The following is a 115343-nucleotide window of genomic DNA, read 5'->3' as shown; positions in this document are numbered from 1 at the left end:
AGTTCGTGCTTCCGATCTGTCGCGGCTCTGTGGACTGGCGCGCGCATTTGATATCGAAACATTGCGGCCGTCGCTCAATCATAGCCTGCTATTTTTCGGGTCGCGGGATGCTTGCGATGCGCTGATGCAAACTGCGGACAGTGCCGGTTTCATCACAAGGGCAGGTGATGCGCGATCTTCCATCGCTGTCTGTCCCGGCACGCCGGGGTGCGCTTCGGCTTTCTTTCCCACACATGATCTGGCGGCCTTTGCATCGCGGGAATTAGCTTCCATGCTCGATGGCTCCTTCACACTGCATCTCTCCGGCTGCGGAAAGGGTTGCGCGCATCCCGCCCCCTCGTTTTTGACCTTTTCCGGCACCGCCGATGGTCTGGCCTTTTCGTTTTCGAGCCGCGCCTGCGACCCGCAGGACGGTATTTTACCTTTCGAGCAACAGAGGACGGCGCTTTCGCGACTTGCCCGTCTTTACGAAAAAGAACATAAGCCCGGGGAAAACGCTGCCGACCTGCTTGCCCGTCTGGGTAAGGAGGCAATCGTTGCCGCGCTTCGACAGGATGACCGATGACCGACCATGACTATATTCGCGACGGCAATGCGATTTACGAGCGCTCCTTCGCCATCATTCGCGAGGAAGCGGATTTGTCCGCCTTTACCGAAGATCAGGCGGATATCGCCATTCGCATGATCCATGCCTGCGGGCTGGTAGAAGCGGCCAGCCATTTCCGTTTTTCTCCGGATTTCGTTGTCGCTGCACGTGGTGCTTTGCTGGCGGGCAAGCCCGTTCTGTGCGATGCGGAAATGGTCGCCCACGGCGTGACCCGCGCCCGCCTTCCGGCCAATAATGACGTGATCTGCACCCTTCGCGATCCGCGCACCCCTGAGCTTGCGAAAACGATTGGCAATACCCGTTCCGCCGCCGCACTCGATCTCTGGGCGGAAAAGCTTGACGGTGCTCTCGTTGCTATCGGCAACGCGCCGACAGCGCTGTTCTATCTTCTGGAGATGCTTGAAAAAGGCGCTCCACGTCCAGCTGCCATCATCGGCATGCCGGTCGGTTTTGTCGGTGCGGCGGAATCGAAGGATGCGCTGGAGGCTAGTTTGCTCGGCATTCCCTATGCCATCGTCAAGGGACGCATGGGTGGATCGGCCATGACGGCCGCTGCCGTCAACGCCGTTGCGAGGGCAGGTCTGTGAGCGCGGCTCTTTTCGAAAATTCCAAGGGTAAACTCGTGGGCGTCGGCACCGGCCCCGGCGATCCAGAGCTTCTGACGCTGAAAGCCGTGCGCGCCATCGAAAATGCCGATGTCCTCGCCTTCTTCTGCAAGAAAGGCAGCAGCGGCAATGGTCGTGGTATCGTTGAAGCCTTTATTCGTCCGGGCACACTGGAAATGCCGCTGGTCTATCCGGTAACCGTCGAGAGCGACAAAAACGGCGAGGATTATCGCGGTGCGATCGCCGCATTTTTCGATCAGTCGGCCATGGATATTGCTGCCCATCTTGATGCCGGGCGGAATGTCGCCGTGCTGTCGGAAGGCGATCCGCTGTTTTACGGTTCCTATATGCATCTTCATCTGCGGCTTGCGCCTTCCTATGAGGCGGAGGTCGTTGCCGGCATTACCGCCATGTCCGGCTGCTGGTCGATGGCCGGTCTACCGCTGGTGCAGGGTGACGATATCTTGAGCGTGCTTCCCGGCACTCTTGCCGAAGATGTTCTGACTGAGCGTCTGTCCGGCACGGATGGCGCCGTGATCATGAAGGTCGGGCGCAACCTGCCGAAGATCCGCCGGGCGCTGGAAAAGGCCGGCAAGCTTAATGAAGCGCTGTATGTCGAGCGCGGCACCATGGCGAACAGCCATGCGGTGCCGCTGATCGAGCGGGACGCATCGCCCGCCCCCTATTTTTCGCTGGTTCTGGTACCTGGCTGGAAAACCAGACCCGCTGGCGGTGAAGCGTCATGAACGGCAGGCTGGTCGTTGTCGGCCTTGGCCCTGGCAGTTCTGCGCAGGTGACACCGGAGGCGCTCGCCGCCGTTGAGGCGTCGGAGGATTTCTTCGGTTACATTCCCTATCTCGATCGGCTGTCGCTCAGACCCGACCAACGTCGCCATGCCTCTGACAATCGCGAGGAAATCTCCCGTGCCGAACAGGCTCTGCGGCTTGCAGCCGGGGGCGGCAAGGTCTGCGTGGTTTCGGGCGGCGATCCCGGCGTTTTTGCCATGGCGGCGGCTGTTTGCGAGGCGATTGAAAATGGCCCGCGCGAATGGCGTGAGATAGACTTTTCGGTCGTGCCGGGCGTGACGGCCATGCTTGCTGTTGCTGCACGAGCCGGCGCGCCGCTCGGGCATGATTTCTGCGCCATCTCGCTGTCGGACAATTTGAAACCCTGGGGCATTATTGAAAAGCGGCTGATCGCGGCTGCGGAAGCCGGATTCGTGATGGCTTTCTATAATCCCGTCAGCAAGGCGCGTCCGCACCAGCTTGGCACCGCCTTCGATCTTTTGCGGGCACATTTGCCCGGCTCGGTGCCGGTGATCTTTGGCCGTGCGGCAGGCCGTGCGGATGAGCGCATCCGGGTCGTGCCTTTGTCGGAAGCATCGAGCGACATGGCGGATATGGCCACCTGCATCATCGTCGGTTCGGTGGAAACCCGTCTTATCGAGCGTTCGGACAAAGATCCGCTGGTTTACTCGCCGCGTTTTTCGAGAAGAGAAAGCTGATGGCGGATGGCAGTGAGCGCAGTCGCTATATCCGGCACGTTCGCGCCATCGAGGATTGCGGCGTTCAGCTTTGGCGGCCGCTCGATCATGATAACCGGCAGGCCAAGCCGCCTCGCCGCTTCGATCTTGCCGTAACTGGCGTTGCCGCCGGAGTTCTTGGAAACCACAGTGCCGATACGGTTTTCCTCCAGCATGCGGATCTCTTCATCCAGCGCAAAAGGGCCGCGCGCTGTAATATAACGAGCATCCGGCACCTTCAGCGGCGGCTCTACCGGATCAACGCTGCGAATGAGATAGCTGTGTTGGGGTGCTGCCTCGAAAGGAAGAAGTTCCTGCCGGCCGAGCGCCAGAAACACCCGCTTGCCTTCATCGCCGAGCGCGATAACAGCCTGTTCGATGGTATCGACCCTCTGCCATTTGTCATCCGGTTGGCGGTCCCAGGCGGGGCGAGAAAGTGCTACAAGCGGAACTTTGGCAAGTCTCGCCGCCTCCACGGCATTGGCGGAAATCCTCGCCGCATAGGGATGGGTGGCGTCAACCAGAATATCGAAATTCCCTGTGCGGATGAAATCCGCCAAACCCGCAGCACCGCCAAACCCGCCACTGCGCATCGGCACAGGCTGTTCCACTGGCGAAAGCGTACGCCCGGCCATGGAAAGCAGGATTCGGTAGCCGGAGTCCACCGCCAGCTTGCCGGCCAGAATGCGAGCATCCGCCGTGCCGCCAAGGATGAGTATGGAGCGTGTCATGACGTCTGAATATTCCGGAACGGACAACGCTTCCACTCAAAAGAAGGCTTCCACTGAAAAGAAAGGCAAGCCATGGCTTTTCATCGTCGGCATAGGCGAAGATGGGCTGGATGGGCTCGGTCGGAATGCCGTGGCGGCAATAGAGGCGGCCGAGATTGTTTTCGGTGGCAAACGCCATCTGGAACTGGCGGCTGCAGCCATTCGTGGTGAGGCGCGCCCTTGGCCGGTGCCGTTCGATGCGGAGATGAGCGATGTCGTGGCGTTGCGCGGTAGACGGGTCTGCGTGCTCGCCTCCGGCGATCCGTTCTTTTATGGCGCCGGCGTCACACTTCTGCGGCGGATACGGTCGGAGGAGACAGTCTGCTATCCCTCACCTTCAGCCTTCTCCCAAGCCGCGGCGCGGCTTGGCTGGGCCTTGCAGTCGACCGAATGCGTGTCGTTGCACGGGCGTTCCATCGATCTTTTGCGACCGCATCTGCATCCCGGAGCGAGGATCATCGCGCTTACTTCTGATGAGCGCGCGCCCGCTCTCATTGCGGAATTGCTGTCTCAATCCGGTTTCGGCCAGTCGGAATTTGTCCTGCTCGAAGCTTTGGGCGGAAAGCGGGAGAGGCGGCGGCAAATCAGGGCGGTCGATTTTACCTTTGACGACATCGATCCTTTGAACGTCGTGGCTATCGATGTCGTTGCTGCTGAGGGCGCACGCGTCCTGCCTTTTGTGCAGGGGCTGGATGACAGCCTGTTCGAACATGACGGTCAGATCACCAAGCGTGAAATCCGTGCCGTGACGCTTTCATCGCTGGCTCCGCGCCGGGGCGAGCTGCTGTGGGATATCGGCGCCGGTTCGGGTTCGATTGGCATTGAATGGATGCTGTCGCACCGCTCACTCCGTGCCATCGCCATAGAGCAGCATCCGGAAAGAGCCGAACGTATCGCCCGCAATGCCGAGGCATTTGGCGTTCCGGGGCTTGAAGTCATGATCGGTGCAGCACCTGCGGCTTTTGAAGGCCTGCCTCAACCGAATGCGATCTTCATTGGTGGTGGCGGCAGCGAAACGGGCGTGTTTGAGGCTGCTATGGAGGCCTTGAAGCCAGGCGGGCGGCTGGTTGCCAATGCGGTGACGCTTGAAATGGAAGCGGTGCTGCTTGCGGCCCACGCCAGGTTCGGTGGTTCGATGATCCGTCTCGATGTCTCGCGCGTTGTTGCTGTCGGCTCCATGTCGGGCTGGCGTCCGGCGATGCCGGTGACACAATGGAGCTGGGTCAAGCCGTGGTGACTGTCGCTGGCATAGGCTGTCGCAAAGGCACGGGTTCGGATGCAATTATAGCAGCCGTGCACGCTGCGGAGCTTGCTTTTGGCATGACCGTTGAATGCTTGGCGACTGCGCCGCTCAAGGCAAAAGAAGCTGGTCTTGCGGAAGCGGCGAAACGTCTGGCGCTGCCGCTTGAAATCGTATCGAAAGAACAGCTCGAGGCGGCTGCTTCGAAAACAATGACATTTTCACAGGCAAGCCTTGATCATGCCGGGACGCCCAGCGTCAGTGAAGCGGCGGCACTTGCTGCCGCCGGAGAAAATGCGCGGCTGGTCGCGGCGCGTCTCGTGGTTGGCGATGTGACGGTAGCCATCGCCACGACGAGCGACGCGCGAAATGACCGCGCCATCGAACATGGAGAACAAAAATGACGGTTCATTTCATCGGTGCCGGTCCGGGCGCTGCCGATCTCATCACGGTGCGCGGGCGCGATCTTATCGCTGCCTGCCCGGTCTGCCTTTATGCCGGCTCGCTGGTGCCGAAGGCGCTGATCGAGTATTGCCCGACGGATGCACGCATTGTCGATACGGCAGCACTGTCGCTCGATGAGATCGAGGCGGAGTTCGTTGCGGCGGCAAAGGCCGGCAAGGATGTGGCACGGCTGCATTCCGGTGATCTATCCGTCTGGAGCGCTATGGGTGAACAGATCCGTCGGCTGGAACGGCTGGGTCTCGATTATACCGTGACTCCAGGTGTGCCCTCTTTCGCTGCTGCCGCTGCCACCCTGCAGCGGGAATTGACGGTGCCGGAAGTGGCGCAAAGCCTTGTTCTGACCCGTATTTCGGGCCGCGCTTCGAAAATGCCCGAGGGCGAGACGCTGAAAGCCTTTGGTGCGACGGGGGCGACACTTGCCATCCATCTCGCCATCCATGCCATCGGCCAGGTGGTGGAAGAACTGACGCCGCTTTATGGTTCCGATTGCCCAGTCGCCATCGTTGTCCGCGCCTCCTGGCCGGATGAGCGGGTCATTCGCGGCATGTTGTTCGACATCGAGGGAAAACTGGCAGCCGAACCGGTGGAGCGGACGGCGCTGATCTTCGTCGGGCATGGGCTTGCCTCGACGAATTTTCGCGAGAGCGCACTTTATAGTACCGATTATGTCCGGCGGTTCCGCTCCCCGAAGGAAGATGCGAAGGGCTGATGCGACGGCGTGGAGGCGGTGCGTCCCTTGAGCGTGCCCTGACGATCGAACACCAGAATATCAAGCTCGATGCCGGGCACCTTCAAAGCGGCAGCCGCTGTTACCCAGGCTTTTTCCGCAACGATCGCACCGAGGTCTATCCCCGCGCGTTCGGCCAGCTCAAAGGCGTGCGCAACCATGTTGGCCTGACGAATGGCGAGGGCAAGATTTTCATCTCCGCCAGCCTCGGTTGCGAGTACCGCCAGCGCATCAAGATCGGCCAGGCCTTTCTTGGAATGCACGTCCAGCATGCCCTGGGCGAGCTTCGTCATCTTGGCGACGCCGCCGGCAATGGTTACCCGTTCGACGGGGTGGCTGCGCAGATATTTCAGCATGCCACCGATAAAATCACCCATGTCGATCAGTGCGGTCTCTGGCAGGCCGTACACTGCCTGCCCCGCCTTTTCCGAGGTGTTGCCGGTCGCGCCGAGCAAATGGGTGCAGCCGGTGGCGCGCGCCACATCGATGCCGCGCCAGATGGAGTGGATCCATGCCGAGCAGGAAAACGGGATGACGATGCCGGTGGTGCCAAGGATGGAAATGCCGCCGACAATACCGAGCCTGCCATTCAGGGTCTTTTCCGCGATTTTCTCGCCGTCTCGAACGGAAATCTCGACTTCGAAATCTGCACCGTCTCCGGCTACTTCGCGAATGGCGGTTTCGATCATCTTGCGCGGTACGGGGTTGATCGCGGGTTCGCCCGGCGGCAGGGGCAATCCAGGCCGGGTGATGGTGCCGACGCCTTTTCCAGCCTTGAAGGTTATGCCGCTGCCGGGCTTTCCCCGTCGCACGGTGCTTTCGATCAGCGCACCATGGGTCACGTCGGGATCGTCGCCTGCATCCTTGACGACGCCGGCTCTTGCGAAGTTTTCACCTTTTTCCTCGGTGGCGAGAGAAAATGCCGGCCTCACGCCGCTTGGAAGTTCGACTTCGACAGGGTAAGGAAACTCGCCGGTCAGAAGGGCAGCACAGGCCGCCTTCGTGGCGGCTGCCGCGCAAGTGCCCGTGGTCCAGCCGCGGCGAAGGGTCTTTCCATCCGTTTCCATATGAATTCCTATAGCCGGGACGGCTATTTCCGTCATCGTTAAAAAAGCAGCCGAGAAGAATGTCGATAGCGCAGGTTTTGAACAGCATCGCCGCAAAAGGTCCGGTCTTTGAGGCCGGGCATGTCTGGCTCGCAGGCGCGGGTCCGGGCGATGTGCGTTATCTGACGCTCGAAGTGGCGCTCGCGCTTTCGCAGGCCGATGTGATCGTGCGCGACGCGCTGGTAAGCGACGATGTCGTTTCCCTCGGGCCCCAGGCTGAAATCGTGTTTGCCGGCAAGCGCGGCGGCAAGCCGTCGGCAACGCAGGACGACATCACTGCCTCGCTGATTGATCTCGCCAGGCAGGGTAAGAAGGTGTTGCGGCTTAAGGGTGGCGATCCGTTTATTTTCGGGCGTGGCGGCGAAGAGGCGGAGGCGCTTGTCCGCGCCGGCATCCCATTTCGTATCTTGCCGGGCATGACCTCGTCGCTTGCAGCCCTTGCTTCAGCGCGCATTCCCGCCACCATGCGCGGTATCAGCCGCGCTGTCACGCTTGCCACCGGCCATGCCGCCGGGACCGAAGAGGATCTGGATTGGCTGGCATTGGCGAAGACACAGGAACCCATCGTCGTTTATATGGGGCTTAAGAACATAGGCTCGATCGCCGGTCTTCTGATGCAGGGCGGTCGTTCGGGCAAGACGCCGGTCGCCGTCATCATGTCGGCAACGACTGCGCAGGAACGTATTTTCATCGGCACACTGGAAAGCATAACTGACGATGCAAAACGGGAAAAATTCGAGGCGCCGGCGCTGATCGTTATTGGCGAGATCGTTTCGATGCGCGACCGACTTGGGGTGCCGACCTTATGACCACACGGGCAATCATCATCGGCGCACCGCGCTCTGGATCCGGCAAGACCAGCGTAACAATCGGCTTGCTCAGGGCCTTTGCCCGGCGCGGCATCAAGGTGCGCGGCATCAAGACGGGGCCGGATTATATCGACCCCGGCTTCCATGCCTTCGCCACCGGCACGTCCGGCCTCAATCTCGACAGCTGGGCCATGCAGCCGGAATTGCTTCGACACCTGTTGTTGCAACAGGCTGATGGTGCTGACCTCGTTTTGATCGAAAGCGCCATGGGCCTATTCGACGGTATCCCCGTGGCGGAAAACCGCACTGGTTCTGCGGCGGATCTGGCCCGGCTGTTCGGCATTCCCGTGCTGCTGGTGCTGGATGTGTCGGGTCAATCGCAGACAGCCGCTGCTGTAGCCTATGGTTTTGCCCACTATGATCCTGTTGTCACCATGGCGGCGGTGGTGCTGAACCGCGCCGGCAGCGAAAGACACCGGACGCTGTGCACGGAGGCCATCGAAAAAATCGGTCTGCCTGTCGCAGGATGCGTCCTGCGTGATCCGTCACTCATCCTGCCGGAACGGCATCTGGGCCTGGTGCAGGCCAGCGAACATCCGGAAATCGACGCGCATATAGAACGGCTGGCGGATGTGATGGAAAGGTCCATTGATCTCGATGCCTTGCTTTCGCTCGCTGCGCCTGTGGATGTGCCCTCCGGCTCGGTGGAGGCAGCGATTGCGCCGCCCGGCCAGCGCATCGCGCTTGCAGACGACGCGGCTTTCACCTTTCTTTATCCGCACCTCAAGAACCACTGGCATGCAGCGGGGGCAGAGATCGTACCCTTCTCACCGCTGGCCGACGAGGCGCCCGATGACACCTGCGACATTTGCTGGCTGCCAGGTGGTTATCCCGAACTTTACGCTGGAAGGCTTGCCGATGCTGCCGGGTTTAAAGCGGGGATTGTCCGTTTTGCCGAGGCGAAGCCGGTGCATGGCGAGTGCGGCGGCTATATGGTTTTGGGAGCGGCGCTGGAAGATGCCGATGGCGTCACCCATGCCATGACCGGGCTTCTGTCACATGCCACCAGTTTCGCCACGCGTAAGATGAACCTCGGTTACCGGCAGGCTGCAATCGTGGCAGATGGGCCGCTGGGCAAAGCGGGCGAGGTTCTGCGCGGCCACGAGTTTCACTATGCGCGTGTTATCGATCCGGGTCACGATGAGCCTTTCGCTCAGATCGCTGACGGGCAGGGTCGTCCGCTCGGCCCTTCCGGTGGCAGGCGGGGTCTTGTTTCAGGCACTTTCTTCCACGCGATAGCCAAAGCCGGGTAAGCAATTTGGCGTCCGGATGCGGGGTTGCGTCAAAGTGGAGCGGGCTGAGAAAGTTTGTAGTCTGGTGCGATAGGTAAGTGCTATATAGCCACTGTCGTACCGAGTTTCCGAAACGCTATTTCAATGAAAAGACTGCGCCTATTCATTTCTGCCGCCCTTGCCGTGGCCATGATACCGGTTCCGCTCGAGATCGGTGCTGGTCAAATGCAGGCTCATGGCGGCGAAGATTATGCAACGCTTGAAAAACTCGGCGCGGCGCTGTTCGATGATGCCAATCTCTCCATGAACCGCACGATGGCGTGTTCCACCTGCCATATGCAGGCGGCGGGTTTTTCCGATGCGCGCGAGAGCGACAAGGTCGGCCGGGACGTCTCTCTCGGTGATGACGGGATTTCGCTGGGCGACCGCAATGCGCCGACTGCAGCCTATGCCCGGTTCACGCCGCCTTTCGGCAGGAACGCTGCGGGAGAGTATGTCGGTGGGCAATTCTGGGATGGTCGTGCCTCCCTGCTGGAAGACCAGGCGGGTGGACCACCGCTCAACCCGATCGAAATGGGCATGCCGGATAAAGCCTCTGTCGTCAAACGGCTCAAGGAAAATCCTGATTATGTTGCGGCGTTCGGCACACAGTTCGGCAGCGATGTTTTCCAGAGTGACGAAGGCGCCTTTGCTGCGATGACCAAGGCGCTGGCGAGCTTCGAGCGTTCCGATGAATTCTCCACCTTCGATTCCAGGTATGACCGTTTCCTGCGCGGCGAAGAAAAGCTAACCGATCAGGAGGAGCTGGGCCGGGTTCTGATCTCCTCGACACAGTTCACCAATTGCAATACCTGCCATGAAATCCGTGGCGCCAAGGGTTTGGAAGACGGCCTCTTCACCAACCACAAATATTTCAACATCGGTGTTCCGGCCAACACGTCGGTCAGGGCAGCCAACGGCTCCAAGCCGGATGCGGTCGATCTCGGATTGGCGCAAAATCCCGCCGTGGCCGGCGATCCGGCTCAGCGCGGCAAGTTCAAGGTGCCTACCCTTCGCAACGTCGCTGTCACTGGTCCCTACATGCACAATGGCGTGTTTAAGGATCTGCGCACGGTGGTGCTGTTTTACGTGAAATACAAAAGCAAGAAACCCAGCCGGCAGATCAACCCTGAAACGGGTAAAACCTGGGATGCGCCGGAAGTGCCTGATAACATCGCCATGACAGAGCTGACTTCCGCACCGGCGCTGGACGACAAGCGTGTGGACGCCATCGTCGCCTTTTTGAAGACGCTGACTGACAAAAGATATGAACATCTTTTGCCAAAGGAAGATGGGCAAGCGACCGTGCCGCCTGCCCAACCGGTTGCCGTCAGCGTTACGCCGAAAGCGCCTTGAATTCTGCGAGAACCGCGTCACCCATTTCGGAGGTGCTGACCTGACGGGAACCGTCGGACATGATGTCGGCGGTGCGGATGCCCTTGTCGAGCACGTTCGCAATTGCAGTTTCGAGCTTCGTTGCCTCATCGACCATATTGAACGAATAGCGCAGGCACATGGCGAAGGACGCGATCATGGCAATGGGGTTGGCGATGCCCTTGCCGGCAATGTCAGGTGCCGAACCGTGCACCGGCTCGTACATGGCCTTGCGCTTGCCGGTTTTGGCATCCGGTGCACCAAGCGATGCCGACGGCAGCATGCCGAGCGAGCCCGTCAGCATGGCGGCGACGTCGGAAAGCATGTCGCCGAAGAGGTTGTCGGTCACGATCACGTCAAACTGCTTGGGCTTGCGCACCAGCTGCATGCCGCCGGCATCGGCCAGCATATGCTCCAGCTGAACGTCCTTGTATTTCGCAGCGTGGGTTTCGGTGACAACCTGGTTCCACAAAACGCCAGATTTCATGACGTTGCGCTTCTCCATGGAGCAGACGCGGTTGTCGCGTGTGCGTGCCAGTTCGAAAGCCACGCTGGCGATGCGCTCGATCTCGAAGGTGTCGTAGATCTGCGTGTCGATACCGCGCTTCTGGCCGTTGCCGAGGTCGATGATCTGCTTGGGCTCGCCGAAATAGACACCGCCCGTCAGTTCGCGGACGATGAGGATATCGAGACCCTCTACCAGCTCCGGCTTCAGTGAGGAGGCTTCGGCAAGTGCCGGGTAGCAGATGGCGGGGCGCAGGTTGGCGAAAAGTTCGAGATCCTTGCGCAGGCGAAGCAGGCCGGCTTCCGGGCGGTGTTCGTAGGGAACGCCATCCCACTTCGGGCCGCCCACGGCGCCAAACAGGATCGCATCGGCGGCAAGGGCCTTTTCCATATCTGCGTCGGAAATCGCGACGCCATGGGCATCATAAGCGGAGCCGCCGACCAGACCTTCCTGCGTGGTGAAGCCGGCATTTTTCGCGCTGTTCATATAGTTGATCAGCTTGCGGACTTCGGCCATGGCCTCGGGGCCGATACCGTCACCGGGCAGAAGGAAAAGCGTGCGGACTGTCATGAGAACCCTCCTTGGGCGGCGCGCCGGAAACCATCATGAAGGGTTTTCGATTGCGGCGAGCGCGGCGTCAAACTCGTTTCCGTCCTGCCGCCTCACAAGTCACGTCGCCAGCCGAACGGGATCGGGGGCTTCTTATCCCCGCCTCAACGGCTTTTCAAGCAAAGCAAAAGCCGATCCGGTACGGTTTTGTACGGGATCGGCTTTTAAAAGAGGGTAGAAGTGCGGTCAGGCCCAGGGGCGGACCGAGGCATTTGCCTTTTCGAACGTGTCGATGGCGCCGGAATGCTCCAGTGTCAGGCCGATGTCGTCGAGGCCGTTCAGCATGCAATGGCGCTTGAATTCATCGATCTCGAAGGTGATCGTGCCGCCATCAGGGCCGCTGATTTCCTGACGTTCCAGATCGATGGACAGAACGGCGTTCGAGCCGCGCGAGGCGTCGTCCAGCAGCTTTTCGAGATTCTCGGGGCTGACGACGACAGGCAGGATGCCGTTCTTGAAACAGTTGTTATAAAAGATATCGGCGAAGCTGGTGGAGATCACGCAGCGGATGCCGAAATCGAGAAGCGCCCATGGTGCATGTTCGCGCGAAGAGCCGCAGCCAAAATTATCGCCCGCGACGAGGATCTGGGCGTTCTGGTAAGCGGGCTTGTTCAGCACAAAATCGGGATTGGGCGAGCCATCTTCGAGATAACGCGACTCGGCAAAAAGGCCGGTGCCAAGACCCGTGCGCTTGATGGTCTTAAGATAGTCTTTGGGAATGATCATATCGGTGTCGATATTGACGACCGGCATGGGCGCAGCAACGCCCGTCAGCTTGGTGAATTTTTCCATCTGTCGCTTCCCGTGTTTCCCTGGTCACAAAATCCGGCGTGGACTGACGCCCGCCGGATATTTTCTGTCGGGAAATACTGCAAAACGGATCGCTTTAGAAGCGCAAACCCGCATTCTTCGGTACGCCGCGTGCAGCGTTCTCGCATTTTGACCGGATTAACGATCTCAGAGATCGATGATCGTGCCTTTGCCGTCGTTCCAGACGCGCATATCGCGCTGGTTGCGGGGCTTGACCGGAATGGGTGCCGGCTTCATACGCGCCGAAAGCAGACGGGCAGCGCTGAGAACGGCGAGCACGCCGATAAAAGCGACCGTAAGCGAGGCGGTAAAAAGAGCCACCAAAGCCAGAAGTGCGATGCCGGATGCGGCAATGAAAAATGAACGGATGCCTTGCATGATTCAACCTTTCTTTCCAGACGAATGTGGGCCTTCTTCTTCCGGCTTGCAAGAGGATTCAGTGGATTGTCGTGTTGCAGATGTCACAAAAGCTTGACACAAGTGCGGCATGACTAATTTTTTCGAAAATATTCCTGTGAGACCGCGCCGTTCGCTGCTGTCGGTTCCGGCCATCAATGTCCGGGCGCTCGAAAAAATCCGCGATCTCGATTGCGATGGCGTGATCCTCGATCTGGAGGATTCCGTCGCGCCCGACATGAAGGACAAGGCTCGGGAAAATCTGGACAGGCTATTTTCTGACGCGCCTTTTGCCGGATGCGAGACCATTATTCGCATTAATCCGCTCTCTACGCCGGATGGGCAGGCGGATCTGAAGCTTGTGCTTTCCTGTCGGCCAGATGCGGTTTTGTTGCCCAAGGTGGAGCAGCCGGCCGATATTCATGAGGTTGCCGACCTTCTGGCGGAGGCGGATGCGCCGCAGGGTTTGAAAATCTGGGCGATGATCGAGACTCCGCTTGGTGTCTTGAATGCCGCGTCTATCGCCGACGCTGCCCATACGCCGGATGCGCGGCTTGCCGCCTTTGTCATCGGGCTCAATGATCTGCGCAAGGAAACACGGGTTCCGGCCCTGCCCGGCCGAACCTATCTTGTGCCGTGGATGATGCAGGTGGTGCTCGCCGCCCGCGCCTACGGGCTTGATGTCATCGACAGCGTTTCGAATGATTTTCGTGATCTCGCGGCTTTTGCCGGTGAATGCGAGCAGGGCCGCGCCATGGGCTTCGATGGCAAGATGCTGATCCACCCGGCCCAGATCGAGCCGGCCAATCGACACTTCGCTCCTGATGAGGCGATGGTCGCGGAAGCCAAGGAGATTATTGCCGCTTTCGTAAAACCCGAATCTGTGGAATTGAACGTCATCAACATGAACGGGCGAATGATCGAACGGCTGCATGTGGGGCAGGCCGAAAGGCTGGTCGCCATGGCCGGTATCATCGCACAACGAAAGGCAAAAAAACGTGAAGGTCTATCGTTTCATAACCGGTCCCGATGACGCAAAGTTCTGTCACCGGGTCACCGAAGCGCTGAACAAGGGATGGGAACTTGCCGGTTCACCCAGCTATGCCTTCAACGCCGCCAGCGGTATCATGCATTGCGGCCAGGCCGTGACCAAGGTGGTCGAGGGCAAGGAATACCATCCGGATATGAAGCTCGGCGAGCAATGATCCAAGTACAAATCGAGTGATTCGGATCTGCTTACCTGATTCGCTCGATTTTTTTGGCCTTTACTCGGTAAAATCGAATAGTAGGAGTTTTATTCACAGTCCCTACTCGGAATGTGCGTGAAAATAATAACTGCCTGTTTTTGAAAGACAAAATTCGCGACTTTTCAGTATCTACCAGATAAATTTATCACGGAACATAAAGTGAACGAATTGAGGATTTTATCCTGAGCTCGACTCAAAATATCGAGTCCGAACATATATTTACAAGCTAGAGACGATCTCTGAGCTGGCACGACAAAGCCGAGGTTGCACCCCCGGCTCCGTGTCGAAACCACAATACCTTGGACGGCTTGCGGATCAGCATACGCATTGAGCAAAATACGCTCTCAGACTCTTCTGTCAAGTTTGTCCAAGGCTGAAGCCTAAGAGGACAACCACATGCATCAACAGTCTTACAGATTGACCGAAAAAGACGCGATAGAGATTTGGCTGCGTTATTGGGGCGGCGAGTTTCAGCACCACATTGCAGCTTCTTACGGCGTAAACCCGGGGCGGGTAAATGAAGTAATTAAGCGCAAACGCCTGGTGGGTAGTGAGACGATCGCACTCTCAATGAGACGCGATCACTAGTAGCTTGAGGACCCGGTATCACAGTTTCTCGGTGCCGGGTTTCTCAGCGCTCCGCGGCGGCCTCGTCGGCGCTTTCTTCGATCCGCTCCATGTCGTCGTCCGACAGGCCGAAATGGTGGCCGATCTCGTGGATGAGGACATGGGTGATGATATCGCCCAGCGTTTCTTCGTTCTCGGCCCAGTAGTCGAGAATGGGGCGGCGATAAAGCGTGATGCGGTTCACCATCTCGCCGGTTTCCATGGTGAAACGTTCGGAGATACCGCGCCCCTCGAACAATCCTAACAGGTCGAACGGTGTTTCGAGCGCCATGTCCTCGAACACTTCGTCTGTCGGGAAATCCGAGATCTCGATGACGAGATCCTTGGTCAACGCACGGAATTCTTCTGGCAGGTGGCCATATGCCTCGATCGCAAGCGACTCGAAGGCGGAAAGTGTCGGCGCATGGCGGTCCCGCCAATCGTCGGTCTGGTCTATGCGGGCCATTTCTGCTCCTTGTTGAAGGCCCATATAAACACTTGCTGCGCAAATTTCGAGACCTGACTGCTTCGCTTGCCAAAAAAGCATGAAATTCTTGGCGTTAGAGTTACTTTTCAAACATCCGTCATCTTGACATAAACTGATGTCTCGCGTAATTCGCACCCAAATTGATGGCGTATTGCGCCTTCTGTTTATTCCGCCCCTCAAAGGCGGCTTCACCGGCAGACTTTCAAAAGGGCATTCAGTCCTGACGGATTTCCGCTACTCCGACTGATAAAAAGACGGCCAGCTTGCTTTGGCGGGCAGAGCCGGAACGAACATGAAAGGATAACAAATGTTCGCAGTCATCAAGACCGGCGGTAAGCAGTACCGCGTAGCGGCCGATGCCGTGCTGACCATCGAAAAGCTGGAAGCAGAGGCAGGCGCAACCGTAGAATTCACCGAAGTTCTCGTGATCGGCGAAGGCGCCGACGCTCAGTTCGGTGCTCCCTTTGTCAAGGGTGCCGTCGTCAAGGCTGAAGTTGTCGAGCACAATCGCGGCAAGAAGGTCATCGCCTTCAAGAAGCGTCGTCGTCAGAACTCCAAGCGTTCGCGCGGCCATCGTCAGCATCACACTGTCGTCCGCATCACGGACATCGTTGCTGCCTGATCGGCGCGACACGGGAAACAAGGTTTAAAGGAGAACTCCAATGGCACACAAAAAAGCTGGCGGTTCCTCGCGTAACGGTCGCGATTCCGAATCCAAGCGCCTTGGCGTAAAGAAGTTCGGCGGCGAAGCTGTCATTCCAGGCAACATTATTCTGCGTCAGCGCGGAACCCAGTGGCATCCGGGCGCCAACGTTGGCATCGGCAAGGACCACACGATTTTCGCACTGACCGCAGGTAACGTGAACTTCCGTACGAAGGCCAACGGCCGCGTATTCGTATCCGTGGCCCCGAAAGCGGAAGCCGCAGAATAAGCCGGTAAGCGTCATATGCAGCCGGTGTCCCATCGACCCGGCTGAGACGTATCAGGTTCAGTCAAGAAAACAGGGGAGATGGGGTACCACCCAACTCCCCTTTTTCTTTAACCCCCAGGAGGGACTGAACCATGCAAGCTGAATTGTTGAGGGTTGACCAATCACGGTCACCCGAAGAGCGGCCGAGGCCCGATCGGTCGAGGAGCGATTGCCCCGTTTTACTGTCGCAGAGGCTGGTTTTACGTAAGCCTCACGAAGAAGACATCGACGCCCTTGCCCATCTTGCCAACAATGCCAATATCGCGACCATGGTGTCGCGTATGCCGCACCCGTACACGGCCAAAGACGCCGCGGACTTCGTGCGACGCACCAATGCTGGCGAGATCGGCAAGTGCGTCTATGCGATTACCCGCATGGACAATGGCGAGTTTCTGGGTTGCTGCGCGCTTGAACCGCAGGAAGACGAAAAGACGCTGGAAATCGGTTACTGGCTGGGGGAACCCTACTGGAACCGGGGCTACATGACCGAAGCCACGCATGCGCTGATCGACATGGCCTTCCGCACGCGTGAAATCGACCAGATCGATGCCCGCTGCCGGGTCACCAACATCCCCTCGCGCCGGGTCATCCAGAAGTGCGGTTTCCAGTTCCAGGGCTCCGGCATGGTCGGTTCGCTGGCATTGGGTGGCATGGTACCGGTAGAATGGTACAGGCTGGACCGCAAGACCTGGGTTTCGCTGAAGAGCTGGGGGGACATGGGATGAGCACGATCGAGCTTACCCGTCACCGGGCAACTGCGACGGTCGCGCCGCCCGGCCCCTGCCCGGTCATCGAGACGTCGCGTCTGGTGCTGCGTCCGCAGCGGCTTTCCGATGCTGGCAGCATCGCGGAATCGCTTGGCGATTTTGCCGTGACCAGGATGCTGGCCCGTGTTCCCGCCCCGTATCATCGACAGGATGCGCTGGAATGGCTGGTCCTGCGCACTTCAGGCACCCTGCCCGATTGGGATTTCGCCATCACAAGCGGTGACGATACACTCATCGGCGTCGTCTCGGTCGAATTGCGGCACGGCGAGTGGCATCTCGGCTACTGGCTGAACCGGTTCTACTGGGGCAAGGGTTACATGACCGAGGCGGTGGCCGCCGTGGTCGAGCGGTTCTTCCGCCGCATGCCCGGTGTGGTTCTCCATTCCGGTGTGTTTGCGGATAATCCGGCTTCGCTGCGCGTGCAGGAAAAACTGGGCTTCCGGGTGACCGGCTGCCACCAGATTTACGCCACGGCGCGTGCTGCGATGGTGGCGCATATCGATACGGCGATCACGGCTGAGGATTTCGTTCCGCAGCACGGCTGACAATCAAAACAAGGCCGGTTGCCGCAAACCGGCCTTGTCTCACGCAGGCGCTTCCCGCACGATAGTCTTTGACCTTGTGGAGAAGCGCTTGTATTCGAAACGACGATATTTTTGTTTGGCACAACGCCTTGAGCTGATGTGCCCGCAAACCGACAGAACGGCAGTCCGATGAAATTTCTCGATGAAGCAAAAATCTATATCAAGTCCGGTGATGGCGGCGCGGGCGCCGTTTCCTTCCGGCGCGAAAAATTCATCGAGTTCGGCGGCCCTGATGGCGGCGATGGCGGACGCGGCGGCGACGTCTGGATCGAGGTGGTCAACGGTCTTAACACGCTGATCGACTTCCGCTTCCAGCAGCATTTCAAGGCCTCGATCGGACAGCACGGCATGGGCAAGACCCGCACCGGCGCCAAGGGTTCCGACGTGGTTCTGAAAGTGCCTGTGGGCACGCAGATTTTCGAGGAAGACAACGAGACGCTGATCGTCGACCTGACAAAGGAAGGCCAGCGTTTTCGTCTTGCCGCTGGCGGTAACGGCGGTTTCGGCAACGCCTATTTCAAGTCTTCGACCAATCAGGCGCCGACCCATGCCAATCCGGGCCTTGCTGGCGAAGAAAAGACGCTCTGGCTTCGCCTGAAGCTGATCGCTGACGCCGGTCTCGTTGGTCTGCCAAATGCAGGTAAGTCGACATTCCTCGCGACCGTGACGCGCGCGCGGCCGAAGATCGCCAATTATCCTTTCACGACGCTGCATCCGAACCTCGGCGTTGCGACCATCGACGGCCGTGAATTCGTGCTGGCCGATATTCCCGGCCTGATCGAAGGCGCGCATGAGGGTGTGGGCATCGGCGACCGTTTCCTTGGCCACGTAGAGCGCACCCGTGTGCTTCTGCATCTCGTCTCCGCGCAGGAAGAAAAGGTCGGGCAGGCCTATAAGACTGTCAAGGCCGAACTGGATGCCTATGGCGGCGGCTTGACCGACAAGCCGGAAATCGTGGCGCTGTCGCAAATCGACGTGCTGGACGAAAAAGAACTGAAAAAGAAGGCAAAGGAACTGGAAAAGGCCTGCGGCCGTCCTCCGCTCCTTCTGTCTGCCGCTGCCCACATTGGTATGACGGAGGCGCTGCGCGCCCTTCGCGATATCATCGTCTCGGCAAGCAATGGCGGCGAGACCGCCCTTCCCGACCGCTCAATGCCTGTGGATAGCGAGGCCGAGGAAGAGGACGATCGCCTATGAGCCTCACCCGCAAACCGCTGGGTAGCCACCACCGGATCGTCATCAAGATCGGTTCGGCACTTCTGGTGGACCGGAAAAGCGGGCTCAAGAAAGATTGGCTCGACGCCATTTGCGAGGACATCGCTGCGCTGAAGAAAAACGGCGCAGATGTTCAGGTGGTGTCTTCTGGCGCCATCGCGCTCGGCCGCACGGTGCTCGGTCTGCCCTCCGGCGCATTGAAGCTGGAGGAAAGCCAGGCAGCGGCGGCCGTTGGTCAGATCGCTCTGGCGCGGGCATGGTCGGAAAGCCTGTCGCGGCATGAGATCGTCGCTGGCCAGATTCTGCTCACGCTGTCCGACACCGAGGAGCGCCGCCGTTACCTCAATGCGCGCGCCACCATCAACCAGCTGCTGAAGATCGGTGCCATTCCGATCATCAATGAAAACGACACGGTGGCAACCACCGAAATCCGCTACGGCGACAATGACCGTCTGGCCGCCCGCGTGGCCACCATGACCGGTGCCGATCTTCTGGTATTGCTGTCTGATATTGACGGGCTTTACACGGCTCCGCCGCATCTTGATCCGGATGCGAAGTTCCTTGAGACGATTGCAGATATTACGCCCGAGATTGAGGCCATGGCAGGCGGTGCGGCTTCCGAGCTTTCACGCGGCGGCATGCGTACCAAGATCGATGCCGGCAAGATCGCGACCGCTGCCGGCTGCGGCATGATCATCGCTTCCGGCAAGACGCTCAATCCGTTGAAGGCCATCGAAAACGGCGCCCGCTCCTCGTGGTTTGCGCCATCAGGCACACCGGTGACGGCGCGAAAGACCTGGATTGCCGGTCAGTTGCAGCCGGCAGGTGAGATTCATGTGGATGCGGGTGCGGAAAAAGCGCTCTATGCCGGTAAAAGCCTGCTTCCGGCGGGCGTGCGGGTGGTGAAGGGCAATTTTGGACGCGGCGATGCGATTGCCATTATCGGCGTTGAAGGCCGAGAGGTCGCGCGCGGCCTTGCAGGCTACGATGCGGAAGAGGCGCGTCTTATCATCGGTCACAAGTCCAACGAGATCGAGGCGATACTTGGCTATGTCGGGCGTGCGGCGATGATCCACCGTGACGATCTGGTGATGACGGGTGCCGCCGTGAAAGTTAAAAATACTGAAAAGGATGAGGTCCATGCCTGAACAGGCCGTGAAGCAGAGCCATGATATTGATGCACTGATGATGACCATCGGTGCACAGGCAAAAGCTGCTTCGCGACCGTTGTCCATCGCAGGTACGGATCAGAAAAACCGTGCGCTTCTCGCCATGGCGTCCGCCATCGAGGCGTCGAGGGAAACGATCCTTGCCGCCAACAGGAAAGATCTGGCGGCGGCGGATAATAGCGGCCTTGCCGCTTCCTTCATCGACAGGCTTACGCTTGACGATGCGCGGATCGCCGGTATCGCCGAAGGCATCCGCTCGGTTGCCGCGCTGGCTGATCCGATTGGCGAAGTTATTGCCGCCTGGGATCGCCCGAACGGTCTGATGATCGAGCGCGTGCGCACGCCGCTTGGCGTCATCGGCGTGATTTACGAAAGCCGTCCGAATGTGACGGCAGATGCCGGCGCGCTCTGCCTCAAGGCGGGCAATTCGGTCATCCTGCGCGGCGGCTCGGATTCGCAACATTCATCGCGTGCTATCCATGCCTGCCTCGTCGAGGGCCTGAAGATTGCCGGCCTTCCCGAGCATGCCATTCAGCTGGTGCCGGTCACCGACCGCGCTGCCGTGGGCGCGCTTCTTGGTGGATTGAATGGCGCGGTTGACGTGATTGTGCCGCGCGGCGGCAAAAGCCTGGTTGCGCGGGTGCAGTCTGAGGCGCGGGTTCCGGTCTTTGCGCATCTGGAAGGTATTTGCCATATCTATGTCGACGGATCGGCCGATCTCGACATGGCGAAACGCATCGTCGTGAATGCGAAGATGCGCCGCACCGGCATTTGCGGCGCGGCGGAAACGCTGCTGGTGGATGCCGCTGTTGTTGCCACGCATCTTGAACCGCTCGTCAAGGGCCTGATCGAGGCCGGTTGTGAAGTACGCGGTTCGCAGGCCGTGCGTAATGTTGTCGAGGGCTTGAAAGCCGCAACGGAAGATGACTGGCGCACCGAATATCTCGATGCGATCATTTCGGTTGCTGTCGTGGACGGTATTTCCGGCGCGATCGAGCACATCAGCACCTATTCGTCCAACCACACGGAGGCGGTGATCGCCGAGGACCCAGCGGTGGTCGAGCGTTTCTTCAACGAACTCGATTCGGCCATTCTGCTGCATAACGCTTCCACGCAATTTGCCGATGGCGGTGAATTCGGAATGGGTGCGGAAATCGGCATCGCCACGGGCAAGATGCATGCACGCGGCCCGGTTGGTGTCGAGCAGCTCACGTCGTTCAAATACCGCGTGCATGGCACCGGTCAGACGCGGACCTGATAGTTGCTGGTCGAAACACGCCTCGACAGACGTTATCTCACCATGCCGCATGCGGAGCGCGGCATGGTCGTCGGGCTGTTTGGCGGCTCCTTCAATCCGCCGCATGCCGGCCATGCCCTTGTTGCCGAAATAGCGCTTCGCAGGCTGGGTCTAGACCAGCTCTGGTGGATGGTGACGCCAGGCAATCCGCTGAAAAGCCGCTCGGAACTGGCGTCTCTGGAGGATCGTATCGCTGCCTGCGAAAGGCTGGTCAGCGATCCCCGCATCAAGGTGACGGCTTTTGAAAAATCGCTGGGGATCAGCTACACGGCCAATACGCTTGCCAAGGTGAAAGCAAAAAATCCGCATGTTCGCTTCATCTGGATCATGGGAGCCGACAATCTGAAAAGCTTCCATCGCTGGCAACAATGGCGAAGGATTGCCGAGACCTTTCCGATTGCGGTGATCGACCGGCCGGGTTCCACCCTCTCCTACCTCTCCTCCACCATGGCGCAGGCCTATAGCCAGGCGCGGATCGATGAGGATGATGCGGGTGTTTTGTGGAAAAAAAAGGCGCCTGCCTGGGTCTTTATCCATGGTCCGCGTTCCACGCTCAGTTCGACGGCGCTCCGCAATAATCACAAATGATGTATGCGACAGCCGTTGAAGGCTCCATATCTTGAAAAGTTAATGCTTTGGTGCCACCTTAATCTGGTGACGCACAGATTCGCGTCGCCAGTGCCTGTTTTGTCATTCTTGGAAAGGGAAAACCTCTGACAACAGTACACGCCAAGGGAAGAGCATTTGTTGCTATCCCGAAGGGTCAGGACAGTGGCGCCGATGCCGCCGACCACGCCCTCGAAACCGTCCTCGCGAGCCTCGAGGACTCCAAGGCTGAAGATATCGTATCTCTCGACATTGCCGGCAAATCGGCGCTTGCGGACTACATGGTGGTGGTCTCCGGGCGATCGAACAGGCATGTCTCGGCGATCTGCGAGCATCTTCTCAAGGATATGAAGGATGAAGGGTTTGGAAGCGCCCGCGTCGAAGGTCTGGAGACCGGAGATTGGGTGCTGATCGATACCGGCGATATCATCGTTCATGTGTTCCGTCCGGAAATCCGTGTCTTCTACAACATTGAAAAAATGTGGGCGACGCCGGAAATGCCGGAAGACACGCTGCATTGATGCGGTGAGCCTTTGACGTCGCACATCGGGCCTCCCGAATATCATTTTTGATTTCGGGTCGATGTGTGTGGTCGGAAAGAAAGCCGGCCGCATAGGAATCCGTAGGGTATGCTGTTAAGAGCGTGACCCTGTTGGGTCACGATGGATGCAGGTTTGCGATGCGGATTTCGATTTTTGCGGTGGGACGGCTGAAATCCGGCCCAGAAAAGGATCTTGCGACCCGTTATATCGAACGCCTTGCCAAGACCGGCCCGACGATCGGGCTGGAGTTTTCGCGCGTGATCGAGGTCGCGGAAAGCCGGGCATCGAACGCGGAGACGCGCAAGCGCGAAGAAGCGGCAATGCTGGAAAAACATCTGGCTGATGGTACCGTGCTCGTGCTGCTGGACGAGCGCGGCAAGGCGCTGGATAGCCCGGCCTTTGCCTCATTTTTTGGCGATCTGCGTGATAGCGGCAAGCGCGACCTCGTGATAGCGATTGGTGGCGCCGACGGCCTAGATCCTGCACTTTACGACAGAGCGGCGGCCGTTCTTAATCTCGGCAAGCTCACATGGCCGCACCAGATCGTTCGTATTCTGATCGCCGAACAGCTTTACCGCGCCGTCACCATCCTCTCCGGTCATCCCTATCATCGCGTTTGAGCGTGATCTTCATGTGGAAAATTGTCTCAATTTCAACATGAAGCTTCGCGAGACGGAAAGGCGTGAAGGCTTTGAAGCCAGCCTGTTTCTGGCCTCTTGGAAGATTGGGGCAAAATCCCTAATATCGGCGCTCCTGCTTCGGCATCAAAGAAAGTTCAAATGGACAAGAGGTCTCAACGAAAACGCCACGCTGCCCTTGCGGGCGCGGTTTTCGCTGTCCTTGTCCTGGGGATTTCCCCCGTTGAACGCGCCTTTTCGCGCGATGATGCGGGTGCCGCGCCTGCTGGTGAGGGTGATACGTCGCCGGAGGCGCTTCAGACGCTGGAAAAGCGCCGTGATCAGAACCGCCAGGATTTGGAAGAGCTGGTCGACAGCATCGGACTTTCGGAAGACAAGACCCGAAATCTCGAAGAAAGCATTGCTTCCCTTAATCAGGATAGCGCCCGTATCCGCGACGAGCTGATAGCATCGGCTGCGCGCCGCAAGGCGCTGGAAACCAAGATCAGCGATGGCGAGGATCGTCTGGCCAAGCTTTCGGTCCGCGAAGATGGCGTCAAGGCATCACTGCGCGAGAGGCGTGGTGTGCTGGCGGAGGTTCTGGCGGCGCTGCAGCGTATGGGCAGAAACCCTCCCCCCGCCCTTCTCGTTTCGCCTGATGATGCGCTGGCTTCGGTGCGCAGCGCCATTCTTCTCGGTGCTGTCGTTCCCGGCATTCGCGGTGAGACCGACAAGCTGGTTTCTGCTCTCAAAGAATTGACCGACGTCAGGCAGGCAATCGCTCGCGAAAAGGACGATCTTACGGGTATGATGACGGCAAGTCTGGAAGAGGAAAAACGCCTCGACCTGCTGCTTGCTGAAAACGACCGCAGAAATTCGCAGACGGCCGCGGCGCTGGAGGCGGAACGCAAGCGATCCGAGGAGCTTGCAAGCAAGGCGACCAGCCTCGAGGGTCTGGTCGGTTCGCTTGAAAGTGAGATCAGCTCGGTGCGGGAAGCTATGGAAAGGGCGCGTGCGGAAGAGCAGCGCGTGGCCCGTCTTTCCGAAGCGGAACGTGAGAAGGAGCGTGCCGCAGCCGAGGCGGGAATGCCCGATAAAAACCGTATTGCGCCCGCATATCCCTTCGCGAGTTTGAAGGCAAAGCTGGACCTGCCGGTGGCTGGAGATGTGTTGCGCCGGTTCGGCGATGCGGATGGTACGGGCCACTTTTCCAAGGGAATTGTCGTCGCGACCGGGCCCGAGGCCATCGTGACGGCACCCGCAGACGGCTTTGTTGTATTTGCCGGAGATTTTCGCAGTTACGGCCGAATGATCATCCTCAATACGGGTGACGGATACCATGTGGTCATGACGGGAATGGACAATGTGAGGACACGACAGGGAATGTTTGTGTTCTCCGGAGAGCCAATCGCCTCCATGGGTGCAAAAAGAGTAGCGAGTGCAGCAGCATTGGCGCTGGAAACCGACCGGCCAACGCTCTACATTGAGTTCAGGAAAGATGGTGTGCCGGTTGATTCCCAACCTTGGTGGACCGCAAAAAATACCGGAAGGGCGCACAATGATTCGTAAGGTTTCGCTTCTCCTTATCGGTGGGCTTATGGGCGCCACGGCGATGAGTGTGATTTATTCGGCGAGCATGCCGGCACAGGCGGCCGGGCCTTCGACCTATAAGGAACTGTCAATCTTTGGCGACGTGTTCGAACGTGTGCGTGCGCAATATGTGACGCCGCCGGATGACGAGAAGCTGGTCGAAAATGCCATCAACGGCATGCTCAGCTCGCTTGATCCGCATTCGAGCTTCATGAATGCCAAGGACGCCAACGACATGCGCACCCAGACCAAGGGTGAGTTCGGCGGTCTCGGCATCGAAGTGACCATGGAAAATGAACTGGTCAAAGTCATCTCGCCGATGGACGACACGCCGGCTTCGCGCGCAGGCATTCTTGCCGGCGACTATATTTCGGAAATCGACGGTACGCCGGTTCGCGGTCTGAAGCTGGAGCAGGCGGTCGAGAAGATGCGCGGCGCGGTCAAGACGCCGATCAAGCTGACGATCATCCGCCAGGGCGCCGATAAACCGCTCGAATTCACCGTCATGCGTGATGTCATTGCCGTACGCGCGGTCAAGTCCCGTGTCGAGGGCGATGTCGGTTATCTCCGCGTCATCTCATTTACCGAGAAGACCTATGACGATCTCGAAAAGGCGATCAAGAAGATCAAGACGGATGTGCCGGCTGACAAGCTGAAGGGCTACGTGCTCGATCTGCGTCTCAACCCCGGTGGTCTGCTCGATCAGGCGATCAATGTTTCCGACGCCTTCCTCCAGCGTGGCGAAGTCGTTTCGACCCGTGGCCGTAACCCGGACGAGACCCGTCGCTTCAATGCAACGGCTGGCGATCTGACCGATGGCAAGCCGGTTATCGTGCTCATCAACGGTGGCTCTGCTTCGGCGTCTGAAATCGTCGCCGGTGCGCTGCAGGACCTGCGCCGCGCGACTGTGGTCGGCACGCGCTCCTTCGGCAAGGGTTCGGTCCAGACGATCATCCCGCTCGGCGAGGCCGGCGCGCTGCGTCTGACCACGGCGCTTTATTACACGCCGTCTGGCAAATCGATCCAGGGCACGGGCATTACGCCTGATATCAAGGTCGAACAGCCGCTGCCGCCGGAATTGCAGGGCCGTGTCACGACCGAAGGTGAATCCAGCCTGACCGGCCATATCAAGGGCCAGAGCGAAACGGACGAAGGTTCGGGTTCTTCCGCTTACGTTCCGCCGGAAGCCAAGGACGATATCCAGCTGAATTATGCGCTGGATCTGTTGCGCGGTGCCAAGACCGATCCGTCGTTCCCGCCGAACCCGGACAAGGCTGTGGTCAACAAGCAGTAAGATGGATGCGCCGGCCAGCCGGCGCATTTTCTCGATTGCCTAACCGTTTGGACGGATCGTTCATTGCCTTCTGACCTGCGAAAACCGCTTCTGGGTCGACAGAAAAAAAGCGCCGGTATCAACCGGCGCTTTTCCGTCATTATGGTTCTGTCCGCGCTTGCAGTTCTGACGATCGGCGGGCTTTCCGTCTATACGGCCCTGTCGCCCGGCAATCTGCAGAAGACGGCTTCCGGGCCGGACACCCAGCCCCAGCTCCCTGAAGATGCTCCGAAAACAGCAGCAGCCGATGATGTGGCGGATCCTAACGACACGGCCGGTCTGAAGGCGGAAAGCGGCCGATCCGGCGCGAATATAAATCGGGCGACGATGCCGGATGGCAATGTGGTATCGGTCTATTCTCCTCGCCCCCGTGACAGCGACGGACCGGTGCTGATGAGCGGCCAGACCTACGGTCAGGATCCGCGCATGGCCACGCGGCCCAATGATGCATTGCTGGAAGAAACCGCATTCGGCAGATTGCCCGTCGTCGGTGCCGATGGTTTGCGGCCGATGGAGCAATATGCCCGGCCGTGGTCCGGCGCACGCGGCACCCGGGTGGCGATCGTGGTCGGTGGTCTCGGCCTCAGCCAGACGGGTTCGCAAAAGGCGATCCGGGAACTGCCGCCGGAGGTGACGCTCGGTTTTGCTGCAAGCGGCAACAGCCTGCAGCGCTGGCTGCAGGAAGCACGCCGTGAGGGGCATGAAATCCTTCTCCAGATACCGCTGGAGCCCTTCGGGTATCCCGGCACCAATCCCGGCCCGGACACGCTGCTGGCGGGCGATCCCGCGAAGGTCAATATCGACCGGCTGCATCGCTCCATGGCGAAAATTACCAATTATACTGGCATCATGAATTATCTCGGCGGGCGTTTCCTTTCCGAGCAGGCGGCGCTGGAGCCAGTCATGCGCGATATCGGCAAGCGCGGGCTGCTTTTTCTGGACGATGCCTCTTCGGCGCAGTCGCTGAGCGGCGGGATTGCCAAAGCCATTTCCGCGCCGCAGGGCTTTGCCGATGTTCTGCTTGACGGTGAGGTCACCGAAGCCACTATCCTGCGCAAGCTGGACGAATTGGAGCGGATCGCGCGACGTAACGGTCAGGCGATCGGCGTTGCCTCGGCTTTTGACGAAAGCATCGCTGCAATCTCGAAGTGGTCGCGGGAGGCGGGCGGCCGCGGTATCGAGATCGTTGGTGTTTCTGCGCTTGTTTCGCAGCAGGCGGGGCAGTAAACCTTCTGCGCGGCCATTCCTTAGCGCCTTTTCGGCGCGCAGACAGTGCGGGTTTCCAATGACAATCAAAGCAGAAGATTTGCCTTACCGTCCCTGTGCGGGGATTATGGTTCTGAACGCCGAAGGCCTTGTCTGGGCCGGCCGGCGCATCAGGGAAGGCAATTCGGAATATGACGGTTCACCGCAATTGTGGCAGATGCCGCAGGGCGGCATCGATGACGGTGAACGGCCTTTGACGGCCGCCATTCGCGAACTTTACGAAGAGACGGGGATGAAAACGGTGACGTTGCTGGCGGAAGCGAGCGACTGGATCCATTATGATCTGCCGTCCGAACTGATCGGCATCGGCCTGAGAGGCAAGTATCGGGGGCAGGCGCAACGCTGGTTTGCCTTCCGTTTCGATGGCGACGAAAGCGAAATCCAGATCGACCCACCTCCAACAGGGCATACGGCTGAATTCGACGCCTGGGACTGGAAGCCGATGGAAAGCCTGCCGGAGCTCATCGTGCCCTTCAAGCGCGCGGTCTACGAGAAAGTGGTTGCGGAATTCCGGCACCTTGCCGGCAAGTAATAAAAAAGGCGGCCACTGGCCGCCTTTTCTTTGGTCGATTGCGAGAGCTTATTCTGCTTCGTTGGCGGAATCGGCGTTGAGTTGGCCGTATTTTTCCGCACCGATCTTGCCGAGCAGTTCGAGCTGGGTCTCAAGGAAGTCGATGTGACCTTCCTCGTCGATCAGCAGTGCTTCGAACAGCTTCATCGAGACATAGTCTCCGGCCTCGGAACAGATGTCGCGCGATTTCTTGTAGGACGTCCGTGCGTCATATTCGCCCGCCAGATCGGCTTCGAGCACTTCCTTGACGTTCTGACCGATGCGCAGGGGAGCCAGGGTCTGGAGGTTGGGATGGCCTTCCAGGAAAATGATACGATCGATGATCTTGTCGGCGTGCTGCATCTCTTCGATGGATTCCGCACGCTCCTTCTTTGCAAGCTTGGTGTAGCCCCAGTCATTCAGAAGTCGGTAGTGAAGCCAATACTGGTTTACCGCACCGAGTTCTAGAAAAAGGGCTTCATTAAGCCGCTCGATGACTCTTGTGTCGCCTTTCAATGTCCGCTCTCCTGTTCTCTTCATGGAATCGCTTCAAGCGGGACATAAAATCAAAAACATCTGCTTCCGTCGAGTGGCGACGGGCGTGATATTCTTCGGTTGTCTGTATGATCAGGTCGACGACAGTTGGGAAACAGCCGCAGCAGCGGCCACGTTTTTCCATGGCATGATACACTTTTGCCGGAACGATAAGCTGCCAACAGTCCTCATCGAGGAGCTCGTTAATGACGTCCCGGATATCGTGGTCGGTGATGTAATTGCAGCTGCAAACCAGCATGATCGACTGCCTGTATGACGCAACACGTTGTTTTCGTTCTTAAACCAAAACAGGACACCCACTGTCAAGAAAAACCTCCGAGGATATCCGAAAGTGAACTCTGGATTCATTCTAAACTATACGAAAACTGTCGTATTTTCATTAGTTTAGCAGTTCCTATATTGCGGTATTTTTCGATCAAGTTTTTGTGCGTGGCGATATTATCAGGGCGGAAATCACGAAAAGTTTACCTGCTTCCTTCCCGTTAGAAGGGGTGCCGATCTCAGGCGAAATATTGCCCGCCATTTGCGGTCATCGTGGAGCCGGTTATGAAACCCGCCTCGTCCGACACGAGAAACAGGACGCAGCGCGCGATTTCTTCCGGTTCGCCCAGGCGCCCGACCGGGATTTGCGGCACAATCCGCTCGGCTAGCACTTTCTCCGGTATAGCCCTCACCATCTCCGTGCCGATGTAACCGGGGCAGATGGCGTTGACGGTAATGTTGCGGCTTGCGCCTTCCTGGGCGAGCGCCTTGGTGAAGCCGATATCGCCAGCCTTTGAGGCGGAATAGTTGACTTGGCCAGCCTGGCCCTTCTGGCCATTGATGGAGGAAATATTGACGATGCGACCGAAGCCGCGGTCGCGCATACCCGGCCAGACGGGATGCGTCATGTTGAAGACGCCGGTGAGGTTGGTGTCGATCACCTCGCGCCATTGCTGCGGTGTCATCTTGTGAAACATCGCATCGCGGGTGATGCCGGCATTGTTGACGAGAACCTCGACGGGGCCGAAGGCCTCTTCAACCTGGGCTATGCCTTTCACGCAGGCATCATAGTCTCGCACGTCCCATTGAAACGCGGGGATGCCGGTTTCTTTCTGGAAGGCCTCTGCCCTATCGGTCGTGAAGGCGTAATTGACGGCCACCTGGTAGCCGGCTGCCTGCAAGGCGCGGGCTATTGCTGCGCCTATGCCGCTTGTCCCGCCCGAAATCAACGCAACCCGGCTCATATGGCCTCCATTTCCTGAACTGTTTTAGCCGTGCTCAAGGGCCACAGAAATGCGGCCAATGGGAGACCGCTTCTACCCTATTGGCCGCTGAACCGGAATTGCTTTTTGGAAGGCCGCACGGCGGTTTTCAGAGCGCCTCGATGCACATGGCAACACCCATGCCGCCGCCGATGCAGAGCGTCGCGAGCCCCTTCGATACGTTGCGGCGACGCATCTCGAAAATCAGCGTGTTCAGCACACGGGCGCCGGATGCGCCAATCGGATGGCCGATGGCAATCGCACCGCCATTGACGTTGACGATATCAGGATCAAGACCAAGCTCACGCACGACAGCGCAGGACTGTGCGGCAAAGGCTTCGTTGGCCTCAACGAGGCCGATATCGCCGATCGACCAGCCTGCCTTGGCCAGCGCCTTGCGTGAGGCGGGGATGGGGCCGGTTCCCATGATCTGCGGATCGACACCCGCCGTCGCCCAGGAGGCGATGCGCGCCAGCGGTTTGATACCGCGCTTTGCCGCTTCCTGCTCCGACATCAGAAGTGTGGCAGCCGCGCCATCATTGAGGCCGGAGGCGTTGCCGGCCGTTACCGTGCCCTCCTTGTCGAAGGCGGGGCGCAGCTTTGCCATGGTTTCCAGCGAGACGCCGGTACGGATATGTTCGTCAGCATCGATGATGATATCTGCCTTGCGGCCCTTGACCGAGAAAGCCACGATCTCATCTGCAAAACGGCCGGCGCTCTGCGCGGCTTCGGCCTTGTTTTGCGATGCGACAGCGAACTGGTCCTGTTCATCACGGGAAAGCTGCCATTGCCGGGCGATGTTCTCGGCGGTTATGCCCATGTGGTAGCCGTAAAAGGCATCCGTCAGGCCGTCTTTCAGCATGGTGTCGATCATCTTGAAATCGCCCATCTTCACGCCACCGCGCAAATGGGCGCAATGGGGCGCCATGGACATGGATTCCTGCCCGCCGGCAATGATGATGGCCGCGTCGCCGGTAACGATCTGCTGCATGCCGAGTGCGACAGCGCGCAGGCCGGAACCGCATAGCTGATTGATGCCGAAGGCGGTTGCTTCCTGCGGAATGCCGGCTTTCATTGCCGCCTGCCGCGCCGGGTTCTGCCCTTCGCCTGCCGTCAACACCTGACCAAGGATGACCTCATCGATCTCATGGGCTGCGACACCGGCGCGCTCCAGGACGGCGTTGATGACGGTTGCCCCAAGTTCGTGGGCGGGCGTATTGGCAAAGCCACCATTGAAAGAACCGACGGCAGTGCGCGCAGCGCTGGCAATCACGATTGAAGGCGTCATCTGTTTCTCCTCACTTGCGGGCGGAGACTGGCAAAGCTTTGAATACAAGTCAAATGCCGAAAGTTGCTTTAAAAGATGTTGCTAAATCAAGCCGGAATCTTGCGGAAAATTGCTGCGCAAAAAACAAACTGTTGCGATGCACAAAACATTTGTCACGGGGCTTGTTTTGCGCATACACTTCGCGCGGGAAGAGCAATAACACCAAAAAACAAGAAAATACCATCATCGCGAGGAGGCGGGCATGGCAAAACACGACGGCGAAACAATCATTAAAAAATATGCCAACCGGCGGCTCTACAACACCGGAACCAGCACCTATGTGACGCTGGATGATCTGGCGCAGATGGTTAAACGCGGCGAGGACTTCAAGGTTCAGGACGCCAAATCATCCGAAGACATCACCCATGCGGTTCTGACGCAGATCATTGTTGAACAGGAAGCCAAAACCGGCAATACGCTTTTGCCAACGGCGTTTCTGCGGCAGTTGATCTCCTATTACGGTGACCAGATGCAGATGGTCGTTCCGACATTTCTCGAACATTCGATGAAAACCTTCTCCGATCAGCAGAGCCAGATGCAGGAGCATATGGCCAAGGCGTTCGGTGACGGGTCGCTTGCCCGGAATTTCCAGGCTCCACTGCAAATGATGGAAGAGCAGATCCGCCGCAATACGGAACTGTTCCGGCAGGCAATGCAGGGGTTCACGCCTTTTGCAATGCCGCAGGCGCCCAAGGAAACGCGCAAGCCGAATGCATCCGAAATCGATGAGCTGAAGTCGCAGCTGCGCGCATTGCAGCAAAAACTCGATCAGCTATGAAGGAGGCTTGAGCATTTCGGGTGAGACCCCTCAAATGCTCTCTCCGGTTCTTCAGTTTGCCGCCCGTTCCGGGACGCGCAGCAACAGAACAAACCCCAACCCCAGAAAAACGATGAGAGTGGCCATGCCGATATGTGCAGAGCCACTGAGGTAGGTTGCTATTGAAAAGGACAGCGTCGCCATGAAGCTGGTGGCGCGGCCCGATAGCGCATAGATGCCGAAATAGCGTCCCGCCTCGGCAATGGTGATGTTGCGCGCCAGATAGGAACGCGACGAGGCCTGAACGGGACCGAAGGCGAGGCCAATCAATATGCCATAGAGCAGATAGGCCTTTTCCGCGCCGGTTGCGAAGATGCCGCCATTGTCCGCTGTCGACAATTGGATCCAGCCAAACAGTGTTGAGCCCTTTTCTGTCGAGACGATGCCGACCGTCGCGATGAGCAGAAGAACCAGGCTAATGAGGATGGTGATCCGCGAGCCAAGTTTCTGATCGACGCGCCCGGCCGCAAAGCAACCCACGATGGCGACAACGTTGAGCAGGATGCCGAAGAGGCCGATTTCCATCGTCGCCCAGCCGAACATTCCCGCCGCAAATACGCCACCCAGAATGAGCACGCCGTTGACGCCGTCCTGATAAAGCATACGTGCAATCAGGAACCGCAACAGGACGGGTCTGTCTCGAAGTTCGCGCAGAGTGGTCTTGAGCTCCGCAAGACCAGAGCGGATCGCCGCTCCGAAGGGTAGGCCTCTGTCCGCATCCGGGGTCAGCAGAAACATCGGCAGAATGAAGAGCAAATACCAGATTGCGGCTATCGGGCCGGTTATTCTGGCGTCCTCGCCGGTTGCGGGATCGAGACCGAAAAGCGGCTTGATACCGGCGATAGTCAGCCCTGTCTGTGGATTTGCGGCCAGAAGCGTCACCACGGCAATCAGCACCACCATGCCGCCGAGATAACCGAGCCCCCAGGCGAGATTGGAAATGCGTCCGACATTCTGCGGATTGGTCAGTCGCGGCATCATGGAATCGTTGAAGACGATCGAAAACTCCGCCGCGATGGATGCGAATATCATGCAGACGATGGGCAGGATGATCGGCGAACCCGGTGCTGCAAACCAGAGGAATAAAAGACTGACGATCTTGATGGCGGCAAAAAAGGCGATCCACGGTTTGCGCGCGCCGGATTGGTCGGCAATGGAGCCGAGAATGGGGGAGAAGAGGGCGATGATGATCGAGGAGACCGTCGCCATGTTGCTCCATGTCGCCTGCGCAGAAATAGGATCATCGGTGAGGCGGGCGACAAAGTAGGGTCCGAAAACGAAGGTCGTAACGACCGTGAAAAAGGGCTGTGCCGCCCAATCGAACATGACCCAGCCCCAGATGCCGCGTTTGGCAACCACTGTTTCCGCATTTGGGGAGGGGACAGTCATTCATCGTCCTATCGGATATGGGGGATAAAATGCGTGATGCCGGCGCAAACGCTTCATTTATGGCCATCCGGGCCAGTTACCCGGATGGCGTTTGGCGAATGGTCGATCAGCGCGTCTGAACGATATCACCAAGCAGCCCCGCCGCCACTGTCAGGCGGGCGAGGTTGGTATCGCCGCTTTCGCTCAGTGCACCGAGTTCCGAGACGATGCGGTTGACGCGCACGCGGTCGGCCGCATACCAGGCCTGAACCGGGTCCTTTTCCTTCGAATACTCGGTGAGGGCCGAGATGACGATCCGGCGTCTCGACAAGGCGATCTGGTCTTGGCTGCGCAGAAGAGCCAGGCTCTCGTAGTGATCGGCCGGCGTGATGCGCTGGCTGGCATCCAGCAGCCGCGCGACACGGAAGGTCGAGGAGACCGTGGCGTAGCTTTCGGCGGCGCGGGCAAGCGTCGTGCCCGCATTTTCGGCGATACGCATGATCTCTGGCACATAGACCAGCAGGGAAAGCGTATCCAGCTCTTCCAGAAGGCCAGAGGGAACACCGTCGATTTCCGTGACGCCAAGCTCGCGGCGATATTTCGCCGCTGCCGGCGATAGCGTCTTGATGGCAGTTTTCAGGCGCTCGATTTCGGTTGCCATGTCGCTCGTTCCAGCGCCCACGCTCCCGGTTTGCAGATAAAGCCTGCTTGCATCGGAGTAGATGCGGGTGATCTTGGCATAAAGTCCGTTCTGGACTTCTCCGCCGATCTTTCCGTCGAGCGCGTCGACCTCGCTCCAAAGACGTTTGAGGCCGAAACCATCCTCCACGATCACCGCTGCCTTGACGACATCAGCCGACAGGAGGCCGCTCGCATCGGCGAGTTTCTGCACGAAGCCAGGGCCGCCGCGGTTTACCACTGCATTGGCGAGCGCTGTCGCAACGATTTCGCGGTGCAGGCGATGCGCCTTTATATCGTCTGCATAGTTCTTCTGCATCTTGGCCGGGAAATAGTCTGCGAGCAGATGCTGGAGATAGGGTTCGTCGGGCAGCGGGCTTGCCACCAGAGCGTCGAACAGTGTCAGCTTGGCATAGGAAAGCAGCACGCCGATTTCTGGCCGGGTCAGCGGCTTGCCGGTGGCATATCTTTCGCTGAGCTCGGCATTGCTCGGCAAGGTTTCGACCTTGCGGTTCAGTTGCCCGGTTGCCTCCAGCGCGCTCATCAGGCGGCCGAGTTCTTCCCGGTTTGCAAGCCCAAGCCGCTCCGTCAGCGAGATTGCCAGCGATTGCAGGTAGTTGTTGCGCAGCACCAGCTGCGCCACTTCCGGCGTCATGGAGGCAAGAAGCTGGTTGCGCTTCGGCATCGTCAGGCGACCGCTATTGACCGCGGAGGCGAGGGCGATCTTGATATTGACCTCGACGTCGGAGGAATTCACGCCGGCCGAGTTGTCGATGGCGTCGGAATTGCAACGCCCACCCGCCAGTGCATAGGCGATACGGCCCTTCTGGGTAATGCCGAGATTGGCGCCTTCGCCGATGACCTTGGCGCGCAGCTCGGTGGCGTTGACGCGGATGGGGTCGTTCGCCCTGTCACCCACCTCGGCGTTGGTTTCCACCGCCGCCTTGATATAGGTGCCGATGCCGCCGAACCACAGAAGATCGGTTGGCGCCTTCAGAATGGCGGTCATGATCTCGAAGGGTGTAGCGACGGATTTGTCGATGCCGATGGCAGCGACGGCTTCCGGCGTCAGCGTCACCGATTTTTCGGAACGCGAGATGATCATTGCGCCTTTTGAGAGCGTCGAACGGTCGTAATCCTGCCAGCTTGAGCGCGGCAATTCGAAAAGCCGCTTGCGCTCAGCGAAGGATTTGTCGGTATCGGGATCCGGATCGATGAAGATATCGCGGTGATCGAAGGCTGCGATCAGCCTGATCTTTTCCGACAGCAACATGCCGTTGCCGAAAACGTCGCCGGACATGTCGCCGACACCTGCCACTGTGAAGGGCGTGGTCTGGATGTCGGTGTCCATTTCGCGGAAATGACGCTTTACCGTTTCCCAGGCACCGCGCGCGGTGATGCCCATCTTCTTGTGGTCGTAACCGGCGGAACCACCCGATGCGAAGGCATCGTCCAGCCAGAAGCCGGCGTCGTGGGCGAGGCCGTTTGCCGTATCGGAGAATGTCGCGGTCCCCTTATCGGCGGCGACGACGAAATAGGGATCGTCACCATCAAGCCGCAACGTATCGGCCGGCGGTACCACGGCGTCGTCGACGATATTGTCGGTGATGGACAGAAGAGTGCGGATATAGGTCTTGTAGGCTTCACGGCCTGCATTGAAGACCTCGTCGCGAGAGCCGCCAACAGGCAGGTTCTTCGGGAAAAAGCCGCCCTTGGCGCCAACGGGAACGATCACCGCATTCTTGACCTGCTGCGCCTTGACAAGACCGAGCACTTCCGTGCGGTAATCCTGGCCGCGATCCGACCAGCGCAGACCGCCGCGCGCCACTTTGCCAAAGCGCAGATGCACGCCTTCTACTTCGGTTCCGTAGACGAAGATTTCGCGGAAGGGACGCGGATCGGGCAGGCCGTCCAGATGTTTGGGATCGAACTTGAACGCCAACAGGTCACGCGGCGTGCCATCGGTGTTTTTCTGGAAGTAGTTGGTACGAAGCGTGGCGTCGATGGCGTTGACATAACGCCGCAAGGTGCGGTCTTCGTCGAGATTGGGAACACCGCTCAATGCCGCTTCGATCGTCTTGTGCATCTCTGCCAGTTTCTTCAGCCGCTTCTTCTCGTCGATGGACGGATCGAAGCCAGCCTTGAATAGCGCGAAAATATTCCGTGAAATGGCCGGATATTTAAAGAGCGTTTCGGAAATATGCTCCTGGGAATAAACGATTCCGGTCTGGCGCAGATAACGGGCATAGGCGCGCAGGACGGACACTTCGCGCACGGTAAGGCCGCAGGCAAGGATCAGCCGGTTGAAGTTGTCATTATCGACCTTGCCCGAGAAGGCAGCAAGGAATGCTTCTTCGAGTTTCTGTCCGTATTGCGGCAGATCGAGCGTCACGCCCTTGGCGACGGCGAGTTCCATATCATGCAGCACGATGTCGCGCTTTTCGCCATCCGAGATGACACCGATGTCGAAGGTGCGCTCACTGATGACGTTGAAACCGAGGTTTTCCAGCAGCGGCACACGGCGCGACAGTGGTAGATGGCCATCCCGATGGAAGATCTTCAGCGACAGCGTCTCAGCTGACTGGCCTTCCTGCTGGTAAAATTCGATGCGGACCGGCTCACCCTTCACAGTGGCCAGAATATCCGCCATGTCGCCAATCGCCTCTTCCGGCGTGAAGGCTTCCTGATAGGCCTGATCCACCTCCAGCACCGGTGCACCCGGTTCGGAAAGGGCAACGAAATGGTCTATCCAGCGTGCTGCGATATCGCTGACGGCATCCTCCAGCTTGTCCTGGGCGATACGCGGCGTCTTGCCTTCCGTGCGGCCGACGATGAAATGGACGCGGGCGACAGCGCCTTCGGGGAAGGCCGGGTAATAGGCGGAAATATGCCCGTCATAGACCTTGCTCAGATAGTCGCCGATCTTCTCGCGCACATAGGAATTGTATTCCTCGCGCGGCACGAAGATGATGGCCGAGACGAAGCGGTCGAAACGGTCGATACGTGCGAGGACGCGCACGCGTGGGCGGTCGCTCAGTTCCATGATTTGCTCGATGAAGCGGATCAGAAGATCCGTTTCGATCTGGAAGAGATCGTCGCGCGGATAGGCTTCCAGCGTGTTCTGCAGAATGCGGCCGGAGTGGCTGTTCGGATCAAAACCGAAATGCCGCTCGACATCCGCAATTTTGGCACGCAGCAGCGGGATGTGCTTTACCGAACGCGTATAGGCGGTGGCGGTGAAAAGGCCGACGATGCGCAATTCACCGATGACATTCCCATCCTCGTCGAAGCGCTTGATGCCGATATAATCCATATAAGCGCGGCGATGCACGATGGACTTCACATTTGCCTTGGTGACGATGAGGAAATCCGGACCGTCGAGGAAGGCGAGGATTTCAGGCGTCGTTGTCACGGCGTCCTTGCCAAGGCGCAGCACGCGCACATCCGGATCGCTCAGACTGCCGAGGCCGACGCCGTCACCTCGTTCGATTTTCGCGTTCTTTCCCGTTCCGGAATAGGTGTAATCGCGCATGCCGAGGAAGGTGAAATTGTCGTTGCGAAGCCAGTTGAGAAACTCGACGGCTTCCGCGCGCTCGGTCTTGCGCCGCGAGGAGCCGCGTTTGGACAATTCGTCTAGGGCTTCGTCGAGTTTCGACAGCATGGGCCGCCAGTCCCTATAGGCGGACTGAACCTGTGCCAGCACGAAAAGCAATCTTTCTTCCAGCGCCGTTGCGGCCTGCTGGGTCAGTGGGGCGATGTGCAGCTGGATGAGGCTGATATTCCCGGCGGGATCGTCATCAGGCTCCGCAAGGCGATAACCCGCCTGCGCCGTTGCATCCGGCACCAGAATGGGGTGGACCGCGAGATAGAGGCCGCGATAGCTGCTTGTGACCTCACCCATGACAGAATCGTAGAGGAAGGGCATATTGCGGCCGATAATCGTCAGAACCGTTACCGGAATATCCCGCGGGGTGACGCCCTCCACCTGGGCGATGCTGATATGGGGCGCGTCTCCAGTCCAGCGCGAAAGAGCCTCGAAACTGTGCGCCGCGCTTGCGGCCAGCATTTCGGCGGAATAATATTCTATGTCGTCGGCGCTTGCTCTTCCATAGAGTATACCCGGATCAAGAAATGGCGCGTTTTCGGCAATTGCCTGCTGTCGTGCTTTTTCGATCTGTTTTTCGCGTTTTGGATTATTTCTGTAGCCCATTTGATGTGGATTCCTCCAAAAATCACACTTTAACGTAAAAAAGCACCGTCAATTTGCGGATTTTGCCTTTTCATTCGAATCGGATATTGGCGTGTAATTACGAAGAGTTTAAGAGGCTTTCGTGTTTCTTCAGTTGGGAAGTGAAATTTTTTTGCTTCTCATACGGTAGGGACCGGTTACGAAGCATTTGACAGTATTCCGGTAGCCCATTTATAGGTGGTTCTTTGGCCGCCATGTGATGTTGCGGCCACGGTCGAAGCAAATTATTGATTTGTGCCTATTTTTGTGGTACACCAACGATACTGATCCACAGCGTGGCATTTGTGTGCCCAAAAACACCACGAAAGCAACACCTCTTTTGCACGCGGTTTCCGTGACATATCGAGCGTTTACGTTATCGAAGCCCGCAATGCGGGAAGGTGTGTTTTTGCGTGCACGGCTGGACCAGTGCGGAGTCACCTGACGGTTCCCCCGTCTCATCAGGGCCTGACCGACCCAACCCCGGCGTTGCCGGGTATGTAACAGGGAGTTTTTAGAACGAATGACGACCCAGCAGAAGAAATCTCCAGCACATCACGGTTTCAAAACCGGTGAAGCGATTGTGTATCCCGCTCATGGTGTCGGTACCATTTCTGCCATCGAGGAACAAGAAGTTGCCGGCATGAAGCTTGAGCTTTTTGTCATCGATTTCGAAAAAGACAAGATGCGTCTTAAAGTTCCCGTCGCTAAAGCCGTGAGCATCGGCATGCGCAAGCTTTCCGAAGGCGATTTTGTCGAGCGGGCGCTGAAAGTGGTGCAGGGCAAGGCGCGTGTGAAGCGTACCATGTGGTCGCGCCGCGCCCAGGAATATGATGCGAAAATCAATTCCGGCGATCTTATCGCGATTGCTGAAGTTGTGCGCGATCTTTACCGTGCGGAAAACCAGCCGGAGCAGTCCTATTCCGAGCGTCAGCTTTACGAAGCTGCTCTTGATCGCATGGCGCGCGAAATTGCTGCTGTCAACAAGATGTCTGAAACCGAGGCTGTTCGCCTGGTGGAAGTCAACCTTGCCAAGGGTCCGAAGCGCGGCAAGGCCGTCGAAGAGGACGATTCTCAGGAAGAAGCCGCGTAATCACCGGCTTTCTCCTTTTTTAAAAAAACCCGCCAAGAATGGCGGGTTTTTTTGTGCCTGATCTACAGAATGCGAATTTTCGTACCCTTGCGCATATGAGGCAGAATGCGCCTCATGTCGCGGGGATGGAGAGCGACGCAGCCGGCGGTCGGCTCATATCCCGGGCGGATCATGTGCATGAAGATTGCCGAACCGCGGTTCCGACTCCTCGACGTGATGTTCCAATCGAGGACGAGGCAAACGTCATAAAGGCCGTCCTTTCGCATCATCTCCTCGTGGCTCATTGCGAAAGGGGACTTGACCAACCTGTTGTAACTGGCGCTGCGTGGCTCGTCGCACCAAAGCATGGATTGCTGCGTCCGTTGCATCGGCAATGTCGTGGCGATGGCGGGGGTTCGGTCGCCGCGATAAAATCCGTGCAGCAGGCGCGTGACGGAAATCGGTGACTTTCCATCTCCCTCGCGTTTGAGCACGGTACGGCCGTTGCGCCCGATCGCTGCGGGAAAGGTGAGATGCCCGAGCTGAACGATGGCCCGGCTTATTTTCAAAGGCGCCGGCCGAACCATGAGCGTCGATGCGCGTTTATGTTGCTTTACGGGCTGTCTGCTCATGTTTTTCACGAGATTTTGCTTTGCAGGTTATCTAACGTGAAGTCATAGCACTTCGTAATATCATGGCAATGGGTTGACCTTTTATCGGCAAACCGCTGAATTGGCTGACAATTAGAGCGCCGTGCCTTATTTCGGAGGCACAATGGATGCTCTAACTCTTTTAAACTACGCATTGCGATTTCCGAAAATCAACGGCGATTTTTGGGCCGATGCGCTAAAGTAAGAAAGGCTGAGAATCCGAATGACGGCTCGCACTATCCTTTTGGTGGACGACGACGACGATCTTCGGGAGACGCTGACTGAGCAACTATCTCCCTATGAGGAATTCTCGCTTCTGAGCGGCGCAAACGCTGCGCAGGCGATGCAGACCGCAAAGACTGCCCAGGTCGATCTTCTGATCATGGATGTCGGCCTCCCTGACATGGATGGCCGAGAGGCGGTGAAGCTGCTGCGCAAGGGTGGCTTCAAGGCACCGATCATCATGCTGACCGGCCACGATACCGATTCCGACACTATTCTCGGTCTCGAAGCGGGCGCCAATGATTATGTGACGAAGCCATTCCGCTTCGCCGTCCTTCTGGCCCGCATCCGGGCGCAGCTGCGTCAATACGAGCAGAGCGAAGATGCGGTTTTCACCGTTGGCCCCTATCAGTTCAAACCCAGCCAGAAGCTGCTGACAACTGAAGACGGCAAAAAAATCCGGCTGACGGAAAAGGAAGCGGCGATCATCCGTTATCTGTACCGCGCCGGGAGCGCCGTCGTTACCCGCGACGTCTTGTTGGAAGAGGTCTGGGGTTATAATTCCGGAGTGACGACGCATACGCTCGAAACGCATGTGTATCGTCTGCGCCAGAAGATAGAGCGAGACCCCTCCAATGCCGAAATTCTGGTGACAGAGAACGGCGGATACAAGATCGTTCCCTGAACGAACGCCCTTTCTGCGTCCGAGAGGACGCAGAATATTCTAACATCTTGTATTTTGAAGGCCGATATCCGAAAACCGCTATAGTGGTGCAGGCGGTTTTCTGGAGTAGCAATCGACATGGCCTTGACGGATGACATCATGCTTCTGGGGCAAGTGCCGTTGTTTGCGGGCTTCAGCGACGATCAGTTGCGGCTGATCGCCTTCGGCGCGGAACGCCGCCGCGTGGCGGCGGGTCAGACTTTGTTCCGGGAACATTCCCCGGCCGAGTGCGCCTTCGCGGTGACGTCAGGCCATTTCGAGCTATTTACGGCCGGGCGGGATGGAAAACCCGCGTTGCAGGCGACACCGGGCAAGGGAGCGCTTCTTTCGGAGCTGGCGCTTTTCACGCTCTGTGAGAGAAAATTTACCGCCATTGCCGCGGAGGATTCCGAGGTCATCCGGATAACGCGCATTCTCTTTCACCGGCTGGTGGAGGAGTTTCCGGAGGTTGCCGATATCGTGTCAGCACGCATTCGCGATAACATCGCCGCACTCGCGGCGGGCGCGGCCCGTTTGCAGAACCGCTTCTCCTGATTTTAAAGAGCCAGCGCTTCAGAAACGGAAATGGGCCGTAACCGGAACGTGGTCGGATGGCCGGTTCCAGCCGCGTGCTTCGCGCAAGATATCGATCTTTTCAAGCGAGGGGCCGAGATCCTGCGACGACCAGATATGGTCGAGACGGCGGCCACGGTCTGCGGCTTCCCAATCCTTGGCGCGGTAGCTCCACCAGGTATAAATCTTTTCACTATCAGGCACGTTCAGCCGCATCAGGTCGAGCCAGTTGCCCTTCTTCATGATATCGAGCATGCCGTCGGTTTCCACCGGCGTATGGCTAACGATCTTCAGCAGTTGCTTGTGCGACCAGACGTCATTTTCAAGCGGCGCGATGTTGAGGTCGCCCACGAGAATGGACGAGGTGCCGGGCACGCCGTCGGCGCGAAGCGCCTTCATCTCTTCGATGAAATCCAGCTTGTGGCCGAATTTCGGGTTTATCGACCGGTCGGGTTCGTCACCGCCAGCCGGAACATAAAAATTATGCAGCCGTATGCGGCGCGATCCAACCTGAAAAATCGCCGAAATGTGTCGTGCATCGCCTATACCGCAATAGTCCTGACGGTGATCTTCTGTCAGCGGAATTTTCGAAGCGATCGCCACACCGTGATAGCCCTTCTGGCCATGGATGATGACGTGCTCGTAACCGAGCGCCTTCAGCGGCTTCATCGGAAACTCGCCATTCGGGCATTTCGTTTCCTGCAGGCAGAGAATGTCGGGTTTGTAACGCACCAGAAACTGCTCCACGATCGGCATTCTGAGCCTGACCGAGTTGATGTTCCAGGTGGTTATCGAAAACGACATGCATGTGCTCCGCTTCTATAGCCTCGAAGCCGATTGTTTCGAGGCATGTTTCCGGGGCGCAGGCTTATAACATCGCGATGAAAACGGGAATGCATTTTAGCGGCAAAATAAAAAAGGCGACCGCAGGGCCGCCTTTTGAACTGTCGCCGTGGACCGCCCGGCCTTTAGCCGCGTTTGCGGACTTCTTCGTAGTTGATGTTGAAAACGCGTTCGTCGAGGTTAACGCCCGTCTGCACGTTGAAGATCATGACAGTCGTGTCCTTGTTCTGGGCATCGGTCGTCGTCCATTGCCTCAGATCGAAGGTTTTCGGGTCAAACATCAGGGTAATGGTGGAATCGCCGAACACGCTCTTGTCACCCAGTACGATGGTGGTCAGGTCCGACTCTTCCTTCACGTTCCGGACCTTCTGGTTGCTCAGATCGATCTTGTCGGACAAAAGCAGGCTGAGCGGGGTCTTTGACAGTGGATATAAATCCCATGTCTTCAGCTTCATGTTGCCGATGACGACATTCTTGCCGTCGGAGATGACCCGCATGGGCGAGGGGTCTTCATAATTGAAGCGAAGCTTGCCGGGCCGTTCGATGTAAAATTTGCCGCCGGTCTGTTCACCGCGCGGGCCAAACTGGACAAACTCTCCCATCATGGTTTTGACCGACGAGAAGTGATTGGCAATTTTCTGCGCGGTCGCGCTGTTACCGGCAGCCTGAGCAAATGCGTTGAGCGGCGACAGGCCGGCCATGACCGCAGCCATGGAAAACGCCGTCAGCACGCCACGTCGCGTCACGCCGTTCTCTGGTGTGTTTGCGGTGGCAATCTCGCCGGTGGTGAGGTCGTTCATTCTGTTCTCCTTCATCGCAGCGATTTTCCGCATAAAGGCGGCGGCTTCATGACGTTGAAAGCGTGTATTAACGCTTCTTCGCCCCGCTTGGTTGCCGTCTTCGCCTCACGCATGTCGTTATCCCGAAACCACGACAGCCTTTTGGGCGACGGGCATTACCGCTCGATGATGTCTGCTTCCGTTGGTACGAGTATTTCGCGTTTTCCGGCATGATTGGCGGGGCCGATGATGCCTTCCTGCTCCATGCGTTCGATCAGCGAGGCGGCGCGGTTGTAGCCGATGCCGAGACGCCGCTGGACGTAGGAAGTGGAGGCCTTGCCGTCCCTCAGCACGACAGCCACGGCCTGATCATAGGGGTCTTCCGAATCGGAGAAATTGCCGGCGCCGGCCGGGCCGCCGCCATTGCCTTCCTCATCGTCTTCCTCGGTGATCGCTTCCAGATATTCCGGCGTGCCTTGCGTCTTGAGATAGGCGACGATCTCTTCCACTTCATTGTCGGAAACGAAGGGACCGTGCACGCGCTGAATGCGGCCGCCACCGGCCATATAGAGCATATCGCCCATGCCGAGCAGCTGTTCGGCGCCCTGTTCGCCCAAAATGGTGCGGCTGTCGATCTTCGACGTTACCTGGAAGGAGATGCGGGTCGGGAAGTTCGCCTTGATGGTTCCGGTGATGACGTCGACGGACGGGCGCTGGGTTGCCATGATGACATGGATGCCAGCGGCACGCGCCATCTGAGCGAGGCGCTGTACGGCACCTTCGATATCCTTGCCTGCCACCATCATAAGATCCGCCATTTCGTCGATAATGACGACGATATAGGGCAGGGGCTTCAGGTCGAATTCTTCCGTCTCGTACATTGCCTCGCCGGTCTGGCGGTCGAAGCCGGTCTGCACCGTGCGGGTGAGGATTTCGCCCTTGTCGATCGCCTGCTGCACACGGCTGTTGAAGCCATCGATGTTGCGCACACCGATCTTCGACATCTTCTTGTAGCGCTCCTCCATCTCGCGCACCGTCCACTTCAGCGCCACGACAGCTTTTTTCGGATCGGTAACGACGGGCGAGAGCAGATGCGGAATACCGTCATAGATCGATAGTTCGAGCATTTTCGGGTCGATCATGATCAGGCGGCATTGCTCCGGCGACATGCGGTAAAGCAGCGACAGGATCATGGTGTTGATGGCGACCGACTTGCCCGAACCCGTGGTACCGGCAACGAGAAGATGCGGCATTTTGGCAAGATCGGCGATGACGGGTTCGCCGCCGATGGTCTTGCCGAGCGCCATGGCGAGCTTGGCCTTGCTGTTTTCAAAGTCGCGGCTGCCGACCAGTTCACGCAGGAACACGGTTTCACGCGTCTGGTTTGGAAGCTCGATGCCAATGGCGTTGCGGCCAGGCACGACGGCAACGCGCGCGGCGATCGCGCTCATGGAGCGGGCGATGTCATCGGCAAGGCCAATGACGCGCGAGGATTTGATGCCGGGTGCTGGTTCCAGTTCGTAGAGCGTGACGACCGGGCCCGGGCGGACGTGAATGATTTCACCCTTGACGCCGAAATCCTCGAGAACCCCTTCCAGAAGGCGGGCATTCTGCTCCAGCACTTCCTCGTTCAGCGTATGGTCGCGAACGACGTTCTTGGGTTCCGCCAGAAGATGCACGGTGGGCAGCTGGAAACCGTCTGCGGCAATAAAGGAGGCCTGCGCTTCCCTTGCCACGCGCTCGCTGGGCTTCGGGCGTGCGGAAGGGGCGGTTATTCTGGGTTGGCCGCGCCCAGGTGCCTGTCTTGCCACGAATTTCGGGTCGTTCTCGTCCAGGCTGTGGTCGTCCGAGAGAATGCCGTTGGGCAATCGCCGATTGTCTGCGTCCAACGACGGTTCGTCGTCCCCGTCCGCACCATGATCGGGCGCGATCGAGGGAGGCGACATCTGGCGACGGGATGCGGCGCGTTCTTCGAAAGACGGTTCCGCGCGCTGGTCGAGGCGGTTGATCGCCGTCTTGAGGCGGGAGGGTTCGTTCAGCGTGCCGAATTCATATTCGTTGAAATCGTAAGGGTGTTCGAATTCGCCGTGCAGGGATTTCGACTTCAGGCCGAACAGGCGGCGAAGGCGGGCCTGCGAGATGTACCAATAATGTGCGATTGCGCCGAAGGCGAGAATATTGGCGAAGAAACCTTCGCCCTCGTCATCGTCTTCTTCCTCGACCTGACGGGTGGCACGGGCCTTGTTTGCGACCGGCGCGCGTTCCTCCTGTTCCAGGTCATCTTCCGGGCGTCCCACGAGACCGGCGGCAAACAGCATCATCAAGGCGGCGGGAGCAGCGAATATAGCGCCCAGCACCGTCGCAATCGTGCCGGTGGGGTAAGCGCCGATGAAGAGAGCAGGGAAGCGCAGGATCATATCGCCGATGACGCCACCGATGCCGTTCGGCAGCGGCCATGTCACGGGCGCGGGAAAACAGCCGAGCGAGGCGGCGCAGACGATGGCGCCGGCGATCCAGGCGACGAGGCGGGCGGGTATCCGGTTGAACTTGCGACCGGCGATCAGGGCGATCGCCCAGGCAATCACCGGCAAAAGCGCGATGATTGCGGAAAGGCCGAGGAACTGCATCACGATATCGGCGAAGATTGCGCCGCCGTAACCGAGAAGATTGGTGGGTTGGTTGCCTGTTGCATAGGACAGGCTCGGGTCCGCCACGTTCCATGTGGCAAGTGCGGTAATCCCCAGCGCAATCGTGGCAAGCAAGGCAAAACCGGCAAGAGCCATGACCTGCCGCACGAAAAACGCCGTCAGCACGAAACGCGTGTGACGACCGTCGAATGTCGGAGAATTCATTCTGCCCATGTCCCTGAACCCGTAGTTTTTGTGGTTTCGGCAAGATCCGGCAGTTGACCAGATCCCGGATTGACAGGGAAAACTAACAGCTTGCTGGTTAATGTCGTGTTAACCATGCGGTTTTTTAAAAGCCGCTTCCGGATTTGCGGCAAAGAAAAGGCCCGCCGAAGCGGGCCTTCTTTTGGGAGAGGGGATGGAGAACCCCTTTTCCCGGATATCAGGAGTGGTAGGCGGCTTCGCCGTGGGTCGCAAGGTCGAGACCTTCGCGTTCCGCTTCGACCGGAACCCGCAGACCAACGATCACGTCGACGATCTTGTAGAGGATTGCCGAGACGACTGCGCACCATACGATGGTGATGGCGACGGCAACGAACTGCGTCCAGAGCTGCGAGGAGATGGAGAAGTCCGCCTTGCCCGTGCCGCCAAGCAGCGGCGACGTGAAAATGCCGGTGCCGAGGGCGCCGATGATGCCGCCGATGCCGTGGACACCGAAGACGTCAGCTGTGTCGTCGTAGCCGAACTTGTTCTTCACAACCGAGACGAAGAAGTAGCAGATCGGCGAGACGATGAGGCCGAGAACGATAGCGCCCATGGGTCCAACAGAACCGGCCGCAGGCGTTACGGCGACGAGGCCGGCGATCATGCCCGAAGCTGCGCCCAGCATGGAAGCCTTGCCGCGGGTGAAGCTTTCAACCAGCGACCAGGAAACGATGGCTGCTGCAGTGGCGAGGAAGGTGTTCATGGTTGCAAGAACCGCACCGCCAGATGCTTCGAGGTTGGAGCCGGCGTTGAAGCCGAACCAGCCGAACCACAGCATGGCTGCGCCAACCAGCGTCAGCGTCATGGAGTGCGGGGCCATCATGTCCTTGCCGAAGCCGGTACGCTTGCCGACCATGATCGCGCCGATCAGACCGGCGATACCGGCATTGATGTGAACGACGGTGCCGCCGGCGAAGTCGAGTGCGCCCATGCCGAAGATCAGGCCGTTCGCGTCCCAGACCATGTGAGCGATCGGGAAGTACACGAAGGTGGCCCACAGGATGGTGAACAGGATGACTGCCGAGAACTTCACGCGTTCCGCAAATGCACCGATGATCAGCGCGGGCGTGATGGCCGCAAAGGTCATCTGGAAGGCGATGAAGGTGTATTCGTAGATCACGACGCCCTGGGAGAAGGTTGCCGAGGTGCTGTCAAGCGAAACGCCGGACAGAAACAGCTTGCCGAAACCGCCGAAATACGGGCCGGTGCCGCCGCCGAAGGCGAAGGAGTAACCGTAGATTACCCAGACGAGCATCATGACCGCGCCGATGACCGTGCACTGCATGAGAACGGAGAGCATGTTCTTGGTGCGCACGAGGCCGCCATAAAACAGGGCGAGACCCGGAATGATCATGAAAAGCACGAGGATCGTCGCGACATACATGAATGCGGTATCGGCTTTTTCCGGAACGGGGGCCGCCGCTGCTACTGCCGGCGCGGCATCCTGCGCAAAGGCGATTGCCGGGGCCATCAGGGCTGCCACACCGGCACCCAGTTTGCCGAGCGTTGAAAACTTGTTGAGTTGCATAGCTAGAAAACTCCCTGTCAGCCGTGCTTCAAAGCGCTTCTGTGTTGGTTTCGCCGGTACGGATGCGCACGGCCTGTTCGATAGAGTAGACGAAGATCTTGCCGTCACCGATCTGCCCGGTTTTTGCAGCCGACGCGATTGCCTCGACAGCCTTGTCGACGACGTCTGATGCAACCGCGATCTCGATCTTCAGTTTGGGAAGAAAGCTCACCGCATATTCCGTGCCGCGATAAATCTCGGTATGTCCCTTCTGGCGTCCGTAACCCTTTACCTCGGTCACGGTCAGGCCTTGGATGCCGACGCCGGTGAGCGCTTCGCGCACTTCATCCAGCTTGAACGGCTTGATAATGGCCATCACAATTTTCATCTGGTTTCCCATCCTTTGTTTGTCCTCGGCACGGAGCCGACTCTCCTCGCGCTGGCAGATCAGTAACAGCGACTACGGACATACATTCAAGGGGCGTGCCAGTTTTGATGCGGCCTCTAAGTTATTGAAATATAGTAATTATATGACAGGCGTCTGAAAAACGGGCATTGGGTGGCGCAATTTTCGTCTATTAAATGTGCGATTTTTTAAAAAAGCGCATTATTTAAGCATTTGCCCTTTTGCGGATCAAACCTTCCTGTGCGACGGAGGCGATCAGTTCACCCTGTCTGGTGAAAATATTGCCACGGGTCAAACCGCGTGCTCCCGAGGCGCTGGGGCTGTCTTGCGTGTAGAGCAGCCAGTCGTCCAGCCGGCAGGGACGGTGGAACCACATGGCGTGATCGAGGCTCGCCACCTGAATGGCCGGATCGAAGATTGTCGTTCCGTGGGCATAGAGCGACGTGTCGAGCAACGTCATATCCGAGAGATAAGCGAGAATGGCTGACTGGAAACGTGGATCGTCCGGCACATCGCCGACAGCGCGAACCCAGATATCCTGCTGCGGTTCCAGCTTTTCCTTCGAAATATAGTGGGTCAGCGAAACCGGCCGGATCTCTATCGGGCGCTTGTTGCTCCAGTATTTGCGGATCGAAGCGGGTGCGTTGGCGAGGAAGGCCGCCTGCATCTCATCTTCACTCATCAGCCTTTCGGGCGGCGTCACATCCGGCATTTTTATCTGATGATCGAAGCCGTCCTCGACGATCTGGAATGACGCCGACATGGAAAAGATCGCCTTGCCATGCTGGATGGCGACCACGCGCCGGGTGCAGAAGCTTGCACCGTCGCGAATGCGTTCCACCTGGTAGAGGATGGGCACCAGCGGGTCGCCGGGGCGCATGAAATAGGAATGCAGTGAATGAACGAAACGGTCGTCATCCACGGTTCGTTGAGCTGCGATCAATGCCTGCGCGATGACCTGGCCGCCGAAAACGCGCTGCCAGCCGATTTGCGGGCTTTCACCCCGAAACAGGTTTTCTTCCAGCTTCTCGAGATCGAGTGTGGAGATCAGATTGGCCATCGGATCTGACGTTTGCGAGGGATGCGACATTTTTTCGGCCTGCTCCGGCTGTAGGAAGACGTCACATGGTCTATAGTGCGCCGATGATGCGTGCACAAGATTTGAGGAGAAGCGCGATGCTGGACGTGGTGGTGGCAGGCGGCGGTTATGTCGGCCTTTCCGTTGCTGTCGCAATTAAGCAGGCAGCCGGACATCTTAATGTGCAGGTGGTTGAAGCCGCTCCCGAGGATGTCTGGAAGAAGGACGTCCGCGCCTCCGCCATTATCGCGGCGGCCACGCGCATGCTCGACGTTTTCGGCGTATGGAACGAGATCGAGCCGGAGGCCCAGCCGATCCACAAGATGATCGTCACCGATTCGAAGACCGCCGATCCGGTTCGCCCGGTGTTTTTGACATTCGACGGCGCGGTGGAGGAGGGCAGGCCCTTCGCTCATATGGTCCCGAATGTCGCGATGGTGGGTGCGCTGCGAGGCCTGTGTGAGCGCCTCGGCGTCGAAATCCGCCATGGTCTCAGTGTTTCCGGCTTTTCCGCCGGCCCGCAATCGACGGCTATTTCACTTTCCGACGGCTCGTCGCTTGAGGCGCGACTGCTCATAGCCTGCGATGGGGTCCGCTCGGCTTTGCGGGATATGGCAGGAATAAAAACCGTGCACTGGAATTACGATCAGTCCGGGATCGTCACCACCGTTGAACACGAGCGGCCGCATGAGGGCTGCGCGGAGGAACATTTTCTGCCGTCGGGGCCTTTCGCCGTGCTTCCCTTGAAAGGGAACCGCTCCTCGCTTGTCTGGACCGAACGTACGGCCGATGCCGACAGGCTGGTTGCTGCCGACGATCTGATGTTCGAGGAGGAACTTGAACGCCGGTTCGGCCACAAGCTCGGTCCGGTCCGTCCCGTCGGTCCCCGTCGCGCCTTTCCACTGGGCTTGACGCTGGCGCGTTCCTTCGTCGCGCCACGTTTTGCACTTGCCGGCGATGCGGCGCATGGAATTCACCCTATTTCCGGTCAGGGCCTCAATCTCGGCTTCAAGGATGTTGCGGCACTGGCCGAAACCGTGGTCGAGGCCGACCGTCTCGGCCTTGATATCGGCTCTCTCAACGTTCTCGATCGTTACCAGTCCTGGCGGCGTTTCGACACGTTGCGGATGGGTGTGACGACGGATGTGCTGAACCGGCTTTTCTCCAATGATGTTGGTCCCATTCGCGTCATGCGTGATTTCGGTCTGGGTGTGGTCGATCGTTTGCCGGGTCTGCAATCCTATTTCATCGGTCAGGCTGCCGGTACGACAGATGCGGGCGCGCCGCGCCTGCTTGCCGGCGAGGCGCTCTGATACTGCCGTTCCTGCCTGTGCCGGAGCGGCTTTTCAGCGATTGCCGCTTGACAGTCGATTCCGGTATTTTCCGCCGGAAGCCGGTGCCGCAAAGCTGAATCCGGACAAGGACTTACCCGGATTCACAATCTGGTATAGGGCAGGCATCTGCCAACCAGATGTTGCGGAGAACAAAAGCTGAATCCATTGGAGTCAGCGATTCGTATTTGATTCGTTCGCAGACTGTTCCGTATCCGAATCGATTCCGGTTTCGCCGGATTCTTTTTAATATTTCAAGTATCTGAATCAAAAAGGAAAATTCCGGCGGGGAAGGACCTGTTACCACTTTGCGGACAAGGCCTATTGCCTTTGTCGGCGGGCGTTGCCATGTGTGTTGCGTGTGCGGCCCGTATCAGTGAATGGCGGGCGGTACAGCAAGCAGATGAAGTCGATTCACGGATAGTACGTTGAATTTTCGCCCCATGATCCTGAGCGGCCGCGGTGTCACGGCCGTTCTCGGCCCCACCAATACCGGCAAGACCCATTACGCCATCGAGCGCATGGTGGCACATGGCAACGGTGTCATCGGCCTTCCGCTGCGCCTTCTGGCGCGTGAGGTCTATACCCGTCTTGTCGAAAAGGTGGGCGCGCCGAATGTGGCGCTGATAACCGGCGAAGAAAAGATCGCCCCTCCTAAAGCCAAATATTCCGTCTGCACGGTGGAAGCCATGCCGCGCGAGACAACGGCCGCATTCGTCGCCATCGATGAAGTGCAGCTGGCCGGTGATCTGGAGCGCGGGCATATCTTTACCGACCGCGTGCTGCATCTGCGCGGGCGGGAGGAAACGCTGCTTCTGGGTGCGGGCACGATGCGTCCGATCCTCGAAAAGCTGCTGCCGGGAATTACCGTGGTCGAACGTCCGCGCCTGTCACAGCTTTTTTATGCGGGCCAGAAGAAGATAACCCGCCTGCCGCAACGCACGGCAATCGTCGCCTTTTCGGCGGAAGAGGTCTATGCCATTGCCGAGCTGGTGCGCCGCCAGCGTGGTGGCGCAGCCGTTGTGATGGGCGCGCTTTCGCCGCGTACGCGCAACGCGCAGGTGGGGCTCTACCAGTCCGGCGACGTCGAATATCTCGTGGCGACGGATGCCATCGGCATGGGCCTCAACCTTGATGTCGATCATGTCGCCTTTGCGCAGGACCGCAAGTTCGACGGCTATCAGTTCCGCAATCTCAATCCGGGCGAGATCGGCCAGATCGCCGGCCGCGCCGGCCGCCATCTTCGCGATGGCACCTTTGGCGTGACGGGGCGCGTTGATCCATTTGACGACGAGTTGGTGGAGCGTATCGAAACCCATCAGTTCGACTCGGTGAAGGTGCTGCAATGGCGGACGAAAAATTTCGATTTTTCCTCCATCACCAATCTGCGTCTGAGCCTCGAAGCCGCCCCGGCGATCCAGGGACTGTCACGGGCCTTGCCGGCGATCGACCAGCAGGCGCTCGAATATCTGTCGCGCTACCCTGAAATCATCGACGTGGCGACGACGGAGGCGCGGGTGGAAAAACTCTGGGAGGCCTGCGCGCTTCCGGATTATCGCCGCATTGCGCCCGCTCAACATGCTGATCTGATCTCAACGCTCTATTTCGATCTGGTAAAACGTGGCACGGTGAACGAAGATTTCATGGGCGAACAGGTGCGCCGCGCCGATCGTACCGATGGAGAGATCGATACCTTGTCTGCAAGGATTGCGCAGATCAGAACATGGACTTATGTATCGAACCGCCCAGGATGGCTTGCCGATCCGACACACTGGCAAGAAAAGACGCGGGAAATCGAAGATCGATTGTCCGATGCTCTACATGAAAGGTTGACGAAACGCTTTGTTGATCGCAGGACATCTGTGCTCATGAGGCGCCTGAGAGAGAATGCGATGCTTGAAGCTGAAATCAGTGTAAATGGTGATGTCTTCGTAGAAGGACATCACGTCGGCCAGTTGGCCGGGTTCCGGTTCACGCCGGTGCCGGGAATGGAAGGGCCGGATCAGAAGGCCGTGCAGGCTGCTGCGCAGAAGGCGCTCGCGCTCGAATACGAGGCGCGTGCCGCGCGTCTGCACGCCAGCGGAAACGGTGATCTCGCTTTGAGCTCCGATGGTCTGGTTCGCTGGTTGGGCGAACCGGTGGCCCGCCTTTCGGCAGGCGACAATATCATGAAGCCGCGCGTGATCCTCTTTGCCGACGAGCAGTTGAGCGGCAATGCCCGCGATCATGCGCTGGCGCGCGTCGAACGTTTCGTCAATCATCAGATTGCGACCGTGCTGAAGCCGCTGGACGATATTTCGCGCGCCGAAGACCTTCAGGGTCTGGCGAAGGGGCTGGCGTTCCAGCTGGTCGAAAATCTCGGTGTCCTGTTCCGCCGTGACGTCACCGAAGACGTGAAGTCGCTGGATCAGGATGCGCGTGCCTCCATGCGCCGCTACGGCGTGCGTTTCGGCGCCTATCACGTCTTCCTGCCCGCGCTTCTCAAGCCCGCTCCGGCGGAGCTTGTCACGCTGCTCTGGGCGCTGAAGAACGATGGTCTCGGCAAGCCGGGTTACGGCGATCTCATTCCGGTGCTGGCCGCCGGCCGCACCTCTGTCGTGACGGACCCGACCTTCGAGCGGATGTTCTACAAGCTCGCCGGTTTCCGTTTCCTCGGAAAGCGCGCCGTGCGTATCGACATTCTCGAGCGTCTGGCCGATCTCATCCGTCCGCTGTTGCAGTGGAAGCCCGGTCAGCAGCCGCGTCCGGAAGGCGCTTATGACGGCCGCCGTTTCACGACGACGACCGCGATGCTTTCCATTCTCGGCGCAACGCTCGACGACATGGAAGAAATCCTCAAGGGTCTGGGTTATCGTGCCGATCAGGTAACGGCGGAAGAGGCGCAGGCCTTCCTCGCCAACCAGACCGGTGCTGCCGCTCCGGCCGCTTCTGAAGCGGTGACGGAAGACGAGAGCGCAGAGACCGAACACGAGGAACCGGCTTCGGAAGAGCAGGTTCCCGAGACGACGACTGTCGAAGCTGCTGAAGAAGCGCCGGTTGCGGAAGCTGTGGGCCAAGAGGCTGCTGTTAGCGAAGCTGCGCCGACGGAAAGCGCCGAGGCTGCCGAGCCGAAGCCTGTTCTTCTGTGGCGTCCGGGTGGTCGCAACGAAAACCAGCGTGGTGAAAACCGTCGTCCCGGCAACCGCGGTCAAGGCCGTGGCGAGGGTCGCGATCAGGCGCCACGCGAACAGGGTGAACGTCGTGGCGAAGGCCGTCGCGATAATCGTGACGGAGCAAATCGCGAGGCTGCCAATCGTGGCGGTGACGGCGAGCGTAAGCGTGATGGCGGACGTCCCGACCGTGGCAACAACCGCAATAATGATCGTCAGGATCGCGGGGAGCGCAAGGACAGGCCGGACCGCAACGACCGTGGCGGGAAACCGCAGGGTCAGCAGCGTTTCGAAGCCAAGCCGCCGCGTAAGGAAAAGCCGATCGATCCGGACTCGCCCTTCGCCAAGCTTGCTGCTCTCAAGGAGCAGCTGAAGAAGTAAGCTATGGGGAGCAACGAACAGCCACTCGAAAGCACGCGTCAGCGTCTGGACAAGTGGCTGTTCTTTGCCCGCATGGCCAAATCCCGTTCACTTGCCCAGAGTTACATTCAGTCGGGCAAGGTCAAGGTCAACGGTGTATCCATTCGCCAGCCCAGCCATCTGGTAAAGGCCGGTGACAGGCTCGATATCGGTTTCGAGCGCATGGACAAGGTGCTTGTCGTCAAATCCGGGGGCGAGCGGCGCGGACCCTATGAAGAGGCCAAACTTCTCTACGACGATCTGACGCCGCCGCGCGAGCCTTCCGACAGGCTGAGCCCGCTGGAGCAGGCGATACGTCAGCCGGGAAGCGGTCGCCCCACCAAAAAAGAGCGCAGGGCGCTCGACAGGTTCCTGTCGGACAGCGACGGAAACAAAGAATAGAATAAACCTTCAAGTCTTAGCGGTTTTTCAGAATTGTTTATCCTTGCTATCTGAAGGCAAAGGCATTACCTCACTTGCAAAATTGCCCTGTCTGAATTCCGGGCGACGGCTTGTGTTCCGAAGCCCACAGACCCGGCCTGCATATTCTGGAGTTCATCATGACATATGTCGTGACCGACAATTGCATCCGCTGCAAATACACCGATTGCGTTGAAGTCTGCCCTGTCGACTGCTTTTACGAGGGTGAAAATTTCCTCGCTATCAATCCTGACGAATGCATCGATTGTGGTGTGTGCGAACCGGAATGTCCTGCCGAAGCGATCAAGCCCGACACTGAGCCGGGTCTCGACAAGTGGCTGAAGCTGAATACGGAATATGCGGCGATCTGGCCGAATATCACCATCAAGCGCGACCCCTTGCCGGAAGCCAAGGAAATGGATGGCGTGACAGGCAAGCTCGAGCTTTATTTCTCTGCCGAGCCGGGTAAGGGCGACTGAGTTCTCAACGACTGGTGTCCTTGGTATCATGATTTTAAAAGCCCTCGCAGCGTCAGCGTGAGGGCTTTTTGCCGACGTTCAGCGAGTTATCCGCCGCGGCCTGATTGCAATGTGGTCGATAGCAGGGTCAAAAGCGCCACGCTGTCTTCCAGGCTTTGGCGCTGGCGGCTTTGCAATATGGCCGCTTGCAGGCGGTTCATCTCACGGGCGATCGCCGCTGGCTGCCAGGTTCGCAACGCCCTTTCGATAACCGGTTTCCTGCGAAAATGGATGTGGCGTCCAAGCGTTTGCATGACCTGCCCGGCCTGCTGCTTTTTCTCATCCATTTCGGCGCGCATCTGATCCAGCAACTGAAATTGCTTGAGGCATCCCTGAAGCACGAGAAAGATCGGCGTCTTCGACGAGACGATCTTCTGGGTGGCGTGGAAAAAGGCGTTTCTGTCGCCCTTCAGGATGGCATCGACGGCGTCGTCAGCCGAAACCGTGCTGGCATCGCCGATGATTGCCAGCACATCATCTTCCTCGATCACCTCTGCGCCACGGCAATAGAGCGCAAGCTTGCGGATCTCGTTGCGCGAGGCAATCCGGTCGCCGCCCAACTGCTCGATCAGCCTCTGCCGTGCGGCCGGGGCAATGCGCAGATTGTCGGCAGACAGTTCCTGATCGATCAACGCATTCAACGAACGGGCGTCATCCGCATAACACGGGATTGCTGCGATAGAGCGAGCGGGTTCTGCGATCTTGCGCAGGCCCGTGCCTTTTTTAATGTCGCCGGCCTCGATGATGAGAAAGCTAGCTTCGGGCGGCGTCTCAGCCAGAATCTGGAGAGCATCCACCAGCGCCTTTTCAGCCGAGGCACTTTTGATCCAGACGAGTTTTTCGCCACCGAAAAGGCCGATGGCGTTCACTTCGTCGAGAAGGCGGCCGGGATCGCCCTGCAGGTCGGATGCGCTCAGCTTCAACGATGCAAAGGCGTCATCCGGGTCAATGCCGGTCTTTTTGGCGATGAGGTTGGCCCGCTCCGACACGAGGCCGCGATCCGGGCCGTAGAGCACGAAAATGCGAAAGCGCTCCGCCGGATTTTCGGCGAAGCGCTCAAATTCATGCGATTTTATCTCTGCCACGGCCGCCGCTCTCAGCGGCCAAGGGTGGCAGCGATATCGGTACGGATGATTTCAGCCAGTTCCCGGGCCGCACGGTTTTCTGCGTCGCGGATCGCCCTGATCTTGGCGAATTCCTGCTGTGGTAGATCCACCTGCGCCGTTACGCTACGCCGCGCGGAGCGCAGGATCTGGCCGTCGGAAATACGCGTCAGGACGTAATTACCGTTCATCACAACACGGCCTGGGTAAGGGCCGTTATAATTGCTGTTGGTACGGGTCGTCAGATCGTAGTTCTCGACTTCCGTGGACGTGGCGCTCGAGCTTACGGATAACTTGACGTTGTACTGAGCCGTAGCCGGTTCACCCGCACCGCCGGACACCAGGAAGATCAGCTGATTGCGCACTTCCTGCGTTATCCGGTCGCCGGCATTCGAGATGCTGACAGCCGCCAGTCTCTCCTTGGTTCCGGAAGCCTCGCCGTAAAGCGGGCGGACCTGGCAGCCTGCCAGAAGACCGGCCATCATCACGACGGAAACTGCTGCCGCAACGCGGCTCCATCTCGAAAAAACGTCAGACAACAATGTTCACAATCCTCTGCGGAACCACGATGACTTTTTTGGGCTCGCCACCGGCAAGAATGGATTTGACGGCATCCAGCGCAAGGGCAGCCGCTCGGACCGCATCTTGATCCGCATCGCGCGCGATTGTCAATTCGCCGCGCTTCTTGCCGTTGACCTGAACAGGCATGACCACATCGTTTTCCTCGACCAGCGAGGGTACAAAAGTTGGCCACGGCGTCTGGGCGACGAGACCCTCGTTGCCCAGCGCCGACCAGCATTCTTCGGCCAGATGCGGCGTCATGGGGGCAATGATGCGAATGAGGATTTCGACGGCATCACGCGCCGCCGCCTTGACGTCATCAGGCTTGCCACCAGCCGCGACATCCGCCAGCGGAGCTGCGAGCGCGTTGACCAGTTCGTAGATGCGGGCGATCGCCTTGTTGAAGGCAAGCTTGTCCAGATCCTCCTGAACGGCCTTCAGCGTCTTGTGGGCCGCCTTGGATACTGCCAGGCCCTCGCCCTCGCTCGCGGGCTTCGGCGTGACGCTCTTCAGCTCGGTCGCAACTTCGCCGATGATGCGCCAGACGCGCTGTACGAAGCGGTTTGAGCCTTCCACACCGGCTTCGGACCAGATGACGTCGCGGTCGGGCGGAGAATCCGACAGGACGAAGAAGCGAGCGGTATCCGCACCGTAGGATGCGATGATGTCATCCGGGTCGACCACGTTCTTCTTCGACTTCGACATCTTCTCGATCGAGCCGATCTTAACTTCCGCACCGGAGGACAAGAGGAATGCACGGCGGGCACCGTCAGTCTCTTCGATGCGCAGGTCGGCGGGCGCTACCCATTCACGGGTCAGGCCTTCACCGTGGCTGTAGGTCTCGTGCACAACCATGCCCTGCGTGAACAGGCCCTTGAAGGGCTCCTTGACGCCGACATGGCCGGTCTCGCGCATGGCGCGGGTGAAGAAGCGCGAATAGAGCAAGTGCAGAATAGCATGCTCGATGCCGCCGATATACTGGTCCACCGGCAGCCAGTGGTTTGCGGCCTTCGGATCCGTCGGCTCATCTTCCCAAGGCGCGGTGAAGCGCGTGTAGTACCAGCTGGAATCGACGAATGTGTCCATCGTGTCGGTTTCACGGCGTGCGTCATGGCCGCATTGCGGGCAGGCAACGTGACGCCATGTGGGGTGGCGATCCAGTGGGTTGCCGGGCACGTCGAAGGTCACGTCGTCGGGCAGCTTGACCGGCAGGTCCTTCTTCGGAACCGGAACTACGCCGCAGACTTCGCAATGGATGACGGGTATCGGGCAACCCCAGTAACGCTGGCGGGAAATGCCCCAGTCGCGCAGGCGGAAATTGACCTTGCGCTCGGCCTGCGGCGTGTTGCCCAGCGTCTGGGCAGAGAGCTTCTGCACGACCGCCTCAAAGGCGTCAGTCGTGTTCATGCCGTTCAGGAAGCCGGAGTTGATCATCACGCCATCATCGGTGAAGGCGACGTCTTCAATGGTGAAGCTGGCAGCGTCGGGGCCTTCCGGCGCCACGACGGCCACCACCGGCAAATCGTATTTACGGGCGAAATCCAGATCGCGCTGGTCACCCGAAGGGCAGCCGAATATCGCGCCGGTGCCGTAGTCCATCAGCACGAAGTTGGCGACATAGACCGGCAGTTCCCACGTCGGGTCCAGCGGATGTACGACCTTGACGCCGGTATCGATACCCTTCTTTTCCGCTGTTTCCAGCGCTGCGAGAGACGTGCCATGGCGGCGGCATTCGTCGCAGAACTCGGCAATATCAGGGTTCTTCTCCGACAGCTCTCTTGCCAGCGGATGGTCGGCGGCGATTGCCAGGAAGGATGCGCCGAACAGGGTGTCGGGACGCGTGGTATAAACGGTGATATCGGCAAAGCCTTCCGGCACTGTGCCAGCAACGGTCTGCCAGCGCAGCGAAAGGCCTTCAGAGCGGCCGATCCAGTTCTTCTGCATCAGGCGTACTTTTTCCGGCCACTGATCCAGCGTGTCCAGCTCGTCCAGCAGATCCTGGCTGAAATCGGTGATTCGGAAGAACCACTGCGTCAATTCGCGCTGTTCGACCAGCGCGCCGGAACGCCAGCCGCGGCCGTCGATGACCTGCTCATTGGCCAGAACGGTATGGTCGACCGGATCCCAGTTGACCTTGGACTGCTTGCGGTAGACCAGACCCTTTTCCATGAAATCGACGAACAGCGCCTGCTGGCGGTGGTAATATTCCACATCGCAAGTCGCAAATTCGCGGGTCCAGTCCAGCGACAGGCCCATGGATTTCAGCTGGCCACGCATGGTGGCGATGTTCTGATAGGTCCAGTCCTTCGGGTGAACCTTGTTCTGCATAGCCGCGTTTTCGGCAGGCATGCCGAAGGCGTCCCAGCCCATGGGGTGCAGAACGTTGAAGCCGCGCGCGCGCTTGTAGCGCGCAACGACATCGCCCATCGCGTAGTTGCGGACGTGGCCCATGTGAATGCGTCCCGACGGGTAGGGAAACATCTCTAGAACGTAATACTTCTCGCGCGGATCGCTGTTGTCGGTCACGAAAACCTTGTCTTCGTTCCATTTCTGCTGCCAGCGCGGCTCGGCGTCGCGAGGATTGTAACGTTCGATGGCCATTGTTTAGAATTCCGGGTATCGAGGGGAAAAATTTGCGCTGACCTTCACCATGAAACGACCGGGGCGTCAAGTTTGGCGGGGCCTCCGGGCGTTCAATCTTGGCCAGCGTGCCTCAAATGGTGCTAAACCCGCTTGGCATCAAGGCAATCGGCGTCTAGTTAGCGTTCAGAATGTTACAAATAGAGGTCCTGTGATGGAAATCGAAGCACGTCTTGAGGATGTCAGGCAACGCATAGCGGAGACAGCGGAAAAGTCCGGCCGCAAGGCGACGGATGTTTCTCTCGTCGCCGTCTCGAAGACGTTCGATGCGCAAGAGATCCAGCCGGTGATCGATAGCGGTCAGCGCGTATTCGGCGAGAACCGCGTACAGGAAGCGCTGGGCAAGTGGCCTGCGCTTAAAGAAAAGACATCGGGTATAGAGCTGCACCTGATCGGGCCGCTGCAATCCAACAAGGCGGCGGATGCAGTTGCGCTGTTCGACGTCGTACAGAGCGTTGATCGGGAAAAGATCGCCCGTGCGCTTTCCGAGGAGTGCGTCAAACAGGGCCGCAGCCTTCGTTTTTATGTGCAGGTCAATACCGGGCTGGAGCCACAGAAGGCTGGCATCGATCCACGCGAGACCGTCGCCTTCGTGGCTTTTTGCCGGGACGAGCTGAAATTGTCGGTCGAGGGCCTGATGTGCATTCCGCCTGCGGATGAAAATCCCGGTCCGCATTTTGCGCTTCTGGCGAAGCTTGCCAGACAATGCGGCCTCGAGAAGCTCTCCATGGGCATGTCGGGGGACTTCGAGACGGCGATAGAATTCGGCGCTACCAGCGTGCGTGTCGGCTCGGCAATCTTCGGTGCCCGCTAGAGCATTTCCAGTAAAGCGCATAGCCGGTTTACTGGAAAGGCCCTGAAGCTCTGAAAACAAAAAACCCGGCACGGCGGCCGGGTTTTCATAAACGGAAAGACTTTCGATCAGTAGTGATCGTCCTCGTCTTCGTCCTTCGGAGCCGATTTCAACGAGCTGAGCTTCTTGAAGACGGCGTCCGCGTCGATCTGCTTTTCTTCTTCGTCGCGCTGGAAGTTGTAATCCAGACCTTCCGTCGCCGTTGCCGGCTGCAGCGTGTTGCCAAGCTCTTCTGCTGTCGGCAGCGGGCGGCCGCGCGATGCGCGTTCAACTTCAAGATCGAGATCGATCTGGCTGCAGAGACCAAGCGTTACCGGGTCCATCGGGGTGAGGTTTGCCGAGTTCCAGTGGGTACGGTCGCGGATCTGCTCGATGGTGGATTTGGTGGTGCCAACAAGACGCGAAATCTGCGCGTCCTTCAGCTCAGGATGATTGCGGACCAGCCAGAGAATGGCGTTCGGACGATCCTGACGCTTGGAAACCGGCGTGTAGCGCGGGCCACGGCGCTTGGATTCCGGCACACGAACCTTTGGCTCGGAAAGCTTGAGCTTGTGGTTCGGGTTGCCTTCAGCGCGGGCGATCTCGTCGCGGGAAAGCTGTCCGGTCGCGATCGGGTCGAGGCCCTTGATGCCCTGCGCCGCTTCACCGTCGGCGATTGCCTTGACTTCGAGCGGATGCAGTTTGCAGAACGTGGCGATCTGATCGAACGACAGCGCGGTGTTGTCTACCAGCCATACAGCCGTAGCTTTTGGCATGAGCAATTGTTGAGCCATAGATACAGTCCTTCTGTCCGTCCGCGCCGGGGTCGCGGGCGTGGTATCAACCACTGATTTCCGGGATATTGGCGCTCTATAACCGGATTGCATCATAATTGCAATTCTTTGCGAAACAAATGCCTTTGTCTAATTGCCGTGTGCATTTGAACTGCTATGAATTCAACACATGCCTGAGGTGGGAGTCTCAAGGTCGCGCATATCAAGCCATATCTGGTTCCAGGAGGAGTTCATGTCTGCCAAAATCTACCCCGTGCTCAAATCGGCGAAAGCCCGCACGCTCATCGACAATGAGCGTTACCAGAAATGGTATCAGGAGAGCGTCGAGGATCCCGAGAAGTTCTGGGACAAGCACGGCCGGCGGATCGACTGGTTCAAGCCCTATACCAAGGTCAAGAACACGTCCTTCAAGGGAAGAGTGCCGATCAAGTGGTTCGAGGACGGCCTGACGAACGTCTCCTACAACTGTATCGACCGGCACCTGAAGACGCATGGCGAACGCACGGCGATCATCTGGGAAGGTGATAATCCCTATATCGACAAGAAGATCACCTACAATCAGCTCTATGACTATGTCTGCCGCCTGGCGAACGTGCTGAAGAAGCATGGTGTCAAGAAGGGCGACCGGGTCACCATCTATATGCCGATGATACCCGAGGCGGCCTATGCCATGCTCGCCTGCGCCCGCATCGGCGCCATTCATTCGGTCGTGTTCGGCGGCTTCTCGCCGGAAGCCCTGGCCGGCCGCATCGTCGATTGCCAGTCCACCTTCGTCATTACCTGCGATGAAGGCGTGCGTGGCGGCAAGCCGATCCCGCTCAAGGAAAATACCGACAAGGCGATCGATATTGCCGCCAAGCAATATGTCATCGTCAACAAGGTTCTGGTCGTGCGCCGCACCGGCGGCAAGACCGGCTGGGCGCCCGGCCGCGACATCTGGTACCATCAGGAAATCGCCACGGTGAAACCGGATTGCCCGCCGGTGAAGATGAGGGCGGAAGATCCGCTGTTCATCCTCTACACGTCAGGCTCCACCGGCAAGCCGAAGGGCGTGCTGCACACCACGGGCGGCTATCTCGTTTATACGTCGATGACGCATGAATACGTCTTCGACTACAAGGACGGGGAGGTCTTCTGGTGTACCGCCGATGTCGGCTGGGTCACCGGCCATTCCTACATCGTCTACGGGCCGCTGGCGAACTGTGCGACGACGCTGATGTTCGAAGGCGTTCCCAACTTCCCGGATCAGGGACGGTTCTGGGAAGTCATCGACAAGCACAAGGTCAACATCTTCTACACCGCACCGACGGCGCTCCGATCCCTGATGGGGGCCGGCGACCAGTTCGTCACGCGTTCGTCGCGCGAAAGCTTGCGGCTTCTCGGCACGGTGGGCGAGCCGATCAATCCCGAAGCGTGGGAGTGGTATTACCATGTGGTCGGCGAGGACAAGAGCCCCATCGTCGATACCTGGTGGCAGACGGAAACGGGCGGCATTCTCATCTCGCCGCTGCCGGGTGCGACGGACCTGAAGCCGGGTTCGGCGACAAGGCCGTTCTTCGGCGTGCAGCCGCAGCTGGTCGATGCCGAAGGCAACGTGCTGGAGGGGCCGGCCGACGGCAATCTCTGCATCATCGACAGCTGGCCGGGCCAGTCGCGGTCCGTTTACGGGGATCACCAGCGCTTCGTCGACACCTACTTCTCGACCTATAAGGGCAAGTACTTCACCGGTGACGGCTGCCGACGCGATGAGGACGGTTATTACTGGATCACTGGCCGCGTCGATGACGTGCTGAACGTCTCCGGCCACCGCCTCGGCACCGCCGAAGTCGAGTCGGCACTTGTTTCGCATCATCAGGTTTCGGAAGCGGCGGTCGTGGGTTACCCGCATGCCATCAAGGGGCAGGGCATTTATTGTTATGTCACGTTGATGGCGGGCCAGAGCGGCGACTATGCGCTGCGCGAGGAGCTGGTAAAGCACGTCCGCAACGAGATCGGGCCGGTTGCGACGCCAGACAAGATCCAGTTCGCGCCGGGCCTGCCGAAGACCCGTTCGGGCAAGATCATGCGGCGTATTCTGCGCAAGATCGCGGAGGATGATTTCGGCGCGCTTGGGGATACCTCGACGCTTGCCGATCCCGCGGTGGTCGAAGATCTCATCGCCAACCGGCAAAACCGCACGGCGTCCTGATTTTCTGGAAGAGGCTGCTTGGGCAGCCTTTTTCTTTTCTGTATTCGCATAAACAAAAACACCCGGAGGCTGACCTCCGGGTGTTTTAATTTTATCCAGACAGGATTACTGGCCGCGGATCTTCTTCAGGTCCGCCAGAACGGCGTCAACGACGTCGGCACCGATTTCAGCCTTGTGCTTTTCGTAAACGACCATCGACTTTTCGCGGATACGTGCCTGCTCTTCTGCAGACAGCGAGTTCACTTCAAGTCCTGCAGCCTTGATCTTTTCCAGCGACTTCTGGTTCAGTTCGCGGATGACCTTGCGCTCTTCGTCACGGCCGACGACTGCGCATTCGCGCAGGGCCGTCTGTTCTTCGGGCGTGTAGCTGTCGAAGATCGGCTTGGAGAAGAGGAAGAGGAACGGCGTGTAGGCGTGGTTCGTCTCGGTGATGTACTTCTGCACCTCGTAGAACTTGGAGGTGTCGATCGTCACATAGGGGTTTTCCTGTGCGTCGATCGCGTTGGTTTCAAGTGCCGAGAACACTTCACCGAAAGCCATCGGCGTTGCATTGGCGCCGAGGTTCTGGAAGGTGTCGAGGAAGATGTTGTTCTGCATCACGCGAACCTTCAGGCCGGAAAAGTCTTCCCACTTGTTCACGGCGTGCTTGGAGTTCGAAAGGTTGCGGAAACCGTTTTCCCAGTAGGCCAGGTTTACGAGGCCCTGTTCTTCCAGCTTCTTGTTCATCATGTCGCCGAAGGCGCCGTCCATCACGGCATCGGCTTCCTTGGCATTGGAAAACAGGAACGGCAGGTCGAAGACGCCGAGCGACGGGATCAGGCCGACGAGCGGTGACGAGGACGTAACAACCGCTTCCTGAACGCCGGAGCGCAGGGCCTGCGTCGCCTGAAGGTCACCGCCGAGAGCGCCGCCCCAGAATGCCGTCAGCTTCAGCTTACCGCCCGACTTGTCGTCGAGGCAGGCCTGCATGGCCTTGATGCCGTTGCCGACCGGGTGGTCCTGGTTGATGCCGTTCGAAACGCGGATGTTGCGGCTGTTGAATTCAGCCATTGCCGGGGCTGCGGCGCCCACCGCAAAAGCGATGGCCGTGGTGGTCAGAAGAAGCTTTCTCATAATATCCTCCCTTGGATTTTGGTTGAGAAGTGGCGATTAACGAAGGTACTGCAGCGGAACCATCACGATGTCCGGGAAAACCACGAGCAACGCCAGAACGATGGTTTCTGCAACGAGGAAAGGCCAGACACCGATCGTGACCTTGCCGAGCGGGATGCGTCCGACGCCTGAGACGACGTTCAGCACGACACCGACCGGCGGGGTAATCAGGCCGATGGCATTGTTGATGATGAAGAGGACGCCGAAATAGACCGGGTCGATGCCTGCCTGCTTGACGATGGGCATCAGAACGGGCGTCAGGATCAGGATGGTCGGTGTCAGGTCGAGCGCGGTTCCTACGATGAAGACCAGCACCATCATGGCAACCATCAGAAGCATCGGACGATCGATCAGCGGTTCGATATAACCGGCGACTTCGTTTGGAATGTTCGCAGCCGTGATGAGCCATGCGGAGACGAGGGCTGCGCAGACAAGGAACATGATGATCGAAGTGCTCTTGGCAGCGCGCAGAAGAACGTGGAACAGATCCGCCGGCTTCAGTTCGCGGTAGATCACCATGCCGACGAAAAGAGCGTAGCCGGCAGCGACAACGGCGGCTTCCGTCGGCGTCATGATGCCTGCCTTGATGCCGCCCAGAATGATGACCGGCATGCCAAGCGCCCAGCCGGCGCGGACCGTGGCAACCAGACGTTCCTTGCCCGAGGTCTTGGGCAGGGGCTTGATGTTATCCTTTCGGACCACGATCAGCCAGGCGATGATCAGCGAAATGCCCATCAGAATGCCGGGTACGATACCAGCAAGGAAAAGCTGGGTGATCGAAACGTTGGCGGCGACGCCGAAGACGATGAAGGCCATGGAAGGCGGAATGACCGGGGCAATGATGCCGCCTGCAGCGATGAGGCCGCCGGAGCGCGGAATGTTGTAACCGGCTTTCGCCATCATCGGGATGAGGATTGCGGCAAGGGCTGCGGTGTCGGCAGCGGCCGAACCGGAGATGCTGGCCATGATGATGGCCGCGACAATCGCCACGATGCCGAGACCGCCCCTGATATGGCCCACAAGCGCAATCGCAAAGTCGATGATGCGGCGGGAAAGACCACCGGAGTTCATCAGTTCGCCAGCCAGAATGAAGAAGGGGATGGCGAGCAGCGTGAAGGTGTCCGCGCCCGAGATCATGTTCTGGGCGATGATCGCTGTGTTGAACATGCCCATGTACCACATGAGCACGACGCCACAGAACATCAGCGAGAAAGCGACGGGAACGCCAATCGCCATGGCTCCGAGAAGAGAGCCGACAAAAACGAAAAGTGTCATGGTATCAGCGCTCCGAAAGCTGTTCGATCGTGAGGTTCTCGCCGGCGAACTGGGCGATTTCATCCTCTGTCACGCGGCCCGTCACATAACGGTAGAGGCGTTCCAGAGCGATGATGAACATCAGGCCGCCGGTGAACATGCCGATGCCGTAGACCCAGATCATCGACAGCTTGGTGACAGGCGCATGCATGCTGGCGTTGATGGCGGACTGCTTCCATGTTCCCCAGAAGAAGATGGCGGAACAGCCCAGAATGATAATGTTCGACAAGACCATGCACACGACACGGGCGCGGCGCGACAGGAACATCACGAGAGTTTCGATGCCCATATGGCTGTTTTCACGGAAGGTCAGTACGGCGCCGATGAAGGTCAGCCATACGAAGAAGTATCGCGACAATTCTTCCGAGATATTGATGCCGGAATTCATCGTGTAACGCATGACAACGTTGACGAAGACCATGATCGACATGCCGGCGAGCAGCAGGACGAGAATGATTTCGAGAATCCGGTAAAAGAGATTGATGGTCTTTTGCATTTTCCCCTCCCGAAGAAATATCTGGAGCATTTTCGACGAAGGATCGCCCTCAATGCTCCACCTATGGGTTTTCGCAATTCTGGGCGCAAAACCGCGATGCAGTTTTGCCGGATTGCCTAGAGCAGCCCGCGTTTCGCCAGGTTGCGCATGAGGGCCGCGGTGCCGAATGTCCATTCCGGGCATTCGTCTGTCGTCGTGACCCAGTTGATCAGCTTGCCGAGCTTGGGCGTGGAGATTTCGACACGGTCGCCCTTGGAGTGGGTGAAGCCGAGACCCGGGCCATGGCGGTCCTTTACCGGCGCGAACATCGTACCAAGGAAAAAGACGGCGCCGTCAGGATACTGATGGTTGCGGTTCAAGAGCTGGGAAGCGAGGTTTTCCGGCGTGCGGCTGATCGCCTGCATTGCGCTTGCACCGGTCATGGTGAAGCCGTCCTCGCCTTCGACCAGAAGCGATATCTGCGCCTTCTTCACGTCTTCGATGGTAAAGCGTCCATCAAACAGGCGGATGAAGGGACCGATTGCGCAGGATGCGTTGTTGTCTTTTGCCTTGCTGAGCAGGAGGGCGGAGCGGCCCTCGAAGTCGCGCAGGTTGACGTCGTTGCCGAGCGTCGCGCCAACGATACGGCCGTCGGAGGCAATGGCCAGCACCACTTCCGGCTCTGGGTTGTTCCACTGCGACTTCGGGTGAACGCCGATCAGCGCGCCGCAGCCGACGGAGGCCATGGCCTGCGCCTTGGAGAATATCTCCGCATCCGGACCGATGCCAACTTCCAGATATTGCGACCACAGGCCCATTTCCTGTAGCAGTTTCTTCACTTCCGCTGCTTTTTCCGAACCGGCCTCAAGTCCCTTGAGATTGTCGCCGAGAACCGGCGCCAGCCGTCCGCGTATTTCCTGCGCGCGAAGTGGATCGCCCTTGGCCTGTTCCTCGATCACGCGTTCCAGCATGCTGTCGGCGAAGGTCACGCCTGCAGCCTTGACGGCCTGAATATCGTTGGGGGCGAGAAGTTCACCAGCGGAGCCATCCAGAAAGGCCTCGAGCGCGCCAAGTGCTACGAATGTGCCGGTGTCTGCAAGCAGCTCCACCAGATCCGTCTTTTCCAGAAGTTCAGACATGGTCGGCGAAAGAGAGGTGAGGTCGTAAAGCACGCCGCCTTTGAGCAGAACGGGGCAGGGGCCGCCTTCGCTTTTCGACCATACGCGGCCGACGAGCAGGGCGTTTTCAAAGTCTTCAGGCAAAATAGCGGTAGCGTCGATGGACCTTGAGCCGGTCATATATATCCTCCCCTTCAGCCCTCCGACAGCCGCCTCCTGCGGTCATATTGTCTGGATGTCTGACAACCTAATCTCATTCTTCTTAGTATGACTTTTACAGCGAGTCTAGCGGCACCGCAGACAAAATTATCGTCTTTCGCCTCTGGATTGCCGGAAAGCAGCGAAACCTGTCCTATAGCTTTGCCGTTTAAGCTTCTGTTTGTGGCTCAGAAGATATCCAGTTCCAGATTGACCCGGCTTGCTGCCCCGAGCAGATGTTTGCGCATCGCATCCTTGGCCGCAGTCGCATCGGCGCGTTCGACGGCTTCGAAGATTGCCACATGTTCGGCGATCGTCACCTCGAGGATTTCCCCGAAAATAGCACGGGAGAAGGCGATGTTGATAGCCGAGCTGATGCGTTCTGCGATAAAGCCGAGAAACATCAGGAAATATTCGTTCTGCGTCGCTTCCGCCAGAATACGGTGAAAGTCGAGATCGGCCGCAACGCCCTCCGTCGACCAGTCGTCGGTCGTTCGCATCTTTTCCAGTGCCGCCGCCAGCCGCGCCAGCTGCTGCGGGTTGCGGTGGAGTGCCGCCAGACCCGCCGCCTCGATTTCCATCGGCATGCGAAGCTGGAAGAGATCGCGGAAATTTTCCGGATCGTTCAGACGGGACCGCTCGATGCGAATGGACAGTCTCTGCCGGGGATCGGTGACGAAAGCGCCCACGCCTTGCCGTGTTTCGACAAAACCTTCGTTGCGCAATTGCGCGATCGCTTCACGAATGACCGAGCGGCTGACGCCGAAGGTTTTCGCCAGAACATGTTCCGTTGGCAGCCTGTCGCCCGGGCCGAGCTTCGAATCATTGATTTCGCGGGCGATCTCCGCGGCGATCCGGCCGGGCAGATGATCGTTGCGATGTATCTGACTGAACTCCAGCGTCATGATTGCTCCCGTTCCACAGAAACGATTGGTCCGTTTTTTCCCGCGGCAGGCGACTTCCTCCTTCGCCGTCAGCGGGGTTTTCAGAGGCGGCGTATTCCGCCGCCTTTGCTGTTTCTCGATTAGCTATCCGGTTGCAGGGTTATCTGGCAACCGGGATTCATCCGCAAATCGGGGTCGAAGGCATTTTTCAAACCCTTGATCATCCGGCGCTGCACATCAGATAGCCGGCTTTCGAAATCGGAGCGTTTCAGGCGGCCGATGCCGTGCTCGGCGCTGATGCTGCCGACGTAACGGTCAAGGACTTCGTTGACGAGGGTTTTCGATTTGTAGATGAAGGCTTCGCGCTCCTGCGGCGTTGCTCCGTTTGGCGGCAGCACGTTGAGATGGACGTTGCCGTCTCCGACATGGCCATAGGAAACCGCCAGGCATTCCGGCAGTTTTTCCGCCAGTTCAGCCTCTGCTTCGGCCACGAACGCCGCAAGTTTTGACAGCGGCACGGAAATATCGGTGCGCATATGGCTGCCGCGCAGCGCCTGACCCTCGTTCATGCCCTCGCGGAAAAGCCACAGCGATTGCGCCTGTGCTCGCGAGGAGGCGATGACGCCGTCCAGCACCAGACCGTCTTCCATGACACCCTCGAGGAACCGTCCCATCAGGTCGGCAGTGTCTACTAGCCCCGAGCCGGAAATTTCCATCAGCACGTAGGCCGGATAATCTCCGGCGATCGGCATTTTAAGGTCGGGGATTGCTTCGATTGCGAGCGTGAAGGCGACGGGCGGCATGAATTCGAAGGCGGACATCAGGTCGCAGCATTCGCGGCGGGCGCGGCGATAAAGCTTGATGGCGTCGTCCAGCGAATTGAGGCCGAGCAGTGCCGTCTCGACATGTTCTGGATTGGGGTAGAGCTTTACGGACACGGCCGTGATGATGCCGAGTGTTCCTTCCGCGCCGATGAAAAGCTGCTTCAGGTCAATGCCACGATTGTCCTTACGCAGCGTCGACAGGCCATTCCAGATGGTGCCATCAGGCAATACCACTTCGAGACCGAGCACCAGTTCGCGGGTCATGCCGTAACGCAGAACGTTGATGCCGCCAGCATTGGTGGAGACGTTGCCGCCGATGCGGCAGCTGCCCTGCGCGCCGAGCGACAGCGGAAAGAACATTCCCTTGTCCTGAACCGCATCCTTGAATTCCGACAGAATGCAGCCGGCTTCAACGACAGCCGAAAAATCGTCGCTGTCTATGGTGCGGATGGCGTTCATGCGCTCGAGGCTCAGCACGACCTGACGCTTTGGCTCATCGGGAATGCCGCCGAGCACCAGCCCGGTATTGCCGCCCTGAGGGATGATGGCGAGACCGAGTTCGGCGCAGGCGCGAACCGTATCGGAGACTTCCTTGGTCGAACGGGGGCGGATGACGGCTACCGCCGAACTGGTGACGTCGCCATGCCAGTCGCGGCAATAGCGCAGCATGTCTTCCTGCGATGTCAGCAGCAACGCCTCGCCCAGCCTGTTCTTCAGCGAGAACCGCAATTCCTCGATATCGTGTTCGCTCACGATCGTCATTCCACCCTCTCCGTCCAATCCGCCCTAAAATATCCGGGCAAAGGTCTTTCGCCCTTGCTTTTGCCGGTTTGTGAAAAAATACTATTTTCAATCAAACCATATAAGGTTATCAGACAACCTTACAAGCTAATTTATCGGTTCACGAGCCGATGATGTTTTTTCGGTCTCGGGAGAATGACCGGGCCAAAGAGGAGGAAGATATGCATATCGCAATCATCGGTGCTGCAGGCATGGTTGGCCGTAAGCTGACGCAGCGTCTCGTCAAGGATGGATCGCTTGGCGGCAAGTCGATTGACAGATTCACGCTTATCGACGTGTTTCAGCCTGAAGCGCCGGCCGGCTTCTCCGGTGCGGTTGATGCGCGCGCAGCCGATCTGTCCGCGCCGGGCGAAGCCGAAAAGCTGGTCGAAGCCCGCCCCGATGTGATCTTTCATCTTGCTGCCATCGTATCCGGTGAAGCCGAACTTGATTTCGACAAGGGCTACCGTATCAATCTCGATGGCACGCGTTATCTCTTCGACGCCATCCGCATTGCCAACGGCAAGGACGGTTACAAGCCGCGCGTGGTCTTCACCTCGTCGATCGCCGTATTCGGTGCGCCGCTCCCTTATCCGATTCCGGATGAGTTCCACACCACGCCGCTGACCAGCTACGGCACGCAGAAAGCGATCTGCGAGCTGCTGCTCTCCGACTATAGCCGTCGCGGTTTCTTCGACGGTATCGGCATTCGCCTGCCGACGATCTGCATTCGCCCCGGCAAGCCGAATGCGGCCGCTTCCGGCTTCTTCTCCAACATCCTGCGCGAGCCGCTGGTCGGCCAGGAAGCGGTTCTGCCGGTGCCGGAAAGCATTCGCCATTGGCACGCTTCGCCGCGTTCCGCTGTTGGTTTCCTTCTTCATGGCGCAACGATCGACGTGGAAAATGTCGGTCCGCGCCGCAACCTGTCCATGCCCGGCCTCAGCGCCACCGTTGGCGAACAGATTGAAGCGCTGCGCAAGGTTGCAGGCGAAAAGGCCGTTGCCCTCATTCGCCGCGAGCCGAATGAGATGATCATGCGCATGTGCGAAGGCTGGGCGCCCGGTTTCGAAGCAAAGCGCGCCCGTGAACTTGGCTTTACGGCTGAAAGCTCCTTCGAAGAGATCATTCAGGTTCATATCGAGGACGAACTGGGAGGTTCACTGAAATGAGTGTCGGCGGGGAGGAGAAGAAGCGGTCGGTTGCCTTTATCGGAACAGGCCTGATGGGCGGGCCGATGGCCCGGCGTCTGCTGGGCGCGGGCTTTTCGGTTGCGGTGTGGAACCGCAGCGTCGAAAAGGCTGAGGCGCTGGTTGCCGATGGCGCGGTTCTCGCGGCATCGCCGGCCGAAGCCGCCAGGGGTGCCGATATCGTCATCACCATGCTGAGCGATGGCAAAGCCGTGGGCGAGGTGCTGTTCGAGGCGGGTGTGGCCGAAGCGCTGGAAAAAGGCGCTGTTGTCATCGACAGCAGCTCCATTGCGCCGCCTATTGCGCGCGAACACTCCTCCCGGCTACGGGCAATGGGCATTCATCATGTCGATGCGCCGGTCTCCGGCGGTGTGCCGGGCGCAACGGCGGGTACGCTCGCGATCATGGCCGGTGGCGATGAGGCGCTGATCTCTGGTCTTTCGGATTTCTTCGCGCCGATGGGCAGGCTCACCTATGTCGGCCCCTCCGGTGCGGGCCAGCTTTGCAAACTCGCAAACCAGCAGATCGTCGCCATCACCATCGGCGCGGTTGCCGAGGCGATGATGCTTGTGGAAGCGGGCGGGGCATCCCGCGAAGGGTTCCGTAACGCCATACGTGGCGGTTTTGCCGAAAGCCGGATATTGGAATTGCACGGCGAACGCATGGTGAAGCGCAATTTCGCGCCAGGCGGACCCTCCAAGTTCCAGCTCAAGGATCTGAACGGGGTGCTGGCGACGGCGAAGGATTTGTCCCTGACGTTGCCTTTGACCCAGCAGGTAACGCGGGAGTTCGATGATTTCGTCAGCGATGGCGGAGCCGATATCGACCATAGCGGTATCCTGCTTTACCTCGAAAAACTCAACAACCGGGAACAGGGCTGAGGCGGTCTCATGAGCGACGACAAGACACCCGTGCGGCGGCTGCGATCCCAGGACTGGTTCGACAACCCTGACCATCTCGACATGACGGCGCTCTATCTGGAGCGCTTCATGAATTATGGCGTGACGCCGGAAGAGCTGCGTTCCGGTAAGCCGGTCATCGGCATCGCGCAGAGCGGCAGCGACCTGACGCCCTGCAACCGCGTCCATGTCGAGCTGGTCAAGCGGGTGCGCGATGGTATCCGTGATGCGGGCGGTATCCCCATCGAGTTTCCGACCCATCCGATGTTCGAAAACTGCAAGCGACCGACAGCGGCGCTTGACCGCAATCTTGCTTATCTCAGCCTGGTGGAAGTGCTTTACGGTTATCCGCTCGATGGCGTCGTGTTGACCACGGGCTGTGACAAGACCACGCCTTCGGCGCTGATGGCGGCAAGCACGGTTGATATTCCGGCTATCGTCTTATCCGGTGGGCCGATGCTCGACGGATATCATGACGGCGATCTGGTTGGTTCCGGCACGGTCATCTGGCGCATGCGCCGCAAATACGGCGCCGGCGAAATCACCCGCGAGGAATTCCTGCAGGCGGCGCTCGAATCCGCTCCTTCGGTCGGTCACTGCAACACCATGGGCACGGCCTCTACCATGAATGCCATTGCCGAAGCGCTCGGCATGTCGCTGACCGGCTGCGGCGCAATCCCGGCCGCTTACCGCGAACGCGGCCAGATGGCCTATCGCACCGGCCGCCGTGCCGTCGAACTGGTTGTCGAGAATATCAAGCCTTCGGATATCATGACGCGCGAGGCGTTTTTGAACGCGATCCGCGTCAATTCGGCGATCGGCGGTTCGACAAATGCCCAGCCGCATCTGGCGGCGATGGCGAAACATGCGGGCGTCGAACTTCGCGAGGAAGATTGGCAGGTTCACGGTTATGACATTCCGCTCATCGCCAATGTCCAGCCCGCCGGAAAATGGCTGGGCGAGAAATATCACCGTGCCGGCGGTACGCCCGCCATCATGTGGGAGCTTCTGAAGGCAGGCAAGCTTGACGGGAGCTGTCCGACCGTGACCGGCAAGACCGTGGCGGAAAATCTGGACGGGCGGGAATCGACCGACCGCGATGTGATACTGCCTTACGATAAGCCGCTCAAGGAACGGGCCGGTTTCCTCGTCCTCAAGGGCAATCTGTTCGATTTCGCCATCATGAAGACGAGCGTGATCTCGGCGGAATTCCGGCAGCGTTATCTGAGCGAGCCGGGTCGTGAGGGGATTTTCGAGGGCAAATGTGTGGTTTTCGATGGTTCGGAAGACTATCACGCCCGTATCAACGATCCTTCTCTCGATATCGATGAGCGCACCATTCTCGTCATTCGCGGGGCCGGACCGCTCGGCTGGCCGGGTTCGGCTGAGGTCGTCAACATGCAGCCCCCCGACGCGCTGTTGAAAAAAGGCATCACCAGCCTGCCGACAATCGGCGACGGCCGGCAATCGGGAACCGCGGACAGCCCGTCGATCCTCAATGCCTCGCCAGAAAGTGCCGCCGGTGGAGGGCTGGCATGGCTTCGCACGGGTGATGTGATCCGCATCGATTTCAATCAGGGCAAGTGCGACGCGTTGGTACCGGATGCAGAGCTTGCTGCCCGCAAGGCCGATGGCATTCCTGCGGTGCCTGCGGATGCCACGCCCTGGCAGCGCATCTATCGTCAATCGGTGACCCAGCTTTCGGACGGTGCGGTTCTGGAAGGGGCCGCGGATTTCCGCCGGATTGCCGAGAAGATGCCCCGGCACAACCATTGACCATTCATTTGCAAGCGCATGACGAAAGATCCCCGGCCGAGACCGGGGATTTTTCTTGTCCAGCCGGTTTCACTATTAATTGCGACCTCCTAATGTACACCCAACATCCGCATTACAGGGGCAGGGCATGACAGATATTTCGATGATTGAGGCAGCGCGCCAGCGCATCGGCGAACATGCGGTGCGGACACCGCTTCTGTCGTCGCATTTTCTGGATGAGATTGCCGGGCGAAAGCTGTTCGTGAAGGCCGAGTGCCTGCAAAGAACGGGTTCGTTCAAATTTCGCGGCGGCTGGTCGGCGGTATCCGGTCTGCCGGCCGATGTGCGCGCCCGTGGCGTGATCGCCTTTTCCTCGGGCAACCATGCGCAGGGCGTCGCGCTTGCTGCTCGTCTGCACGGCGTGCCTGCCGTCATCATCATGCCCTCCGATGCACCAAAAATCAAAATCGACAATACCCGCGACTATGGTGCGGAAGTGGTGCTCTATGACCGCGCGAATGACGATCGCGACGCCATTGGCGACCGCCTGTCGAGCGAGCGCGGACTGACCCTGATCAGGCCCTACGACGAGCCGCTGGTGATCGCAGGGCAGGGGACTGTCGGGCTGGAAATCGCCGAACAGGGCTTGGAACTCGGTATCGATGCGGCCGAGGTTCTCGTGCCCTGCGGCGGCGGCGGCCTCACATCCGGCATCTCCCTTGCCCTTGCGGCGAAAGCGCCGAACTACAAGGTCAGGACGTCAGAACCCGAGCGGTTCGACGATGTGGCGCGCTCACTCGCAGCGGGCAGGATCGAGCGGAATGCAACGACTTCCGGTTCGATCTGCGATGCAATCGTCACGCCTCAGCCCGGTAACATCACCTTCCCGATTATGGTTGGGCTTTGCGGAAAAGGCATTGCCGTGACCGAAGATGAAGCACTGCGGGCCATGGTTCTCGCCTTCAACAGGCTGAAGGTCGTCGTCGAGCCGGGCGGCGCGGTGGCCTTGGCGGCGGCGCTGTTTCACGGCAAAGAGCTGGAGAGCGAAACGGTGATTGCGGTTGCCTCCGGCGGCAATGTCGATCCGGAGATCATGGCGAGCGCACTGTCCCGTTTCGGCTGAGATCCGGGTGGGATCAGGCCTCGAGCCGAGCCGCAACCTCGTTGGCTATCGCCAGCGAGGCGGTGAGACCGGGGCTTTCGATGCCGAAAAGATTGACGAGACCGGCAAGGCCGTGGCTTTCCGGCCCGTCGATGCGAAAATCCATGGCCGGTTCGTCGGGTCCTGAAATCTTCGGCCGGATGCCCGAATAGGCCGGGATCAGCGCGTGTTCCGGTAGGCCCGGCCAATAGCGGCGGATCGCGTCGCCAAAACCCTCCATGCGGCGGGGATCGACGGCATAATCAATGGTGTCGACCCACTCCACATCCGGCCCGAAACGGGCCTGACCGGCAAGATCCAGCGTCAGGTGCACGCCAAGGCCGTGGGTGTGCGGAGCGGGGTAGATGAGCCGTGAAAAAGGCGACTTGCCGGTCAGCGAAAAATAGCTGCCTTTGGCGAAACGCGCCTCCGGGATCGTGTGCTTCGGCAATCCCTCGATCTGTTTTGCCGCCAGCGGTGCCAGAAGGCCGGCGGAGTTGACGAGTAGCCGGCATGTCAAGCTGAGAGGTTCCTTGCCGCCAACGTGAACGCGGAAACCGTTGCCGGTCGCTTCCGCCCTTTCGAATGGTGCATTCAGGGCGAGGGCTGCGCCATGGTCTTGCGCGTCGCCGAGCAGCGCCAGCATATAACCATGGCTATCAATGATACCGGTCGAAGGTGAAAGCAGGGCCGCTACGCAGGTGAGCGCAGGCTCGAGCGACAGCGCCTGCGTGGCATCGACCAGTTCGAGGTCGTCGCAGCCATTGGCGTTACCCTTTTCCTTGAGGGCCGCCAAGAGAGCCGTCTCGTCCGCGTTCGCTGCCACGATGAGTTTGCCGCAGCGGCGGTGCGAAACGCCATGGCTCTGGCAGAACGTATAAAGCCGCTCCCTGCCTTCAACGCAAAGGCGTGCCTTGAGGCTGCCTTCAGGATAATAAAGCCCGGCGTGAATAACCTCGCTGTTGCGCGAAGAGGTGGCGGAACCGAATTCCTTTTCGCCTTCGAGGATGATGACGGAAAGACCACGCATCGCCAGCTCGCGGGCCGTCGCCAGTCCGATCACCCCGGCTCCTATGATGATGGCGTCTATATCCGTCATGGTCCTTATCCGAGCCTGCCAATGATTTTGAACGGAAATGCCGTCTGCGACGTTGATCCTGCGCAATGGGTAGATTGATGCTTGTCCGGCGGCAAGTCGCGATCCGTATTTTTCCCAATGCGCCGAACTTATGGAATTTTATCTCTACTGAAACAGTGGGGAATACAGCTATTCTTTACGGGAAATGAGCAGTGCCCGCTTTGACGGGCCGAGCAGGGAAGGGAGTTGTACAATGTCTTATTCCAAGGCCGGAAAAGCAAAAGACTTTGTCTCGCAGCCCCAGTCGCAGCGAAACTGGAGAGATTCGGTTCACGCGGCTCTTGTCGGCGTGTGCGTGGCTTTTGTCGCGGCGGTCATACTCGGTCTCGTTCCCTGATCCTCCCAGATTTTCTCATCAGGACACTTGAGAAAAAAAGGCCGGTCGCTCCTCCGACCGGCCTTTTTATATTCATTCACGCCTTCAGATAATCCTCCGCCAGATCGACCCAGAAGGCGGTTCCGATTGGTAGGATATCGTCGTTGAAGTCGAATTTCGGATGGTGCAGCGGCGGGTCGTTTTCGGTGCGCGCGGTGCCGAGGAAGAAGTAGCAGCCGGGCCGTTTTTCGAGCATGTAGGCGAAGTCTTCCGCGCCCATGGACGGGCGCTGCATTTCAACCACCTTTTCCGCCCCGGCAAAACGACGGGCCAGACCGGCGACATAGTCCGTTTCCGCCTTGTGGTTGACGGTCGCATTGTAGCCGCGCTCGTAATCGAGCGTGACACTCATGCCATAGCTGGCCGCCTGGCCTTCGGCTATCGCCCGGATACGCTTTTCCAGTTCGTCGCGCACACCCGCGTCGAAGGAACGGATGGTGAGCAGCATCTCCGCCTTCTCGGGAATGACGTTGCTCGCAACACCAGCATGGAATGCGCCAACAGTGACGACCGCCGACAGTTGCGGATGGATGTTACGGGACACCACCGTCTGCAAGGCCATGATGATACTGGCGCCCGCAACGATAGGGTCGGCCGCATCCTGCGGTTCGGCGCCGTGGCCGCCATATCCGTTGACGGTGATCCTGCATTCATCGACGGCGGCAAGGATCGGGCCGTCGCGCAGGACGAATTGTCCGAAGGGCACGCCGGGATCGTTATGGAGGGCAAAAACCGCATCGCATGGGAAGCGGTCGAACAGTCCGTCCTCGATCATGATGCGGGCGCCGCCGAAATTCTCCTCCGCCGGCTGGAAGATCAGATGCAGGGTCCCATCGAAATTCCTGCGTTCGGCGATGATCTTCGCGGCTCCCAGGAGCATGGCCGTGTGTCCGTCATGGCCGCAGGCATGCATGACGCCATCATTGGCGCTTGCATATTCCGCTCCGGTTTCCTCACGGATCGGCAGGGCATCGATATCGGCGCGAATGCCGAGCGTGCGGGCACTGTCGCCATTGCGGAGCGTGGCGACGATACCGGTTCCGGCAAGTCCGCGCGTTACTTCGTAACCCATTTCCACCAGCTGTCCGGCAATGAAATCCGAGGTCTGGAATTCGGAAAGACCGATTTCGGGATGCCGGTGCAGGTGGCGGCGGATTGCCACCACATCCGGCATATGGTTGGCGAAGGAGGCTATGTTTGCGGTCTGTCTGGTCATTTTCGAAGTCCCTGGTTACGCCGCTTTTTTCCAGCGCTTTTTGCAAATTTCATAGCAGCATATACGCGGGCATGTAAGGGGCGTTCCCGGAGCCGGAATGCCTTGAAATTCATCGCTTGCATCGTATCGCGACAGGTGGCATGGAACTATAGACGTCCTGGGGCATTAGCGTTTCGGATGTGGCGCAGGCCTTCTCGGCCTCGCGTTGCCCTTCAGGTGTCAAAGGGGGACTATCTGACGTTGCGCGAACAATTTTCGCCGTGGGGGAAGGTGCGAAATCCGGTTGGAACGGCATTGCCGGGCCATAGGGCGAAATTTTCCTGTCGTCGAAAATCCATTCTCCGCAGAGATCCCCGGCTTTGCATGCTCGGAGGGATCGCGCAGCAAAACGCCGTGCTTGCGGATATTCGCCGTTTGACGATGCGTTGCACACAACGTCTGATCCGGTTCACCGAAGGTTCAGGATAAGTCATAAATATAGCGTGGCCCGATTTCGTGCGTATTCCCGCCACGGACGAAACGCTGGTCAAGTCGAACAATTCTCCATAAAGTTCAGAATACGAGCCGATGTCATTTCATATTACCCCGACCGCCGCCGCCCGTGATTCCGAGACGAAGCAGATCGATCACAATGATTCGATCCGCGCGTCCTATATGACGGTCGAGGAACTGCATGATGCCGGTGCCGCGCTTTCGCGCGACGGTGCCGATACCCTTCCCGGCTTCATGGAGTTCGACTTCTTCGAGCGCCACCGTGAGAACGAGAAGGAAATCCTGCGGGTCTACCGCACAACGGCCGTCGACGCGGAAAATGGCGCGACGATAACGCCGGCGGCGGAATGGCTGCTCGACAACCACTACGTCATCGAAGAGGCGATCCAGGAAGTCCGCCGCGATTTTCCGCGCAAGTTCTATCGCCAGCTGCCGACAATGACGGTGGGCGGCGTGACGATCCCGCGGGTCATGGCGCTCGGCTGGCTTTATGTCGCCCATACACACAGCACGGTCTCGCGCGAGAATATGACGGCGCTGGTGGATGGCTACCAGACGTCGAAGACGCTGCAGATCGGCGAATTGTGGGCGCTGCCCTCCATCATCCGTTTTGTCCTCATCGAAAATCTTCGCCGCATTTCCATTCGCGTGGAACGCTCGCGCCGCATGCGCCAGAAGGCGAATGAAGTCGTCGACGAAATCATTCGCCTGAACGATGCGGAAGCCTCCGCAGCGCTCCTCAAGCAGGTCGATTCGCTGGTCGATGACCCGACGTTTGCGACGCAGTTCCTCTATCGCCTCAGAAACGGCTCGCAGACTTCGGGTTTTGCGGTGGCCTGGCTTGAAGAACGCCTGCATGCTGCGGGCACCGACGCTGAAAACGTCATGATGTCGGAACACAACCGGCTGGCCTCCGGCAATGTGACGATGGGCAATATCGTCAAGAGCCTGAGGGAAATCGACGATACCGAATGGTCGGTGTGGTTCGAGGAAGTCAGCCATATCGACAAGGTCCTGCGCGAGGAAACCGATTACGAGATTCTCGATTTCGGTTCGCGCAACACCTATCGCAACACGATCGAGCTTCTGGCGCGTCGCTCCCCCAAGACAGAGGTAGAGGTCGCGCGTGCCGCCGTGGAAATGGCGAGATCCGGCGAGCCTGCCGAGGTGTCTGAAAACCATCGCGTCAATGTCGGCTCCGTACTCGTCGGCGAGCGCCGGTTCGAGCTTGAAAAGGTGCTCGCTTACAGGCCGCTGGTCTCGCAGCTTATCGTCCGGTCTATGCGCAAGTTCAACTGGCTCGCAATTGCGGCGCCAGTGTTTCTCATCACCGCGCTCGTCATGCTTGCCGTCGGCTGGTTCCTGGCCGAAGCGGGGATGCCCTGGTATGTGGTGACCGCATTCCTCTTGATGTTTGCATTACCTGCTTCGGAAGGCGCGACCGGTCTGTTCAACACGCTCGTCACTTTCTTCGTGAAGCCGTTCCGGTTGGTCGGATACGAGTTCAAGAACGGTATTCCACAGGACGCCCGCACGCTTGTTGCCGTGCCTTGCATGTTGACCAGCCGCGACAGCGTCGATGAGATGATGCGCAATATCGAGGTGCATTATCTCGCCAATCCGCATGGCGAGATTTATTTCGCGCTGGTCAGCGACTGGCGCGATGCCCAATATGAGCAGTCCGGCGACGATCTCGAGATTCTCGAATATGCCAAGCGCGAACTGTCGGCGCTGAACAGCCGTTATGCCTTCGATGGCAAGACGCGTTTTTACCTGCTGCACCGCCGCCGCATCTACAACCCGTCCGAAGGCTGCTGGATGGGCTGGGAGCGCAAGCGTGGCAAGCTTCATGAACTGAACATGCTGCTGCGCGGCGACAAGGACACGACATTCCTCGGTGGCGCCAATATCGTGCCGGCCGATGTCAAATACGTCATGACGCTTGATGCCGATACGCGCCTGATGCGCGATGCGGTGACCAAGCTCGTCGGCAAGATGCATCACCCGATCAACCGCCCCGTCATCGATCCGGTCTCGGGACGTGTGGTTGAAGGTTATGGCCTGTTGCAGCCGCGCGTTACGCCTTCGCTGACGACGGGCAAGGATGCCTCCGTCTTCCAGCGTGTCTTCTCGATCAATCGCGGTATCGACCCCTACGTCTTTACCGTTTCCGACGTTTATCAGGACCTGACCTCCGAAGGCACCTTCACCGGCAAGGGTCTTTACGACGTGGATGCCTTCGAGGCGGCGCTTAAGGGCCGGATCGAGGAAAACTCCATCCTCAGCCACGATTTGCTCGAAGGATCCTTTGCGCGCTGCGCGCTGGTGACCGATGTGGAACTGGTCGAGGATTTCCCGACCCGCTACGAGGTGGAAGTCTCGCGCCAGCATCGCTGGGCGCGTGGCGACTGGCAGCTGCTTCCCTATATTCTCGACCGCGCCCGTGGTGTTACCGCGATCGGCCGGTGGAAGATGGTCGATAACCTGCGCCGTTCGCTGACGCCGATTGCCTGGTTCTTTGCCTCGATCCTCGGCTGGTATTTCATGGACCCGCTCGGTGCGCTGATCTGGCAGATCCTGCTGATCTTCTCGCTGTTCGTCGCTCCGACGCTCTCGCTGCTTTCCGGGCTCGTGCCGCGCTCCACTGATATCGTGCCTCAGGCGCATTTCCACACCATCTGGTCGGAAATCCGCGCCACCAATGCGCAGGTTGCGTTGCGTATCGTCTTCATTGCCGATTCTGCCTGCATGATGACTGATGCAATTGTCCGTTCGCTCTACCGTCTGCTCGTCAGCCACAAGCTGATGCTGGAATGGCGCACCGCCGCCAGCATGCAGTCTAGCGCCCAGGGCGGCATCACCTATTACTTCCGCCAGATGTGGCATGCGCCTGTTGTGGCCATGCTCGGCCTGTTGTTTGCGGCGCTGCCCGGTGACAATGCCTTCCTGATCGGCATTCCCTTCACACTGCTCTGGGTTCTGTCTCCCGCCGTTGCCTGGTATGTCAGCCAGTCGGCGGAAACCGAAGACCGGCTGTTCGTTTCGGAACACGTCTCTTTCGAGCTTCGCAAGATCGCGCGTCGCACGTGGCGTTATTACGAAGCCTTCGTGACGCCGCAGGAAAACCACCTGCCGCCGGACAACTTCCAGGAAACGCCGGAGCCGATTGTTGCCTCGCGTACATCGCCTACCAATATTGGCGTTTACCTGCTTTCCATCATTTCGGCGCGCCAGTTTGGCTGGATCAGCTTTGCCGATACGCTGGAGCGGATCGAGAACACGATCCAGACCGTCGAGAAGATGGAGAAACATCGCGGCCATCTCTACAACTGGTACCATACGGACACGCTGCAGACGCTTGGTCCCCGTTACGTTTCGGCGGTGGACAGCGGCAATCTCGCCGGTCACCTGATTGCGGTTTCGTCTGCCTGCCGCCAGTGGGCAGAAGCGCCTTCCGCGCATCTTCAGGGTAATCTCGACGGTATCGGCGATCTCGCCGGTATTCTGCGCGAAACGCTGAAAGCGCTGCCTGACGACCGCAAGAACCTGCGTCCGCTGCATCGCCGCCTTGAAGAACGCATCATCGGTTTTTCGAACGCTCTTGCCTCGGTCAAGCGCGAGCATGAATTCGCATCGATCCGCGTCATCAATCTTGCGGTACTCGCGCGCGACATCCAGAAGCTCGCTACCAATGTCGATCACGAAGTGAAGTCTGCGCAGAGCGCGGAAGTGACCCGCTGGGCGCAATTGCTCGTGGATTGCTGCGAGGCGCATATTTCAGACAGCGCCATCGACCTCACCAATATGGAGCCGCTACGCCAGCGTCTTGCATCGCTGCGCGACCGCAGCCGCAACCTCGCTTTCTCGATGGATTTCACGTTCCTTTATCGCAAGGATCGCCGTCTTCTGTCGATCGGCTACCGCGTCGAAAGCAAGGAACTGGATGAGGCCTGCTACGACCTTCTGGCGTCCGAATGCCGCCTGACCAGCCTGTTTGCCATCGCCAAGGGCGATCTGCCGACCGAGCACTGGTACCGTCTCGGCCGCCAGGTCGTGCCGATCGGTGCGCAGGGCGCGTTGGTCTCCTGGTCGGGTTCGATGTTCGAATATCTGATGCCTCCACTTGTCATGCAGGAGCGTCAGGGTGGCATTCTCAACCAGACCAACAATCTGATCGTCAAGGAACAGATGAACCACGGCCGCCGTCTCGGCACGCCATGGGGCATTTCCGAAGCGGCGTTCAACGCCCGCGATCACAACATGAACTACCAGTACACCAACTTCGGTGTGCCGACGCTTGGCCTCAAGCGCGGTCTCGGCCAGAATGCTGTCATCGCACCCTATGCGTCGATCCTTGCAAGCCAGTACGATCCTGACGGTGCGCTGGAAAACCTCGACAAGCTGCGCAAGCTTGGCGCGCTTGGACAGTACGGCTTCCATGATGCCGTGGATTTCACGCCGACACGTGTGCCTGACGGCAAGGTCTGCGCGGTGGTCTACAACTATTATGCCCACCACCACGGCATGTCGATCGCGGCTGTCGCCAACGTCGCCTTTGACGGTGTGTTGCGCGAACTCTTCCATTCCGACCCGGTAATCGAGGCGGCCGAACTCCTGTTGCAGGAAAAGGCACCGCGCGAAGTGCCTGTCATGAGCGCCAAATACGAGCCGGAAACCCCAGGCAAGGAACAGGCAGACCTGCTGCGTGCGGAAGTGCGCTCCATCGCCGACCCGGCCGTGCGCGACCGCGAAGTGGTGTTTCTGTCGAACGGCCATTATTCGACGATGCTCACCTCAACCGGTGCTGGATATTCGAAATGGAACGGTCAGGCGATTTCCCGCTGGAAGGCCGACCCGACCGAAGATCGTTGGGGAACCTTCATCTTCCTGCGCGATACCACCAATGGACAATGGTGGAGTGCGACGGCTGAGCCGCGTGTCATCGAAGGCGAAAAGACCAAGACGATCTTCACCGACGACAAGGCCGAATTCCACAAGAATGTCGGCGATCTGCAGAGCGTCGTTGAATGCATCGTCGCCACCGAGCACGATGCCGATGGCCGCCGCGTCACGCTGCTCAATGTCGGTTCCGAGGATCGCTACATTGAAGTGACCTCCTATATGGAGCCGGTCATTGCGTCGGAAGACGACGACAACGCCCATCCGCTGTTCTCGCGCATGTTCGTGCAGACGGAGATCGGCCGGCGCGGCGATGTGATCCGCGCCTGGCGTAACCGCCGCAGCCCGAATGAGCCCGGAACGATCATCGCGCATCTTGCTGCCGATAACGCCGGCCCATCGCGCCCGACGGAGTTCGAGACGGACCGTGCCAAGTTCATCGGCCGCGGCAGATCGCTCGGTGAAGCGGCTGCATTCGATACGGGTGCCACGCTTTCCAACACCGACGGCTTCACGCTCGATCCAATCCTGTCGTTGCGCCGCACTGTGCGCGTACCGGCCGGCAAGAAGGTGAGCGTGATTTTCTGGACGATTGCCGCGCCGAGCCGCGAGGAAGTCGACAAGGCGATCGACCGTTATCGCCATCCTGACGCATTTGCCCACGAACTCGTGCATGCATGGACGCGCACGCAGGTGCAGATGCGCCATGTGGGTGTCACTTCGCAGCAGGCCGCCGCTTTCCAGCATCTTGGCCGTTATCTGACCTATCCGGACATGCATCTGCGCGCGGATTCGGAAACGCTGAAAACGGGCCTCGCTTCGCAGCGGGCGCTTTGGCCGCTTGCCATTTCGGGCGATTTCCCGATCTTCAGCCTGCGTATCAACGACGATATGGACATGGATATTGCCCGTGAGGCGCTCAGCGCCCACGAATATCTGCGTTCGCGCGGCGTGATCTTCGATCTCGTCATCGTCAACGAACGGGCCGCGTCGTATGCACAGGATATGCAGCATGCGCTGGATCATATTTCCGAGGCACAGCGTCGAATCAATCCCGCCGATGGTGGTAGGCCGCATGTGTTCTCCGTTCGCCGCGACTTGATGGACGAAGAGACCTGGAGCGCGCTTCTGGCGGCCTCCCGTGTCGTGCTGCATGTGCGGAATGGCAAGATTGTCGACCAGATCAACCGCGCCGTGTCGCTTTTTGCGGCGCATCGCGGTCCTGACGGCGCTACTGAGGCCGCGCAGGCTCGCCTGCCGGTGCCTGCGTTCCCCGTCGCTGAGGCTGTCGAGGATGCCGGCGATCTCGATTTCTGGAACGGTTTTGGTGGTTTCGCCAAAAGCGGAGAGGAATATGTCGTGCGCCTGCATGGTGGGCAATCCACGCCGCATCCTTGGATCAACGTCATCTCGAACGAAAGTTTCGGCTTCCATGTGTCGGCGGAAGGCGCTGGTTTCACCTGGAGCCGCAATTCCCGTGACTATCAGCTGACACCCTGGAGCAACGATCCGGTCATCAACCGGCCGGGCGAGGCCTTCTATGTTGCCGATGTGGAAACAGGAAAGCTCTATACGCCCTGTGCTGCCCTTTCGCGTGATCCGGAAGCCCTGTTCGAAACCCGTCACGGTCTCGGTTACTCCGTAATGACCGGCAGGACGGATAAGCTTGAAGTCGAGGTGACGCAGACGGTAGACCGTGAAAAGCCGGTCAAGTTCTCGCAGCTCATCGTACGCAACAAGGGTTCGAAAAGCCGCCGCCTGAAAGTCTATGCTTATGTGGAATGGGTGCTGGGCAATAATGGCCAGAAATCTGCGCCGTTCATCCTGAGCAGGCACGATGCCGGCAGCAATGCGATTTTTGCTTCGAACCCTTACAGCATCGACTATAGCACCCGCACTGCCTTCCTGACGCTCGACAGCGAGGCAAGCGGCTTCACCACCAGCCGCCGTGAATTCATCGGCCGCTTCGGTTCTGCACAGGCTCCGCAGGGCATCGTGTCCGGTGCGGCACTCAGTGGCAGCACCGAGGTGGACGGCGATCCCTGCGCCGCCTTGATGCAGGAAATCCACCTGAAACCGGGCGAAGAACGGCATATGACCTTCATTCTCGGCGATGCCGACAATGCGGAGGAGGCGGCAACGCTGGTCGAACAAGTCCGTGCGGCGGATTTCCAGTCGGTGCTGGAGGGCAGCAAGGCGTTCTGGACTGACTTTACCGGCCAGTTGCAGGTTACCACGCCCGATGCCGGCTTCAACCACATGGTCAATAGCTGGTTGCCCTATCAGGCGCTGGCGTGCCGCATCCTGGCGCGCACGGCCTTCTATCAGTCGAGCGGCGCCTTCGGCTTCCGTGACCAGCTTCAGGACACGCTGGCATTCCTGCTCTACCAGCCGGATCTCGCTCGCAAGCAGATCCTGCGTGCGGCAGGCCGCCAGTTTGCTGAAGGCGACGTCCAGCATTGGTGGCTGCCTTTGACCGGTGCCGGTGTCCGCACGACGATCTCTGATGACGTGGTCTGGCTCGCTTATGCGATCAACCAGTATGTCTCGGCTACGGGTGATGCGGCCATACTTGATGAAAGCATCCCCTTCATCAAGGGACCGGCATTGATGCCGGGGCAGCACGATGCCTTCTTCCAGCCGGAGACGAGCGACAAATCCGCTAGCCTCTACGAACACGCGGCGCTAGCGCTTGATCTCGCGATCCATCGCACCGGCGAAAACGGTCTGCCACTGATCCTTGGCGGTGACTGGAACGACGGCATGAACCGTGTCGGCATCGGCGGCAAGGGCACCAGTGTCTGGCTTGGCTGGTTCCTGGCCGGAGCGCTTCGCGACTTCATCGCGATCGCCGAAAAGCGCGGTGATGCAGACCGTGTCGGCAGGTGGTCGGCGCATCGCGAAAAGCTTCGCAATGCTCTCGAAACTGCGGGTTGGGACGGCAGCTACTACCGTCGCGGTTATTTCGACGACGGCACGCCGCTCGGTTCCGCCACCAGCGAGGAATGCCAGATCGATTCACTTGGCCAGAGCTGGAGCGTTCTTTCCGGCGAGGGTGAGGAAGGCCGGTCACGGCAGGCGATGGACGCTGTCATTGAGCATCTTGTCGATGAAAAGGCCGGTATCATCCGTCTGTTCACCCCGCCATTCTCGCGGGCACCGCATGATCCGGGTTATATCAAGGGATATCCGCCGGGTGTGCGCGAAAACGGCGGACAATATACCCACGCGGCGACCTGGGTAGTGCTTGCCCTTGCCAAGCAGGGGCGTGCGCAGGAGGCGTGGAACTGCTTCAAGCTGCTCAACCCCGTCAACCATGCGCTCGACGCGGCATCCTCCGAAACCTATCGGGTCGAACCCTATGTGGTGACCGCCGATGTCTATGGTGAGGGCGCTTATGCAGGTCGCGGCGGCTGGAGCTGGTACACGGGTTCCGCCGGCTGGCTCTATCGCGCCGCGATCGAGGGCATTCTCGGTATCACCCGAACCGAAGGCAAGCTTCACATCGCGCCGTCGCTGCCCGAAGACTGGAGCGGCTTCTCGGTGAAGATCACGCTGGACGGTAAAGCAAAGGACATCGTCGTCAGCCGTAAGGCCGGCACGGCGGAGGTCTCTGTATCCGTCGACGGCAAGCCCCTGTCGGCTGACGATCGGGTGATCCCGTTCGACTGACGACCGGCTCTACGTTTGCTTTTAAAATCAGGCTCCTGCGGTGACGCAGGGGCCTGAATTTTTATTGTGGCTGCCCTAGTATTGTTTGTCTGCACGGAGGCGCGGTAACAGCTTTGTCCTGGCGGGTATCTCCAGCATCATCTCATGAGAGAAATGACACAGCCTCGCGACGGTCTTGCAAGGGCCAACGAGAATGTGAGCCGCGCTCCTCTCGACGTGGCACGCAGGCAGAGCAGTTTTACAGGGCCATGTTTCTGCGCTGTTGGATCGCTGAATGCTGATGGCCAAGGCTAAGGCTAAGGCTAAGGCTTGGCCCTTTCCTGCATTATCAAGGCACATGTCTCCAGCTTCGCAGACTTTGGAAAACGGACAAAGAAAAAGGGCGGACACCACGGTGCCCGCCCTTATTATATTCCGTAAGCCAGAGTGTCAGGAGGCGATGGCTTTAGGCCGGGGCTGGCCCTCTTCCCCTGTCAGCAGGCCGCTGGTGCGCAGCAGCGAGGTGAAGCGTCCGCCACGCTGGCTGAGCTCGTCGAACGTGCCCTTTTCAATGATACGGCCCTGATCGAGGAACAGCACCTGATCGGCATCGCGCACCGTGGAAAGGCGGTGAGCGATGATGAAGGTCGTGCGGTTCATTCTCAGCGCGTCCACGGCGGCCTTAACCCGTGCTTCCGTTTCCACGTCCAGCGCGCTGGTTGCCTCGTCAAGGACCAGGATGGGAGCGTTCTTCAGGATAGCACGCGCAATGGCGATACGCTGGCGCTCGCCACCGGACAGGCGGTTGCCGCGTTCACCCACCTGGGTCAGGTAGCCGGTTATACGGCTGTCGATGAAATCCGTCGCAGCAGCAGCTGCTGCTGCTTCCACGACCTCCGCGTCGGTAGCAGATTCGCGACCAAGGCGGATGTTTTCGCGGATGGAGCGGTTCAGAAGGCCAGCATCCTGGAACACGGTGGCGATGGAGTTTCTGAGCGAGTTCTTCGTCACCGTCGAGATGTCGGTTCCATCGATCAGAATCTGGCCTGAATCCGGATCATAGACACGCTGCAGAAGATTGATGAGCGTGGTCTTGCCCGCGCCCGTCGGTCCGACGATGGCAATCGTCTGGCCGGCCTTGGCCGTAAACGAGATGTCGTGGACGCCCTGCTTGGTGTTGGCGAAACCGAAATTGACGTTGCGGAACTCCACGGTGCCGGAGACATTGGACAATTCCCGGGCGTCGCCCGGTTCTTCCCGTTCCTTGACGGAATCCTCGAGCACGAAGAAATCCTCGAGCTTTGCGCGCGCCTCGAAAATCTGGGTCACGAACTGACGCATCTGATCGAGACGGCCGATGAGAAGATTGGCGAAACCGATGAAGGCAATGACGTCACCGACGCGCAATTCGCCGTTCTTCACCAGCACGGTGCCGATGACGAGGATGATCATCATCGAAACAGTGGAGGCAGTGCGATTCAAGGCACTTGCGAAAGCCCACCAGTCGAGCACCGGATATTGGGCGCTCAGCAGTTTTTCGGTGAAGGATTTCAGCGCCTTCGTTTCAGCCTCGATGCGGTTGTAGCTGTGCAGGACGGACACGTTGCTGATGGAATCGCTGACATGGGCAAAAACGCTGTGATAATGCTCCTCGACCGAAGCCTGGCCATCCTTGGTGCGGCCCATCACCCACTTGCCAATGAACCAGTAGACGATGCCAAGACCGATCAAGACGAAGCTGAGGCGCAGGTCCATGGCAATGGCTGTCGGAATAAGCAGTACGAGTGCGACGAAAGTCGCCAGATGCGTGCGCATGAATTCGAGCCACAGGCCGAACAGCGTCTCGCTGGCGCGCAGAAGCGTATGCAGCGCGTTCGAGGTGCCTCGCAGATGGTGCCAGGAGAGCGGCATGGAGATGATCCGGCCGAAGGCTTCCGTCAGGAGGGTCGCGCGGCGACCGTGGGCCAGCCGGTCGGCCTCGCGGGCGACAGCGACATAAGCCACGGTGTTGAAGACGCCGAAACCCGCCCACAGGATGAGGATGGACGTGACATCGGAGCCGGAGGAGATGGCGTCGATGATCCGTCCAAACAGCACGGGTTCGGCAATGGTGATCGCTGCAAGAATGATGTTGGCGATGACAACGATCAACACCCGCCATTTATGTACGGTCAGATAGCGCAGGGCGCGTGTGTAAACCTGAAACAAAGTCAAATTTTCAATCCAGTCCAGCGTCTGTTTCGAGCGGTTGATTGTTCGGTCTCAATACAATGCTGTTTTAGCAAGGTTGCATGAGACGGCGAAATTTGTGTAATTATCGCTCTTTCAGTCTGAATGGCGGCTTAACAAACCGAGCACGCGTGCGAACCGAAAAAAAACTGAACCCGATGTTTCTAGGGGACGCCGTCACAAGATTTTGCATGTTCGTTTCAGGGATTGCTAACGACGATATGTTCAGTCTGAACCGACCGGCGCCCGAGTAACATGACGTCCTCGCGGGACCATGTCCTTCATGTCATCCCTTCCAGCCAAGCTCCGGGCATGTGTCTTTATGCATGATATTCTTCACTTCATCTCTGCGTGCTACCAGGCGGGAAACGCTGATCGTGTTCGCTCCGAATTTGTAACACTTATTCGCGAATATGGTTTCGAATATTTCCTCGTCAGCCTGCGGATGACCGGGGAGCTTGGTTCCACCGGCCAGATTCTCGCACAACATCTCCCGGAAGGGTGGATCGAGGTCTACCGCGCCAAGAAGTATAATCTTGTCGATCCCGTCCGTAAGGTGATCGGCATGGTGCACAAGCCGTTTCAGTGGAAAGAGGCGCTTGAGGGCCTGCCCCGCGCGATGCATCGAAAAAGGGCGAATGTGTTTTTTCACGATGCCGGCCGTTACGGTCTGCAGGGTGGGTATGCCTTTCCGGTGCACGGGCGCGCGGGATTCATCGGCGCGGTGTTCCTTGGCGGCGAGGACCGGCAATTGCCCTCGTTGCACGTTGAGCTGCTGGATGCGGCCACGCGCGCGGTGTTCTGGCGTCTGCTCGATCTTTCAGGTCAGGTCCATAACCTCAACAACGCGCCGAATGTTTCCGCTCTTGAACTTACAAGGCGGGAAATGGAAGTGCTGACGCTGATGGCTGATGGCATGACCTCAACCGAAATTGGACGCCAGCTATCGATCTCCAATCACACGGTCGACTGGTATATCAATGGAATCCAGCGTCGGTTCAGCGCCAAGAACAGGCAGCATACTGTAGCACTCGCCTTTCGCAACGGCTTGCTGAGCTAGTTACGACAGTACGCTTCTCTCCCGAATTGCCCTTTTCAAGACCGGGTTTTGCTGCTTAATTCCGCAGTGCAGCAGAAATTCTGTTTTGGCGTGTGGGGAGACCGTCTTGAAAATATCGAAAATACTTGTTGCCAACCGATCCGAAATTGCGATCCGAGTTTTCCGGGCAGCGAACGAGCTGGGGATAAAAACCGTCGCCATTTGGGCGGAAGAGGACAAGCTGTCTTTGCACCGCTTCAAGGCGGATGAAAGTTATCAGGTCGGCAGGGGTCCGCATCTCGCCAAGGATATGGGACCGATCGAGAGCTATCTTTCGATTGAGGAAGTCATCCGCGTGGCCAGACTTTCCGGCGCGGACGCGATCCATCCCGGTTACGGTCTTTTGTCCGAAAGCCCCGAATTCGTTGAGGCCTGTAACAAGGCTGGCATCACCTTCATCGGACCGACGGCGGATACGATGCGCCAGCTCGGCAACAAGGTTGCCGCCCGCAATCTGGCGATCTCGGTCAATGTTCCCGTTGTTCCTGCAACCAAGCCGCTGCCGGACGATATGGCCGAGGTGGAGCGGCTGGCCGAAGAGATCGGTTATCCCGTTATGTTGAAGGCCTCCTGGGGCGGCGGCGGTCGCGGCATGCGCGCCATCCGCAAAAAGGAGGATCTGGCACGCGAGGTCACCGAGGCCAAGCGCGAGGCGAAGGCCGCTTTCGGCAAGGACGAGGTCTATCTAGAAAAGCTGCTCGAGCGCGCCCGCCACGTAGAGAGCCAGGTTCTCGGTGATACCCACGGCAATGTCGTGCATCTGTTCGAGCGCGATTGTTCGATCCAGCGCCGCAATCAAAAAGTGGTTGAGCGCGCGCCGGCACCCTATCTCAGCGAAGCGCAGCGTCAGGAACTGGCCGCCTATTCCTTGAAGATCGCGGCTGCGACCAATTATATCGGCGCCGGCACGGTCGAATATCTGATGGATGTCGATACCGGCAAATTCTACTTCATCGAGGTCAATCCGCGCATTCAGGTGGAGCATACCGTCACCGAAGTCGTGACCGGCATCGATATCGTTAAAGCGCAAATCCATATTCTGGAAGGGGCCGCCATCGGCACGCCGGAATCGGGTGTGCCGAAACAGGAGGATATCCGCCTCAACGGCCATGCGCTGCAGTGCCGTATCACCACGGAAGACCCGGAGCACAATTTCATTCCCGACTACGGCCGTATAACGGCGTACCGCTCGGCGTCCGGCTTCGGCATTCGTCTGGATGGCGGGACGTCCTATTCGGGGGCGATCATTACCCGTTATTACGATCCGCTTTTGGTGAAGGTAACGGCCTGGGCGCCGCAGCCGGATGAAGCGATCAGCCGCATGGACCGCGCGCTGCGCGAATTCCGAATTCGCGGTGTTGCGACCAACCTGACCTTCCTCGAGGCCATCATTGGCCATGCGAGTTTCCGCAACAACACCTATACGACCCGCTTCATCGATTCGACGCCGGAGCTGTTTGCACAGGTCAAGCGTCAGGACCGCGCTACGAAGCTGCTCACCTATCTTGCCGATGTGACGGTGAACGGGCATCCGGAAACCAAGGGCCGCGTCAAGCCACCGGCAAATGCGGCACAGCCGGTGGTTCCCTATATCGATGCGCCGACGCCTGATGGCACCAAGCAATTACTCGACCGGCTGGGGCCGAAGGGCTTTGCCGACTGGATGCGCAACGAAAAGCGGGTGCTGGTAACGGACACGACGATGCGCGACGGCCATCAGTCGCTGCTGGCCACACGCATGCGCACCCATGACATTGCCGGCGTCGCAAGCGTCTATGCCAAGGCCTTGCCGCAGCTTCTGTCTCTGGAGTGCTGGGGCGGCGCCACTTTCGACGTTTCCATGCGCTTCCTGACGGAAGACCCGTGGGAGCGCCTGGCGCTGATCCGCGAGGGTGCGCCGAACCTGCTGCTGCAAATGCTGCTGCGCGGTGCGAACGGCGTCGGGTACAAGAACTATCCAGACAATGTCGTGAAATATTTCGTCCGTCAGGCTGCGAAGGGCGGTATCGACCTGTTCCGCGTGTTCGACTGCCTGAACTGGGTGGAGAATATGCGCGTATCGATGGATGCGATCGCCGAGGAGAACAAGCTCTGCGAAGCGGCCATCTGCTACACGGGCGATATCCTCAATTCCGCGCGTCCAAAATACGACCTGAAATATTATACCAACCTCGCCGCCGAGCTGGAGCGTGCAGGCGCGCACATCATCGCCGTCAAGGATATGGCGGGACTTCTGAAGCCTGCCGCTGCCAAGGTGCTGTTCAAGGCGCTGAGGGAGGCGACCAGCCTGCCTATCCATTTCCACACGCATGACACATCCGGCATTGCGGCTGCGACCGTGCTTGCCGCCGTCGATGCGGGCGTGGATGCGGTGGATGCCGCCATGGATGCGCTTTCGGGCAACACGTCCCAGCCCTGCCTCGGTTCCATCGTGGAAGCGCTGGCCGGATCGGAACGCGATACGGGTCTCGATACGGAATGGATCCGCCGCATCTCGTTCTACTGGGAGTCGGCGCGCAACCAGTATGCGGCTTTCGAAAGCGATCTGAAGGGCCCTGCCTCGGAAGTCTATCTGCATGAAATGCCCGGTGGGCAATTCACCAATCTCAAGGAACAGGCGCGCTCGCTCGGTCTTGAGAGCCGCTGGCACGAGGTCGCGCAGGCCTATGCCGACGCCAACCGGATGTTCGGCGATATCGTCAAGGTCACGCCGTCCTCCAAGGTTGTCGGCGATATGGCGCTGATGATGGTGAGCCAGGATCTGACGGTCGCCGACGTGGAAAATCCTGATCGCGAAGTGTCCTTCCCGGACTCGGTGGTTTCGATGCTGAAGGGCGATCTTGGGCAGTCGCCAGGCGGCTGGCCGGAAGCCCTGCAGAAAAAGGCGCTGAAGGGTGACGCGCCCTATACGGTTCGTCCAGGCTCTTTGCTGCCGGATGCCGATCTCGATGCGGAGAGAAAGGCGATCGAGACCAAACTCGAGCGTTCCGTGAACGACTTCGAATTCGCATCCTATCTGATGTATCCGAAGGTGTTCACCGATTTCGCGCTGACCTCCGAGACCTACGGTCCGGTTTCCGTGCTTCCCACCCATGCGTATTTCTACGGCATGGAGGACGGTGAAGAGCTGTTTGCCGATATCGAGCGCGGCAAAACGCTGGTCATCGTCAATCAAGCCTCTTCCGGCACTGACGATAAGGGCATGGTGACGGTGTTCTTCGAGATCAACGGCCAGCCGCGCCGCATCAAGGTGCCGGATCGCGCTCATGGCGCATCCGGCTCTGCGGTGCGCCGCAAAGCGGAACTCGGCAATGGCACGCATATTGGTGCGCCGATGCCGGGCGTGATCAGCCGCGTCTTCATCAACCAGGGTCAGGAGGTCAAGGCCGGCGACGTGCTGCTCTCCATCGAGGCCATGAAGATGGAAACCGCGCTTCACGCCGAACGCGATGGCAAGGTCGCCGAGGTTCTCGTGCGCCCGGGTGACCAGATCGACGCAAAGGATCTGCTGATCGCCTACGCGGAATGATGCCCACACGGCATCGCTAGCCGCGATATTTTGTCTTTCGTTATAAACGCCCGCCCTCCCGGCGGGCGTTTTGCTGTTGCACCTTCACTAAAACTCAAATATGCATGTTCGTGCACGTTTGCTCCTGTTTATGCATGAGTCCCGATGAGCGATCATTTTGTCAGCGAGCGGCAGGCGCTCATTCTTGCACAGTTGCGGCAAAGCGGCCGCGTGCTTGCGCAGGATCTGGCCCAGAATTTCGGCGTTTCGGAAGATACGGTCCGCCGGGATCTGCGGGATATGGCGGCGCGCGGGGAGTGTCTGCGCGTCTATGGCGGGGCGTTGCTTTCCGATAGCAAGACGGTGCCGCTGAAGACACGGATCGCCGAGGATGCCGATCGCAAGGCTTCGTTGGCGTGCGCAGCAATTCCGCTGCTTGAGCCGGGCATGGTCGTCTTCATCGATGCCGGCTCCACCAATCTGGCCATTGCAAGAGCTGTCCCCGCCGGTCTCAAATTGACGGTGGTAACGAATACGCCTGCTATTGCCGCTGAACTCACGGGGCGGGCCGATATCGATTTGATCATGATCGGCGGCAAGGTCGATCCGGCCGTCGGTGCGGCCATCGACGCCTTGGCGTTGCGGCAACTCGAGCTGATGCGGCCCGAACTGTGTATTCTTGGCGTTTGCGGTGTTGCGGCTGAGACCGGCCTGTCGGCGGATATTTTCGAGGATGCCGTGTTCAAGCGGCTTGCCTGCAGCGCCAGCCAGCGGATTGTTGCCGCCATCACCACGGAAAAGCTGGGCCACAAGGCGGCGTTTCACGTGCACGACTTTTCTCCGCCTCTTTCCCTGGTGCTGGAACATGACGCCGACCGCACATTGGTCGAGGCGCTGTCGGCTAAAGGCGTACAAGTTCATTTCGGCGGCGATGACGCCGTCCAACTCTCTCACGGTCAAGTCTGAAGGATATTACCGATGAACGGCCCCACGACATTTTCGCCGACGGTCAAGCGCTCGTCCTATCTGACGCGGCACAGGCTCGGTGTATCCCTGCTGTTTTTGATGAACGGTTTCATGATGGGATCGTGGGCGCCCAAAATACCGGAATTTGCGGCGCGGTTATCCCTCAGTGAAAGTGCGCTTGGCCTGATCATTCTGGTTTTCGGCGTCGGCTCGCTGGTTTTCATGCCGATCGCCGGTTCCCAGATCGCCCGTTTCGGATCGCGAACGGTCAGCCTTGCGAGTGCGGCTATTTTCTTGCCGACACTGCTTTTCATCTCCTGGGCAGACACGATCTGGGCAGGTGTGATTGCGGTTTTCCTGTTCGGCGGGCTGACAGGGGCGATGGATGTCGCCATGAACGCCAATGCGGTGGCGGTCGAGCGTGACATGCGCCGCGCCATCATGTCGTCGTGCCATGCTTTCTGGAGCCTGGGCGGCCTGATCGGTGCCGGTCTTGGCGGCTATCTCATCACGGCCATTGGCGTGCAGGGGCATGCGATCGCGTTGACGGTCATCGCCCTTGTTTTGCTCGTCGTCGCGTGGCCGCGCGTTCTTGCGGATCGCCCGCATGCCGAGGAGGAGCGTCCGAAAGGTCGCTTGCCGCTGACGCCCTTGCCGTGGATTATCGGTCTGATGGCGCTGTTTTCGATGATTCCGGAAGGCGCGATCCTCGATTGGGGTGCCCTTTATCTGCGCAATGAACTCGGCGCTTCCGTGTCCCAGTCCGGTTTCGCATTCGCGGCCTTTTCCATGACCATGGCGGCCATGCGTTTTGCCGGCGATCTGGTGCGCGACCGGTTCGGCGCGGTCAATACCCTGCGGTTCTGCTCGGTCATGTCGATTGCGGGCCTTCTGATTGCTGGTCTTGCGGGAAATTCCACGTTTGTGATCATCGGCTTCGCGATTGCCGGCATCGGTATTTCCAACATGGTGCCGATCGCCTTTTCGGCGGCGGGGAACATGCCGGGACTGGCACCCGGCATCGGCCTGTCGGTCGTCACCACCATGGGTTATTCCGGGATTCTGGTAGCACCCTCGGCCATCGGCTTCATTGCCGAACATACCGGCCTTGCCAGCGTATTTCTCGCTCTGCCGTTGTTGCATGTGGTGGTTTTGCTGCTTTCGCGGCTCGCCCGGCATGCGGATGGTGCGGGCAAGGAATAGGCGTCTCGAATTTTGCCATGATTGCGGTAAAGTAGAAGCTCTTATGCGTTGGGTGTTGACAAGCAGGCCCCCTTGTTTCACCTCAATTGCCAGACCTTGCCGCAAGCTCCAGAGACCGCCATGACGTCACACGCCGATTACGATCCAAAGCCCCGCCGTGCATCCGTTGCCGTCGACGTAGGGGGCGTCATCGTGGGTGGCGGTGCGCCTGTCGTCGTACAATCCATGACCAATACCGACACGGCGGATATCGACGCCACCGTGCAGCAGGTGGCGGCACTTTTCCAGGCCGGTTCTGAAATGGTGCGCATCACCGTTGATCGCGATGAGAGCGCTGCCGCTGTGCCGAAAATCCGCGAACGGCTGCTGCGCCTTGGCATGGACGTGCCGCTGATTGGCGATTTCCACTATATCGGCCACAAGCTTCTGGCCGATCATCCGGCCTGTGCCGAAGCACTGGCGAAATACCGCATCAATCCCGGCAATGTCGGCTTCAAGGACAAGAAGGACAAGCAGTTCGGCGAAATCGTCGAAATGGCGATCCGTTATGACAAGCCGGTTCGCATCGGCGTGAACTGGGGGTCGCTCGATCAGGAATTGCTGACGACGCTGATGGACAAGAACAAGGAGGAGGGTTTTCCGCTCTCTGCCCGTCAGGTCACCCGCGAAGCCATAGTCCAGTCGGCACTGATTTCCGCAGAGCTTGCCGAAGAAATCGGCCTGCCGCGCAACCGCATCATCCTGTCTGCCAAGGTCAGCCAGGTACAGGACCTGATTGCCGTTTATTCGATGCTGTCGGAACGCTCCAACCACGCACTGCATCTCGGTCTTACCGAAGCCGGCATGGGTTCCAAGGGCATCGTCGCCTCGTCTGCTGCCATGGGTTATGTGCTGCAACACGGTATTGGCGACACGATTCGCGTCTCGCTGACGCCGGAGCCGAACGGCGACCGCACCCGCGAGGTGCAGGTGGCGCAGGAATTGCTGCAGGTCATGGGTTTCCGCCAGTTCATTCCGGTGGTTGCGGCATGTCCCGGCTGCGGGCGCACCACCTCTACCGTCTTTCAGGAACTTGCCCAGAATATCCAGAATGACATTCGCAAGAACATGCCGATCTGGCGTGAAAAATATCCCGGTGTGGAAGCGCTCAATGTTGCTGTCATGGGCTGCATCGTTAATGGCCCCGGCGAAAGCAAACATGCCGATATCGGCATTTCACTGCCCGGAACCGGCGAAAGCCCCGCTGCACCGATCTTCATCGATGGCGAGAAGGCGCTCACCCTGCGCGGTCCCAACATCGCCGCGGATTTTGAAGCGCTTGTGATCGATTACATCGAAAAGCGTTTTGGCCGGAAAGATGCGGCGGAGTAAAAACTACCGTGAAAATGCCGAAATTCCACTGTCATACCGCCTGAACCCTTCGGAGCATCAAAACACATGATCAAAAAAATCGCGATCGTTGCCCTTTGCGGGACCTATCTTTCCGCGTGCACCACCACCGATCCCTATACGGGTGAGCAGAAGATGTCGAACACGGCGGGCGGCGCTGGTATCGGCGCTGTCGTCGGTGCTCTCGGTGGTCTGGCTGTCGGCGGTTCGCCGGTCGGTCGCCGCAACGCAGCCCTCATCGGCGCCGGCATCGGTGCACTCGCCGGTGGCGCAATCGGCAATTACATGGATGGTCAGGAATCCGAGCTTCGCGCCCAGCTTCAGGGCACTGGCGTTTCCGTTAGCCGCCGTGGCGACAGCATCGTTCTCAACATGCCGTCGAACATCACCTTCGCGACGGATCAGGATCAGGTCATCCCGCCTTTCTATCAGACACTCGATTCCGTCGCCATCGTGCTGAACAAGTTCAACCGCACGCTCATCGACATCAACGGCCATACCGACTCCACCGGCAGCCAGCAGCACAACCAGGCGCTTTCCGAGCGTCGTGCGGCGTCTGTTGCAAACTATCTCGGCGCACGCGGCGTCGACCAGCGCCGTATTTCGACGCTCGGCTTCGGCCCCTCGCAGCCGATCGCTTCGAACGCAACGCCGGATGGCCGCGCCCAGAACCGTCGCGTCGAAGTGCTGATTTCGCCGCTCAAGGGCTGATTGGCTGAGAAACGGTGAGCCGGGAAACCGGCTCAGCTTTTCCGTTCGGCGATGAATCTGGCGGCCGCGATGAGTATCGCGGCCTTTTCGCCGTAGGGGGCCAGAAGTTCGGAGGCTTCCGCCACCTGTTCCTGAAGCTTGAGGCGCGCCCAGTCTTCACCGCGTAGTGCCACCAGCGTTCCCTTGCCGCGTGCGGCATCCTTGCCGGTTGCCTTGCCCATGGTGGCGGCATCGGCGGTCAGATCCAGGAGATCGTCGGCAAGCTGGAAGGCAAGGCCGATCTTTTCACCGAAGAGGCGCAGTCTTTGTCTTTCGGAAACATCGCTGCCGGCGATGATCGCGCCTGCCTCGCAGGCGAAGCGAAGCAGCGCACCGGTTTTCATAGCCTGCAATGTAATAATGCCGGTCTCATCAGGTGCGTTCTTTTCCGCAGCCAGATCGAGCGCCTGACCGCCCGCCATGCCGCCGATACCCGACGCGCGGGCGAGCGAGAGCACGAGAGCCGCCTTGCGGTCTGCCTGGAGAGGATTTTCGTCCGACGCGATAATGTCGAAGGCGAGTGTCAGCAGGCTGTCGCCTGCGAGAATGGCGGTCGCCTCGTCGAATTTGCGGTGCACTGTCGGCTGGCCGCGGCGCAGGTCGTCGTCATCCATCGCTGGCAGATCGTCGTGCACCAGCGAGTAACAATGCAGGCATTCCAGCGCGGCACCGACATGATGGGCTGCTTCGGCATTTCCGCCGAGCAAGGCCGTGCTTTCTATGACCAGGAAGGGCCGCAGGCGTTTGCCGCCGTTCAGCACACCATGACGCATGGCGTCGAGCAGGTTTTGCGGGCGCGTAATCTCATCCGCACGCGCCTCTGCGGAAAGCAGGCGACCAAGCAGGGATTCGGTCTGTGCCGCGTTATCGCGCAGCTTCGTTTCGAAATTCGTCATCTGAGCGTCCATGCCGCGCTCTTTGGCATGGCGCGCGGGGTCAGGCAACCTTTTCGTGATTCATGAGGTCAACTGTTTGACCGGACTCGCCTTGAAGGCGGCAATGGAATATGAAAGGCTTCGATTGGTGCGGGGCTTTGACGAATATTGAGCAGTACGCCTGAAAGCGACGCAGATTACGCCGTGCTGGCGGAAGACCGGAGCAGTCCGAAGGTGGATTTTCGCACGTTGGCAAAGCGTATCATCATGACCTTGCTGGCGTTGCTGATCCTGCCCTATCTGCTGATCCCGGTTTATGCCCTGCCTTTCATGCGGCCGGTCTCGACGCTGATGCTTGCCGATCTGGTGACACTTCAGGGTTATGACCGGCGCTGGGTGCCGCTCGAGGATATTTCGCCGCGCCTTGTGCAATCCGTAATGATGTCCGAGGACGGACAATTCTGTTTCCACGGCGGCGTTGACTGGAACCAGATGCAGTCCGTCGTCAACAATGCGCTCGAAGGCGCGTCCACCCGTGGCGCCAGCACCATTCCCATGCAGACGGCCAAGAACCTGTTCCTCTGGAACGGCCGCTCGTTCTTGCGCAAGGGGCTGGAGTTGCCGCTGGCGATTGCTGCCGATTTCGTCTGGTCCAAAAAACGGATGATGGAGATTTATCTCAACGTCGCGGAATGGGGACCCGGCATTTACGGCATCGAGGCCGCAGCACAGCACCATTTCAAGGTACCGGCGGCAAAGCTAAGCTCCCGCCAGGCGGCACTGCTTGCCGTTTCCCTGCCCAATCCCATCGATCGCGTTGCCAGCAAGCCGGGGCGTGGTTTGCAACGGCTTGCCGGCCTTATCGAACGGCGTGCCCGAGCATCGGGCGGTTATGTGGGATGCGTGCTGGACTGAGCCCAGCCCGCCGCCTCAACCCTTCTTGAAAATATAGTCGGTTTCCTGACGCAGGGTCTCGCCGGGACGCAGGATCGCGTAGGGGAAATCGGGATGATTGACGGCATCCGGCCATATCTGCGTTTCCAGACAGAAACCGGCAAAGGGGCCATAATGGCGGCCATCGAGGCCTGGAACGGGAACATTCAGCTTGAAGGCTGAATAGAATTGCACTCCGGGTTCGGTGGTGTGAACCTCAAGGGCAATGTCGGAGGCGGGCGAATAGGCGCGGGCAACCTTGCGCTTGGCGCGACGCTCGGGCGAAAGGCAGAAATTATGGTCGTAGAGCACCTGCTCGCCATCCTCCGTTCGCCGCATCGGCGTCGGGTGGCGCAGGTCGAAGACGGTGCCTTCGACGGAGCGGATTTCGCCTGTCGGGATCTGTTTGTCGTTGGTTGGCAGATAAAAGTCAGCGGCGATGCTGATCTCATGTCCAAGTGCGGTATCAGCACCGTCGAGGTTGAAATAGGAATGCTGGCAGATATTGGCGATGGTCGGTTGGTCGGTCACCGTTTCATAGACCACCGAAAGCACGCCGCCGTCGCGGATCGTATAGGTCGCGGTCACCGTGCAATTGCCGGGATAACCGGCGCGGTTGTCGGGATCGATGATCTGCAGAACCGCATGGCTTTCGCCGTGTTCCATCAGCATCCAGTTACGTTTGCCCATCCCGTCGCTGCCGCCATGCAGGTGGCTGACGCCTTTTTCGTTCAGTTCCAGCTGGTATTCGTGCCCGTCGATCGAGAATTTTCCGTCACCGATACGGTTGGCGTTGCGGCCGGGTGTGGCGCCGAAATAGGATGAATATTTGTAGTCCTCGAATGTATCGAAGCCGAGAACGAGCGGCGGCTGGTGCCCATCGAGGCGTAGGTCCTGAATGACGGCGCCCCAAGTGATAACCTTGGCCGTCAGCCCGCCCCTCGAGATGGTGACGCGCTCAACCTTTTCGCCGGTTGCCGTGAAACCGAAATTCTCCCGTGCCGCCGCGTCGCTCATTGCGTCATTCTCCCGATATCTTTGAATTGCCGGCGGACGTTGCGTCATTTTCCGGCAATTCGCAATCCCGCAATTTACGCCGCTAGTTTGCCGATTGCTTCGAGGTCATAAGGCGTCGTCTGATATATCTCGTTGATCCAGTTGCCGAAAAACAGATGGGCATGGCTGCGCCAGCGGTTGAGCGGGGCAAGCTCCGGATCATTGTGCGGAAAATAATCATGCGGCAGCTTGATTGGGACGCCCGAGTTCACATCGCGGAAATATTCATCCGAAAGCGAGGTTGAATCATATTCGACGTGGTTGAACATATAGAGGCGGTTGCCCTCTTTTTCATGCACCAGACATACGCCCATTTCCTCTGACTCCATCAGGATTTCGAGTTCCGGGTGTTTTTCGATGTCGGCGCGGCGCACTTCCGTCCAGCGTGAGACCGGAACCTGAAAGTCGTCGGAAAAACCGTTGAGATATATCGACGAGGGGCAGAGATTGCGGTGACGATAGACACCGAAAGCCTTTTCCTTCAGTTCGTATTTCGGCACACCATGGAAATGGTAGATGGCGGCCATCGCGCCCCAGCAGACGTTCAGCGTCGAATGGACGTTGGTTTGCGTCCAGTCGAAAATCTTTTGCATCTCGTTCCAGTAGGTGACGTCTTCATAGTCAAGCATCTCGATGGGCGCGCCTGTGATGATGAAACCGTCGAACTTGCGGTGGCGCACTTCCTCCCATGTCTCATAGAAGGACAGAAGGTGCTCTTCCGGCGTATTCTTGGCACGATGGCCGCCAATGCGGATCAGCGAAAACTCCACCTGCAGCGGCGATGCGCCGACGAGGCGCGCCATCTGCACTTCCGTCTTGATCTTGTTCGGCATGAGATTGAGAAGCCCGATCTGGAGCGGGCGGATATCCTGCCGGATGGCCGCCGTTTCTGTCATGACCCGCACGCCCTCATGAACGAGGGTGTCGAAGGCGGGAAGCGTATCGGGAATCTTGATCGGCATGTCGAACTCTCTTTTCGGATGACGTAAAGAACGTTGCGAAAACAAAAAAACCGGCAGCGAAATCGCAGCCGGTCCCAGGAAATTACCCTTTTCCTCGACCCTTTAGCGACTTCTTTAAAGTGGCTGCAAGCCGGTCGGCAAATCACCACTGAGGCGTTTCATAATCCCGAAGCCGACGAAAATCAATATCGGCTGATTTCATCGGGTTTCTGCCTTTCCATTTTTGCCTGAGGTGCGATAAGGCAGGGCATGGATAGAGAACGCTTCACCATTCTGCTTGGCGGCGATGTCACCGTTACCGACCGCCTCAAAGCGGCGGTTGAGGGTAGCCGTGTGATTGCGGCCGATGGCGGCATGCGCCATGCCGCACCGCTCGGGCTCACTCCCGAGCTCTGGGTGGGGGATTTCGATTCCACCGACAAGGACCTGCTGGACGCCTGGCCCGATGTGGTGCGACAGCCCTATCCCGCTGCAAAGGCTGTGACCGATGGCGAAATTGCGGTGTCGGAGGCACTTGCCCGCGGCGCGCGTTCTCTGGTGCTTGCCGGTGCGCTTGGTGGAGCGAGAAGCGACCACGCACTTCAGCACCTTCTTTACGCGGTGGCGCTTACTGAGCGTGGTCTCAACGTTACGCTGACCTCCGGCGAAGAGGAGGCCCGCCCGCTGCTGGCAGGGTCGTTCGATCTTGATCTGCCTCCCGGTGCGCTGTTTTCCGTTGCCGGGTTTACCGACCTTGTGGGGCTCGATATCGGCAATGTGCGTTATCCTCTCAAGGATTTCCCGCTTGCTTTCGGCTCTTCCCGCACTATTTCCAATGTCGCGAATGGCGGCCCTGTGCATTTCTCGCTGAAAAGCGGAAAAGCCATCGTGCTCGCCCGCCCTTATGATCTGACCGGAGCCTGACGCCTTGGCACCCCCAATTTTGAAACTCGATGACATCAAGCTGACCTTCGGCGTGACCCCGCTGCTCGACGGCGCCAATCTTCAGGTGGAGCCGGGCGACCGCATCTGCCTTGTCGGACGCAACGGTTCGGGCAAGTCGACCCTGATGAAGATCGCCGCCGGTCTGGTCGAGGCGCAGTCGGGCGAGGTTTTCCGTCACCCCTCCGCCACCATCCGTTATCTGGAGCAGGCGCCGGATTTTGCCGGTTACGACACCGTGCAGGCCTATGCCGAGGCGGGGCTGGGACCTGGCGACGATCCCTATCGCGTTACCTATATTCTCGAGCATCTGGGCCTGACGGGACAGGAACATCCGGATAGCCTGTCCGGCGGCGAAGCGCGGCGTGCGGCCCTTGCCCGCGTCATGGCGCCTGAACCCGATATTCTGATGCTGGACGAGCCGACCAACCATCTGGACCTGCCCACCATCGAATGGCTTGAAGGCGAGTTGCAGCAGACGCGTAGCGCGCTGGTGCTGATCTCGCACGACAGGCGTTTTCTGGAAAAGGTTTCGACCTCGACCGTGTGGCTGGATCGCGGCCAGTCCCGTCGTCTCAATCGCGGTTTTGCGTATTTCGAGGAATGGCGCGACAAGGTGCTGGAAGAGGAAGAGCTGGAGCAGCACAAGCTCGGCAAGGCCATCGAGCGTGAAGAACACTGGATGCGTTACGGCGTGACCGCGAGACGCAAGCGCAACATGCGCCGCGTGGGCGAGCTTCAGGCAATGCGTGCGGACTATCGCGGCCACAAGGGACCGCAGGGGAGCGTGCAGGCGACGGCTGCGGAGGTGCGGGAATCCGGCAAACTGGTCATCGAGGCAGACGCAATCACCAAGTCTTACGGCGAGCGCGTGATCATCGCGCCGTTTTCGCTACGGGTGCATCGCGGTGATTGCATCGGTCTCGTCGGGCCGAACGGTGCCGGCAAGACAACGCTTTTGAAGATGCTGACCGGCCAGCTTCAGCCCGATAGCGGCACGGTAAAGCTCGGCACCAATCTGGAAATCGCGACGCTTGACCAGAAGCGTGAAGATCTCAATCCAAACGATACGCTCGCTCATTACCTCACCGACGGTCGCGGCGACAATTTGCTGGTCAATGGCGAGTTGAAACATGTGACGGGTTACATGAAGGACTTCCTGTTCCAGCCGGAACAGGCCCGCACGCCCATCCGCAACCTCTCCGGTGGTGAGCGCGCCCGTCTTATTCTTGCGCGCATTCTGGCGCGGCCTACCAACCTGCTGATCCTTGACGAGCCGACCAACGATCTCGATATCGAAACGCTCGATCTGTTGCAGGAAATCGTTGCGGGCTTTTCCGGCACGGTCATTCTCGTCAGCCACGACCGCGATTTCCTCGACCGTACCGTCACCTCCACAATCGCGCCCGCCAATCCGGACCAGCCGGATGGACGCTGGATCGAATATGCCGGCGGCTACTCGGACATGATGGCGCAACGCAAGGGTGCCGCAGAAGAAAAGCGCAAGGCGGAGAAGCAGGAAAAGGCAAAGACCGCCCCTTCCGCCTCCGCGTCGCAGGACCCCTCAAAGGCCAAGGGCAAGCTTTCCTTCAAGCAAAAATTTGCGCTCGAAAACCTTCCAAAGGAAATGGAGAAGGCGCAGGGCGAAATCGCCAAGCGTGAGCAGCGTATGGCCGATCCCAATCTGTTCACCAAGGACCCGGCTACCTTCAATACGCTGGCGCAGGAAATGACGAAGCTGCGCGAAAAGCTCGAAGCCATGGAAGAGGAATGGCTGGAGTTGGAGATGCTGCGCGAGGAAATTGAAGGGTGACTTGGTCGCGATTTCTTGACTGAGGTCTCATCCACCTTTGACAGGGAGGCGGAATTGCCGTTTCCTGTGCGGGTTCGGAGGAGTTCAGAAAATGCGCATGATCTTCGTCAATCTGCCGGTCAAGAATATCGAGACATCGAGAAGCTTCTTCACGGCTCTCGGTTTCACCTTCAATCCGGAATATTCGGATGACCGCACGCTCTGCATGATCGTTGAGGAGAACATCTTCGTGATGCTTCTTCAGGAGGAGCGTTTTCGCGATTTCATCAATGGCGATATCGCCGACGCCACACGCAGCACCGAGGTCCTGACCTGTCTCACAGCGGGAAGCCGTGAGGAAATCGACCGGATGATCGAAACGGCGCTCGCCTCGGGTGGCAGCAGCTGGAAACCGGTTCAGGATCACGGTTTCATGTATGCCGGTAGTTTTCAGGATCCCGACGGCCATGTCTGGGAACTGGTGCACATGGTGCAGCAGGCCTGACGGCAGCCATCTTGCCAATCAGAGACAGCGGGACTACATCATCATCTTGATCTAACGGGGTGTCTTTTGTGCTTGCGTGCAAAAGGCTGAGAGGCTTGCCAACCCGAAGAACCTGATCCGGTTCATACCGGCGGAGGGATTAGACGGCTTAAGGCAAGCGGCTATTTCCCTTTTCGTTTTTTGAGGAGATACCCGTGCGCCGTCGTCTTTTCCTGAATTCCCTCGTTGCCGTTTCGTTGTTTCTGCCCGGTCTTGCCACTGCTCAGGACAGACAGGAACTGACCGTCTACACCTATGAAAGCTTCGTTTCCGAATGGGGTCCCGGCCCCAAGGTGAAAGAGGCCTTCGAGAAAGTGTGCGATTGCACGGTCAATTTCGTCGGTGTGGCGGATGGCGTGGCGCTGCTCAACCGCCTGAAGCTTGAAGGGGCGGCGTCGAAGGCGGATGTCGTTGTTGGTCTCGACACCAATCTGGTCGCGGAAGCGAAACAGACCGGCCTCTTCGATATCAGCGGTATCGATGCATCGGCGGCCAAGGTGCCGGGCGGTTACAAGGACGACATTTTCGTCCCTTACGACTACGGTCATTTCGCCGTTGTCTATGACACGCAGACGATAAAAAATCCGCCGACGAGCCTGAAGGATCTGGTGGACGGCGATCCTTCACAGAAAATCGCCATTCAGGACCCGCGCACCTCCACGCCGGGGCTTGGCCTGCTGCTCTGGGTGAAGTCCGTTTACGGCGACAAGGCACCGGAAGCCTGGGCGAAGCTCCGGAAGCGCATTCTCACCGTCACGCCGGGCTGGTCGGAATCCTATGGCCTTTTCACCAAGGGTGAGGTGCCGATGGTGCTCTCCTACACCACGTCGCCTGCCTATCACATGGTCTCGGAAAAGACGGATCGCTATCAGGCCGCGGGTTTTTCCGAGGGGCATTACATCCAGATCGAGGTTTCCGGCCTTCTCAAAAACGCGCCGCACAAGGAACTGGCGAAGCAGTTCCTCGCTTTCACGCTCACATCAGGATTTCAGGATGCCATTCCGGAAAACAACTGGATGATGCCGGTCGCGGCAACGTCCACGCCCCTGCCCGAGGCATTTTCCAAACTCGTCGTACCGCAGAAGACCTTCCTGATGGACCCGGAAGAGGTGGCGAAGAACCGCAAGGCCTGGATCGACGAATGGCTTGCGGCCATGAGCATGAACTGAGCAAGAGGCACGCCCGCGCATGATGCTGCGTCGCGACTACAGATGGTCGATCATTGGCGGAACGGCGGCGTTTGCCGCCGTTTTCCTGTTCATGGCGCTTGCTGTATCAGCACTCCTGTCTTTCGATGCCGGCACATCCGCCACCGGAATCGTGGATGCCTACACGCTGCGCATCCTGCGCTTCACGCTCTATCAGGCAACGTTGTCCACTGTTCTTTCCATTGTTCTCGGCCTGCCGGTGGCGCTTGCGCTCTCCCGCAGACAGGATTTTCCGGGGCGGATTTGGATTATCAGGTTGATGGCTGTGCCGATGGGGCTGCCGGTCATCGTCGGCGCCTTCGGCATCATCACGATCTGGGGCAGGCAGGGTGTTTTGAATACTGCCCTTGTTTTTGCCGGTGCGGAGCAGCCCTTCAGTATTTACGGCCTTTCCGGCATTCTCATCGCCCATGTGTTTTTCAATCTGCCGCTTGCGGTGCGGCTGATGCTGGCCGGGCTGGAGCGGATTCCGGGCGAATATTGGCGGATGGCGGCAAGTCTTGGCATGGGGCCGGTTTCGGTTTTCCGCTTCATCGAGTGGCCGGCCGTCTCGCGGCTTGTTCCCGGTATTGCCGGGCTTGTCTTCATGCTGTGCGCCACCAGCTTCACGCTAGTGCTTCTGCTGGGCGGTGGACCGGCGGCGACGACACTTGAGGTCGCAATCTATCAGGCGCTGCGGTTTGATTTCGATCCGCAAAGGGCAATCGCGCTTTCGGTTTTGCAGATTGCAGTCACAGCAGTTCTGCTCGGCCTTCTTGCCTTTTTGCCATCGCCCGAGGCGGAAATTGCCTCGCTTGGCCGCCCTGTTCGCCGTTTCGACGGCAAGCGCGTTGGCGCGCGCCTGTGGGACGGAGCGGCAATCATTTTTGCGGTTCTGCTGGTCGGCCTGCCGCTTGTTGCCATAACCGTCTCGGGTTTGGGGGCCGATCTGCCGCGTCTTTTGTCAGCGCCGATCTTCCTGCGTGCGGCGGCGACCAGCCTTGCAATCGCTGCGCTCTCCGCAACTCTCGTCGTGCTCTGCTGCTTTGCGATTATCGGTGCGCGACAGGCCGTGGGCTCCAGACGGCACGCGGCTCAGCCCTTGCGCCTTTTGTCCGCCACGCTCGGGGCGGGGTCATCGCTGGTGCTGCTGGTGCCGCCCGTCGTGCTGGGAAGCGGGTGGTTCCTGTTGCTGCGGCCCTTTGGAGATGTCAGTTTTTATGCTCCCGTTCTCGTGGCGCTCATCAACATGCTGATGGCGTTGCCGCTTGCCATGCGGGTGCTGGAGCCAGCCTTCACCAGCCATTTTTTACGCACGTCCCGGCTCTCCGCCAGCCTTGGGCTTCAGGGACTGACGCGGCTGCGGTTCGCCGATCTGCCGGTACTGCGGCGGCCGCTGCTGATGGCGTTTTCCTTTGCCATGGCTCTGTCGCTCGGTGATCTCGGGGCGGTCGCCCTGTTCGGATCGGAAAATTTCGTCACGTTGCCATGGCTGGTCTATAGCAATATGGGCAGCTACCGCACCAATGATGCCGCCGGATACGCGTTCATCCTTGGCGTCGTCTGCCTGCTGCTTGCCGCGGGCGGCGTTTCACGGCAATCCCAATCAGCAAGGGCGAGCATATGACGGGTGACGAATTTGCCGTGGGGTTGGACAAGGTCAGACTGCGGCTCGGAACGCAGGATTTCGATCTCGATTGTATATTCCCGCAAGGCCAGATGACTGCCGTCGTCGGTGCATCCGGTTCTGGCAAGTCGACGCTCCTCAATCTCATCGCTGGTTTTGAATTGCCCGATTCCGGGCGCGTCCTGATCGGCGGGCGGGACATGAAGGCGCTCGATCCTTCCGAACGACCGGTCTCCTCGATCTTCCAGGATAATAATCTTTTCGCCCATCTCGATATCTTCACCAATGTCGCGCTCGGCATCAGCCCCGGGCTGAAGCTGCGGGCGGAAGACAGGCAGAGGATCGACGTGGCGCTCGCACGCGTTGGTCTTGCGGGTTTTGACAAACGTTTGCCGGGCACGCTTTCCGGCGGGGAAAGGCAAAGGGCGGCGCTGGCGCGTGCGCTGATCCGGAAAAAACCGGTCATGCTGCTGGACGAGCCTTTCGCGGCGCTAGATCCGGGGCTGCGGGCGGGCATGACCTCCCTGCTTCTCGACTTGCATGCCGAAACAAAAAATACGGCGATTATTGTTACGCACCATCCAGACGACATAAAAAAGCTGGCGCAGCGGGTGGTTTTTCTTGATCGTGGCCGCGTTGTCTATGCTGGCTCGACCACAGATTTCTTCGCCACACAAAATGTGAAGGCGGTCGACAGTTTTCTGAACGGCTGATCGCCTTATTTTCGACGCGTGCCGCTGGCAATCGCTTTAGATAACTTCAATGGCGTTAATTTGCACTTGCCAGTTTCAAGTCGTTGCCCGAGAAAAGACGAGAATTATTGCGTTCTTCAGGAATATTCCGGACTTGATGGATCGTTTTTACCGTTTCGACATTCATGGCTCGTTGGGGCGAATCTGTTATTCTGGTCTGCAATTAACGGATGATCAGGAACGTTAGGGGCAGGCATAGAGAATGAGAAATAGCATGACTGCGCAGTGGAGGCTTTTCTCCCGTTCAGGCCTTCGCCGTTCGGGCAGGATGGCTGCCGTGTGTTCCGTGCTGACGGCGTCTGCCGTATTCCTGTCATCGTGTCAGTCTCTCTTCAGCCCGGCCTACCAGTCCACCTTGCGACCTTCGGACAATCCGCAGACCGTGGAAGAGGTGCAGAAGAACGATCCCCGTGCGCAGATGGGCGCGCGCGAACATCCGCGTATTGTGGCGAGTTATGGTGGCGAATATCGTGATGCCAAGACGGAGCGGCTTGTCGCCCGTATCGCCGGCGCGCTGACGGCTGTTTCGGAAAATCCGCAGCAATCCTATCGCATCACCATCCTCAACTCGCCTGCTATCAACGCTTTTGCGCTGCCGGGTGGGTATCTTTACGTGACGCGCGGGCTTCTGGCTCTCGCCAACGATGCCTCGGAAGTGGCCGCCGTGCTTTCGCATGAGATGGGCCACGTTACCGCAAACCACGGCATCGAGCGCCAGCGCCGGGAAGAGGCGGAGGTGATTGCAAGCCGCGTGGTCGCCGAGGTTCTGTCGAGCGATCTCGCCGGCAAGCAGGCGCTTGCGCGCGGCAAGCTGCGGCTTGCGGCTTTTTCGCGCCAGCAGGAATTGCAGGCGGACGTGATTGGCGTGCGCATGTTGGGTGAGGCCGGCTACGACCCCTTCGCATCGCCGCGGTTTCTGGATTCCATGGCAGCCTATGCGCGTTTCTCCTCGGCTGATCCCGAAAATGACCAGAGCCTCGACTTTCTTTCCAGCCACCCAAACACGCCGCAGCGCATCGAGCTTGCACGCCGGCATGCCCGCGCCTTCGGTCAGGACGGTCAGGTCGGGGATCGTGGTCGCGACTGGTTTCTGGATGGCATAGACGGCCTGCTTTACGGCGACAGCCCGCAGGAGGGTTATGTCCGGGGCCAGACCTTCCTGCACGGAACGCTCGGTATCCGTTTCGATGTGCCGGAAGGTTTCGTCATCGACAACAAGGTGGAGGCCGTTCTTGCGACGGGGCCGGGCGATGTGGCGATCCGTTTCGACGGCGTGGCCGATCCGAAACAGACCACTCTTGCCAATTACCTTACCAGCGGCTGGGTTGCCGGCCTGATGCCGGAAACCGTGAAGGAAACGCAGATCAACGGTCTGGAGGCCGCGACAGCCCGTGCGACGGCGGACAAATGGGACTTTGACGTTACCGTCATCCGTGTCGGTCAGCAGATATTCCGCTTCCTGACGGCCGTGCCGAAGGGTAACACGCAGCTCGATTCCATCGCCAACGTGTTGCGCACGAGTTTCCGCAAGATGACGCCGCAGGAGATCGCATCGTTGAAACCTCTGCGCGTGCGCGTGGTGACGGTCAAGCCCGGTGAAACCGTGGCAACGATTGCCGCAAGGATGATGGGGACCGACCGCAAGCTCGACATGTTCCGCATGATGAATGCGATGAGCGCCACCGCCACGCTTCAGCCCGGCCAGCGGGTGAAGATCATTGCGGAGTAATTTGGCGGTCTCTCAGTTGCTGGTTTCCCGGCACAGATAAGCCTCAACGAGTGCGATCATTTCCCGTTTGATTTTGGGTGACTGCAATTGCCCACGTCGGGCGGCGTTGTGAATGATGCCGTCGATGGCGTCGGACACGATCAGTGCCATAGTCCCGCTTTCCGCCCTTGAGCCGGCCGTCATATGGGCATCAAGCGCTTCCGAATAAAGACCGAGATATTGTTTTTCGAAAGCGCTGTTGGGATCGTTCATTCCCTCATGGCTGGGTGCGTCATCCAGAAGGACCTTGTGAAGGCCGGGATGGATGCTGTGGACCACAATCATGCCGGTTACAAGTTCCTCCACGAATTGCGGGAGGGCGTTCCGCTGCTCGGCCACTCTTTTCATGACGACCAGACAGTCCTCGAGGTGGCGATGGCGCACTGCCTCCGCAATCGAAATCTTGTCGGGGAAGTACTGGTACAACGAGCCGATGCTGACGCCGGCGGTTTCGGCGACCCTGTTGGTGGTGAAACCCGCCCATCCATGATCGCTCAAAATGCGAGCAGCTGCGTGGACGACGGCATCTACCGTGGCCTTCGAACGCTCCTGACGCGGCTCTTTGCGCATCGTGGTCTTGCGTTTGGCAATGCGAGTAGACAAGGCAGCCTCCATGACGAAAATATAAACATAGTGCTCACATTTTCCGGATGTAAAGGATATTGCCGTGAAAGATTTACTCAGGAGTTTGCTCGGCTATCACGCATGGGCGAACAGGGATTTGTTCGAGAAGCTGCAACAACTCGATCCCGGCCAAAACGCATCCGAACGGCATACCGCAATTCGGCTCATCAATCACTACTACGTGGTCGCAAGGATTTTTTCGGGCCATCTCACCGGAACGGCGCACGGCTTTCTCTCCGACAATACCGAGGCAACGCCGCAGCTGGATGATCTTGCGAAGGAGGTCGCGGCTCTGGATGGCTGGTATCTCGACTACATCGAGAAAACATCGCCGGAATCGCTTGGCGAATTTGTCGCTTTCACCTTTACGGACGGTGACAAAGGCTACATGTCCCGGGCCGAAATGGTTTCACATATGATCCTGCATGCAGGTATTCATCGAGGTGAGGTTGCGCGTATTTTGAGCCAGCTCTCCATCACGCCGCCCTGGGATACTTTTGCCGTTTTCCTGCACGGAACGCAGCCGCAACGGCGTTTGCAAGGCCTGTAATGCAAAAGCCACCCGCCCCGGTGCGGGGCAGGTGGCTTCCATAAAAGCGTGGCTTCAGGATTTTATTGCCACTCGCGCACATCGACGAAATGACCGGCGATGGCCGCCGCCGCTGCCATGGCGGGGGAGACGAGGTGGGTGCGGCTCTTGTAGCCCTGGCGGCCCTCGAAGTTGCGGTTCGAGGTGGAGGCGCAACGTTCGCCAGGCTTCAGGCGGTCGTCATTCATGGCAAGGCACATGGAGCAGCCCGGTTCGCGCCATTCGAAACCGGCTTCGAGGAAAATCTTGTCCAGACCTTCCTTTTCCGCCTGCTCCTTCACGAGACCGGAGCCGGGCACGATCATGGCCGAGACGGTGGGTGCGACCTTGCGGCCGTCGACGATCTTTGCCGCTGCGCGCAAATCCTCGATACGGCCATTGGTGCAGGAGCCGATGAAAACGCGGTCGATGGCGATATCGGTGATGCGCGTACCGGGTTTCAAGCCCATATAATCCAGCGCACGCCATTTGGAAGTACGCTTGTTTTCTTCCTCGATATCATCCGGATTGGGAACGATGCCCTCGACGGACGTCACGTCCTCAGGCGATGAGCCCCAGGAGACGATCGGCGGCAGATTGGCGGCGTCCAGCACCACGATCTTGTCGTAATGGGCGCCTTCATCGGATTTCAGCGTTTTCCAGTAGGCGATGGCCTGTTCCAACGTCTCGCCCTTTGGCGCGCGCGGCTTGTCCTTGATGTAGTCAAAGGTGGTCTCATCAGGCGCGATCAGACCTGCACGGGCGCCGCCCTCGATGGTCATGTTGCAAACCGTCATGCGGCCTTCCATGGAGAGCGAGCGGATCGCCTCGCCGGCAAATTCAATCACGTGGCCGGTGCCGCCTGCTGTGCCGATCTCGCCGATAATGGCGAGGATGATGTCCTTGGCGGTGACGCCTTCCGGAACCTTGCCATCGACACGCACCAGCATGTTCTTGGCCTTTTTCTGGATCAGCGTCTGGGTCGCCAGCACATGCTCCACTTCCGACGTGCCGATGCCGTGCGCCAGCGCGCCGAAAGCACCATGGGTGGAGGTGTGGCTGTCGCCGCAAACAATCGTCATGCCCGGCAGAGTGAAGCCCTGTTCCGGGCCAACGATGTGGACAATGCCCTGACGCTTGTCGCGCTCGGAATAATATTCGACACCGAAATCCTTGGCATTCTGCGCAAGCGCTTCCACCTGGATACGGCTTTCCTCGTTCTTGATGCCTTCCAGCCGGTCGGCTGTGGTTGGCACGTTATGATCGACGACGGCAAGCGTGCGGGTGGGCGAATGGACCGGACGGCCGGCGATGCGTAGGCCTTCAAAGGCCTGCGGGCTCGTCACCTCATGGACCAGGTGACGGTCGATATAGAGAAGACAGGTTCCGTCCGGGTCACGATTGACGACGTGGTCGTCCCAGATCTTGTCGTATAAGGTGCGGGGTGCGCTCATGGCTCTATGCCTTGTCATGGAAAGGTAAAATCAGGGTTCAGTAAGGCGGTGGACAGCGGGTGCTGTCAGGCGAGCCTAAGTCGGCTGTTGAGCGCCCCGGAAATGCGCGCAAAAAACCGTGCCGGCAGACGCTTGTGGTCCTGCAGCACATAAACATTCTGCGCGAGACATCCGAATTTAGATCCCATGGCGGTCTTCATAGCAGATTGCCGGTTTCGCGGCAATATGAATGCACGCAGACCGTAAAACGGTGACCCGGCGGCTTTGATGTGCGCCGCATCATGTACTCAGGGCTTTAAAATGCCGGTTTCGCAGCCCTTTCGGCATTGGTTATGATGCAATGCAACTTGCGTATCTTGCGGCGCACATATAGATGGGTCCCCTTATCATTTGCATTTCGACGAGCAATCGAAGGGAGGGAAAAGCACATGGTATCGGAAAAATCCCTAATCTCGAAGATCACCTGGCGGCTGATGCCGTTTCTTGGCCTTCTCTATCTCATCGCCTATATCGACCGGCAGAATGTCAGCTATGCCAAGCTGCAGATGGTCGATGCGCTGAGCCTCAGCGAATATGCCTACGGACTTGGCGCTTCGCTGTTCTTCATCGGCTATTTCCTCTTTGAGGTTCCGAGCAACCTTTTCCTCAACCGTTTCGGCGCCAGCAAATGGTTCGCCCGCATTCTGGTGTCCTGGGGTGCCGTCACCATCGCGCTTGCCTACACGCAGAATGCGACGATGTTCTACATCCTGCGCTTCCTGCTCGGGCTTTGCGAGGCCGGTTTCTTCCCGGGCGTGCTGTTCCTGATGACGCTGTGGTTCCCGCGCGATTATCGCGGCCGCATGATCGGCCTGTTCATGATCTTCAGTGCGCTTGCCAATGCCATCGGCGCACCGCTTGGCGGCATGCTGCTCGATCTCGATGGTTTCCTCGGTTATGCCGGCTGGGAATGGGTGTTCCTGGCGACGGGTATTCCCGCCGTGATCGCCGGTATCGTTACCTTCTTCTATCTGGACGATACGCCGGAAAAAGCGAAGTTCCTGACGCAGGCCGAGAAGGACTGGTTGAAGAACCGACTGGCCGAAGAAAACAAGGGCATGGAAGAGCATGCGGAGGACGGCTTCAAGGCGCTGATCAATCCGCGCGTGCTGTTCATGGCGCTTTGCTATGTCGGCTTTCCGCTGGCGGCCTATGGTCTCAGCTACTGGCTGCCGACGATCGTAAAGAGCTTCGGCGTTTCCAACACCGCCAATGGCTTCATCAACATCATCCCCTGGGTGATCGTGGCCGTCGCTCTCTTCGTCGTGCCCCTGGCGGCTGACAAGGCAAAAAACAAAACGCCTTATATCGTCGGCCCTGCCTTCGTCGGCGCGTTTTGCCTGCTGATGTCGGCGCTGCTCAGCGATCCGGTATTGCAGTTCGCCTTCCTTTGCATCGCCGCTGCGGGCATTTTTGCCGGCCAGCCGGTGTTCTGGAGCCTGCCCGGCCGCTTCCTCAAGGGAGCCGGTGCCGCTGCCGGCATCGCCGCCATCAATTCCGTCGGCAATCTCGGTGGTTTCGTGGCGCAGAACGTGGTGCCCTGGATCAAGGACCAGACCGGCAGCACCATTGCGCCGATGTTCTTCCTTGCCTTCTGCCTTGCGCTGGCAGGTGTGCTCGTCATCATCGCGGCGCGAAAAATGGGCAATCAGGCCGAGGCCGCCTGATCTGCAAGATAGCGGCAGCCGGCATAATTTCCGAACCGCCGCATATGTAAAAAATCATGGCCCGGATATGTCCGGGCCATGATCCATTTAAACGGTAACAGATGAAATTCTCTTCGAGAGAAATTACGCCGTGAACCAATCGCTGCCGGTCAGGTGAACGCCGGAGAGAATGATCTTCTCACCCTTGTGCTCGCCAGTAACGTTGTAGCTGAGGACGGTATCGTTATCAAAGGTCGAAACCGCCCAGTTATCGATCACTGTACCGACCAGCTTGAGCTTGTCCATGGAGGCGTTGAAGCCTTCGATGGTATCTGTGGCAAAGCTCTTCGCCATGTCACCCAGATTGAAGACGAAGGTATCGGCGCCACCGCTTGCGATGATGTGGTCGATGCCCTTGCCACCGGTGACCAGCGACGAAGCGAGCTTTACACCGCTCAGGTCGATAGAGTCGTTACCCGCACCGGCATCGATTTTGACGGAGGTGTAGCTGCCGTCGGTGACACCAGCACCACCATTCACAGCGCCGGTATTGGCGGCAAGACCGCCCGTGCCCGCAGCCGACGTGTCATTGAAGGCAGCGCCGGCCTTGACGGTGATCGTGTCGTTGCCTGCGCCGGTGTCGATGTTGAAATTGTTGACCCAGGTCTTTTCGTTCGAAACGACAGATACGGTAACCGTGTCGTTGCCTGCGCCGGTCGTGATGTTACCGCGCTTGGCATTGAGAACTTCAACGGTGGACGAACCGGTGCCGCCGAGGTGAACGTCTACCTGTACAAAATCCTTGAACTTAAGGTTTTCAGAGGTGTCAGACTGGGCGAGAGCGTTCTTCACCGAATTCCATGCCGAGGATACGTCAAATGTGAAGCCGTTTGCGTTGGGGTCGTAGCCGACATCGACAGTGCCACCAGCACCGGTACCGGCAACCGCCACAGCGCCAACGCTGACAGCGCCTGAATCGAGCGTAGAGCCGTTTTTGACCTGTGCTGTGGATTCCGTGAGGAGCTTATATGCTTCCTGATCGATCAGGCTGGTGAGTGACGAAACCGATGCCGCGCCGCCATTACCAAAAGTTACTTTTAACGCCATTTTACTCTCCTATAAATTTTTGAGAATTCGATGTATCGAAATTAAATTTAATAAATATTGCGGGTGATAATTAGTACATTATAAATGGCAAGACAATATGAGAAATTGTTTTTTTTGGAAAAATTCTCGCTCTTGGTGTATTTGCGAATCGTTTCTAAGAAAACATGTAATGAAAGTCTTTTATTCCTGCAGGAACGTCTTTCTAAGCCTGTCCTGGAACGGTTTGACAAAATAGGAAAGAACGCT

General features: G+C 58.9%; 95 protein-coding genes, 1 pseudogene and 2 riboswitches (2 of these 98 only partly in view). Of the genes and pseudogenes, 57 read left to right on the top strand and 39 right to left on the bottom strand.

All coding sequences use genetic code 11. The annotated features are described in order from the left end of the window. The 4 genes in view from cobG to ACZ5A6_RS12490 are tightly spaced (each overlapping or abutting the next) and all read left to right on the top strand, a layout consistent with a single transcriptional unit that may run on beyond the window. A protein-coding gene (cobG, locus tag ACZ5A6_RS12505) for a precorrin-3B synthase (protein WP_174060564.1) crosses the window boundary here: on the top strand, positions 1–565 show its 3' end. Its footprint begins 794 nt before the window's first position; only the last 565 of its 1359 coding nucleotides appear in the window; its start codon lies off the left edge, out of view; the stop codon is at positions 563–565. Next, positions 562–1194, top strand: a complete 633-nt coding sequence (locus ACZ5A6_RS12500) for a precorrin-8X methylmutase (RefSeq protein ID WP_003516424.1) — start codon at positions 562–564, stop codon at positions 1192–1194. The genes cobG and ACZ5A6_RS12500 overlap by 4 nt, the downstream gene beginning before the upstream one ends. Continuing rightward, entirely contained in the window at positions 1191–1958 is a 768-nt protein-coding gene (locus tag ACZ5A6_RS12495; RefSeq protein WP_019565970.1) for a precorrin-2 C(20)-methyltransferase, read from the top strand. The genes ACZ5A6_RS12500 and ACZ5A6_RS12495 overlap by 4 nt, the downstream gene beginning before the upstream one ends. Beyond that, complete coding sequence (locus ACZ5A6_RS12490; protein WP_174060563.1) at positions 1955–2716, top strand: precorrin-3B C(17)-methyltransferase; 762 nt, start codon at positions 1955–1957, stop codon at positions 2714–2716. Before ACZ5A6_RS12495 ends, ACZ5A6_RS12490 begins: the two co-directional genes overlap by 4 nt. Here ACZ5A6_RS12490 and ACZ5A6_RS12485 read toward each other — a convergent pair. Further along, positions 2683–3465: a cobalt-precorrin-6A reductase gene (locus ACZ5A6_RS12485; RefSeq protein WP_174060562.1), complete on the bottom strand. Its 783-nt coding sequence runs from the start codon at positions 3463–3465 to the stop codon at positions 2683–2685. The two genes, ACZ5A6_RS12490 and ACZ5A6_RS12485, sit on opposite strands and share 34 nt — an antisense overlap. On the opposite strand from ACZ5A6_RS12485, the gene cbiE reads away from it, so the two are divergent. The 3 genes from cbiE to cobM are packed head-to-tail and all read left to right on the top strand — an operon-like array spanning position 3464 to position 5918. After that, a complete protein-coding gene (gene cbiE, locus ACZ5A6_RS12480) occupies positions 3464–4741 on the top strand; it encodes a precorrin-6y C5,15-methyltransferase (decarboxylating) subunit CbiE (protein WP_174060561.1) in 1278 nt (425 codons plus the stop codon). The genes ACZ5A6_RS12485 and cbiE overlap by 2 nt on opposite strands. Further along, on the top strand, positions 4735–5148 hold the full coding sequence (locus ACZ5A6_RS12475) for a cobalamin biosynthesis protein (protein ID WP_174060586.1): 414 nt from the start codon (positions 4735–4737) through the stop codon (positions 5146–5148). The genes cbiE and ACZ5A6_RS12475 overlap by 7 nt, the downstream gene beginning before the upstream one ends. After that, positions 5145–5918 carry a precorrin-4 C(11)-methyltransferase gene (gene cobM, locus ACZ5A6_RS12470; RefSeq protein ID WP_174060560.1) on the top strand — a complete coding sequence of 258 codons (774 nt, stop codon included), beginning with the start codon at positions 5145–5147 and terminating at the stop codon, positions 5916–5918. Before ACZ5A6_RS12475 ends, cobM begins: the two co-directional genes overlap by 4 nt. Here the strand turns inward: cobM and ACZ5A6_RS12465 are convergent. Next, positions 5873–7003, bottom strand: a complete 1131-nt coding sequence (locus ACZ5A6_RS12465; protein ID WP_162692021.1) for a cobalt-precorrin-5B (C(1))-methyltransferase — start codon at positions 7001–7003, stop codon at positions 5873–5875. The genes cobM and ACZ5A6_RS12465 overlap by 46 nt on opposite strands. A 59-nt stretch (positions 7004–7062) precedes the next feature. Here ACZ5A6_RS12465 and cobA point away from each other — a divergent pair, with 59 nt between their 5' ends. From cobA to ACZ5A6_RS12450, 3 genes are all read left to right on the top strand, one after another. Further along, the gene (cobA, locus tag ACZ5A6_RS12460; RefSeq protein WP_174060559.1) at positions 7063–7851 is read left to right on the top strand and encodes a uroporphyrinogen-III C-methyltransferase; all 789 of its coding nucleotides are present in this window, start codon (positions 7063–7065) and stop codon (positions 7849–7851) included. Beyond that, entirely contained in the window at positions 7848–9164 is a 1317-nt protein-coding gene (locus ACZ5A6_RS12455; protein ID WP_174060558.1) for a cobyrinate a,c-diamide synthase, read from the top strand. Before cobA ends, ACZ5A6_RS12455 begins: the two co-directional genes overlap by 4 nt. Before the next feature lie 123 nt (positions 9165–9287). Next, positions 9288–10538 (top strand): cytochrome-c peroxidase, encoded by a 1251-nt coding sequence (locus ACZ5A6_RS12450; RefSeq protein ID WP_111790462.1) that lies wholly within the window; start codon positions 9288–9290, stop codon positions 10536–10538. Here ACZ5A6_RS12450 and leuB read toward each other — a convergent pair. The 3 genes from leuB to ACZ5A6_RS12435 all read right to left on the bottom strand — a co-directional run bounded on the left by leuB (position 10519) and on the right by ACZ5A6_RS12435 (position 12858). Then, positions 10519–11631 carry a 3-isopropylmalate dehydrogenase gene (leuB, locus tag ACZ5A6_RS12445; RefSeq protein WP_464110950.1) on the bottom strand — a complete coding sequence of 371 codons (1113 nt, stop codon included), beginning with the start codon at positions 11629–11631 and terminating at the stop codon, positions 10519–10521. The two genes, ACZ5A6_RS12450 and leuB, sit on opposite strands and share 20 nt — an antisense overlap. Positions 11632–11856: 225 nt before the next feature. After that, positions 11857–12462: a 3-isopropylmalate dehydratase small subunit gene (leuD, locus tag ACZ5A6_RS12440; protein WP_025594665.1), complete on the bottom strand. Its 606-nt coding sequence runs from the start codon at positions 12460–12462 to the stop codon at positions 11857–11859. Positions 12463–12627: 165 nt separating this feature from the next. After that, the gene (locus tag ACZ5A6_RS12435; RefSeq protein WP_003516445.1) at positions 12628–12858 is read right to left on the bottom strand and encodes a hypothetical protein; all 231 of its coding nucleotides are present in this window, start codon (positions 12856–12858) and stop codon (positions 12628–12630) included. A 109-nt stretch (positions 12859–12967) separates the two neighbouring features. On the opposite strand from ACZ5A6_RS12435, the gene ACZ5A6_RS12430 reads away from it, so the two are divergent. Beyond that, positions 12968–13909, top strand: a complete 942-nt coding sequence (locus ACZ5A6_RS12430) for an HpcH/HpaI aldolase/citrate lyase family protein (RefSeq protein WP_174060556.1) — start codon at positions 12968–12970, stop codon at positions 13907–13909. Beyond that, entirely contained in the window at positions 13875–14081 is a 207-nt protein-coding gene (locus ACZ5A6_RS12425) for a DUF1737 domain-containing protein (protein WP_019565981.1), read from the top strand. Before ACZ5A6_RS12430 ends, ACZ5A6_RS12425 begins: the two co-directional genes overlap by 35 nt. A gap of 673 nt (positions 14082–14754) precedes the next feature. On the opposite strand, the gene ACZ5A6_RS12420 is transcribed toward ACZ5A6_RS12425, so the two are convergent. Then, positions 14755–15195, bottom strand: coding sequence for a metallopeptidase family protein (locus ACZ5A6_RS12420; RefSeq protein ID WP_003516449.1), 441 nt, complete (start codon positions 15193–15195; stop codon positions 14755–14757). Positions 15196–15523: 328 nt separating this feature from the next. On the opposite strand from ACZ5A6_RS12420, the gene rplU reads away from it, so the two are divergent. The 14 genes and pseudogenes from rplU to ACZ5A6_RS12350 all read left to right on the top strand — a co-directional run bounded on the left by rplU (position 15524) and on the right by ACZ5A6_RS12350 (position 27705). Continuing rightward, positions 15524–15838 (top strand): 50S ribosomal protein L21, encoded by a 315-nt coding sequence (gene rplU, locus ACZ5A6_RS12415; protein ID WP_174060555.1) that lies wholly within the window; start codon positions 15524–15526, stop codon positions 15836–15838. 40 nt (positions 15839–15878) lie between these two features. Beyond that, complete coding sequence (gene rpmA, locus ACZ5A6_RS12410) at positions 15879–16148, top strand: 50S ribosomal protein L27 (RefSeq protein ID WP_003492686.1); 270 nt, start codon at positions 15879–15881, stop codon at positions 16146–16148. A gap of 131 nt (positions 16149–16279) precedes the next feature. Beyond that, the gene (locus tag ACZ5A6_RS12405; RefSeq protein ID WP_003516453.1) at positions 16280–16912 is read left to right on the top strand and encodes a GNAT family N-acetyltransferase; all 633 of its coding nucleotides are present in this window, start codon (positions 16280–16282) and stop codon (positions 16910–16912) included. After that, on the top strand, positions 16909–17499 hold the full coding sequence (locus tag ACZ5A6_RS12400; RefSeq protein WP_003516454.1) for a GNAT family N-acetyltransferase: 591 nt from the start codon (positions 16909–16911) through the stop codon (positions 17497–17499). The genes ACZ5A6_RS12405 and ACZ5A6_RS12400 overlap by 4 nt, the downstream gene beginning before the upstream one ends. Before the next feature lie 168 nt (positions 17500–17667). Beyond that, positions 17668–18735, top strand: a complete 1068-nt coding sequence (obgE, locus tag ACZ5A6_RS12395) for a GTPase ObgE (RefSeq protein WP_003516456.1) — start codon at positions 17668–17670, stop codon at positions 18733–18735. Next, a complete protein-coding gene (gene proB / locus ACZ5A6_RS12390) occupies positions 18732–19901 on the top strand; it encodes a glutamate 5-kinase (RefSeq protein ID WP_003516458.1) in 1170 nt (389 codons plus the stop codon). The genes obgE and proB overlap by 4 nt, the downstream gene beginning before the upstream one ends. Beyond that, complete coding sequence (locus ACZ5A6_RS12385) at positions 19894–21180, top strand: glutamate-5-semialdehyde dehydrogenase (RefSeq protein ID WP_174060554.1); 1287 nt, start codon at positions 19894–19896, stop codon at positions 21178–21180. Before proB ends, ACZ5A6_RS12385 begins: the two co-directional genes overlap by 8 nt. Positions 21181–21222: 42 nt before the next feature. Then, positions 21223–21807, top strand: a complete 585-nt coding sequence (locus tag ACZ5A6_RS12380; RefSeq protein ID WP_075807713.1) for a nicotinate-nucleotide adenylyltransferase — start codon at positions 21223–21225, stop codon at positions 21805–21807. Between the two features lie 94 nt (positions 21808–21901). Next, positions 21902–22346, top strand: a pseudogene (rsfS, locus tag ACZ5A6_RS12375) (ribosome silencing factor). A gap of 158 nt (positions 22347–22504) precedes the next feature. Further along, positions 22505–22987 carry a 23S rRNA (pseudouridine(1915)-N(3))-methyltransferase RlmH gene (gene rlmH, locus ACZ5A6_RS12370; protein WP_174060553.1) on the top strand — a complete coding sequence of 161 codons (483 nt, stop codon included), beginning with the start codon at positions 22505–22507 and terminating at the stop codon, positions 22985–22987. 159 nt (positions 22988–23146) lie between these two features. Continuing rightward, the gene (locus tag ACZ5A6_RS12365; RefSeq protein ID WP_035198824.1) at positions 23147–24553 is read left to right on the top strand and encodes a murein hydrolase activator EnvC family protein; all 1407 of its coding nucleotides are present in this window, start codon (positions 23147–23149) and stop codon (positions 24551–24553) included. Beyond that, positions 24543–25868: a S41 family peptidase gene (locus ACZ5A6_RS12360; protein WP_003516467.1), complete on the top strand. Its 1326-nt coding sequence runs from the start codon at positions 24543–24545 to the stop codon at positions 25866–25868. The genes ACZ5A6_RS12365 and ACZ5A6_RS12360 overlap by 11 nt, the downstream gene beginning before the upstream one ends. A 63-nt stretch (positions 25869–25931) precedes the next feature. Beyond that, complete coding sequence (locus tag ACZ5A6_RS12355) at positions 25932–27134, top strand: divergent polysaccharide deacetylase family protein (RefSeq protein ID WP_174060552.1); 1203 nt, start codon at positions 25932–25934, stop codon at positions 27132–27134. A gap of 58 nt (positions 27135–27192) precedes the next feature. Continuing rightward, complete coding sequence (locus ACZ5A6_RS12350) at positions 27193–27705, top strand: RNA pyrophosphohydrolase (RefSeq protein WP_174060551.1); 513 nt, start codon at positions 27193–27195, stop codon at positions 27703–27705. A gap of 48 nt (positions 27706–27753) precedes the next feature. Here ACZ5A6_RS12350 and bfr read toward each other — a convergent pair whose 3' ends face one another. From bfr to ACZ5A6_RS12330, 4 genes are all read right to left on the bottom strand, one after another. Then, on the bottom strand, positions 27754–28239 hold the full coding sequence (bfr, locus tag ACZ5A6_RS12345; RefSeq protein WP_003516472.1) for a bacterioferritin: 486 nt from the start codon (positions 28237–28239) through the stop codon (positions 27754–27756). Then, the gene (locus tag ACZ5A6_RS12340; protein WP_013636971.1) at positions 28205–28516 is read right to left on the bottom strand and encodes a (2Fe-2S)-binding protein; all 312 of its coding nucleotides are present in this window, start codon (positions 28514–28516) and stop codon (positions 28205–28207) included. The genes bfr and ACZ5A6_RS12340 overlap by 35 nt, the downstream gene beginning before the upstream one ends. Before the next feature lie 262 nt (positions 28517–28778). Further along, positions 28779–29504 (bottom strand): acetoacetyl-CoA reductase, encoded by a 726-nt coding sequence (gene phbB, locus ACZ5A6_RS12335; RefSeq protein ID WP_013636970.1) that lies wholly within the window; start codon positions 29502–29504, stop codon positions 28779–28781. Between the two features lie 127 nt (positions 29505–29631). Then, the gene (locus ACZ5A6_RS12330) at positions 29632–30810 is read right to left on the bottom strand and encodes an acetyl-CoA C-acetyltransferase (RefSeq protein WP_038492527.1); all 1179 of its coding nucleotides are present in this window, start codon (positions 30808–30810) and stop codon (positions 29632–29634) included. Between the two features lie 241 nt (positions 30811–31051). Here ACZ5A6_RS12330 and phaR point away from each other — a divergent pair, with 241 nt between their 5' ends. Then, positions 31052–31627, top strand: coding sequence for a polyhydroxyalkanoate synthesis repressor PhaR (phaR, locus tag ACZ5A6_RS12325; RefSeq protein ID WP_003516476.1), 576 nt, complete (start codon positions 31052–31054; stop codon positions 31625–31627). A 51-nt stretch (positions 31628–31678) separates the two neighbouring features. On the opposite strand, the gene ACZ5A6_RS12320 is transcribed toward phaR, so the two are convergent. Next, complete coding sequence (locus ACZ5A6_RS12320) at positions 31679–33055, bottom strand: MFS transporter (RefSeq protein ID WP_174060550.1); 1377 nt, start codon at positions 33053–33055, stop codon at positions 31679–31681. A 106-nt stretch (positions 33056–33161) separates the two neighbouring features. After that, positions 33162–37922 (bottom strand): NAD-glutamate dehydrogenase, encoded by a 4761-nt coding sequence (locus ACZ5A6_RS12315; RefSeq protein ID WP_174060549.1) that lies wholly within the window; start codon positions 37920–37922, stop codon positions 33162–33164. Between the two features lie 541 nt (positions 37923–38463). Here ACZ5A6_RS12315 and ACZ5A6_RS12310 point away from each other — a divergent pair. Continuing rightward, the gene (locus tag ACZ5A6_RS12310) at positions 38464–39033 is read left to right on the top strand and encodes a CarD family transcriptional regulator (RefSeq protein WP_003492641.1); all 570 of its coding nucleotides are present in this window, start codon (positions 38464–38466) and stop codon (positions 39031–39033) included. Positions 39034–39095: 62 nt separating this feature from the next. Here ACZ5A6_RS12310 and ACZ5A6_RS12305 read toward each other — a convergent pair whose 3' ends face one another. Further along, the gene (locus tag ACZ5A6_RS12305; RefSeq protein WP_174060585.1) at positions 39096–39599 is read right to left on the bottom strand and encodes a L,D-transpeptidase family protein; all 504 of its coding nucleotides are present in this window, start codon (positions 39597–39599) and stop codon (positions 39096–39098) included. Between the two features lie 286 nt (positions 39600–39885). Between ACZ5A6_RS12305 and ACZ5A6_RS12300 the strand changes: the two genes are divergently transcribed. Both ACZ5A6_RS12300 and ACZ5A6_RS12295 read left to right on the top strand, forming a co-directional pair. After that, complete coding sequence (locus ACZ5A6_RS12300) at positions 39886–40569, top strand: response regulator transcription factor (RefSeq protein ID WP_003492637.1); 684 nt, start codon at positions 39886–39888, stop codon at positions 40567–40569. Between the two features lie 117 nt (positions 40570–40686). After that, the gene (locus ACZ5A6_RS12295; RefSeq protein ID WP_003516486.1) at positions 40687–41142 is read left to right on the top strand and encodes a cyclic nucleotide-binding domain-containing protein; all 456 of its coding nucleotides are present in this window, start codon (positions 40687–40689) and stop codon (positions 41140–41142) included. An 18-nt stretch (positions 41143–41160) separates the two neighbouring features. Here ACZ5A6_RS12295 and ACZ5A6_RS12290 read toward each other — a convergent pair whose 3' ends face one another. From ACZ5A6_RS12290 to tesB, 6 genes are all read right to left on the bottom strand, one after another. Further along, positions 41161–41964, bottom strand: coding sequence for an exodeoxyribonuclease III (locus ACZ5A6_RS12290; RefSeq protein WP_013636964.1), 804 nt, complete (start codon positions 41962–41964; stop codon positions 41161–41163). Between the two features lie 164 nt (positions 41965–42128). Continuing rightward, positions 42129–42803 (bottom strand): outer membrane lipoprotein carrier protein LolA, encoded by a 675-nt coding sequence (locus ACZ5A6_RS12285; RefSeq protein ID WP_013636963.1) that lies wholly within the window; start codon positions 42801–42803, stop codon positions 42129–42131. Between the two features lie 155 nt (positions 42804–42958). Continuing rightward, entirely contained in the window at positions 42959–45634 is a 2676-nt protein-coding gene (locus tag ACZ5A6_RS12280; RefSeq protein ID WP_162719759.1) for a DNA translocase FtsK, read from the bottom strand. Positions 45635–45851: 217 nt separating this feature from the next. Beyond that, positions 45852–47201, bottom strand: coding sequence for an ammonium transporter (locus ACZ5A6_RS12275; RefSeq protein ID WP_003516494.1), 1350 nt, complete (start codon positions 47199–47201; stop codon positions 45852–45854). A 28-nt stretch (positions 47202–47229) separates the two neighbouring features. Continuing rightward, complete coding sequence (locus tag ACZ5A6_RS12270) at positions 47230–47580, bottom strand: P-II family nitrogen regulator (protein ID WP_019565993.1); 351 nt, start codon at positions 47578–47580, stop codon at positions 47230–47232. 211 nt (positions 47581–47791) lie between these two features. Beyond that, the gene (tesB, locus tag ACZ5A6_RS12265) at positions 47792–48676 is read right to left on the bottom strand and encodes an acyl-CoA thioesterase II (RefSeq protein ID WP_026330899.1); all 885 of its coding nucleotides are present in this window, start codon (positions 48674–48676) and stop codon (positions 47792–47794) included. A gap of 86 nt (positions 48677–48762) precedes the next feature. On the opposite strand from tesB, the gene ACZ5A6_RS12260 reads away from it, so the two are divergent. The 4 genes from ACZ5A6_RS12260 (at position 48763) to fdxA (ending at position 54442) form a co-directional block, all read left to right on the top strand. Beyond that, positions 48763–49977 carry a ubiquinone biosynthesis hydroxylase gene (locus ACZ5A6_RS12260; protein WP_464110949.1) on the top strand — a complete coding sequence of 405 codons (1215 nt, stop codon included), beginning with the start codon at positions 48763–48765 and terminating at the stop codon, positions 49975–49977. Between the two features lie 461 nt (positions 49978–50438). Beyond that, a complete protein-coding gene (locus ACZ5A6_RS12255) occupies positions 50439–53525 on the top strand; it encodes a helicase-related protein (RefSeq protein ID WP_025594635.1) in 3087 nt (1028 codons plus the stop codon). Between the two features lie 3 nt (positions 53526–53528). Continuing rightward, entirely contained in the window at positions 53529–53945 is a 417-nt protein-coding gene (locus ACZ5A6_RS12250) for an RNA-binding S4 domain-containing protein (protein WP_003516506.1), read from the top strand. Between the two features lie 158 nt (positions 53946–54103). After that, positions 54104–54442 carry a ferredoxin FdxA gene (gene fdxA, locus ACZ5A6_RS12245; protein WP_003516508.1) on the top strand — a complete coding sequence of 113 codons (339 nt, stop codon included), beginning with the start codon at positions 54104–54106 and terminating at the stop codon, positions 54440–54442. Positions 54443–54528: 86 nt separating this feature from the next. Here the strand turns inward: fdxA and holA are convergent, their stop codons facing one another. From holA to leuS, 3 genes are read right to left on the bottom strand one after another with little or no spacing between them, the layout of a single operon-like run. Next, positions 54529–55566: a DNA polymerase III subunit delta gene (gene holA / locus ACZ5A6_RS12240; protein ID WP_111799147.1), complete on the bottom strand. Its 1038-nt coding sequence runs from the start codon at positions 55564–55566 to the stop codon at positions 54529–54531. Positions 55567–55577: 11 nt separating this feature from the next. Then, a complete protein-coding gene (lptE, locus tag ACZ5A6_RS12235; RefSeq protein WP_003516512.1) occupies positions 55578–56069 on the bottom strand; it encodes an LPS assembly lipoprotein LptE in 492 nt (163 codons plus the stop codon). A gap of 46 nt (positions 56070–56115) precedes the next feature. Then, positions 56116–58746 carry a leucine--tRNA ligase gene (leuS, locus tag ACZ5A6_RS12230; RefSeq protein WP_003516514.1) on the bottom strand — a complete coding sequence of 877 codons (2631 nt, stop codon included), beginning with the start codon at positions 58744–58746 and terminating at the stop codon, positions 56116–56118. A gap of 193 nt (positions 58747–58939) precedes the next feature. On the opposite strand from leuS, the gene ACZ5A6_RS12225 reads away from it, so the two are divergent. Then, a complete protein-coding gene (locus tag ACZ5A6_RS12225) occupies positions 58940–59599 on the top strand; it encodes a YggS family pyridoxal phosphate-dependent enzyme (protein ID WP_174060547.1) in 660 nt (219 codons plus the stop codon). Between the two features lie 107 nt (positions 59600–59706). Here ACZ5A6_RS12225 and ACZ5A6_RS12220 read toward each other — a convergent pair whose 3' ends face one another. After that, positions 59707–60411 carry a DUF1013 domain-containing protein gene (locus ACZ5A6_RS12220; RefSeq protein WP_003516519.1) on the bottom strand — a complete coding sequence of 235 codons (705 nt, stop codon included), beginning with the start codon at positions 60409–60411 and terminating at the stop codon, positions 59707–59709. 232 nt (positions 60412–60643) lie between these two features. Between ACZ5A6_RS12220 and acs the strand changes: the two genes are divergently transcribed. After that, positions 60644–62599, top strand: coding sequence for an acetate--CoA ligase (gene acs, locus ACZ5A6_RS12215; RefSeq protein WP_003516521.1), 1956 nt, complete (start codon positions 60644–60646; stop codon positions 62597–62599). 105 nt (positions 62600–62704) lie between these two features. Here acs and ACZ5A6_RS12210 read toward each other — a convergent pair whose 3' ends face one another. The 6 genes from ACZ5A6_RS12210 to ACZ5A6_RS12185 all read right to left on the bottom strand — a co-directional run bounded on the left by ACZ5A6_RS12210 (position 62705) and on the right by ACZ5A6_RS12185 (position 69326). Then, positions 62705–63712: a TRAP transporter substrate-binding protein gene (locus tag ACZ5A6_RS12210; RefSeq protein WP_003516523.1), complete on the bottom strand. Its 1008-nt coding sequence runs from the start codon at positions 63710–63712 to the stop codon at positions 62705–62707. A 36-nt stretch (positions 63713–63748) separates the two neighbouring features. Continuing rightward, on the bottom strand, positions 63749–65026 hold the full coding sequence (locus ACZ5A6_RS12205) for a TRAP transporter large permease (protein ID WP_019566002.1): 1278 nt from the start codon (positions 65024–65026) through the stop codon (positions 63749–63751). A gap of 4 nt (positions 65027–65030) precedes the next feature. Next, entirely contained in the window at positions 65031–65561 is a 531-nt protein-coding gene (locus tag ACZ5A6_RS12200) for a TRAP transporter small permease (RefSeq protein WP_003516529.1), read from the bottom strand. 116 nt (positions 65562–65677) lie between these two features. Next, entirely contained in the window at positions 65678–66838 is a 1161-nt protein-coding gene (locus tag ACZ5A6_RS12195; RefSeq protein WP_025594629.1) for a fumarylacetoacetate hydrolase family protein, read from the bottom strand. A gap of 206 nt (positions 66839–67044) precedes the next feature. Then, positions 67045–67761: a FadR/GntR family transcriptional regulator gene (locus tag ACZ5A6_RS12190; RefSeq protein ID WP_003516533.1), complete on the bottom strand. Its 717-nt coding sequence runs from the start codon at positions 67759–67761 to the stop codon at positions 67045–67047. Positions 67762–67880: 119 nt separating this feature from the next. Next, positions 67881–69326: an FAD-binding oxidoreductase gene (locus ACZ5A6_RS12185; RefSeq protein ID WP_065662960.1), complete on the bottom strand. Its 1446-nt coding sequence runs from the start codon at positions 69324–69326 to the stop codon at positions 67881–67883. A 200-nt stretch (positions 69327–69526) separates the two neighbouring features. On the opposite strand from ACZ5A6_RS12185, the gene denD reads away from it, so the two are divergent. The 4 genes from denD (at position 69527) to ACZ5A6_RS12165 (ending at position 74308) form a co-directional block, all read left to right on the top strand. Then, positions 69527–70513, top strand: coding sequence for a D-erythronate dehydrogenase (gene denD / locus ACZ5A6_RS12180; protein WP_111799144.1), 987 nt, complete (start codon positions 69527–69529; stop codon positions 70511–70513). Beyond that, positions 70510–71412 (top strand): NAD(P)-dependent oxidoreductase, encoded by a 903-nt coding sequence (locus ACZ5A6_RS12175; RefSeq protein WP_019566003.1) that lies wholly within the window; start codon positions 70510–70512, stop codon positions 71410–71412. Before denD ends, ACZ5A6_RS12175 begins: the two co-directional genes overlap by 4 nt. 9 nt (positions 71413–71421) lie before the next feature. Beyond that, a complete protein-coding gene (locus ACZ5A6_RS12170; RefSeq protein WP_003516539.1) occupies positions 71422–73206 on the top strand; it encodes an IlvD/Edd family dehydratase in 1785 nt (594 codons plus the stop codon). A 127-nt stretch (positions 73207–73333) separates the two neighbouring features. Continuing rightward, positions 73334–74308, top strand: coding sequence for a threonine ammonia-lyase (locus ACZ5A6_RS12165; protein WP_174060546.1), 975 nt, complete (start codon positions 73334–73336; stop codon positions 74306–74308). Between the two features lie 13 nt (positions 74309–74321). On the opposite strand, the gene ACZ5A6_RS12160 is transcribed toward ACZ5A6_RS12165, so the two are convergent. After that, the gene (locus ACZ5A6_RS12160; protein WP_174060545.1) at positions 74322–75425 is read right to left on the bottom strand and encodes an NAD(P)/FAD-dependent oxidoreductase; all 1104 of its coding nucleotides are present in this window, start codon (positions 75423–75425) and stop codon (positions 74322–74324) included. 452 nt (positions 75426–75877) lie between these two features. Next, complete coding sequence (locus ACZ5A6_RS12155; RefSeq protein WP_003516543.1) at positions 75878–77056, bottom strand: M20 aminoacylase family protein; 1179 nt, start codon at positions 77054–77056, stop codon at positions 75878–75880. Positions 77057–77623: 567 nt separating this feature from the next. On the opposite strand from ACZ5A6_RS12155, the gene ACZ5A6_RS12150 reads away from it, so the two are divergent. Continuing rightward, positions 77624–86119 carry a glycoside hydrolase family 94 protein gene (locus ACZ5A6_RS12150; RefSeq protein ID WP_464110948.1) on the top strand — a complete coding sequence of 2832 codons (8496 nt, stop codon included), beginning with the start codon at positions 77624–77626 and terminating at the stop codon, positions 86117–86119. A gap of 429 nt (positions 86120–86548) precedes the next feature. Here the strand turns inward: ACZ5A6_RS12150 and ACZ5A6_RS12145 are convergent, their stop codons facing one another. Then, on the bottom strand, positions 86549–88312 hold the full coding sequence (locus ACZ5A6_RS12145; protein WP_464110947.1) for a glucan ABC transporter ATP-binding protein/ permease: 1764 nt from the start codon (positions 88310–88312) through the stop codon (positions 86549–86551). A 337-nt stretch (positions 88313–88649) separates the two neighbouring features. Between ACZ5A6_RS12145 and ACZ5A6_RS12140 the strand changes: the two genes are divergently transcribed. The 6 genes from ACZ5A6_RS12140 to ACZ5A6_RS12115 all read left to right on the top strand — a co-directional run bounded on the left by ACZ5A6_RS12140 (position 88650) and on the right by ACZ5A6_RS12115 (position 97203). Next, positions 88650–89387, top strand: a complete 738-nt coding sequence (locus ACZ5A6_RS12140) for an autoinducer binding domain-containing protein (protein ID WP_464110946.1) — start codon at positions 88650–88652, stop codon at positions 89385–89387. Positions 89388–89493: 106 nt separating this feature from the next. Further along, complete coding sequence (pyc, locus tag ACZ5A6_RS12135; protein WP_038492474.1) at positions 89494–92955, top strand: pyruvate carboxylase; 3462 nt, start codon at positions 89494–89496, stop codon at positions 92953–92955. A 144-nt stretch (positions 92956–93099) separates the two neighbouring features. Continuing rightward, positions 93100–93900: a DeoR/GlpR family DNA-binding transcription regulator gene (locus ACZ5A6_RS12130; protein ID WP_174060543.1), complete on the top strand. Its 801-nt coding sequence runs from the start codon at positions 93100–93102 to the stop codon at positions 93898–93900. Positions 93901–93912: 12 nt separating this feature from the next. Further along, positions 93913–95103, top strand: a complete 1191-nt coding sequence (locus ACZ5A6_RS12125) for an MFS transporter (protein WP_003516553.1) — start codon at positions 93913–93915, stop codon at positions 95101–95103. A 120-nt stretch (positions 95104–95223) separates the two neighbouring features. Further along, positions 95224–96474: a flavodoxin-dependent (E)-4-hydroxy-3-methylbut-2-enyl-diphosphate synthase gene (ispG, locus tag ACZ5A6_RS12120; RefSeq protein ID WP_003516555.1), complete on the top strand. Its 1251-nt coding sequence runs from the start codon at positions 95224–95226 to the stop codon at positions 96472–96474. Between the two features lie 66 nt (positions 96475–96540). Beyond that, on the top strand, positions 96541–97203 hold the full coding sequence (locus ACZ5A6_RS12115) for a YiaD family glycine zipper/OmpA-like lipoprotein (RefSeq protein WP_019566011.1): 663 nt from the start codon (positions 96541–96543) through the stop codon (positions 97201–97203). A gap of 32 nt (positions 97204–97235) precedes the next feature. Here the strand turns inward: ACZ5A6_RS12115 and ACZ5A6_RS12110 are convergent, their stop codons facing one another. Then, positions 97236–98150, bottom strand: a complete 915-nt coding sequence (locus ACZ5A6_RS12110) for a polyprenyl synthetase family protein (RefSeq protein ID WP_141193435.1) — start codon at positions 98148–98150, stop codon at positions 97236–97238. A 135-nt stretch (positions 98151–98285) separates the two neighbouring features. Between ACZ5A6_RS12110 and mtgA the strand changes: the two genes are divergently transcribed. Next, a complete protein-coding gene (mtgA, locus tag ACZ5A6_RS12105; protein WP_003516563.1) occupies positions 98286–99032 on the top strand; it encodes a monofunctional biosynthetic peptidoglycan transglycosylase in 747 nt (248 codons plus the stop codon). A gap of 15 nt (positions 99033–99047) precedes the next feature. On the opposite strand, the gene ACZ5A6_RS12100 is transcribed toward mtgA, so the two are convergent. Continuing rightward, complete coding sequence (locus ACZ5A6_RS12100; protein WP_174060542.1) at positions 99048–100067, bottom strand: aldose epimerase family protein; 1020 nt, start codon at positions 100065–100067, stop codon at positions 99048–99050. Between the two features lie 74 nt (positions 100068–100141). Next, positions 100142–101068 (bottom strand): homoserine O-acetyltransferase MetA, encoded by a 927-nt coding sequence (gene metA / locus ACZ5A6_RS12095; protein WP_003516567.1) that lies wholly within the window; start codon positions 101066–101068, stop codon positions 100142–100144. Positions 101069–101150: 82 nt separating this feature from the next. Next, positions 101151–101227: riboswitch (SAM riboswitch) on the bottom strand. 90 nt (positions 101228–101317) lie between these two features. On the opposite strand from metA, the gene ACZ5A6_RS12090 reads away from it, so the two are divergent. From ACZ5A6_RS12090 to ACZ5A6_RS12060, 7 genes are all read left to right on the top strand, one after another. Then, positions 101318–101971 (top strand): thiamine diphosphokinase, encoded by a 654-nt coding sequence (locus ACZ5A6_RS12090; RefSeq protein ID WP_025594605.1) that lies wholly within the window; start codon positions 101318–101320, stop codon positions 101969–101971. A gap of 4 nt (positions 101972–101975) precedes the next feature. After that, positions 101976–103802: an ABC-F family ATP-binding cassette domain-containing protein gene (locus ACZ5A6_RS12085; protein WP_003516572.1), complete on the top strand. Its 1827-nt coding sequence runs from the start codon at positions 101976–101978 to the stop codon at positions 103800–103802. Positions 103803–103893: 91 nt separating this feature from the next. After that, positions 103894–104286, top strand: coding sequence for a VOC family protein (locus ACZ5A6_RS12080; protein WP_003516574.1), 393 nt, complete (start codon positions 103894–103896; stop codon positions 104284–104286). A 45-nt stretch (positions 104287–104331) separates the two neighbouring features. Then, positions 104332–104442: riboswitch (TPP riboswitch) on the top strand. A gap of 38 nt (positions 104443–104480) precedes the next feature. Continuing rightward, positions 104481–105494 (top strand): thiamine ABC transporter substrate binding subunit, encoded by a 1014-nt coding sequence (gene thiB / locus ACZ5A6_RS12075; RefSeq protein ID WP_003516576.1) that lies wholly within the window; start codon positions 104481–104483, stop codon positions 105492–105494. Positions 105495–105513: 19 nt separating this feature from the next. Next, positions 105514–107139, top strand: a complete 1626-nt coding sequence (gene thiP / locus ACZ5A6_RS12070) for a thiamine/thiamine pyrophosphate ABC transporter permease ThiP (protein ID WP_003516578.1) — start codon at positions 105514–105516, stop codon at positions 107137–107139. Next, positions 107136–107852 carry a thiamine ABC transporter ATP-binding protein gene (locus ACZ5A6_RS12065; protein ID WP_174060541.1) on the top strand — a complete coding sequence of 239 codons (717 nt, stop codon included), beginning with the start codon at positions 107136–107138 and terminating at the stop codon, positions 107850–107852. The genes thiP and ACZ5A6_RS12065 overlap by 4 nt, the downstream gene beginning before the upstream one ends. Before the next feature lie 307 nt (positions 107853–108159). Next, positions 108160–109620 (top strand): M48 family metalloprotease, encoded by a 1461-nt coding sequence (locus tag ACZ5A6_RS12060; RefSeq protein WP_025594597.1) that lies wholly within the window; start codon positions 108160–108162, stop codon positions 109618–109620. A gap of 12 nt (positions 109621–109632) precedes the next feature. Here ACZ5A6_RS12060 and ACZ5A6_RS12055 read toward each other — a convergent pair whose 3' ends face one another. Beyond that, complete coding sequence (locus ACZ5A6_RS12055; RefSeq protein ID WP_174060582.1) at positions 109633–110229, bottom strand: TetR/AcrR family transcriptional regulator; 597 nt, start codon at positions 110227–110229, stop codon at positions 109633–109635. 97 nt (positions 110230–110326) lie between these two features. On the opposite strand from ACZ5A6_RS12055, the gene ACZ5A6_RS12050 reads away from it, so the two are divergent. After that, on the top strand, positions 110327–110833 hold the full coding sequence (locus ACZ5A6_RS12050) for a DinB family protein (RefSeq protein WP_111802469.1): 507 nt from the start codon (positions 110327–110329) through the stop codon (positions 110831–110833). Positions 110834–110895: 62 nt separating this feature from the next. Here ACZ5A6_RS12050 and leuC read toward each other — a convergent pair whose 3' ends face one another. Further along, positions 110896–112305, bottom strand: coding sequence for a 3-isopropylmalate dehydratase large subunit (gene leuC, locus ACZ5A6_RS12045; RefSeq protein WP_003516597.1), 1410 nt, complete (start codon positions 112303–112305; stop codon positions 110896–110898). Between the two features lie 428 nt (positions 112306–112733). Here leuC and ACZ5A6_RS12040 point away from each other — a divergent pair, with 428 nt between their 5' ends. Continuing rightward, positions 112734–114011 carry an MFS transporter gene (locus ACZ5A6_RS12040; RefSeq protein ID WP_003516599.1) on the top strand — a complete coding sequence of 426 codons (1278 nt, stop codon included), beginning with the start codon at positions 112734–112736 and terminating at the stop codon, positions 114009–114011. Between the two features lie 123 nt (positions 114012–114134). Here the strand turns inward: ACZ5A6_RS12040 and ACZ5A6_RS12035 are convergent, their stop codons facing one another. Together ACZ5A6_RS12035 and ACZ5A6_RS12030 are read right to left on the bottom strand one after the other, a co-directional pair. Then, the gene (locus ACZ5A6_RS12035; RefSeq protein WP_003516601.1) at positions 114135–115097 is read right to left on the bottom strand and encodes a hypothetical protein; all 963 of its coding nucleotides are present in this window, start codon (positions 115095–115097) and stop codon (positions 114135–114137) included. A gap of 180 nt (positions 115098–115277) precedes the next feature. Continuing rightward, positions 115278–115343 carry the final stretch of an HlyD family type I secretion periplasmic adaptor subunit gene (locus ACZ5A6_RS12030; RefSeq protein ID WP_003516603.1) on the bottom strand. It continues 1248 nt past the right edge of the window, so the window shows 66 of its 1314 coding nt (coding positions 1249–1314); the start codon falls outside the window, past its right edge; its stop codon occupies positions 115278–115280.

The sequence above is a fragment of the Agrobacterium sp. 6Ca8 genome, assembly GCF_055382765.1.
This window is presented reverse-complemented; position numbering and strand designations above follow the sequence as displayed.

Coding starts and splice junctions, on each gene's coding strand:
- ACZ5A6_RS12450 (WP_111790462.1), top strand. CDS start 9,288: ATGAAAAGACTGCGCCTATTCATTTCTGCCGCCCTTGCCGTGGCCATG.
- ACZ5A6_RS12065 (WP_174060541.1), top strand. CDS start 107,136: ATGACGGGTGACGAATTTGCCGTGGGGTTGGACAAGGTCAGACTGCGG.
- ACZ5A6_RS12455 (WP_174060558.1), top strand. CDS start 7,848: ATGACCACACGGGCAATCATCATCGGCGCACCGCGCTCTGGATCCGGC.
- ACZ5A6_RS12195 (WP_025594629.1), bottom strand. CDS start 66,838: ATGACCGGCTCAAGGTCCATCGACGCTACCGCTATTTTGCCTGAAGAC.
- cobM (WP_174060560.1), top strand. CDS start 5,145: ATGACGGTTCATTTCATCGGTGCCGGTCCGGGCGCTGCCGATCTCATC.
- ACZ5A6_RS12270 (WP_019565993.1), bottom strand. CDS start 47,580: ATGGGAAACCAGATGAAAATTGTGATGGCCATTATCAAGCCGTTCAAG.
- ACZ5A6_RS12360 (WP_003516467.1), top strand. CDS start 24,543: ATGATTCGTAAGGTTTCGCTTCTCCTTATCGGTGGGCTTATGGGCGCC.
- ACZ5A6_RS12485 (WP_174060562.1), bottom strand. CDS start 3,465: ATGACACGCTCCATACTCATCCTTGGCGGCACGGCGGATGCTCGCATT.
- ACZ5A6_RS12500 (WP_003516424.1), top strand. CDS start 562: ATGACCGACCATGACTATATTCGCGACGGCAATGCGATTTACGAGCGC.
- leuD (WP_025594665.1), bottom strand. CDS start 12,462: ATGGAAAAATTCACCAAGCTGACGGGCGTTGCTGCGCCCATGCCGGTC.
- ACZ5A6_RS12155 (WP_003516543.1), bottom strand. CDS start 77,056: ATGACCAGACAGACCGCAAACATAGCCTCCTTCGCCAACCATATGCCG.
- ACZ5A6_RS12310 (WP_003492641.1), top strand. CDS start 38,464: ATGACGACCCAGCAGAAGAAATCTCCAGCACATCACGGTTTCAAAACC.
- obgE (WP_003516456.1), top strand. CDS start 17,668: ATGAAATTTCTCGATGAAGCAAAAATCTATATCAAGTCCGGTGATGGC.
- ACZ5A6_RS12365 (WP_035198824.1), top strand. CDS start 23,147: ATGGACAAGAGGTCTCAACGAAAACGCCACGCTGCCCTTGCGGGCGCG.
- ACZ5A6_RS12040 (WP_003516599.1), top strand. CDS start 112,734: ATGGTATCGGAAAAATCCCTAATCTCGAAGATCACCTGGCGGCTGATG.
- ACZ5A6_RS12220 (WP_003516519.1), bottom strand. CDS start 60,411: ATGGCTCAACAATTGCTCATGCCAAAAGCTACGGCTGTATGGCTGGTA.
- rplU (WP_174060555.1), top strand. CDS start 15,524: ATGTTCGCAGTCATCAAGACCGGCGGTAAGCAGTACCGCGTAGCGGCC.
- ACZ5A6_RS12400 (WP_003516454.1), top strand. CDS start 16,909: ATGAGCACGATCGAGCTTACCCGTCACCGGGCAACTGCGACGGTCGCG.
- ACZ5A6_RS12435 (WP_003516445.1), bottom strand. CDS start 12,858: ATGCAAGGCATCCGTTCATTTTTCATTGCCGCATCCGGCATCGCACTT.
- ACZ5A6_RS12175 (WP_019566003.1), top strand. CDS start 70,510: ATGAGTGTCGGCGGGGAGGAGAAGAAGCGGTCGGTTGCCTTTATCGGA.
- ACZ5A6_RS12420 (WP_003516449.1), bottom strand. CDS start 15,195: ATGGCCCGCATAGACCAGACCGACGATTGGCGGGACCGCCATGCGCCG.
- ACZ5A6_RS12200 (WP_003516529.1), bottom strand. CDS start 65,561: ATGCAAAAGACCATCAATCTCTTTTACCGGATTCTCGAAATCATTCTC.
- cobA (WP_174060559.1), top strand. CDS start 7,063: ATGTCGATAGCGCAGGTTTTGAACAGCATCGCCGCAAAAGGTCCGGTC.
- ACZ5A6_RS12035 (WP_003516601.1), bottom strand. CDS start 115,097: ATGGCGTTAAAAGTAACTTTTGGTAATGGCGGCGCGGCATCGGTTTCG.
- denD (WP_111799144.1), top strand. CDS start 69,527: ATGCATATCGCAATCATCGGTGCTGCAGGCATGGTTGGCCGTAAGCTG.
- ACZ5A6_RS12260 (WP_464110949.1), top strand. CDS start 48,763: ATGCTGGACGTGGTGGTGGCAGGCGGCGGTTATGTCGGCCTTTCCGTT.
- phbB (WP_013636970.1), bottom strand. CDS start 29,504: ATGAGCCGGGTTGCGTTGATTTCGGGCGGGACAAGCGGCATAGGCGCA.
- ACZ5A6_RS12100 (WP_174060542.1), bottom strand. CDS start 100,067: ATGAGCGACGCGGCGGCACGGGAGAATTTCGGTTTCACGGCAACCGGC.
- ACZ5A6_RS12305 (WP_174060585.1), bottom strand. CDS start 39,599: ATGGTTCGGCCGGCGCCTTTGAAAATAAGCCGGGCCATCGTTCAGCTC.
- ACZ5A6_RS12280 (WP_162719759.1), bottom strand. CDS start 45,634: ATGAATTCTCCGACATTCGACGGTCGTCACACGCGTTTCGTGCTGACG.
- ACZ5A6_RS12295 (WP_003516486.1), top strand. CDS start 40,687: ATGGCCTTGACGGATGACATCATGCTTCTGGGGCAAGTGCCGTTGTTT.
- ACZ5A6_RS12165 (WP_174060546.1), top strand. CDS start 73,334: ATGACAGATATTTCGATGATTGAGGCAGCGCGCCAGCGCATCGGCGAA.
- cbiE (WP_174060561.1), top strand. CDS start 3,464: ATGACGTCTGAATATTCCGGAACGGACAACGCTTCCACTCAAAAGAAG.
- rlmH (WP_174060553.1), top strand. CDS start 22,505: ATGCGGATTTCGATTTTTGCGGTGGGACGGCTGAAATCCGGCCCAGAA.
- ACZ5A6_RS12160 (WP_174060545.1), bottom strand. CDS start 75,425: ATGACGGATATAGACGCCATCATCATAGGAGCCGGGGTGATCGGACTG.
- ACZ5A6_RS12190 (WP_003516533.1), bottom strand. CDS start 67,761: ATGACGCTGGAGTTCAGTCAGATACATCGCAACGATCATCTGCCCGGC.
- ACZ5A6_RS12255 (WP_025594635.1), top strand. CDS start 50,439: ATGATCCTGAGCGGCCGCGGTGTCACGGCCGTTCTCGGCCCCACCAAT.
- ACZ5A6_RS12380 (WP_075807713.1), top strand. CDS start 21,223: ATGCCGCATGCGGAGCGCGGCATGGTCGTCGGGCTGTTTGGCGGCTCC.
- ACZ5A6_RS12225 (WP_174060547.1), top strand. CDS start 58,940: ATGGAAATCGAAGCACGTCTTGAGGATGTCAGGCAACGCATAGCGGAG.
- ACZ5A6_RS12340 (WP_013636971.1), bottom strand. CDS start 28,516: ATGCTGGTTTGCAGCTGCAATTACATCACCGACCACGATATCCGGGAC.
- ACZ5A6_RS12350 (WP_174060551.1), top strand. CDS start 27,193: ATGACAATCAAAGCAGAAGATTTGCCTTACCGTCCCTGTGCGGGGATT.
- leuC (WP_003516597.1), bottom strand. CDS start 112,305: ATGAGCGCACCCCGCACCTTATACGACAAGATCTGGGACGACCACGTC.
- fdxA (WP_003516508.1), top strand. CDS start 54,104: ATGACATATGTCGTGACCGACAATTGCATCCGCTGCAAATACACCGAT.
- ACZ5A6_RS12170 (WP_003516539.1), top strand. CDS start 71,422: ATGAGCGACGACAAGACACCCGTGCGGCGGCTGCGATCCCAGGACTGG.
- ACZ5A6_RS12060 (WP_025594597.1), top strand. CDS start 108,160: ATGGCTGCCGTGTGTTCCGTGCTGACGGCGTCTGCCGTATTCCTGTCA.
- ispG (WP_003516555.1), top strand. CDS start 95,224: ATGACGTCACACGCCGATTACGATCCAAAGCCCCGCCGTGCATCCGTT.
- ACZ5A6_RS12300 (WP_003492637.1), top strand. CDS start 39,886: ATGACGGCTCGCACTATCCTTTTGGTGGACGACGACGACGATCTTCGG.
- thiP (WP_003516578.1), top strand. CDS start 105,514: ATGATGCTGCGTCGCGACTACAGATGGTCGATCATTGGCGGAACGGCG.
- ACZ5A6_RS12090 (WP_025594605.1), top strand. CDS start 101,318: ATGGATAGAGAACGCTTCACCATTCTGCTTGGCGGCGATGTCACCGTT.
- ACZ5A6_RS12430 (WP_174060556.1), top strand. CDS start 12,968: ATGACTAATTTTTTCGAAAATATTCCTGTGAGACCGCGCCGTTCGCTG.
- ACZ5A6_RS12290 (WP_013636964.1), bottom strand. CDS start 41,964: ATGTCGTTTTCGATAACCACCTGGAACATCAACTCGGTCAGGCTCAGA.
- ACZ5A6_RS12490 (WP_174060563.1), top strand. CDS start 1,955: ATGAACGGCAGGCTGGTCGTTGTCGGCCTTGGCCCTGGCAGTTCTGCG.
- ACZ5A6_RS12150 (WP_464110948.1), top strand. CDS start 77,624: ATGTCATTTCATATTACCCCGACCGCCGCCGCCCGTGATTCCGAGACG.
- ACZ5A6_RS12110 (WP_141193435.1), bottom strand. CDS start 98,150: ATGGACGCTCAGATGACGAATTTCGAAACGAAGCTGCGCGATAACGCG.
- leuB (WP_464110950.1), bottom strand. CDS start 11,631: ATGACAGTCCGCACGCTTTTCCTTCTGCCCGGTGACGGTATCGGCCCC.
- ACZ5A6_RS12205 (WP_019566002.1), bottom strand. CDS start 65,026: ATGACACTTTTCGTTTTTGTCGGCTCTCTTCTCGGAGCCATGGCGATT.
- ACZ5A6_RS12250 (WP_003516506.1), top strand. CDS start 53,529: ATGGGGAGCAACGAACAGCCACTCGAAAGCACGCGTCAGCGTCTGGAC.
- ACZ5A6_RS12080 (WP_003516574.1), top strand. CDS start 103,894: ATGCGCATGATCTTCGTCAATCTGCCGGTCAAGAATATCGAGACATCG.
- ACZ5A6_RS12125 (WP_003516553.1), top strand. CDS start 93,913: ATGAACGGCCCCACGACATTTTCGCCGACGGTCAAGCGCTCGTCCTAT.
- rpmA (WP_003492686.1), top strand. CDS start 15,879: ATGGCACACAAAAAAGCTGGCGGTTCCTCGCGTAACGGTCGCGATTCC.
- lptE (WP_003516512.1), bottom strand. CDS start 56,069: ATGATGGCCGGTCTTCTGGCAGGCTGCCAGGTCCGCCCGCTTTACGGC.
- ACZ5A6_RS12140 (WP_464110946.1), top strand. CDS start 88,650: ATGCATGATATTCTTCACTTCATCTCTGCGTGCTACCAGGCGGGAAAC.
- ACZ5A6_RS12115 (WP_019566011.1), top strand. CDS start 96,541: ATGATCAAAAAAATCGCGATCGTTGCCCTTTGCGGGACCTATCTTTCC.
- ACZ5A6_RS12315 (WP_174060549.1), bottom strand. CDS start 37,922: ATGGGCTACAGAAATAATCCAAAACGCGAAAAACAGATCGAAAAAGCA.
- acs (WP_003516521.1), top strand. CDS start 60,644: ATGTCTGCCAAAATCTACCCCGTGCTCAAATCGGCGAAAGCCCGCACG.
- ACZ5A6_RS12130 (WP_174060543.1), top strand. CDS start 93,100: ATGAGCGATCATTTTGTCAGCGAGCGGCAGGCGCTCATTCTTGCACAG.
- ACZ5A6_RS12320 (WP_174060550.1), bottom strand. CDS start 33,055: ATGACTGTCCCCTCCCCAAATGCGGAAACAGTGGTTGCCAAACGCGGC.
- ACZ5A6_RS12405 (WP_003516453.1), top strand. CDS start 16,280: ATGCAAGCTGAATTGTTGAGGGTTGACCAATCACGGTCACCCGAAGAG.
- ACZ5A6_RS12465 (WP_162692021.1), bottom strand. CDS start 7,003: ATGGAAACGGATGGAAAGACCCTTCGCCGCGGCTGGACCACGGGCACT.
- proB (WP_003516458.1), top strand. CDS start 18,732: ATGAGCCTCACCCGCAAACCGCTGGGTAGCCACCACCGGATCGTCATC.
- ACZ5A6_RS12330 (WP_038492527.1), bottom strand. CDS start 30,810: ATGACGCCTTCAATCGTGATTGCCAGCGCTGCGCGCACTGCCGTCGGT.
- phaR (WP_003516476.1), top strand. CDS start 31,052: ATGGCAAAACACGACGGCGAAACAATCATTAAAAAATATGCCAACCGG.
- metA (WP_003516567.1), bottom strand. CDS start 101,068: ATGCCGATCAAGATTCCCGATACGCTTCCCGCCTTCGACACCCTCGTT.
- leuS (WP_003516514.1), bottom strand. CDS start 58,746: ATGGCCATCGAACGTTACAATCCTCGCGACGCCGAGCCGCGCTGGCAG.
- ACZ5A6_RS12210 (WP_003516523.1), bottom strand. CDS start 63,712: ATGAGAAAGCTTCTTCTGACCACCACGGCCATCGCTTTTGCGGTGGGC.
- ACZ5A6_RS12055 (WP_174060582.1), bottom strand. CDS start 110,229: ATGCGCAAAGAGCCGCGTCAGGAGCGTTCGAAGGCCACGGTAGATGCC.
- ACZ5A6_RS12275 (WP_003516494.1), bottom strand. CDS start 47,201: ATGCAACTCAACAAGTTTTCAACGCTCGGCAAACTGGGTGCCGGTGTG.
- ACZ5A6_RS12185 (WP_065662960.1), bottom strand. CDS start 69,326: ATGACGATCGTGAGCGAACACGATATCGAGGAATTGCGGTTCTCGCTG.
- ACZ5A6_RS12285 (WP_013636963.1), bottom strand. CDS start 42,803: ATGAACGACCTCACCACCGGCGAGATTGCCACCGCAAACACACCAGAG.
- tesB (WP_026330899.1), bottom strand. CDS start 48,676: ATGTCGCATCCCTCGCAAACGTCAGATCCGATGGCCAATCTGATCTCC.
- ACZ5A6_RS12385 (WP_174060554.1), top strand. CDS start 19,894: ATGCCTGAACAGGCCGTGAAGCAGAGCCATGATATTGATGCACTGATG.